This is a genomic window from Nocardia neocaledoniensis, from assembly GCF_003182135.1.
GTDB classification, from domain to species: Bacteria; Actinomycetota; Actinomycetes; order Mycobacteriales; family Mycobacteriaceae; genus Nocardia; species Nocardia neocaledoniensis.
The window spans coordinates 56,904-170,655 of record NZ_QGTL01000010.1 but is presented as its reverse complement, the minus strand read 5'-3'; the positions used below and the strand labels follow the sequence as shown (position 1 = coordinate 170,655).

At 70.6% G+C, this 113,752-nt stretch carries 102 protein-coding genes (2 of these 102 only partly in view); 52 read left to right on the top strand and 50 right to left on the bottom strand.

Going from position 1 to position 113,752, the window contains the following annotated elements; genetic code table 11:
• Positions 1-427 carry the 5' portion of a CPBP family glutamic-type intramembrane protease gene (locus DFR69_RS24670; protein ID WP_110040003.1) on the bottom strand. Its footprint begins 230 nt before the window's first position, so the window shows 427 of its 657 coding nt (coding positions 1-427); its start codon is at positions 425-427; its stop codon lies off the left edge, out of view.
• Between the two features lie 33 nt (positions 428-460).
• Positions 461-1,183, bottom strand: a complete 723-nt coding sequence (locus tag DFR69_RS24665; protein WP_110040002.1) for an SIR2 family NAD-dependent protein deacylase — start codon at positions 1,181-1,183, stop codon at positions 461-463.
• 82 nt (positions 1,184-1,265) lie between these two features.
• Here DFR69_RS24665 and DFR69_RS24660 point away from each other — a divergent pair, with 82 nt between their 5' ends.
• Positions 1,266-2,003, top strand: a complete 738-nt coding sequence (locus tag DFR69_RS24660; RefSeq protein WP_110040001.1) for an SCO6745 family protein — start codon at positions 1,266-1,268, stop codon at positions 2,001-2,003.
• A gap of 5 nt (positions 2,004-2,008) precedes the next feature.
• Here the strand turns inward: DFR69_RS24660 and ppk2 are convergent, their stop codons facing one another.
• The gene (ppk2, locus tag DFR69_RS24655) at positions 2,009-2,944 is read right to left on the bottom strand and encodes a polyphosphate kinase 2 (RefSeq protein ID WP_186817354.1); all 936 of its coding nucleotides are present in this window, start codon (positions 2,942-2,944) and stop codon (positions 2,009-2,011) included.
• A 181-nt stretch (positions 2,945-3,125) separates the two neighbouring features.
• Here ppk2 and DFR69_RS24650 point away from each other — a divergent pair, with 181 nt between their 5' ends.
• From DFR69_RS24650 to DFR69_RS24630, 5 genes are all read left to right on the top strand, one after another.
• A complete protein-coding gene (locus DFR69_RS24650; RefSeq protein WP_110040000.1) occupies positions 3,126-4,604 on the top strand; it encodes a sugar porter family MFS transporter in 1,479 nt (492 codons plus the stop codon).
• Between the two features lie 125 nt (positions 4,605-4,729).
• Positions 4,730-5,956: a hypothetical protein gene (locus DFR69_RS24645; protein ID WP_110039999.1), complete on the top strand. Its 1,227-nt coding sequence runs from the start codon at positions 4,730-4,732 to the stop codon at positions 5,954-5,956.
• 37 nt (positions 5,957-5,993) lie between these two features.
• On the top strand, positions 5,994-7,079 hold the full coding sequence (locus DFR69_RS24640; protein WP_186817355.1) for a metallophosphoesterase: 1,086 nt from the start codon (positions 5,994-5,996) through the stop codon (positions 7,077-7,079).
• 189 nt (positions 7,080-7,268) lie between these two features.
• Positions 7,269-7,607: an LGFP repeat-containing protein gene (locus tag DFR69_RS24635; RefSeq protein ID WP_110039998.1), complete on the top strand. Its 339-nt coding sequence runs from the start codon at positions 7,269-7,271 to the stop codon at positions 7,605-7,607.
• A gap of 100 nt (positions 7,608-7,707) precedes the next feature.
• Complete coding sequence (locus DFR69_RS24630; protein WP_110039997.1) at positions 7,708-8,319, top strand: class I SAM-dependent methyltransferase; 612 nt, start codon at positions 7,708-7,710, stop codon at positions 8,317-8,319.
• Here DFR69_RS24630 and DFR69_RS24625 read toward each other — a convergent pair.
• The 5 genes from DFR69_RS24625 to DFR69_RS24605 are packed head-to-tail and all read right to left on the bottom strand — an operon-like array spanning position 8,262 to position 13,413.
• On the bottom strand, positions 8,262-9,161 hold the full coding sequence (locus DFR69_RS24625; RefSeq protein WP_110039996.1) for an STM4011 family radical SAM protein: 900 nt from the start codon (positions 9,159-9,161) through the stop codon (positions 8,262-8,264). The genes DFR69_RS24630 and DFR69_RS24625 overlap by 58 nt on opposite strands.
• Positions 9,162-9,164: 3 nt before the next feature.
• Positions 9,165-10,502, bottom strand: a complete 1,338-nt coding sequence (locus tag DFR69_RS24620) for an STM4012 family radical SAM protein (RefSeq protein WP_110039995.1) — start codon at positions 10,500-10,502, stop codon at positions 9,165-9,167.
• The gene (locus tag DFR69_RS24615; RefSeq protein ID WP_110039994.1) at positions 10,499-11,338 is read right to left on the bottom strand and encodes an STM4013/SEN3800 family hydrolase; all 840 of its coding nucleotides are present in this window, start codon (positions 11,336-11,338) and stop codon (positions 10,499-10,501) included. The genes DFR69_RS24620 and DFR69_RS24615 overlap by 4 nt, the downstream gene beginning before the upstream one ends.
• Positions 11,335-12,426 (bottom strand): STM4014 family protein, encoded by a 1,092-nt coding sequence (locus tag DFR69_RS24610; protein ID WP_110039993.1) that lies wholly within the window; start codon positions 12,424-12,426, stop codon positions 11,335-11,337. The genes DFR69_RS24615 and DFR69_RS24610 overlap by 4 nt, the downstream gene beginning before the upstream one ends.
• Before the next feature lie 6 nt (positions 12,427-12,432).
• A complete protein-coding gene (locus tag DFR69_RS24605; protein ID WP_110039992.1) occupies positions 12,433-13,413 on the bottom strand; it encodes an STM4015 family protein in 981 nt (326 codons plus the stop codon).
• A 155-nt stretch (positions 13,414-13,568) separates the two neighbouring features.
• Between DFR69_RS24605 and DFR69_RS24600 the strand changes: the two genes are divergently transcribed.
• Complete coding sequence (locus DFR69_RS24600; protein WP_110039991.1) at positions 13,569-13,895, top strand: hypothetical protein; 327 nt, start codon at positions 13,569-13,571, stop codon at positions 13,893-13,895.
• A gap of 20 nt (positions 13,896-13,915) precedes the next feature.
• Entirely contained in the window at positions 13,916-14,920 is a 1,005-nt protein-coding gene (locus DFR69_RS24595; protein ID WP_110040099.1) for a DUF6745 domain-containing protein, read from the top strand.
• 4 nt (positions 14,921-14,924) lie between these two features.
• Here the strand turns inward: DFR69_RS24595 and DFR69_RS24590 are convergent, their stop codons facing one another.
• The gene (locus tag DFR69_RS24590; RefSeq protein ID WP_110039990.1) at positions 14,925-15,779 is read right to left on the bottom strand and encodes an alpha/beta fold hydrolase; all 855 of its coding nucleotides are present in this window, start codon (positions 15,777-15,779) and stop codon (positions 14,925-14,927) included.
• Between the two features lie 55 nt (positions 15,780-15,834).
• On the opposite strand from DFR69_RS24590, the gene DFR69_RS24585 reads away from it, so the two are divergent.
• Entirely contained in the window at positions 15,835-16,440 is a 606-nt protein-coding gene (locus DFR69_RS24585; RefSeq protein WP_244198441.1) for a TetR/AcrR family transcriptional regulator, read from the top strand.
• Between the two features lie 16 nt (positions 16,441-16,456).
• Here the strand turns inward: DFR69_RS24585 and DFR69_RS24580 are convergent, their stop codons facing one another.
• Complete coding sequence (locus DFR69_RS24580) at positions 16,457-17,410, bottom strand: endonuclease/exonuclease/phosphatase family protein (RefSeq protein ID WP_110039989.1); 954 nt, start codon at positions 17,408-17,410, stop codon at positions 16,457-16,459.
• A gap of 124 nt (positions 17,411-17,534) precedes the next feature.
• Here DFR69_RS24580 and DFR69_RS24575 point away from each other — a divergent pair, with 124 nt between their 5' ends.
• Both DFR69_RS24575 and DFR69_RS24570 read left to right on the top strand, forming a co-directional pair.
• The gene (locus DFR69_RS24575) at positions 17,535-18,893 is read left to right on the top strand and encodes a M20/M25/M40 family metallo-hydrolase (protein WP_110039988.1); all 1,359 of its coding nucleotides are present in this window, start codon (positions 17,535-17,537) and stop codon (positions 18,891-18,893) included.
• A gap of 17 nt (positions 18,894-18,910) precedes the next feature.
• Positions 18,911-19,438 (top strand): YbhB/YbcL family Raf kinase inhibitor-like protein, encoded by a 528-nt coding sequence (locus DFR69_RS24570; RefSeq protein ID WP_110039987.1) that lies wholly within the window; start codon positions 18,911-18,913, stop codon positions 19,436-19,438.
• 58 nt (positions 19,439-19,496) lie between these two features.
• Here DFR69_RS24570 and DFR69_RS24565 read toward each other — a convergent pair whose 3' ends face one another.
• The 3 genes from DFR69_RS24565 to DFR69_RS24555 form a co-directional block, all read right to left on the bottom strand.
• Positions 19,497-21,323 carry an AMP-dependent synthetase/ligase gene (locus DFR69_RS24565; protein WP_110039986.1) on the bottom strand — a complete coding sequence of 609 codons (1,827 nt, stop codon included), beginning with the start codon at positions 21,321-21,323 and terminating at the stop codon, positions 19,497-19,499.
• A gap of 132 nt (positions 21,324-21,455) precedes the next feature.
• Entirely contained in the window at positions 21,456-22,256 is an 801-nt protein-coding gene (locus DFR69_RS24560) for a GTP cyclohydrolase II (protein ID WP_244198440.1), read from the bottom strand.
• 36 nt (positions 22,257-22,292) lie between these two features.
• The gene (locus DFR69_RS24555; RefSeq protein WP_167456389.1) at positions 22,293-23,792 is read right to left on the bottom strand and encodes a PfkB family carbohydrate kinase; all 1,500 of its coding nucleotides are present in this window, start codon (positions 23,790-23,792) and stop codon (positions 22,293-22,295) included.
• Positions 23,793-24,070: 278 nt separating this feature from the next.
• Between DFR69_RS24555 and DFR69_RS24550 the strand changes: the two genes are divergently transcribed.
• Complete coding sequence (locus tag DFR69_RS24550; protein ID WP_146229415.1) at positions 24,071-24,460, top strand: hypothetical protein; 390 nt, start codon at positions 24,071-24,073, stop codon at positions 24,458-24,460.
• A 4-nt stretch (positions 24,461-24,464) separates the two neighbouring features.
• On the opposite strand, the gene DFR69_RS24545 is transcribed toward DFR69_RS24550, so the two are convergent.
• The 3 genes from DFR69_RS24545 to DFR69_RS24535 are packed head-to-tail and all read right to left on the bottom strand — an operon-like array spanning position 24,465 to position 26,817.
• Positions 24,465-25,544, bottom strand: a complete 1,080-nt coding sequence (locus tag DFR69_RS24545) for a quinone-dependent dihydroorotate dehydrogenase (protein WP_110039983.1) — start codon at positions 25,542-25,544, stop codon at positions 24,465-24,467.
• 8 nt (positions 25,545-25,552) lie between these two features.
• Positions 25,553-25,807 carry a DUF5703 family protein gene (locus tag DFR69_RS24540; RefSeq protein WP_110039982.1) on the bottom strand — a complete coding sequence of 85 codons (255 nt, stop codon included), beginning with the start codon at positions 25,805-25,807 and terminating at the stop codon, positions 25,553-25,555.
• Positions 25,807-26,817, bottom strand: coding sequence for a YncE family protein (locus tag DFR69_RS24535; protein ID WP_110039981.1), 1,011 nt, complete (start codon positions 26,815-26,817; stop codon positions 25,807-25,809). Before DFR69_RS24535 ends, DFR69_RS24540 begins: the two co-directional genes overlap by 1 nt.
• Positions 26,818-26,979: 162 nt before the next feature.
• Between DFR69_RS24535 and DFR69_RS24530 the strand changes: the two genes are divergently transcribed.
• The 3 genes from DFR69_RS24530 to DFR69_RS24520 are packed head-to-tail and all read left to right on the top strand — an operon-like array spanning position 26,980 to position 29,978.
• Complete coding sequence (locus DFR69_RS24530; RefSeq protein WP_110039980.1) at positions 26,980-27,336, top strand: hypothetical protein; 357 nt, start codon at positions 26,980-26,982, stop codon at positions 27,334-27,336.
• 6 nt (positions 27,337-27,342) lie between these two features.
• The gene (locus DFR69_RS24525) at positions 27,343-27,879 is read left to right on the top strand and encodes a WKL family lipoprotein (protein WP_244198439.1); all 537 of its coding nucleotides are present in this window, start codon (positions 27,343-27,345) and stop codon (positions 27,877-27,879) included.
• Positions 27,880-27,881: 2 nt separating this feature from the next.
• The gene (locus DFR69_RS24520) at positions 27,882-29,978 is read left to right on the top strand and encodes an MMPL family transporter (RefSeq protein WP_110040096.1); all 2,097 of its coding nucleotides are present in this window, start codon (positions 27,882-27,884) and stop codon (positions 29,976-29,978) included.
• Between the two features lie 40 nt (positions 29,979-30,018).
• Here DFR69_RS24520 and DFR69_RS24515 read toward each other — a convergent pair whose 3' ends face one another.
• The 4 genes from DFR69_RS24515 to DFR69_RS24500 are packed head-to-tail and all read right to left on the bottom strand — an operon-like array spanning position 30,019 to position 34,026.
• Complete coding sequence (locus DFR69_RS24515) at positions 30,019-30,903, bottom strand: heme ABC transporter ATP-binding protein (protein ID WP_110039978.1); 885 nt, start codon at positions 30,901-30,903, stop codon at positions 30,019-30,021.
• The gene (locus tag DFR69_RS24510; protein ID WP_110039977.1) at positions 30,900-32,021 is read right to left on the bottom strand and encodes a FecCD family ABC transporter permease; all 1,122 of its coding nucleotides are present in this window, start codon (positions 32,019-32,021) and stop codon (positions 30,900-30,902) included. Before DFR69_RS24510 ends, DFR69_RS24515 begins: the two co-directional genes overlap by 4 nt.
• Complete coding sequence (locus DFR69_RS24505) at positions 32,018-33,031, bottom strand: heme/hemin ABC transporter substrate-binding protein (RefSeq protein WP_110039976.1); 1,014 nt, start codon at positions 33,029-33,031, stop codon at positions 32,018-32,020. Before DFR69_RS24505 ends, DFR69_RS24510 begins: the two co-directional genes overlap by 4 nt.
• A 17-nt stretch (positions 33,032-33,048) precedes the next feature.
• The gene (locus tag DFR69_RS24500) at positions 33,049-34,026 is read right to left on the bottom strand and encodes an aldo/keto reductase (RefSeq protein WP_110039975.1); all 978 of its coding nucleotides are present in this window, start codon (positions 34,024-34,026) and stop codon (positions 33,049-33,051) included.
• Between the two features lie 196 nt (positions 34,027-34,222).
• Between DFR69_RS24500 and DFR69_RS24495 the strand changes: the two genes are divergently transcribed.
• The 5 genes from DFR69_RS24495 (at position 34,223) to DFR69_RS24475 (ending at position 37,746) form a co-directional block, all read left to right on the top strand.
• Entirely contained in the window at positions 34,223-35,164 is a 942-nt protein-coding gene (locus DFR69_RS24495; protein ID WP_186817296.1) for an undecaprenyl-diphosphate phosphatase, read from the top strand.
• A 31-nt stretch (positions 35,165-35,195) separates the two neighbouring features.
• Complete coding sequence (locus DFR69_RS24490; protein WP_110039974.1) at positions 35,196-35,906, top strand: histidine phosphatase family protein; 711 nt, start codon at positions 35,196-35,198, stop codon at positions 35,904-35,906.
• Between the two features lie 51 nt (positions 35,907-35,957).
• Positions 35,958-36,545 carry a DUF3090 domain-containing protein gene (locus DFR69_RS24485; protein ID WP_110040094.1) on the top strand — a complete coding sequence of 196 codons (588 nt, stop codon included), beginning with the start codon at positions 35,958-35,960 and terminating at the stop codon, positions 36,543-36,545.
• A gap of 4 nt (positions 36,546-36,549) precedes the next feature.
• Positions 36,550-37,347, top strand: a complete 798-nt coding sequence (locus tag DFR69_RS24480; protein WP_110039973.1) for an SCO1664 family protein — start codon at positions 36,550-36,552, stop codon at positions 37,345-37,347.
• A gap of 129 nt (positions 37,348-37,476) precedes the next feature.
• Positions 37,477-37,746, top strand: coding sequence for a hypothetical protein (locus tag DFR69_RS24475; protein ID WP_110039972.1), 270 nt, complete (start codon positions 37,477-37,479; stop codon positions 37,744-37,746).
• A gap of 53 nt (positions 37,747-37,799) precedes the next feature.
• Here the strand turns inward: DFR69_RS24475 and DFR69_RS24470 are convergent, their stop codons facing one another.
• Entirely contained in the window at positions 37,800-38,663 is an 864-nt protein-coding gene (locus DFR69_RS24470; RefSeq protein WP_110039971.1) for an alpha/beta fold hydrolase, read from the bottom strand.
• The gene (locus DFR69_RS24465) at positions 38,660-39,079 is read right to left on the bottom strand and encodes a helix-turn-helix domain-containing protein (RefSeq protein ID WP_110039970.1); all 420 of its coding nucleotides are present in this window, start codon (positions 39,077-39,079) and stop codon (positions 38,660-38,662) included. The genes DFR69_RS24470 and DFR69_RS24465 overlap by 4 nt, the downstream gene beginning before the upstream one ends.
• 297 nt (positions 39,080-39,376) lie before the next feature.
• On the opposite strand from DFR69_RS24465, the gene mshC reads away from it, so the two are divergent.
• From mshC to DFR69_RS24440, 5 genes are all read left to right on the top strand, one after another.
• Positions 39,377-40,615 carry a cysteine--1-D-myo-inosityl 2-amino-2-deoxy-alpha-D-glucopyranoside ligase gene (mshC, locus tag DFR69_RS24460; protein ID WP_110039969.1) on the top strand — a complete coding sequence of 413 codons (1,239 nt, stop codon included), beginning with the start codon at positions 39,377-39,379 and terminating at the stop codon, positions 40,613-40,615.
• 105 nt (positions 40,616-40,720) lie between these two features.
• Positions 40,721-43,312, top strand: a complete 2,592-nt coding sequence (locus tag DFR69_RS24455; RefSeq protein WP_110039968.1) for a heavy metal translocating P-type ATPase — start codon at positions 40,721-40,723, stop codon at positions 43,310-43,312.
• Positions 43,313-43,433: 121 nt separating this feature from the next.
• Positions 43,434-44,231, top strand: a complete 798-nt coding sequence (locus DFR69_RS24450) for a universal stress protein (RefSeq protein ID WP_167456388.1) — start codon at positions 43,434-43,436, stop codon at positions 44,229-44,231.
• Between the two features lie 121 nt (positions 44,232-44,352).
• Positions 44,353-45,771, top strand: a complete 1,419-nt coding sequence (locus tag DFR69_RS24445; RefSeq protein ID WP_110039966.1) for a DUF445 domain-containing protein — start codon at positions 44,353-44,355, stop codon at positions 45,769-45,771.
• A 2-nt stretch (positions 45,772-45,773) separates the two neighbouring features.
• Positions 45,774-46,616: an Abi-alpha family protein gene (locus DFR69_RS24440; protein ID WP_110039965.1), complete on the top strand. Its 843-nt coding sequence runs from the start codon at positions 45,774-45,776 to the stop codon at positions 46,614-46,616.
• A gap of 3 nt (positions 46,617-46,619) precedes the next feature.
• Here DFR69_RS24440 and DFR69_RS24435 read toward each other — a convergent pair whose 3' ends face one another.
• Positions 46,620-47,276 (bottom strand): enoyl-CoA hydratase-related protein, encoded by a 657-nt coding sequence (locus DFR69_RS24435; RefSeq protein WP_110039964.1) that lies wholly within the window; start codon positions 47,274-47,276, stop codon positions 46,620-46,622.
• A 28-nt stretch (positions 47,277-47,304) separates the two neighbouring features.
• The gene (locus DFR69_RS24430) at positions 47,305-47,913 is read right to left on the bottom strand and encodes a TetR family transcriptional regulator (RefSeq protein WP_110040093.1); all 609 of its coding nucleotides are present in this window, start codon (positions 47,911-47,913) and stop codon (positions 47,305-47,307) included.
• Positions 47,914-48,128: 215 nt separating this feature from the next.
• On the opposite strand from DFR69_RS24430, the gene DFR69_RS24425 reads away from it, so the two are divergent.
• Positions 48,129-48,695 carry a TetR/AcrR family transcriptional regulator gene (locus DFR69_RS24425; RefSeq protein ID WP_110039963.1) on the top strand — a complete coding sequence of 189 codons (567 nt, stop codon included), beginning with the start codon at positions 48,129-48,131 and terminating at the stop codon, positions 48,693-48,695.
• On the opposite strand, the gene DFR69_RS35390 is transcribed toward DFR69_RS24425, so the two are convergent.
• The 4 genes from DFR69_RS35390 to DFR69_RS24410 are packed head-to-tail and all read right to left on the bottom strand — an operon-like array spanning position 48,671 to position 52,596.
• The gene (locus DFR69_RS35390; RefSeq protein WP_244198438.1) at positions 48,671-49,102 is read right to left on the bottom strand and encodes a UBP-type zinc finger domain-containing protein; all 432 of its coding nucleotides are present in this window, start codon (positions 49,100-49,102) and stop codon (positions 48,671-48,673) included. The two genes, DFR69_RS24425 and DFR69_RS35390, sit on opposite strands and share 25 nt — an antisense overlap.
• Complete coding sequence (locus DFR69_RS24420; protein WP_244198437.1) at positions 49,062-50,537, bottom strand: cation:proton antiporter; 1,476 nt, start codon at positions 50,535-50,537, stop codon at positions 49,062-49,064. Before DFR69_RS24420 ends, DFR69_RS35390 begins: the two co-directional genes overlap by 41 nt.
• Positions 50,538-50,550: 13 nt before the next feature.
• Complete coding sequence (locus tag DFR69_RS24415) at positions 50,551-51,822, bottom strand: threonine/serine exporter family protein (RefSeq protein ID WP_110039962.1); 1,272 nt, start codon at positions 51,820-51,822, stop codon at positions 50,551-50,553.
• A 51-nt stretch (positions 51,823-51,873) separates the two neighbouring features.
• Positions 51,874-52,596: a histidine phosphatase family protein gene (locus DFR69_RS24410; protein ID WP_244198436.1), complete on the bottom strand. Its 723-nt coding sequence runs from the start codon at positions 52,594-52,596 to the stop codon at positions 51,874-51,876.
• Between the two features lie 144 nt (positions 52,597-52,740).
• Between DFR69_RS24410 and DFR69_RS24405 the strand changes: the two genes are divergently transcribed.
• The gene (locus tag DFR69_RS24405) at positions 52,741-53,454 is read left to right on the top strand and encodes a DsbA family oxidoreductase (protein ID WP_110039960.1); all 714 of its coding nucleotides are present in this window, start codon (positions 52,741-52,743) and stop codon (positions 53,452-53,454) included.
• A gap of 3 nt (positions 53,455-53,457) precedes the next feature.
• On the opposite strand, the gene DFR69_RS24400 is transcribed toward DFR69_RS24405, so the two are convergent.
• The gene (locus DFR69_RS24400) at positions 53,458-54,507 is read right to left on the bottom strand and encodes a glucose 1-dehydrogenase (protein WP_110039959.1); all 1,050 of its coding nucleotides are present in this window, start codon (positions 54,505-54,507) and stop codon (positions 53,458-53,460) included.
• Positions 54,508-54,695: 188 nt separating this feature from the next.
• Here DFR69_RS24400 and DFR69_RS24395 point away from each other — a divergent pair, with 188 nt between their 5' ends.
• The 8 genes from DFR69_RS24395 to DFR69_RS24360 all read left to right on the top strand — a co-directional run bounded on the left by DFR69_RS24395 (position 54,696) and on the right by DFR69_RS24360 (position 61,989).
• The gene (locus DFR69_RS24395; protein ID WP_110040092.1) at positions 54,696-55,736 is read left to right on the top strand and encodes an NAD(P)-dependent alcohol dehydrogenase; all 1,041 of its coding nucleotides are present in this window, start codon (positions 54,696-54,698) and stop codon (positions 55,734-55,736) included.
• 50 nt (positions 55,737-55,786) lie between these two features.
• Positions 55,787-56,572, top strand: a complete 786-nt coding sequence (locus DFR69_RS24390) for an N-acetylmuramoyl-L-alanine amidase-like domain-containing protein (protein ID WP_110039958.1) — start codon at positions 55,787-55,789, stop codon at positions 56,570-56,572.
• Positions 56,573-56,624: 52 nt separating this feature from the next.
• Positions 56,625-57,170: a class I SAM-dependent methyltransferase gene (locus DFR69_RS24385; protein ID WP_110039957.1), complete on the top strand. Its 546-nt coding sequence runs from the start codon at positions 56,625-56,627 to the stop codon at positions 57,168-57,170.
• A gap of 10 nt (positions 57,171-57,180) precedes the next feature.
• The gene (locus DFR69_RS24380; RefSeq protein ID WP_110039956.1) at positions 57,181-57,597 is read left to right on the top strand and encodes a MerR family transcriptional regulator; all 417 of its coding nucleotides are present in this window, start codon (positions 57,181-57,183) and stop codon (positions 57,595-57,597) included.
• A gap of 42 nt (positions 57,598-57,639) precedes the next feature.
• The gene (locus DFR69_RS24375; RefSeq protein ID WP_110039955.1) at positions 57,640-58,083 is read left to right on the top strand and encodes a helix-turn-helix transcriptional regulator; all 444 of its coding nucleotides are present in this window, start codon (positions 57,640-57,642) and stop codon (positions 58,081-58,083) included.
• Between the two features lie 10 nt (positions 58,084-58,093).
• Complete coding sequence (locus DFR69_RS24370; protein WP_110040091.1) at positions 58,094-58,504, top strand: VOC family protein; 411 nt, start codon at positions 58,094-58,096, stop codon at positions 58,502-58,504.
• Between the two features lie 53 nt (positions 58,505-58,557).
• On the top strand, positions 58,558-60,942 hold the full coding sequence (locus tag DFR69_RS24365; RefSeq protein ID WP_110039954.1) for an ATP-binding cassette domain-containing protein: 2,385 nt from the start codon (positions 58,558-58,560) through the stop codon (positions 60,940-60,942).
• A gap of 264 nt (positions 60,943-61,206) precedes the next feature.
• A complete protein-coding gene (locus DFR69_RS24360) occupies positions 61,207-61,989 on the top strand; it encodes a carbonic anhydrase (RefSeq protein ID WP_110039953.1) in 783 nt (260 codons plus the stop codon).
• A 12-nt stretch (positions 61,990-62,001) separates the two neighbouring features.
• Here DFR69_RS24360 and DFR69_RS24355 read toward each other — a convergent pair whose 3' ends face one another.
• Entirely contained in the window at positions 62,002-62,592 is a 591-nt protein-coding gene (locus DFR69_RS24355) for a TetR/AcrR family transcriptional regulator (RefSeq protein ID WP_110039952.1), read from the bottom strand.
• Positions 62,593-62,670: 78 nt separating this feature from the next.
• Between DFR69_RS24355 and DFR69_RS24350 the strand changes: the two genes are divergently transcribed.
• Entirely contained in the window at positions 62,671-63,966 is a 1,296-nt protein-coding gene (locus tag DFR69_RS24350) for a YhgE/Pip domain-containing protein (RefSeq protein WP_244198435.1), read from the top strand.
• A gap of 39 nt (positions 63,967-64,005) precedes the next feature.
• A complete protein-coding gene (locus DFR69_RS24345) occupies positions 64,006-65,799 on the top strand; it encodes an AMP-dependent synthetase/ligase (protein WP_110039951.1) in 1,794 nt (597 codons plus the stop codon).
• A 446-nt stretch (positions 65,800-66,245) separates the two neighbouring features.
• Here DFR69_RS24345 and DFR69_RS24340 read toward each other — a convergent pair whose 3' ends face one another.
• The 6 genes from DFR69_RS24340 to DFR69_RS24315 all read right to left on the bottom strand — a co-directional run bounded on the left by DFR69_RS24340 (position 66,246) and on the right by DFR69_RS24315 (position 72,885).
• Positions 66,246-66,602: a hypothetical protein gene (locus DFR69_RS24340; RefSeq protein ID WP_110039950.1), complete on the bottom strand. Its 357-nt coding sequence runs from the start codon at positions 66,600-66,602 to the stop codon at positions 66,246-66,248.
• Positions 66,603-67,113: 511 nt separating this feature from the next.
• Entirely contained in the window at positions 67,114-68,052 is a 939-nt protein-coding gene (locus DFR69_RS24335) for a sigma-70 family RNA polymerase sigma factor (protein WP_110039949.1), read from the bottom strand.
• A gap of 10 nt (positions 68,053-68,062) precedes the next feature.
• Positions 68,063-69,250 carry an NAD(P)/FAD-dependent oxidoreductase gene (locus DFR69_RS24330; protein ID WP_110039948.1) on the bottom strand — a complete coding sequence of 396 codons (1,188 nt, stop codon included), beginning with the start codon at positions 69,248-69,250 and terminating at the stop codon, positions 68,063-68,065.
• Between the two features lie 79 nt (positions 69,251-69,329).
• Entirely contained in the window at positions 69,330-70,379 is a 1,050-nt protein-coding gene (locus DFR69_RS24325; protein ID WP_110039947.1) for a Gfo/Idh/MocA family protein, read from the bottom strand.
• Between the two features lie 45 nt (positions 70,380-70,424).
• Entirely contained in the window at positions 70,425-71,393 is a 969-nt protein-coding gene (locus tag DFR69_RS24320) for an Acg family FMN-binding oxidoreductase (protein WP_110039946.1), read from the bottom strand.
• A gap of 259 nt (positions 71,394-71,652) precedes the next feature.
• A complete protein-coding gene (locus DFR69_RS24315; protein WP_167456387.1) occupies positions 71,653-72,885 on the bottom strand; it encodes a PucR family transcriptional regulator in 1,233 nt (410 codons plus the stop codon).
• Positions 72,886-73,153: 268 nt separating this feature from the next.
• On the opposite strand from DFR69_RS24315, the gene DFR69_RS24310 reads away from it, so the two are divergent.
• Together DFR69_RS24310 and DFR69_RS24305 are read left to right on the top strand one after the other, a co-directional pair.
• On the top strand, positions 73,154-89,281 hold the full coding sequence (locus tag DFR69_RS24310; RefSeq protein WP_110039944.1) for an amino acid adenylation domain-containing protein: 16,128 nt from the start codon (positions 73,154-73,156) through the stop codon (positions 89,279-89,281).
• A gap of 133 nt (positions 89,282-89,414) precedes the next feature.
• Positions 89,415-91,604, top strand: a complete 2,190-nt coding sequence (locus tag DFR69_RS24305; protein ID WP_110039943.1) for a molybdopterin-dependent oxidoreductase — start codon at positions 89,415-89,417, stop codon at positions 91,602-91,604.
• On the opposite strand, the gene DFR69_RS24300 is transcribed toward DFR69_RS24305, so the two are convergent.
• Positions 91,605-92,642 (bottom strand): fused (3R)-hydroxyacyl-ACP dehydratase subunits HadA/HadB, encoded by a 1,038-nt coding sequence (locus DFR69_RS24300; protein ID WP_110039942.1) that lies wholly within the window; start codon positions 92,640-92,642, stop codon positions 91,605-91,607.
• Between the two features lie 129 nt (positions 92,643-92,771).
• Positions 92,772-93,251, bottom strand: coding sequence for a MarR family winged helix-turn-helix transcriptional regulator (locus tag DFR69_RS24295; protein WP_110039941.1), 480 nt, complete (start codon positions 93,249-93,251; stop codon positions 92,772-92,774).
• 106 nt (positions 93,252-93,357) lie between these two features.
• On the opposite strand from DFR69_RS24295, the gene DFR69_RS24290 reads away from it, so the two are divergent.
• The gene (locus tag DFR69_RS24290) at positions 93,358-94,437 is read left to right on the top strand and encodes an epoxide hydrolase family protein (protein ID WP_110039940.1); all 1,080 of its coding nucleotides are present in this window, start codon (positions 93,358-93,360) and stop codon (positions 94,435-94,437) included.
• A 7-nt stretch (positions 94,438-94,444) separates the two neighbouring features.
• Here DFR69_RS24290 and DFR69_RS24285 read toward each other — a convergent pair whose 3' ends face one another.
• Genes DFR69_RS24285 through DFR69_RS24265 form a run of 5 tightly spaced genes read right to left on the bottom strand, consistent with a single transcriptional unit; the run spans position 94,445 to position 98,068 of the window.
• Positions 94,445-94,939, bottom strand: a complete 495-nt coding sequence (locus tag DFR69_RS24285) for a hypothetical protein (protein WP_110039939.1) — start codon at positions 94,937-94,939, stop codon at positions 94,445-94,447.
• A complete protein-coding gene (locus DFR69_RS24280) occupies positions 94,936-95,349 on the bottom strand; it encodes an NUDIX hydrolase (RefSeq protein ID WP_110039938.1) in 414 nt (137 codons plus the stop codon). Before DFR69_RS24280 ends, DFR69_RS24285 begins: the two co-directional genes overlap by 4 nt.
• A gap of 19 nt (positions 95,350-95,368) precedes the next feature.
• Positions 95,369-95,848, bottom strand: a complete 480-nt coding sequence (locus tag DFR69_RS24275) for a carboxymuconolactone decarboxylase family protein (RefSeq protein ID WP_110039937.1) — start codon at positions 95,846-95,848, stop codon at positions 95,369-95,371.
• On the bottom strand, positions 95,845-96,924 hold the full coding sequence (locus DFR69_RS24270) for an NAD(P)H-dependent amine dehydrogenase family protein (protein ID WP_110039936.1): 1,080 nt from the start codon (positions 96,922-96,924) through the stop codon (positions 95,845-95,847). The genes DFR69_RS24275 and DFR69_RS24270 overlap by 4 nt, the downstream gene beginning before the upstream one ends.
• 31 nt (positions 96,925-96,955) lie before the next feature.
• Entirely contained in the window at positions 96,956-98,068 is a 1,113-nt protein-coding gene (locus tag DFR69_RS24265) for a winged helix DNA-binding domain-containing protein (RefSeq protein ID WP_110039935.1), read from the bottom strand.
• Between the two features lie 134 nt (positions 98,069-98,202).
• On the opposite strand from DFR69_RS24265, the gene dinB reads away from it, so the two are divergent.
• On the top strand, positions 98,203-99,438 hold the full coding sequence (gene dinB / locus DFR69_RS24260) for a DNA polymerase IV (RefSeq protein WP_110039934.1): 1,236 nt from the start codon (positions 98,203-98,205) through the stop codon (positions 99,436-99,438).
• Here the strand turns inward: dinB and DFR69_RS24255 are convergent.
• Positions 99,424-100,035: a TetR/AcrR family transcriptional regulator gene (locus DFR69_RS24255; protein ID WP_244198434.1), complete on the bottom strand. Its 612-nt coding sequence runs from the start codon at positions 100,033-100,035 to the stop codon at positions 99,424-99,426. The genes dinB and DFR69_RS24255 overlap by 15 nt on opposite strands.
• Before the next feature lie 116 nt (positions 100,036-100,151).
• Here DFR69_RS24255 and DFR69_RS24250 point away from each other — a divergent pair, with 116 nt between their 5' ends.
• Together DFR69_RS24250 and DFR69_RS24245 are read left to right on the top strand one after the other, a co-directional pair.
• On the top strand, positions 100,152-101,189 hold the full coding sequence (locus DFR69_RS24250) for a hypothetical protein (protein ID WP_110039932.1): 1,038 nt from the start codon (positions 100,152-100,154) through the stop codon (positions 101,187-101,189).
• Between the two features lie 7 nt (positions 101,190-101,196).
• Entirely contained in the window at positions 101,197-101,550 is a 354-nt protein-coding gene (locus tag DFR69_RS24245; RefSeq protein WP_110039931.1) for a PLD nuclease N-terminal domain-containing protein, read from the top strand.
• On the opposite strand, the gene DFR69_RS24240 is transcribed toward DFR69_RS24245, so the two are convergent.
• Genes DFR69_RS24240 through DFR69_RS24220 form a run of 5 tightly spaced genes read right to left on the bottom strand, consistent with a single transcriptional unit; the run spans position 101,551 to position 106,385 of the window.
• Positions 101,551-102,429: a phosphoribulokinase gene (locus DFR69_RS24240; RefSeq protein WP_110039930.1), complete on the bottom strand. Its 879-nt coding sequence runs from the start codon at positions 102,427-102,429 to the stop codon at positions 101,551-101,553.
• A gap of 9 nt (positions 102,430-102,438) precedes the next feature.
• Entirely contained in the window at positions 102,439-103,527 is a 1,089-nt protein-coding gene (locus DFR69_RS24235; RefSeq protein ID WP_110039929.1) for a class 1 fructose-bisphosphatase, read from the bottom strand.
• Positions 103,512-104,522, bottom strand: coding sequence for an AAA family ATPase (locus DFR69_RS24230; RefSeq protein ID WP_110039928.1), 1,011 nt, complete (start codon positions 104,520-104,522; stop codon positions 103,512-103,514). The genes DFR69_RS24235 and DFR69_RS24230 overlap by 16 nt, the downstream gene beginning before the upstream one ends.
• Entirely contained in the window at positions 104,512-104,934 is a 423-nt protein-coding gene (locus DFR69_RS24225) for a ribulose bisphosphate carboxylase small subunit (RefSeq protein ID WP_110039927.1), read from the bottom strand. Before DFR69_RS24225 ends, DFR69_RS24230 begins: the two co-directional genes overlap by 11 nt.
• A gap of 8 nt (positions 104,935-104,942) precedes the next feature.
• The gene (locus tag DFR69_RS24220; RefSeq protein WP_110039926.1) at positions 104,943-106,385 is read right to left on the bottom strand and encodes a form I ribulose bisphosphate carboxylase large subunit; all 1,443 of its coding nucleotides are present in this window, start codon (positions 106,383-106,385) and stop codon (positions 104,943-104,945) included.
• A gap of 125 nt (positions 106,386-106,510) precedes the next feature.
• Here DFR69_RS24220 and DFR69_RS24215 point away from each other — a divergent pair, with 125 nt between their 5' ends.
• The gene (locus DFR69_RS24215) at positions 106,511-107,392 is read left to right on the top strand and encodes a LysR family transcriptional regulator (RefSeq protein ID WP_244198433.1); all 882 of its coding nucleotides are present in this window, start codon (positions 106,511-106,513) and stop codon (positions 107,390-107,392) included.
• A gap of 23 nt (positions 107,393-107,415) precedes the next feature.
• Here the strand turns inward: DFR69_RS24215 and DFR69_RS24210 are convergent, their stop codons facing one another.
• On the bottom strand, positions 107,416-108,297 hold the full coding sequence (locus DFR69_RS24210; RefSeq protein ID WP_110039924.1) for an imine reductase family protein: 882 nt from the start codon (positions 108,295-108,297) through the stop codon (positions 107,416-107,418).
• A 105-nt stretch (positions 108,298-108,402) separates the two neighbouring features.
• On the opposite strand from DFR69_RS24210, the gene DFR69_RS24205 reads away from it, so the two are divergent.
• From DFR69_RS24205 to nuoF, 8 genes are all read left to right on the top strand, one after another.
• Positions 108,403-108,756, top strand: coding sequence for a MerR family transcriptional regulator (locus tag DFR69_RS24205; RefSeq protein WP_110039923.1), 354 nt, complete (start codon positions 108,403-108,405; stop codon positions 108,754-108,756).
• Between the two features lie 157 nt (positions 108,757-108,913).
• Positions 108,914-109,303 carry an Rv3143 family two-component system response regulator gene (locus DFR69_RS24200; protein ID WP_110040089.1) on the top strand — a complete coding sequence of 130 codons (390 nt, stop codon included), beginning with the start codon at positions 108,914-108,916 and terminating at the stop codon, positions 109,301-109,303.
• Positions 109,304-109,677: 374 nt separating this feature from the next.
• Positions 109,678-110,058: an NADH-quinone oxidoreductase subunit A gene (locus DFR69_RS24195; protein ID WP_110039922.1), complete on the top strand. Its 381-nt coding sequence runs from the start codon at positions 109,678-109,680 to the stop codon at positions 110,056-110,058.
• 10 nt (positions 110,059-110,068) lie between these two features.
• Positions 110,069-110,623, top strand: coding sequence for a NuoB/complex I 20 kDa subunit family protein (locus DFR69_RS24190; protein ID WP_067489943.1), 555 nt, complete (start codon positions 110,069-110,071; stop codon positions 110,621-110,623).
• On the top strand, positions 110,620-111,375 hold the full coding sequence (locus DFR69_RS24185; protein ID WP_186817297.1) for an NADH-quinone oxidoreductase subunit C: 756 nt from the start codon (positions 110,620-110,622) through the stop codon (positions 111,373-111,375). Before DFR69_RS24190 ends, DFR69_RS24185 begins: the two co-directional genes overlap by 4 nt.
• The gene (gene nuoD, locus DFR69_RS24180) at positions 111,375-112,688 is read left to right on the top strand and encodes an NADH dehydrogenase (quinone) subunit D (RefSeq protein WP_110039921.1); all 1,314 of its coding nucleotides are present in this window, start codon (positions 111,375-111,377) and stop codon (positions 112,686-112,688) included. Before DFR69_RS24185 ends, nuoD begins: the two co-directional genes overlap by 1 nt.
• On the top strand, positions 112,685-113,395 hold the full coding sequence (gene nuoE, locus DFR69_RS24175; RefSeq protein ID WP_110039920.1) for an NADH-quinone oxidoreductase subunit NuoE: 711 nt from the start codon (positions 112,685-112,687) through the stop codon (positions 113,393-113,395). Before nuoD ends, nuoE begins: the two co-directional genes overlap by 4 nt.
• A gap of 1 nt (position 113,396) precedes the next feature.
• On the top strand, positions 113,397-113,752 hold the beginning of the coding sequence (nuoF, locus tag DFR69_RS24170) for an NADH-quinone oxidoreductase subunit NuoF (RefSeq protein ID WP_110039919.1). Its footprint extends 970 nt past the window's final position; 356 of the gene's 1,326 nt are visible here — the first part of the coding sequence; its start codon is at positions 113,397-113,399; the stop codon falls past the right edge of the window.

The window sequence follows — 113,752 nt, the reverse complement described above, 5'->3', positions numbered from 1 at the left end:
CGCCGAACACCGGTGCGTACCGCTGGAACAGGAACGCCCGGAACAGCAGTTCCTGCGGATACACGCTGACCAGCGGATAGAACACGAGCACGAGCAGCCAGATCAGCGGACGCTCCCGCGGTAGCTCGAACAGGGAGTCCGGGCGCAGCAGTGCCAGCGCCGCGCCGAGCCCGATCGCCGCGACCGCGAACAGCGCGAGCATTCCCGGCAACGCGCCGCGCAGCGCCTCGGGCCGCCCGAGATCACGTCGATCGACGCCGCATCGGCGCAGATACAGCACCACTCCGACCGCCGCGACCAGCAGGAACGGCAACGGGCTCACCCCGCGCAGCAGCAGCGCGTACAGGCCGATGACCCCGAAGAACAGGACGACGAATTCGACTGCGAGCCATGTCTTCCGGCTGCCGGGGCCGGCCTCGACGGTCATGCCCCGAGCCTAGCCGTGGTGCCGGGTGCGCGCTCAGGCCAACGTGGCCAGCAGGGCGGGCAGCGCGGTGCCGATGGGTTCGCGGATCACCTCGTCGGCCAGCTCGTCGTAGGGCGTCGGCTCGGCGTTGACGATGATCAGCCGCGCGCCGTGCTCGACCGCGATCCCCGCGAGCGAGGCGGCCGGCTGCACCTGCAAGCTCGTGCCGACCGCCACGAACACCGTCGCGGCCCGCGCGATCGCCACGGCTTCCCCGAGCACCTCGGGATCGAGCGCCTGGCCGAACATCACGGTGGCCGTCTTCAGGATTTCGCCGCACTCCAGGCACGCCGGATCGTCCTCGCCCGCCTCGATGCGTGCCAGCGCCGCCTCGGTCGTGGAGCGGGCGCCGCACGCGGTGCACACCGCCGCGCGGGCATTGCCGTGCAGCTCGACGACCTTGCGGTCGGGCAGGCCGGCGAGCTGGTGCAGGCCGTCGACGTTCTGGGTGATCACCCGCACGGCGGTGGTCTTCGCCAGTGCGGTGATCGCGTCGTGGGCGGCGTTGGGGCGGGCCAGCCACGCCGGGTGCTGTCCGCGCATCAGCCAGGATCGGCGGCGGATGTCGGGGTCGCGCATGTAGTAGTCGTAGGTGACGAGTTTCTCGGCGTCGGGATCGCGCTGCCACAGGCCGTTCGGGCCGCGGTAGTCGGGGATCCCGCTGTCGGTGGAGACACCGGCGCCGGACAGGATCGCCACGAGGGGTCGGCTGGACATGGATTCAGAGTAGTGCGAACCACTTTCCGATCTGACTATTGTGAGCTAAAGTCTGGTCGGACACTACGGAAGGTGGTAGACGATGGCGGCGACAGCGGTCAAACAGCAGGTGCTCGAACTCGGCGGCGCGTTCATGATCTCGCGCGAGGCACGGCAATTCGGCGACACGGTCGGGGTGCCGGGTTTCCACGGGCCCTACACCCGGGGCCGCGGCGGCGTGCTCGGCGAGGTCGACGCCGACGTCGTCACGGCCGCGTTCGGGTTCTTCGAGCCCCGGTGCGTCCGGGCCGCCTGGGAATCGGTTCCGGTCCCCGCCGCGAAGGCGGCCGAGGGCTACCTCGAGGCCTGTCACGAGTTCGGCCGCCGCAGACTGGCCGGTTTCGGCGACGCCGACCGCCTCGCCGAACTGCTGCGCCGGGTCGTCGACAACGCCCCGACACCGGGACTGCCGCTGTTCGCCGGCTGGCGGGCCATGCCCGTGCCCGCCGACGGCCGTGCCGCCACCCTCCAGCTGACCCACGTGCTGCGCGAACTGCGCGGCGGCCTGCACCTGCTCGCGATCCTCGCCCACGACCTCACCCCGCTGCAGGCCATCCTGATCGCCGGTTCCCCGATCGCCGACGGCCCGACCCACGCGAAGACACTGGGCTGGTCCGAGCCGTTCGCGCCGATCACCGACGACCAGCGCGCCCGCTGGGCCGCCGCCGAAGCCGCGACCGACGAGCTCATCGCGCCGTGCTTCGACGCCCTCGACCCCGCCGAACGCGACGAGCTGGCCATGCTGATGGCCGCCGCGCACCGCGCCGCTCTGACGCGCTAGCCCGGTCAGGAACCGAGAACGTCGCGCCCGCGGCCCACGATCAGCGGGTCCGCGGTGCCGACGATCTCGTGGTCCTTGTTCTCGTACTCGAACCGGTTGAGCACGTAGCGCATCGCGTTGAGCCGCGCGCGCTTCTTGTCGTTGCTCTTGACCACGATCCACGGCGCGTGATCGGTGTCGGTGTGCGCGAAGTTCTCCTCCTTGGCCGCGGTGTACTGATCCCACTTGTCGAGTGAGGCCAGATCCATCGGCGAGAGCTTCCAGTGCCGCACCGGGTCGACCTGGCGGATCGCGAAACGGGTGCGCTGTTCCAGCGGCGACACCGAGAACCAGAACTTCACCAGATCGATGCCGTCGTCGACGAGCATCCGCTCGAACAGCGGCGCCTGGGCGAGGAAACGCCGATGCTGTTCGGGCGTGCAGAATCCCATCACCCGCTCCACCCCGGCGCGGTTGTACCAGGACCGGTCGAACAGCACGAGCTCGCCCGCCGCGGGCAGATGCTCGACATAGCGCTGGAAATACCACTGCGTGGACTCCCTGGCCGAGGGCTTCTCCAGCGCCACCACCCGCGCGCCACGCGGATTCAGATGCTCCATGAACCGTTTGATGGTGCCGCCCTTGCCCGCGGCGTCACGGCCCTCGAACACGATGACGATGCGGCGCCCGGTGGCCTTGGTCCAGTTCTGCAGCTTCAGCAATTCGATCTGCAGCAGCCGCTTGTCCATCTCGTACTCGGCGCGCGCGAGGCGCTCGTCGTAGGGATAGCCCTCGCGCCAGGTGTCCACGACGCGCCCGCCGGGCTCGGTCAGCAGCAGCGGATCGTCGTCGTCGGTGTCGTCGACGGAGAACGCGGCGGTGTCGGCCAGGTCCACCGCGGTGGCGAGGTCGGCGATCTCGCTGAGATCGCGAGGCAGCGGGCGGGTCTCGACATCGGTCATCCCCGGGACGCTAGAGGAGCGCTGTGTCACCGAGGTGAATTCCCGGTGTGCGGTCGCCACCGCACCTGACCGGTCACGCGTGTCCTCACCGTCTCCGGAGGTCGGCGCGGGGCATACTGCGACCTGACCCACACAGCGAGACGCGTGGCCGCCTCGCCACGCCGCGGAGAGGACGAAGTCGATGCACGACGGAGGCTCTACCACCGACCGGAGCGCGCTGCCCGACGACGACTCCGACGCCAACGGTCCGGTCGTCCGGATCGCCGCGGTCGCGGCACTGGGCGGGTTGCTGTTCGGCTTCGACAGCGCCGTGATCAACGGCGCGGTCGCGGCGATCCAGTCCGAATTCGGTGTCGACGACGCGGTTCTCGGTTTCGCGGTCGCCTCGGCACTGCTCGGCGCCGCGGCGGGCGCGATGACGGCGGGCCGCATCGCCGACCGGATCGGCCGGATCAAGGTCATGAAGATCGCCGCGGCGCTGTTCTTCCTCAGCGCGGTGGTCACCGGCTTCGCCCCCGACGTGTGGGTCCTGGTGCTCGGGCGCGTCGTGGGCGGTCTCGGCGTCGGCATCGCTTCGGTGATCGCCCCGGCCTACATCGCCGAGACCTCACCGGCGCGGATCCGCGGGCGCCTCGGTTCCCTGCAGCAGCTCGCGATCGTACTGGGCATCTTCCTGGCCCTGCTCGTGGATTACGTGCTCGCCGAGATCGCCGGTGGCGCGGGCGAAGTGCTGTGGTTCGGGCTCGAGGCATGGCGTTTCATGTTCCTGTCGATGATGATCCCCGCCCTGGTCTACGGCGTGCTGGCCTCGACCATCCCGGAATCGCCGCGCTATCTGGTGGCCTCGCAGCAGATCCCCGAGGCGCGGCGGGTGCTGACGATGCTGTTCGGCGAGAAGAACCTCGCGCTGACGATCGGCCGCATCCAGGAGAGCCTCGAAGGCGAGGAGAAGCCGTCGTGGAAGGATCTGCGGCGCCCGGCCGGCGGGATCTACCCGATCGTCTGGGTGGGGTTGTTCCTGTCGATCTTCCAGCAGGCCGTCGGCATCAACGTCATCTTCTACTACTCGAACATCCTGTGGGAGGCCGTCGGTTTCGAGGAGTCGCAGTCGTTCCAGATCAGCGTGTTCACCTCGGTGGTCAACATCGCGACCACGATCGTGGCGATCCTGCTGATCGACCGGATCGGGCGCAGGCCGCTGCTGCTGATCGGCTCGATCGGCATGACGATCACCCTGGCCACGATGGCGATCTGCTTCGGCGGCGCCACCCAGGTCCCCGACGCCGAGGGCGAGCTGCAGCCGCAACTGACCGGCGCCAGCGGCCCGATCGCGCTGGTGGCGGCGAACCTGTTCGTGATCTTCTTCGGCATGAGCTGGGGCCCGGTGGTGTGGGTGCTGCTGGGGGAGATGTTCCCGAACCGGCTGCGCGGTGCGGCGCTGTCGCTGGCCGCGGCGGGCCAGTGGGCGGCCAACTGGGCCATCACCGTCACCTTCCCGAGCCTGAAGACCTTCTCCCTGGGCTTCGCCTACGGCATGTACGCGGCCTTCGCGCTGCTGTCGCTGTTGTTCGTCTCCCGGTTCGTCCCCGAGACCAAAGGCATGTCCCTCGAGGACATGCACGGCCAGACCGGTGTCGAAAAGCCCCCGGCCACCACCTGACCCAGACCTCGAACTGAACGTTTGACCAAATTGGTCGGCTGTTCATGTGAATGGCACTGTTTCGGAAACCGGGCGGTCCTAGGTTTCGGTGCGCACACGTTCCCTCGACCGAGAGATGACCGCGCATGCGCAAGCCACTGTCCCGCCTCACCGCGCCCTGCGTCGGATCCCTCACCGCGATCACCCTGGCCACCGGGATGCTGCTCGCCCCCGGCGCCGCGCACGCCGAGCCCGCGGACACCCTGGCCGCCACCCCCATCAGCGACACGGCGGCTGTCTGCGCGACCGGTGCCCCGACCTTCGACGACATCGTCACCGCCGCGGCGTCGGTGCTGCGCGGCGTGGTCGGACCGGACCAGCTCGCCGCCTACGACCAGCGGGTCGCCGACTTCCGCGCCACGATCGCCGCGCAGCGTGTCCATCGCGACACGCTGCCGGTCCGGCCGGAACAGGTCGGCACCCGCCCGGCCGAGCTGGACGACCCGATCGTCACCTACCTCGTCAACGGGCTCGACGCCGTCCGCACCGGACGGATCGAGCAGACGATGTCGGTCTCGCACTTGACCGTCAACGACGCGATCGAGGTGTTCATCCTGGCCACCGGGATCGTGAAGATCCCGGCCAAGCTCGCCGCCGGCATGGTGCCCACGGTCGGGTTCTTCCTGAAACCGATTGTCGGAGCGGCCTTCAGCGGCACCAAGGCGCTGGCCCGCGCGGTACAGAACTCGATCGAGGCGGGCTGCGTCGCCCCGAACGCCTATCCGCGCCTGGAACTGGGACCCGACACCACCGCGCCGATCCAGGTGCCGCAGCCGATCCGCGATCTGGCCACGACGGTGCGGAACGCCGACGGCACCTGCACCCCGATCGCGGACCTGACCCTGGCCGCCGTGGTCGAACGCTCCCGCGCCCACCTCGACAGCGGCGTCGTGCCCCTCGACAAGGCCGCCATGCACCAGGCCGCCGACGACCTGCAGGTGTTCCTGGCCGCCAACCGGGTCGCCAAGGTGGTGCTGATGCGGCGCTCCGACGAACTCGGCCCGCTGGTCGAAGCGCTCGACATGGGCCCGGTGACCTTCCTGGCCAACCTCGGCGCCGACCTGGCCGAGGGCCGCGCGCTCGACACCGTGCCGCTGGCCCAGGTGGAAGTGGAAAACGCCTTCGACCTGGCCACCCTGACCCTCGACGTCACCAGCCTGCTGTTCTCGGCGGGCACCTCGGTCGCCGGGTTCGCCGGTGTGGCCGACACCGTGCTCACCCCGCTGACGATCGCGCAGAAACTGGCGTTCGCACCGACCGATTACGGCGCCCCGATCGTGCGTGGCGTCATCCAATCGATGTGCGCGGTGTAGGTTTCCCCCGACCCCTGACCAGAAGGTGAGCATCCACGTGTCGCATTCCACCCCGGATCCGCGTCCCACCGGCATCGGACGCAGGGACGTGCTGGCCGGTGCGGCCGGCGTCGTCGCCGGCCTGACTCTCGTCGGTCTCACGCCCGCGCAGGCGGTGCCCGCCGAGGTCGAGAAGTTCGCCCCGCCCCGCACCGGGCGCTCGGCGCGGATTCTGCTCACCGGCGACGCGGGGACCGGCACCCGCACCCAGTGGGCCGTGGCCGACGCCGCGCGCGCCTTCCACGCGCGCGAGCCGTTCGCGATGGCGGTCGGCCTCGGCGACAACATCTACGAGTCGGGGCCCAACGGTCCCGACGACGCCCAGTTCGCCGCGAAGTTCGAGGATCCCAATGCGGGACTGGACTTTCCGTGGGCGATGGTGCTCGGCAACCACGACACCTCCGGGGTGTTCCCCGGTGACGGCGGGTGGCTCGCGCGCGGCAACCACGAGGTCGAGTACCACGCCCGTTCGGCCCGCTGGTGGATGCCCAGCCGCTACTACTCGGTGCGGGTGCCCGAGCAGAATCCGGTGGTCGAGTTCTTCGTCCTCGACGTCAACCCGCTCGCGGCCTACATTCCGCCGCTGCTCGATCCGTACTGGGCCGTCGACGGCCCCTACATGAACGAGCAGCGGGCCTGGCTCGACACCGCGCTGGCCGAATCGACGGCGCCGTGGAAGATCGCCTGCACCCACCACCCCTACCTGAGCAACGGCCCGCACGGCGACGCGGGCAACTACGAAGGCCTGCCCATCGAACCGCTCAACGGCGTGCACGCCAAACGCTTCTTCGAAGAGCACGTGCTGGGCAAGGTGTCGTTGCTGCTGTCCGGCCACGACCACACGCTGCAGGTGCTCGAACCGACCGCGTCGTCGAAGGGCACCCGCCAGATCGTCTCCGGCGCCGCGGGCAAGACCGCCGGGGCCGAGCCGCGCACGGGCGCGCACGCCGCGCTCTACGAAACCCAGCACGAACTGGGCTTCATGGTCATGGACCTCACGCCGGAGAGTGTGCGCCTGCGCGCGGTCACCGTCGACCCCGCCACCAGCTTGGGCACCCAGGTCTTCGACCGCCGCCTGGCCTGACCGCTCCGCCGCCGGGGTGACCGCGCGCTGTCACCCCGGCGGCGCCTGCCTGAATGCCCGCCCACGCACGGATGTACGGAATTTGGCGATGTGATGTCGGCCCGCGCGTCGTCGCCCGAGCCGAGCAAACCTGCGGTAACTTCGCCGCTGCTTTGCCCATCGTTATCTGTGTGAAAGGAATTGCTGGAAATGGCATTCGAAGTCAACGGAGCAATCGGCGACCACTACAACGAAGCCGGTGGCGCGTCGAGCCCGCTGGGACAGCCGACCTCGGATGAGCTGGACGCCCCGAACGGGGGCAAGTACCAGGAGTTCACCGGCGGCGTCATCTACTTCAAGCTCCCGACCGGTGCCAAGACCGTGTACGGCGCGATCCGTCAGGCCTGGGAGGCCGAGGGCGGCGCGGGTGGCCGTCTGGGCTACCCGACCTCCGACGAGCAGGACATCGAGGGCGGCAAGATCAGCCACTTCGAGAACGGGTCGATCAGCTACTCGATCGCCGACGACGCGGTGACGATCAACGCCTGATCCCGCCGTGCTGCCCCGGTGGGCGCCGATTCCGAACGGGGTCGGCGCCCACCGTCGTATTCCCGCCGCACGCGCGCGTCCACAGGGGCATGATCGAGGGATGGGCTTCTACACCGACCGGATCCTGCCCCACCTCACCGACAAGGTGTGCGGCGTCGCCGCGAACGACACGCTGCGCAGGCGCGCCTGCGCCGGGCTGCACGGCGCCGTCGTCGAGGTGGGATTCGGGTCGGGGAACAACGTCGGCTTCTATCCGGCCGAGGTCGAGCGGGTCAGCGGTGTCGAACCCGCCGACGTCGCCTGGAAGATCGGCGCGAAAAGGATTGCGGCAAGCACGGTTCCGATCGAACGTGCCGGGCTGGACGGGCAGTCGCTGCCGTTCGGGGACGGCACCTTCGACACCGCCCTGTCGACGTTCACGCTCTGCACCATCCCCGACGTGGCGGCCGCGCTGGCCGAGATCCGCCGGGTGCTGAAACCGGGCGGCACACTGCACTTCGTGGAGCACGGACTGGCCCCCGACGCCTCGGTGCGGACCTGGCAGCACCGGCTGAATCCGATCCAAAAGCGTATCGCCGGCGGCTGCCACCTCGACCGTGACATCCCGGCGCTGATCAGCGGCGCGGGTTTCGAGACCGTCGAACTCGACCGGTTCTACCTGGCCGGCGCGCCCAAGGCGTTCGGGGCCCTGTCGCTGGGTGTCGCCCGCTGAGCCGTCGCGGGGATGCGTTCGAGGACGCCACCGGCGAACACGTCGTACAGCGGCAGCGTCTCGAGGTGGACGTAGCCGATGTGGCAATCGCAGACGCCCAGCGGACACGCGCGCGGTGTCAGCGCGGCGCGGTAGGTCCCGTCGTAGAGGTTGCCCAGCGGTGTGCGGACGAAGTGGCAGCGCCGGACGGTGCCCTCGCCGTCCACGGAGATGACCGAAGAGCCTGTGCGACAGGGAGATCCGGCCGAACGGTGCGGGTGACGGCTGAACGGGAACAGCGCGTCGATCGCGGTCCACTCGGCCGCGGCCTCGTCGGTGTAGGTGTGGCCCTCGGCCGCGTTCACCCACAGGTAGACGTGCTCGGGCAGATCGGCGCGCAGCCTGCGGGCGTGCTCGAGGTGTTCGGGGAGCCCGACGATGCCGACGCTGAAGCGGATCCCTGCCCCGGCCAGCCGGTGGGTCTTGTCGAGGAACCGCGCATACGGGGTTTGACCGGGGTGGTAGGTGCACCACAGGGCGAGCGTGTCGGGGTCGGCCTCGGCGGTCCACGCGATGCGCCCGCTCAGGTTGGTCTGGATGGCGACTCGCTCGATGTGCGGCTGCCGCGACAGCTCGACCAGCGCGTCGCGGTACCAGGAACGCACCAGCCCCTCGCCCCACGGCGTGAACAACACGGAGAGCCGGTCGCCGCGCTGGGCCAGCGCCCACGCGGTGAACCGGTGCAGCGCGGCACGATCCGCGCGCAGCTGCGCGGTGGAGTCGCGGCGCTTGGCGAACGGGCAGTACGGACAGTCGTAGTCGCAGGAGGCCAGCGGTCCCCGGTAGAGAATCGTCAGGTCCACGGCTCACCGCAGCTCGTAGGCGGCCATGGCGGCGCGCACGGCGGGGGAGAAGAAGTCGGGGCCGATCGCGTCGGAGTAGGCCAGTCCCCGCTCCGACAGGCGCAGTGTCTCCGCGTCGGTGTCGGCGAGCCAGCCGCGGTCGGCGAGGGCGTGCAGTTCGGGGCCGAAGTCGTCCCACGGGTCGGTGCCGAAGCGTGTGCGGTAGTCGGCCACCGCCAGCCCCTGGGCCTGGAGCAGTGATTGCAGCAGGTGCCTGCGGGCGGCTTCGTCGCCGTCGATCACCCGGCCGTGCAGCGCGGAACCGAAATCGGTGGTCGCGACGTAGGTGTCGATGATGCCGCGGACCGCGCGCATGTCGACGGCGTAGTCGAAGGAGTAGTGCAGCGTGCGGGTGTAGGAGCGGGCACCGCACCCCAGGCCGATCATGCCGTCGGTCTGGCAGGCGTAGTCGTCGGGGCCCTGCGGTGGGGCGTCGGCGCGCCGGAACATCCGCATCGACACCTGCTCGTAGCCGTTGGCCATCAGATGATCGCGGCCCTCGGCATAGCGGGCGAGCCGCTCGCTGTCCCATTCCTGTTCGGCGACAGCGGGATCGGCGTGCCGCGCCAGCCCGGTCAGTGGCCGCACATAGAGCGGGTAGAGGTAGATTTCCTCGGGCCGCCAGGCCAGCGCCGCGTCCAGGGACACCCGCCAGCTCGCGGCGGTCTGCCCGTCGATGCCGTAGATGAGGTCGATATTGAGGACCGGGATCGCGGTGGCGCGGATCCGGCCCAGCGCCGCCTCGACGTCGGCGCGGCGCTGCGGGCGCACCGCGGCGCGGGCTTCGGCCTCGACAAAGCTCTGCACGCCCAGGCTCAACCGGGTCGCGCCGCGCTCGGCGAGGACGGCGAGCCGGTCGCTGGTCGCGGTGGGTGGCGACGCCTCCACCGACAGCGGGATCGCGCGCAGATCCGCGCCCATCACGTTCTCGGCGATATCGCAGAGCCTGGTGAGTTCATCGGCGTCGAGGTAGGTGGGGGTGCCACCACCGAAGGCCGCGGTGGCGAAGCGGACGGGTTCGGCGTCGCCGAGCCCGTCACGGACCGCGCCGGCCTGGCGGGTGAGGGCGTCGAGATAGCGGGTGGTGAGCTCGTCGGGCGCGCCGACCCGGGTGAACAGATTGCAGAAGCCGCAGCGCACCTCGCAGAACGGGATGTGCAGATACAGCGACAGCGCCGACCGGGGTTCCCCCGCCCACACCCGCGACAGCGCGGGCCGCTCCGGCAGCGGACGATAGGCCGTTTTGTGCGGGTAGGCGTAGACGTAGTTCTGATAGGGGCGGGGCAGGACGGCGCTGATCATGACGGCTCCAGGAAGAAGTGGCTGTAGGGCACCGTCCAGACGGACTCGTGCCCGATCCGGTGGCCGGTGTAGCCGTCCTCCCCGTACGCGGTGCCGTGGTCGGAACACACGATCGCGAAGCATCGGCCACGCGCGCGCATCGCCTCGAAGAGCCGGCCGATGTGCGCGTCGATGTATTCCAGTGCGGCCGCGTGGGTTTCGCGGGTGTCACCCGCCTCGCGGGTCGCGCCGGGCAGGTGGAACCAGTTCGGCTGGTGCAGGGCCGAGGCGTTGAGGAACAGGAACACCCGGCGCCCGGCGGGCACCGCGGCGACCGCGCGCCGCGCACACGCCACCTGCGCTTCGAACGAGGTCGGCGAGACCACGGAGAACTCGGGGGCCCAATGACTTTCGGTGAACAGATCGGGCAGCACGCTGCCCAGCGCGCCCTGCTTGTTGAAGAACCCGACGCCCCCGACACAGATGGTGTGATACCCGCGGCCGCCGAGCGCGGAGACGAGCTCGGGTTCCTCGAAGACGAAGGTGCCCTCGGCGGTGGTCTCGCTGCCCGCGAAACGCGCGGCGAACAGGCGAGGATGCGGGCCGGGCGCGGCCGGGGTGGGCAGGAAGCCGGCGAACATCGCCTGATGGGAGGCATAGGTGAAGCTGCCCGGCGCGTGTCGCCGCTGCCAGCGGCCGCCCGGCAGATACGCCGACAGGGTGGGCAGGCGCCCGGCCGCGGCCAGTTCGGTCGCGACGTCGTAGCGCAAGGTGTCGAGGGTGAGCAGCAGCAGGTCGTCGCGGCCGACGACCTCGGTCATGTCCGGCTGGGCGAGCACGGGTTCGGTGGTGATCATCGCGATCCGATCGGGACGGGGGCGGGTGTGCCGGTGACGAAACCGGGCGCCGCGGCGAGCTGGGTGGCATAGGTGTCGAGCCCTTCGCCGGGCGTGCCGGGCAGACCGGTCAGTCCCGGCAGCAGGTCACCGAACGCGTTGACCTCGCCCACGGTGAACCGGCGCCACCCCAGACCGGGCAGCAGGTCCACCCCGACGCACAGCGTTGCGGGAAAGCACGCGGCGGCGCGCTCACAGATCCGCATCGCCTCGTCCCAGGCTGTGCCCGCCGCAGCCATGACCTCGGTGAGATCGCCGCGCGCGCCACCCAGGTGCAGATTGGTCAGCGGCCCGCGACTGGTGCGGACCACGGCGTGGGTGGCGCGGCCCGCGACTACCACGACCCGCAGATCGGCGCTGCGGCCCGCCGTGGTGGCCTTGGGAAGCCAGCGTTCCAGGTGCAGACCGTCCGGGGCGAGCCGGTCGACGATGGCCGCGATCTCGCGCTCGTCGCGATACCGGCGTACCCGCAGCGAATTGTGCAAGGCGCCGCCGGCACCGCGTTCCACCGACGTCGTCGCCTGCCAGCGGCCCGCCGCGGTCGACTCGATCGCGAGGACACCCGAGGCCGACGACCCGTGCGCGAGTTTGACGAACACCCTGGCCATCCCGGCCGCCCGCATCTGATCCCGCACATCGGACCAGCCACGGATCGGGGCGGTCACCGGCGAAGGCGGCACCGGCACTCCGGCCGCGCGCAGCCGCCCATGGCAGCGCCGCTTGTCGAACGACACCGCCAGCTCAGCCGGATCGTCGAGACGGATTCCGCCGCGCAGTGTGCCGACCGCGGCCAGGAAGTTCGTGTACCAGCGCACCGAACCCTCCACGCGGGTCGGCTCGGCCACCCCGCGCAGGAGCCTGTCGACCGCCGGGTTCTCACCCGGGGAGTCCAGGCGCACGATCTCGTCGTCCGCGAGATCGTGACCGCCGTCGGCGAGCACCGACTGCCATGCCACGATCCGCGGCGCCGGGAGCCCCGCCGCGCGGGCCGCGTCGGTGAACAGCCGGACCCGCCGGTTCTCGGCGTTGCCGACCACCACCCAGCGCACGTCAGCTCACTCGCCGACCGAGACGAATCGCCACACCGAGCCGTCGTCGTCCTCGTCGGACTCGGCGTCGTCGGTATCGAGGTTCACGCGCACACCGGCGGGGGTGAGCGCGTCGGTGAGGCGGGCGCCGATCTCGGGGCTGACGTAGTTGTAGTGCAGGTCCAGCGCGGTCAGGTGGGTCAGCGGCTGGCCGCCGAGCAGGGCCGCGGCGCCGTCGTCGGTGAGCACTCCCATCGACAGGTCGAGTTCGCTCAGCCGCGCCACCACCGGCGCCGAGGCGACCGCGGCGCACACCGCGTCCTGGATCTCGCTGTTGCGCAGGGCGAGCCGACGCAAGCTCGGCAGCCGGTCACCGGTCAGGATCGGGGCGAGATCGGCGATGTCGGCATCGCCGCCGTATTCGGAAGTGCCCAGCCACAATTCGAGGTCGTGCAGCGCGGGCAGGTCGCTGGCCGCGATGCCGCGTACGACCGTGGCGGGCAGCCCGCCCGCCTGCACGGTCAGGGTGCGCAGGTGCTCGTGGCGGATGGCGGGGAACTCCAGGCTCTCGCCGCCGCGCACACCGAGCACTTCGAGCGCGGGGAACGCGTCGAGCAGCCGGGTGACCTCACCCTGATGGATCCAGGAGATCTCGCATTCCTCGCCGATGATGTCGCCGACGAACAGGGCGCGCAGTGCCGGGAATCGTTCGCGGGCGGCCACGATCGCGTCGATGACGTCGTCGGGGCGATTGTCGTAGGCGTCGGCCCAGGAGCCGACGATGATCGCCCGCACCCGTTCGGGCTCCACCGCGGCGAGGAAGCGGGCGAAGGCGTCGGGCCAGGTCTCCTCGGGCTCATAGGATTCGACGCCGATCCGCCATGCCACCGCCTCGGCCGCGGGCAGCTGACGCACGACGTCCTCCCACACCGCCGTGTCCTTCTCCAGATCCGGGAACGTGTAGGCGGGCAGTCCGCCCCACCCGCGCAGATGTTCTCCGATGGACATGTGTGTTCCCGCCCCTTCTGGCGTAGTGACCCCGTGTGACTGCAGTGTTTCTACCAAGGGGCACCGACATTCCGCGCGCTGGGCGTGGTTGTCGGTGGCCGTCGCTACCGTCCTCGCCATCGGTCCGGGGATGTGGGCCGCGACGGGAGGAAATCATGTATCGACAAGGCGATGTGCTGATCGTGCCGCTGGCCGAGCACGCCGTCCCCGCCACAGCGCGCACGGCGACGGGGGAGCGGCGCGACGGCCGGGGCAGACTCGTCCTGGCGCTCGGGGAGGTGACCGGGCACGCGCACGCGATTCCGGGGCCGGGCAAGCTCGTTCGCGAGTCCAGCACGGTCGGCCCGATGCTGCTGCACCTGCCCGAAGGCGGGCGGGTGGTGCACGAGGAACACGCGCCGATCGGGCTGCCGAAGGGGTGGTACCGGGTTGTGCGGCAGCGTGAGTACGTGCCCGGTTCGGTGCGGGTGGTGGCGGACTGATGACAGCGCCGGAGACGACGATGACGAACACGACCTGGCGGGCGGTCGCGACCGCGACCGGCGCCGGTGACAGGGCCCGCGCGGAAGCCGGTGTGCGCCTGGCCTATACGCGCGCAGGCCTGCCCGAACCCGCACAGATCCGGTGGGCGCCCTCGCCCCTGGCCGCGGTGCGGATGCTGGCCGACGGGCTGGACACCGGCGCCCCGGTCCGCGAAGCCGTCCGCAGCGCACCGTGGGCCGCCGAACGGGCCCGGTTGCACACCGCCCTCGGCGCCACCGGATACAGCGCGCACTGGCAGGCGAGCGGCGCCGAACTGTGGGAACTCACCGGCACCGTCGTCGAGCGCATCCGCGCCGGCGTGGTCGACGCCGCGGCCGCGGGTGATCGCCGGGCGGAGCGGCGGATTCGGGCGCTGCTGCTCGACGCCGTCCTCGGACAGCACGAGGCGGCGTGGCTCAGCGCCTACGACACCGCGCCCGGCGCCGTGCTCGACGGCGTGGCCGCCGTGGCCGCGGAGGCGGGCTGGTGGTGGCCCTACGAGAAGGTGGCGGTGATCTCGGAGCGGCCGCGGGAACTGCATCGCGACGAGGCGGGCCGGCTCGACCGCGGTGACGGTCCCGCCTTGCGTTACGCCGACGATTTCGCCCTGTACGCCTGGCGCGGCATGCCGGTGCCCGCCGAATTCCTCGCCACCCTCACCGCGTTGACCCCGCAGCGGATCCGCGAGGAGGACAACGCCGAACTGCGCCGGGTCATGCTCGAGCACTACGGCTACGACCGCTACCTCGCCGAATCCGGTGCCGAGCCCGTGCATCGCGACGAGACCGGCATCCTGTGGCGGATCGCGCTCGTCGGGGACGAGGACGTGGTGATGGTCGAGGTCGTGAATTCCACCCCGGAACCCGACGGGACCAGCCGCACCTACTGGCTGCGGGTACCACCCAGCACCAGAACCGCGCGTGAGGGCGTCGCCTGGACCTTCGGGATCGCCGCCGACGCCTACGAACCGCTCGCGCAGACCTGAGCGTTCAGCGGTCGGCGGGGTGGGCCGCGGTGGTGGTGAGGAAGTCGGTCATGGCGTCGGCGACGGCGGCGGGTTGGTCGAGCATCGACAACACGTAGGCGTCGTCGATCTCGACCAGGCGGGCTCGGGGCATGAGCGCGGCCAGGCGGCGGCCGTGCTCACGCGGCATCACCTTGCCCGCCGAGGACCACAGGATCAGCGCCTCGCCCGGGAACCGCCGTAGCGCTTCGGTATTCGCGATCAGTTCGGGGCGTTCGAAGCCGGAACGGAAGTAGGCGAGCAGGTCGGCGCGCAGGGCCGGATCGCGCAGACCGGGCTCGGTCCAGCCGTGCACGAGAGCGTCGGGGAGCGGGTACTTGGCCATCCAGCCGAACATCAATGGATTCGCACGCAGCCAGCGGATGCGGAGCTGGCGCTGGGCGATGGCGACACCTCCCGGCAGGTAGGCGGCCACGGTCGCGGTCTTGCCGGGCAGGCCGGGCGGGAAGTTGTCGAACGCCTCGCACGGGAAGACGATCATCCGTCCGACCCGCTCGTCGAGGCCGTAGGCGGTCAGGAACAGCGCGCCGCCCCAATCGGAATGCACGAGCGTCACCGTGCGCAGATCGAGCGCGGCGAGGACATCGGCGATGAGCTGGTTCAGGCCCCGCATGCTCAAATCGGTGCCGGGGCGCAGCGGTTCGGGATGACCACCGAAGGGCAGATCGAGCCGGAGGTAGCGAAACCCCTCGGGCAGCAGGGGCAGGACCCGGTCCCAGACCGTGTGGTTCATCAGGGGGCCGTGCAGGAACACGACCAGCGGGCCGTCGCCGTGCTCGGTGTAGTGGATGCGGCCCGCGGGCACGTCGACGGTGGGCATGACGACCTCCAGAATTAGAGCGTACGCTCTAGCGCGTTTGCTCTAGTCTGGAACGGTGAGCGAGAAGATGTCAACGGCCACCCGGGAACGCCTGGTCGTCGCGGTCGCCGAGCTGATGCGCACGCAGGGCTACAGCGCGATCACGGTCAAACAGATCACCGCGGCCGCCCAGGCGCCGATGGGATCGCTCTACCACCACTTCCCCCACGGCAAGGCGCAGATCGCCGCCGAGGCGCTGCGCGGTTCGGGCGCCGCCTACATCCAGTTGCTGCCGCTGCTGATGGACCCGCACCAGGACCTGCGCGTCGCCGTCCCCGCCGCCTTCGACGACGCCGCGCGCACGATGGCGGAATCGGGATGGATGAACATGTGCCCCGTCGGCACCGTCGCGGGCGAGATCGCCGACAGCGAGCCCGCCCTGCGCGCGGTGGCCGCCGAAGTCGTCACGGACTGGATCGACAAGGGGACGGCGTACTTCGCCGGCCGCGGGCTCACCGAAGCCGACGCCCGTGACCTGGTGCTCGGTGTGCTCAGCGCGCTGGAGGGGGCGTTCGTGCTGGCCCGCACGCTGCGTTCGGCCGAACCGCTGCACGCGGCGGGTAGGACACTGGCGGCGCGCGTCGAGCAACTGCTGGCCGCGAGCACCGCCGTGGAGTCCTGACCCGGAGGGCCGGTCGCTATCGGCGCGGCACGACGATGCGCGCCACCAGCGCTCGATGGTCGGCGCCGGGCAGGTCGACGGTGTCCACCGCGACGGCACGCGCGTCCGCGAGCAGGATGTGGTCGATGCCCACCAGCGGTGGCACCCGCTTGTCGGTCGGATAGGTCACCAGATGGCCCGCTCCGGCCTGCGCGGCGGCGTCGGCGAAACGTCCGGAGGCGAGTACGCGGAAACGGGCGTGGTCATAGGTGGCGTTGAAGTCACCGCCCACGATCACCGGACGATCCACCGGTGCCCGGCGCAGCACGGCGTCGAGGCGGGACAGCTCGTCGGCCCAGACTCCGGTGTCGTAGACCGGCGGGACCGGATGCAAGGCGTAGACGGAGACCGGCCCGACCTCCGGCACCGCGGCGGTGGCCGAGATCTGGTTGAGGACGTACCCGTCGTATTCGACGGTGTCCGACAAGGGGAATCGGCTCCAGATCCCCGTCCCGCTCGCCGTCTGGCCGGGCGCCAGGTACCGGTGGGGCAGCAGCTCGTCGAGACCGGCGGCCTCGAGATCGGTGACCGCCGTCCGGGTCAGCTCGTTGACGGTCAGGACCGCGACCTCCCGCGCCCGCACCGCGTCGACGAGCGCGGCGGGATCGGCGCCGTCGAACAGCAGATTCGCCTGCATCACCGTCAGCGCGGGACCGTCGCCGCCCCCGTCCGCGACATACAGCGGTGCCTGCGTCGCGACCCCGACGGCCACCACCACCGCCGCGACCCCGCTCACCACCCACTGCCTGCTCGCCGCGAAACCCACCGCGCCGACGAGCGCGCCGCCCAGCAGATACGGCACGGCCGAAGCGGCCAGCACCACGGGCTCGGCCGTCCACTCCGTGTAGTGCAGGGCGACACCCGCCGCGCCTGCCAGCGTCGCCGCGGCGGACAGTACGACGGCGCCGACCCGGACGACCTGCGATCTCATCGGACCAGCCAAACACGCGACCGGCCCGGGCGCGAATTGCGCTCACCCTGCGCCGTACCCGCCACCAGCGGCGCGACCGGGGACAGGGCGCGGCGACCGGGCCCGGGGTGGTAGGAAAGGGGACGTGTCGGCATCTGAGAGTTCTGGGTCCCACGGTCGCTCCCGCGCGGTGGACGAGGTGGTGGAGCTGGTCAGCGCGCTGATCCGGTTCGACACCTCCAACACCGGCGAACTGGCCACCACCAAAGGCGAACGGGAGTGCGCGGAATGGGTGGCCGCGCAGCTGCGCGAAGTCGGCTACGAGACCGAGTACGTCGAATCCGGCGCGCCCGGTCGCGGCAATGTCTTCGCGCGATTGAAAGGCGCCGATTCGAGCCGTGGCGCGCTGATGATCCACGGGCACCTCGACGTCGTGCCCGCCGAGGCGGCCGACTGGAGTGTGCACCCGTTCTCCGGCGCGGTCCGCGACGGGTACGTGTGGGGCCGCGGCGCGATCGACATGAAGGACATGGTCGGCATGACGCTGGCACTGGCCCGCCAGTTCAAGGCCGAGGGGACCGTGCCGCCCCGCGACCTGGTGTTCGCCTTCCTCGCCGACGAGGAGAACGGCGGCCGCTGGGGCTCGCAGTGGCTGGTCGAGCACCGGCCCGACCTGTTCGACGGTGTCACCGAGGCCGTCGGCGAGGTCGGCGGTTTCTCGCTGACCGTGCCGCGCCCCGACGGCACCGAACGCAGGCTCTACCTGGTGGAGACCGCCGAGAAGGGGCTGGGCTGGATGCGGTTGCGGGCCAAGGCGCGCGCGGGTCACGGCTCGTTCCTGCACGAGGACAACGCCGTCACCATCCTGGCCGAGGCGGTCGCCCGGCTCGGCAAACACACCTTCCCGGTGGTGCTGTCGGACTCGGTCGCCGAATTCCTCACCGCCGTGAGCGAGGAGAGCGGGCTGCAGTTCGACCCGCACGGCCCCGACATCGAAGGCCAGCTGGCCAAGCTGGGCACCATCTCCCGCATCATCGGCGCCACCCTGCGCGACACCGCCAACCCGACCATGCTGCAGGCCGGCTACAAGGCCAACGTCATCCCGCAGACCGCCGAGGCCGTCGTGGACTGCCGGGTGGTGCCGGGCAGGCAGGCTGCGTTCGAACGCGAGGTCGACGAACTCATCGGCCCCGACGTCGAACGCGAATGGATCACCAAGCTCGACTCCTACGAGACCACCTTCGACGGCCACCTCGTCGACGCCATGAACGACGCGGTGCTGGCCCACGACCCCCGCGGGCGCACCGTGCCCTACATGCTCTCCGGCGGCACCGACGCGAAAGCGTTCGCGCGGTTGGGCATTCGCTGCTTCGGCTTCGCGCCGCTGCAGCTGCCGCCGGAACTGGACTTCACCGCCCTGTTCCACGGGGTGGACGAGCGGGTGCCGGTCGAGTCGCTGGAATTCGGCACCCGGGTACTGGAACACTTCCTCCTGCACAGCTGAGACGAATCGGAGAAACCATGAGCTACAACCCGTATGACGCACTGCCGCAGGTTCCGTCGTTCACCCTCACCTCCGCCGACATCACCGACGGTCAGCCGCTGGGCAACGATCAGGTGTCGGGTGTGTTCGGCGCGGGCGGCAAGGACATCTCGCCGCAGCTGAGCTGGTCGGGCTTCCCGGAGGGGACCCAGAGCTTCGCGGTCACCGTCTACGACCCGGATGCCCCGACCGCGTCGGGCTTCTGGCACTGGGCCGTCGCCAACATCCCCGCCTCGGTCACCTCGCTCGACTCCGGCGCGGGCAGCGCGGGCGGTCAGCTGCCCATCGGCGCCGTGTCGCTGCGCAACGACGGCGGCTTCCCCGGCTTCGTGGGCGCGGCGCCGCCGAACGGCCATGGCCCGCACCGGTATTTCGTCGTGGTGCACGCCGTCGACGTGGCCGTGCTCGAGGTCGGGCCGGACGCCTCGCCCGCCTTCCTCGGCTTCAACCTGTTCTCGCACACGCTCGGCCGCGCCACCCTGATCGGCACCTACGAGCAGCACTGAGCTCGAACGACGGTGGCCCCCGGAGACGAATCTCCGGGGGCCACCGTCGTTGTCGGGCCTATTTCACGTTGACGACGTGCTCGGGCGGCGTCGCGGCGTAGAGCTGCTCGATGTCGGCGGCGTACTTCTTCGCGATCGGGCTGCGCTTGAGCGACATCTTCGGGGTCAGCTCGTCACCGCCCGGCTCCCACAGCGTCTCCACGATGACGAAACGCTTGATCTGCTCCACCCGGGAGAGCTTGCGGTTGCCCGCGGCGACCGCGGCCTTGACCTCCTCGACGATCTCGGCGCGGCGCGCGAGCTCGGCGTGGGTGGCGTCGGTGGCGCCGAATTCCTTGGCGCGCAAGGCGGCCACGTCGGGATCGAGCATGATCAGCGCGGTGATGTAGGGGCGGGCGTCGCCGATCGCCACGGCCTGACCGATCATCGAGGACGCGGCCTTCATCGCGTTCTCGATGTTGGACGGGGCGATGTTCTTGCCCGCCTCGCTGATGATCAGTTCCTTCTTCCGGTCGACGATGCGCAGGTAGCCGTCGGCGTCGAGGGTGCCGATGTCGCCGGTGTGCAGCCAGCCCGCGTCGTCGATGGCCTCGGCGGTCTTGTCGGGCATGTTGCGGTAGCCGGGGGTGACGATCGGGCCGCGGATGAGCACCTCGCCGTCGGCGTCGAGCCGCAGTTCGACACCGTCCATGACGCGCCCGACCGAGCCGGGGCGCGGCTTGTCGATCTCGGTGAAGGTGCCGACACCGGTGGTCTCGGACATGCCCCACACCTCGCTGACCGCGAAACCGAGGCCGAGGAAGTACTCCAGGGTCTCCGCGGGCACCGGGGCCGCGCCGGACGCGGCGACCTTGAGCTCGGCGAACCCGAGCGCTTCGCGCAGCTTCGACAGCACGAGCGCGTCGGCGGCCTTGTGCTGCACGGTGAGCAGCAGCGAGGAACCCTCGCCCGACAGCTTCGCCTTGGCCTGGGCCACGCCGACGCCGATCGCCCAGTTGGCCAGCGCCTTCTTCACCGGCGACGGCTCGACCGCGAGCTTGTTCTCGATGCCGGCCTTGATCTTCTGCCACACCCGGGGCACACCGAAGAACACGGTGGGCTTGGCGTCGGGCAGCGCGGCGGCGATCTCGCGCGGGTCGGTGACGGTGGTGATCTGGATGCCGGTCAGCAGGCTCATCGCGTGCGCGGAGATGCGGTCGGCCACGTGCGCGGCGGGCAGGTACGACACGGCGCGATCGTCGAAACCGACCGGCAGCGGACCGGAGACCAGGCCGACGACCTGCGCGATCACATTGCTCTGGGTGAGCTCGACACCCTTGGACGGGCCGGTGGTGCCCGAGGTGTAGATCAGCGTGGCCAGGTCGGTGGGCTGCACGGCCTGCCAGGCGGCGTCGAAATCGAAGTCGGGCGCCGGGTCGGCTTCCAGCTCGGCCAAGCCGATGGTGCCCTCGGCGCTGCCGTCGACGAGCACGGTGTGCTCGACCTCGCCGCCCGCCTCGCGGATGACGTCGAGGAACGCCTGCTCGGTGACCACGACCTTGTTGCCCGCGTTGCCGAACACGTGCGCGATCTGCTCGGCGGAGCTGGTGTTGTACACCGAGAACGGGGTGGCGCCCAGGTGCAGGGCGGCGGTGTCGATGAGGTTGAACTCGGGCCGGTTGGTGAGCATGATGCCCACCGCGTCGCCGTGGCCGACACCGAGTTTCGCCAGGCCTGCCGCCAGTGCCCGCACCCGGGTCGCGTACTCGGCCCAGGTGATCTCCTGGGTGCCGCCGACCGTGCGCAAGGCGATCTGGTCGGGCCGCAACGCGGCGGTCTGCTGGAAGGCGGCGGGCACGGTGTGCACCGTGACGCCGGAAGCGTGCGCGAAACCGATGTCTGTCATATCCCTGTTCCCGATAGGCCGTGCCGGATGCCGAGCCAATGCGAGTGAATCTGTCTCATCGTCTCGAGCTGTGGGCGTCGAGAGTGGCGCGGCTCACTTATCGTAACCGGACATACGGGATTGTGGCGTGGGTTACCGACGACGGCCGAACAGCCACCGCCTGCGGGTTCGCGGGCGTTCCTCGGCGACAGGCTCGGCGCGCGCGGTGTATTCGGGCGCCCACGGGCCGACATCGCGCGGGATCATGTGCCCGCGCCGGCGCACCTTGGCGTCGAGGTAGCGCTGCCCGCGCTCGGTGCTCAGCCGCACCGCCAGCGGCAGCACCTCGACCTCGATCCCGGCCTCGGCCAGTGCCTGGAGCTTGTCCGGATTGTTGGTGAGCAACCGCAGCCGATGCACGCCGATGTCCAGCAGCGCCTTGGCGACCGGTTCGTAGCGGCGCGCGTCGGGGTCGAGCCCGAGCTTGGCGTAGCTGTCGAAGGTGTCGAGGTCGTAGCGTTCGCTGGTGCGATAGCCGATGGCCTTGAGAACCAGCCCGGCACCGCGACCCTCCTGTTCGAGGTAGGCCAGCACGCCCGCGCCCTCGGCCTGGATCAGGTCCATCGACAGGGCCAGCTCGGGACCGCAATCGCAGTCGTCGGAGCCGAGGGCGTCGCCGTAGAGACAGCGCGAATGCACGCGGACCAGGGGCGCGGGACCGAGGTCGCCGAAGACCAGCAGGTAGCCGCCGTTGTCGGGGTCCTCGATCGGGTGCACCCGCACGCGCAGCTGGGCGCCACGGCGGCTGAACTGGTGCTCCGGTTGCAGATCGTCCGCGCCGAGTCCGGGCGCCACGCTGGGCGGGACCGGGATGGCGTCGATGATCGTCAAGCGCTCCTCCGAGACGGTGTCGGCATCGGGAATCCGCTGCGTGGACGGGGTGGGGCAGGGCAACGGCGCGACTCTACTCCGGCTGTGTCGTCGCGCACATCAACCGGGGGTCACGCCGGTGTTACGGGTGCCGCCCGCACCGGGGGCGTAGAGCTGCACGATCCGGTCCACCTCGGCGACATCGGGGAATCCGGCCGAGACCGCGCCCAGCTTCTGGGTGGGGATCATCGCCGCGGTCGCCCACCGGAAATCGGCGGCGGTGAGCGAATCCTCGGACCGGGCGACGCGGTGGGCGAGGGCGGCGGCGAAGGCCGCGGCCGCGCCGACCGCGGCCTTGAGCACGCGCGGGAAGTGGTCGATCACGATGTCGTCGTGGTCGGAGTACACCGTGCAGCCGAAGTTGTCGACGGCGCACACCACCGAGACGCCGAGCCCGCGTAGCCTGCGCGCGGTGTCGGCGGGGGAGTCGGTGTCGACCTCGGGCAGCAGCGCGTCGAGTTCGACGGAGCTGCCCACCAGGTAGTCGACGACGTCCAGATACAGGTACAGCCCTTGGGGGACAGCGATACTCGGGGCCGCGCAGACGATCACCTGGGGGCGCTCGGGCAGATCACGCAGGAACGCGAGCACGCCCTCGATGATCGGCGCGGGCTGTTCGAAGGTGAGTACCACGACGTCGGAGCCGGCCAGCGCGGCACGGACGTCGGGGCGGTCGAAATCCTCGTCGAGCAGCTGCACGCGCGCGTCGCGGCAGGCGATCAGGCGCACCTCGCCGCTGTGGTTCATGACCACCGCCGTGACCAGCGTGGCCGCGGCGGGAACGACCTTCACCAGGTCGCGGCCGACGCCGAATTCGTCGAGCAGGCCGAGGATCTTGGCGCCGTTCTCGTCGTCACCGACGGCGGCGATCAACCGCACGTCGAGGCCGAGCAGGGCGGCGGCGACCGCGCGGTTGAGGCCCTTGCCACCGGGCTGGCCCGCGAAGGAACCGTCGACGGGGGCGTTGCGGCCGGGGAAGGTGTCGACCCGGTACAGGTGGTCGATGACGGCGTCGCCGATCACGGTCACCGTGCGGCCGGTGGGCAGTGCCGGGCGCGGGGTCTCGCTGGGGCGCGCCGGGGTGGTGACCGGGTCGGTGAGCAGTCCGGCCAGTGCGGTGAGTGCACCGCGTTCGGCCGTGGTGCGCAGGCGTTTGACCGTCGGCGCGGCGGTGGTGGTGGGCGCGCCGATCGCGGCGTGCAGCGCGTCCCAGGACTGGGCCAGGTATTCCCGGCGCGCGCCGAGATTGGCCGCGTAGAGCTGATCGACGTCGACGGTGTCCGGCGACAGCTCGCGCAGCAGGCCCAGCGCCAGGGTGGTGTCGGCGATCAGCCGGTCGCTGGGTGGCAATTGCCGGGCGGTCTCGCGCAGCACCGGCAGCACGGCTTCCTCCCTGGAGATGCCCGAACGCCGTGCGTGGTCGCCGACGATCGGCAGGTCGAGGATCGGGTCGGCGCCGATCTCGGTGTGGCGCAGGCGTTCCGCGCTGAGGCCGGAGAACTTCCCCAGCCGCGCGAGGATGCCGCGTACCACGTCGGTTCGTGCGTCCTGCGGAATCATCGGCACGCCTTCGGCCCTCCAGGTCGGGACTTCGGTGGTTTATGCGCTCGCTTCGCTGGCAATTATCAATCTACAACGGCAATTGACCATCCCGAAGGGCAAATGCCACACTGGAACGGGGGACATCGCCCACCAGGCAACGAGTTTCACCGGCCCTACCGGCAGGAACTCAGGTGCGATTCGGCGCCGCCGACGCACACGCCGCACCCGCCACGCGCGCGTCCGGCACCCAGGAACACCGGAGCCGCCAGCTCCCCTTCGTGGAATCGGAGCTTCCGATGACCATTCACATCACCCCGGACGACATGCGCAGCACCCACAGCCCCGAATACGCGGAACGGGTGAGCGCCGACCCCGAGACCTGGCGCCTGAGCTGGCTGCCCGAACGCAAGCTCAACCGGGACCAGGCCTACGCGGGCATGGAACTCGACGAACTGATCAGCGACCTGACCGCTGCCCACGACCGACTCACCCACGCCCAGATCAACGCGCTCGCCGACACCATCGGCATCGTCTGGGAGCAGGCGATCATCCGCCTCTACAAGCGGATGCTCGAACGATTCGACACCGACGACGCCGAGGAGGGCGCACCACGCCCGCCGCTGACCAAACCGCGGACCACCCAGCTGTTCGGGCACGGCGGCACGCGGCGCGTCAACTACGGATAGCCCCTCAGGCCGAGCGCGTGCGGTGCTCCGCGCCGACCGCCTCGGCCAGGGAGGCGAAGCCCTCCGCGCGCAGGCGGGCGGCGATGCCGCGGTGGATGCGCGTGGTCCAGAACAGGCCACCGTAGATGAAGCCGGTGTAGCCCTGCAGCAAGGTGGCGCCGGCCAGAATGCGGGCCCAGGCCTGCTCGGGGGTCTCGATACCGCCGACCGAGATCAGCACGACCCGGTCGCCCACCCGCGCGTAGAGCCGGCGCAGGACCTCGAGGGAGCGCTCGGCCACGGGCGCACCGGACAGGCCACCGGCGCCCATCGCCTCGACCTCGGCGGCCGGGGTGTTCAGCCCGTCGCGGCGGATGGTGGTGTTGGTGGCGACGATGCCGGCCAGGCCCAGTTCGACGGCGAGGTCGGCGACCGCGTCGATGTCCTCGTCGGACAGGTCCGGGGCGATCTTCACCAGCACCGGCACCGAGACGCTGTCGAGCACGGCCTGCAGGATCGGGCGCAGGGATTCCACCGCCTGCAGATCGCGCAGGCCGGGGGTGTTGGGGGAGGACACGTTGACGACGACGAAGTCGGCGAGCGGGCCGAGCAGCCGGGCGCTGGTGGCGTAGTCGTCGGCGGCGTGCTCGGGCTCGGTGACCTTGGTCTTGCCGATGTTCGCGCCGATCGGCACGCTCGGGTGCGCGCCGTGCAGGCGGGCGGCGGCCGCGGCCGCGCCGTGGTTGTTGAAGCCCATGCGGTTGATCAGGCCGTGGTCGGCGGGCAGCCGGAACAGGCGCGGCGCGGGGTTACCCGGCTGGGCGTGCGCGGTGACGGTCCCGATCTCGGCGAAACCGAAACCGAGCGAACCCCAGGTGTTCGCGCCGTCGGCGTTCTTGTCGAACCCGGCGGCCAGGCCGAGCGGGGCGGGGAACTCGACGCCGAAGGCGGAGGTGGCCAGGATCGGGTCCTCGACCACGGTCAGCTTGCGCACCAGCCAGCGCGTCGGCGGGAACCAGGTGGCGAAGCGCAGGGCGCCGAAGACCAGGTGGTGCACCCGCTCCGGGGGCACCAGGAACATCAGGCGTAGTAACAGGGCGTACATGGGTCGGCTCACACTCCGGGTTCGGGCACAGGAAGGACGGCACTCTTGCGGCGGCGCAACAACACCCGGCGGCTGCCGTCGGTGTAGGCGCGCACCCGCGACAACTCCCAGCCACCGAACTCGGCCTGAATGGCCAGCCGCATCGAGGCGGTGACCCGGGTGACCTCGGGTGGCAGCCGCAGTGGCACGTATTCGTAGTCGTCGTTGCTGGTCTCCCAGCTCGGCGGGACCGCCGAGCGAGACCCGCGAGGCTTGGCCGCCATCACTGCCCCTTCCTCCGCTCCTGCGCGCCGATGCGCTGCAGGCCCTCGCCCGCGGCCGAGGCCACGAACAGGTCACCGGTGCGTTCGTCGACGGTCACCGCGTCGGGCTGGCGCACGGTGGGGAACCGTCCCACCTCCACACCGATGCCGGTCGACAGGTCGAAACCGACCACCTCGTTGCTCTGCGTGCAGGTCACCCAGACCGTGTTCGACCGCTGGTCGTAGGCGAGCGCGTAAGGCGACGATGATACCGGGAACCGCTGACGCAGCACGAGCGGGCCGGCCGTGTAGACCAGCAGTTCACCGCCCGCCGTGTCGGCGACCAGCACCCGGCCCTCGCTGTCGGCGATGGCGTTGGTGGCGCCGTCACCCGCGCGCAGCATCAGGCCCAGCGCGTCGTCACCGAGGCCGACGACCGCGGTCTGTTTGCGATCGAGGACGGTGATGTCGTCGCCGGTCAGAGCGAGCGCGTCGGCGGAGACCAGGCCGCTGACGGTGCGGACGACGCTGCCGTCGGCGCGCAGTTCGCGGACGGTGCCGTCGGCGGTGCCGACCACGAGAGTGCCGTCGCTGCGAGTTTGCACGGTGTGCACGTCACCGTCGACGGCGATCTCGGCGACCGCGCCGGTGACGGCTTCGACCCGCAGCACCCGGCCCGGCGCGGCGACGAGGATCTCACCCGCGCCGCCCTGCGCCAGCGCGGCGCCCGGCGCGGGCAGGGTGACGGTGCGCGCGCTCTCGGGCGCGGCCGGATCGATCAGGGTGAGCGCGGTGCCCGCGGTGTCGAGCGCGGCGACACGCCCGGACCCACGTTCGGCCAGCAGCGCTTTCGTCGCGGCGAGCGGGACGACGCGGCCGGTGGGCGCCGTCGTGGTGGCGGGGGAGGCCGCGGCGGTGGCGGGCTCGCGGGTCGGCACGTCGGGACCGCCGTCCCCACCGCCACATCCGGTCAGCATCACCAGTGCCGCCGCGCCGAACAACGCTGAGGCGACCGAGCCGCGAGGGCGCATGCACCGTACTCCTAATCTCACGAGGTGACCGCTGATCACCATCTGACCATGATGACTCACCGGTAGCTTCGACCGGGTGGCGCGCGTCGGGCCTGTCGGTGACGCAGGTTACTGTTGACGTGTCGACAATCGAACGCCCGTCCACGGCAGGAGATCACCACGATGACCGACCGGACAGCAGCGGGTTTCGGCATCGATGACCTCTCCGTCGGCCCCTTCGCCCACGGATTCGGCACGACCGACGAGGGCAACGCCTTCAGCTTCCGCACCCACCGCGCCACCCTCACCCTGCAGATCTACCGCGCCGACCTGGGCGAGGACGTGCCCGGCGCCGACGACGTGGTCGCCGTCGCGCGCGCTCAGGTCACCGACATCGACCTCGGCGACGAACGCAGCGTCGCCGCCTTCGTGCGCGACCTGATCCCCACCGCGGTGCCCGTCGTGCCGGCCGCCGGGCGCGACGCCACGGCGGTCCGGTCCCTCTTGGGCCGGATCAGTTCCGTCATTGATGGTATGTAGATGGTGATGTCTTCCACACTTTTCGCCAGGGCCGCCGCGGCCGCCGCCTGCCTCACGGCCCTCGTCGTCCTCACCGCCGCGTGCGGCGGGGGAACCGACGAGGCCTCGGTCGACGCCGCACGGTCCTCGGCCAACGCCTCCCTGTCCGCCTCCATCGCGACGTCGTCGAGCAAGGCCAACGCGCCGCTGCCCACCGCCGCCGAACTCGACGCGCAGATCAAGCGCGCACTCGACCCGAACCTGCCCGATGTCGAACGCACCGACCTCATCGAGGACGGTGCCGCGTTCAAGGACGCCATCCCGGACATGTACAAGGCGCTGCGCGACAACCCGCACGCGGTCTACGGCGTCGTCGACCCGGTGTTCGACAATCGCGACGGCACCCTGACCGCCACGATGCGCCTGGACAAGGACGGCTCGGGCACCAATGTCCGCACCACCATCGTGCATTTCGTGCTGCTCGACGGGAAGTGGAAGATCTCGCGCACCGACCTGTGCGGCATCCTGCGCTCGGCCGACTACCGCACCGCCGCCTGCGGCTGACCATGCGGGAATCGCGTTCGATGCGGTGGGGCCGATTCGTCCACCGGCACCGCTTCCTGGTGCTCGGCCTGTTCATCCTCACGGTGCTGATCTCGGGGTGGTTCGGCCGTGACCTGGCGGGCCGCTACACCCAGGAGGGGTGGTTCGACGAGTCCAGCGAGTCGGTGGCGGCCTCGAAACTGGCCGACGAGACCTTCGGCCGCGACACCGACGGCGACCTGATCGTCATCTACACCGCCCCGCCGGGCGCCACCGTCGACGATCCCGCGGTGCGCGGACCCGTCGTGGCCGCGTTGAACGACCTGCGTGCCCGCTACGGCGAGCACATCCACAAGATCGACAGCTACTGGGACAGCCCGTTCTCGGCGAACGCCTCCGACCCGAGCAAGCAGCACGCTTTCGCCAGCATCGGGCTGGCCGGTGGCGGCGGGACGGCGACCGTCAACAACTACCTCGCCCTGAAACCGCACCTGAACGCCGAGGTGCCCGGCGGTGGACCCGGCGGGACCACGGTGCAGCTGGCGGGCCTGCAGCCGGTGGTGGAGGGCATCAACATCGGCATGCAGCACGACATCCGGCGCGCGGAGATCATCGCGTTGCCGATCGTGGCGATCCTGCTGTACTTCGTGTTCGGCGGGGTGATCGGCGCGCTGCTGCCGGTGCTGATCGGCGGGCTCACCGTGCTCGGGACCTCCGGCATCCTGCGGGTGCTCACCGACCACATCGAGGTCAACGTGTTCGCCAGCGCGGTGATGACGCTGGTCAGCCTCGGCTTGGCGATCGACTACGGACTGTTCACGGTCACCAGGTTCCGGGAGGAACTCGCCGCGGGCCGCAGCGTCGAGGACGCGACGGCCCGCACCGTCGCCACGGCGGGCCGCACGGTGCTGTTCTCGGCGGCGATCATCGCGCTGAGCCTGGGCGCGCTGTTCATCTTCCCCAACGGCGTGCTGCGCTCGGTGCCCTACGGCGGCATCTCGGCGGTGATGCTGGCCGCGCTGCTGTCGGTGACCGCGTTGCCCGCGGCATTGAGCATCGCGGGGCGGCGCATCGACTGGCTCGGCTGGAAACGCTTCTCCCGCAGCAAGACCGAGGACGAGATCGACGCCGGCTTCTTCTCCCGGCTCGCGCAGTGGTCGATGCGGCGGCCGTGGGCGGTGGTGGTGCCCATCGTGCTTGCCCTGCTGGCCCTGAGTATCCCGTTGCGCCACATCGAGTTCGGCGGCATCAGCGAGAAATACCTGGCGCAGGACAACCCGGCCCGCGTGGCGCAGGAGGACTTCGACCGGCTCTTCCCCGGATTCCGCACCGAACCGGTGAAGCTGATCGTGGTGGGCGCCTCCCCGCAGCAGCTCGGCGACATCCGCTACGAGGCCAATCAGATCCCCGGCCTGACCGGACGGTTCGAGCCCGCGTCACCGACGAAGAACGACATGAACGTCCTCTCGGCGGGGCTGGCCGACAAGCGCGACGCCGACGCGGTGATCGGGGCGTTGCGCGCGTTGCCGGAACCGCCGGGGGTGCAGGTGATGGTCGCGGGAATCCCCGCGCTGGAACGCGACAGCATCAACGGCCTCATCGAAGGACTCCCGCTGCTGTTGCTGATCCTCATGGTGGCGGCGATGGCGATGATGGTGATCGCGTTCCGGTCGGTGATCCTGGCGGTGAAGGCCGTCGCCATGAGCGCGCTGAGCCTGGTGTCGACGCTGGGCGTGCTGACCTGGATCTTCGTGGAGGGGCACGGGTCCGGGGTCTTCCACTTCACGCCGGGACCGCTGATGTTCGCGGTGGTGGCGCTGATCGTCACGGTGATCTTCGGGTTGTCCACCGACTACGAGGTGTTCCTGCTCTCGCGGATCGCGGAGAAACGCGCCGCGGGCGCCGACGCCACCGAATCGATCCGGTACGGCGTCGCCCACACGGGCAGCGTGATCACCTCGGCCGCCGCGATTCTCATCGTCGTCACCGGCGCGTTCGGGTTCTCGGATCTGGTGCTGATGAAATACATCGCCTACGGCATGATCGTGGCGCTGCTCATCGACGCCACGATCATCCGCATGGTCCTCACCCCGGCCCTGCTCAAGATCATCTGGCGGTGACCACGCCGCCCGCGCGAGGTCGTGGGCGGCTGGCCCGTGCTCACCGTGCGCGGTCGACCGGGCCGCGTTCGGGCAGGACGAGTTGGGCGCCGGTGGCCGGGTGGTCGAAGACGTCGACCGGGTGGCGGTAGATATCGGTGAGCAGGTCGCGGGTGAGAACCTCGCGCGGCGGACCGTCGGCGGCGACACGGCCGTCGGCGAGGACCGTGACGCGGTCGGCGTAGGCGGCCGCGACGCCGAGGTCGTGGACGACGACCACGACTGCGGCACCCTCGGCGGCGCGGGCGGCGGCCAGGCGCAGGACGGCTTCCTGGTGGCCCAGATCCAGGGCCGCGGTCGGCTCGTCCAGGAGCAGGGTGGCGGTGTCCTGGGCCAGAACCCTGGCCAGGGCCACCCGGGCGCGCTCGCCACCCGACAGCGACGGGAACACTCGGCCCGCGAGGTGGCCGACGTCGGTCGCGGCGAGCGAGGCGGCGATGAGCTCCTCGTCGCGGTCGGCGGCGGGGGTGCGCAGCCACGGTGCGCGGCCCATCGCGACGACTTCCCGTGCGGTGAACGGGAATCCGACCGCGTGCGCCTGCGGAAGCACGGCGCGTCTGCGCGCCATCTCGCCGTGGGTCCAGTGGGTGAGGGCGTGGCCCTCGAGTTCCACCGTGCCGCTGCTCGGGGTGAGTTCGCCGGCCAGGGCCGCGAGCAGACTCGATTTGCCCGCGCCGTTGGGTCCGACCAGGGCGACGATCTCGCCCGCCGCCACCTCGAAGTCGACCTTCTCCAGCACCGTGCGGTGCCCTCGCTCGATGGTGAGCTCGCGTGCGCGCAGGGTGACGGCGCCGCGTGCGGGACGGGCGGGCAGGTCGGCGGGCCTGGCGAACAGGCCGCGCAGCGACCACCTGCCGGTGGGCGCGGTTTCGCGCAGGTCGGTCATCCCCAGCCTCCCGCCTTGGCCCTCGTGCGGCGCAGCAGCCAGAAGAAGAACGGGCCGCCGATGAGCGAGGTCAGCATGCCCAGGGGCAGGTCGGCGTTGTGCACGAGGGTGCGTGCCAGCACGTCGGCGCCGAGCAGTACCACCGACCCGAGGACGGCGCTCAGCGGCACCAGCACCCGATGGCCCGGGCCGACGAGCATGCGCACCACGTGCGGCACGATCAGGCCGACGAACAGGATGATGCCGCTGAAGGCCACGCCCGCCGCGGTCAGCACCGCGACGATCACGATCACCTGCCTGCGCAGCCGTTCCACGTCGACGCCGAGGTGGCGGGCCGCGGAATCACCGAGCGCCAGCAGATCGAGACGGCCGGCGATGACGACCGCGGCGGCGACACCGATCGCGGCCAGCGTCGCGACCACCCCGACCGCCGACCAGGTCGCCCCGTTGAGACTGCCGAGCTGCCAGAACACGATCTGATCGCGTGCGGCCGGCGTGGCGACGAACAACAGCAGCGCGATCAGGCCGCCCGCGAACGCGTTGATCGCCACCCCGGTCAGGATCAGGGTGACGACCTCGGTGCGGCCGCCCGAGCGCGACAGCAGATAGACCAGCGCGGTGGTGATCAGTCCGGCGGCGAACGCGGCCGCGGCCACCGACCACGACGCCACGAAGGCGCCGCCGATCACGATGACGGTGCCCGCGCCGACCGCGGCACCCGCCGACACCCCGATCACACCGGGCTCGGCCAGCGGATTGGCGAACACGCCCTGCAGCAACGCACCCGCTGTCGCCAGTGCCGCACCGACGAGGATCGCCAGCAGAACGCGCGGGAAACGCACCTCCCACAGCGTCACCTCGCCGGCGGGATGGGCCGGCATGGGACCGAGATCCAGGCCGATCCGGTGCGCGAGGCTGCCGAGTACCTCGGCGGCCGTGGTCGGCACCTGCCCGAGCACGGCCGACACCACAGCCAGCGCAACCAGGGCGAGCACGGCGACAGCGGAGACCACGCCGACCCGGGTCCAGCGGTGCCGCGGCGACGGCAGCGGATCGGGCGTCGCGTCGTCGATGCGCGGCGCGGTCGAGGGCTTCGTCAGATCCGGTGTCTCGCTCATGCGGGCTTGCCGTAGACGGCCTCCGACAGTGCCGAGATGACGCGTCCGGTGTTGGGGCCGAAGCTCAGCAGCACCGCGTCGGCCATGTCGACGACCCGCTTGCCGCGCCCGGCCGGTGTCTGGGCGATGCCGGGGATCTTCACCAGGCCGTCGACGCCGCCGACCGACTTCAAACCGTCGGACATCACCAGCACCACGTCCGGGGCAGCCGCGATCATGGCCTCGCTGGTGATGGCGGTGAACGGTTCGCTCATGCCGGCCGCGGTGCCCGCGTCGACGCCGCCGATCGCGGTGATCAGCGAATCGGCGCCCGATCCCGGACCCGCGATCATGGTGATCGCGGTGCTGCGCAGGTACAGGAAGGCGATCTTGGGCGCGGGGTCCTGTTTCGGGACGCGCGCGGTGGCGGCGGCGATCTCGTCGCGGGTGCGCTGCCCGAGTTGCTTGCCCGCGTCGGGCACACCGAGCGCGTCGGCGACCGCTTCGATCTGCGGCACGACACCGTCCATGGTGCGGTCCGGATCGAAGTAGACGACGTTGACGCCCGCGGCGCGCAGTTGGTCGCGCACCGCGGGGGCGGCGCTGGTGGTGTCGGTGAGGAACACCGACGGCCGCAGCGCCAGCACCGCCTCGACGCTCAGCGCGCCGTTGCCGCCCGCGACGTTCGGCACATCGGCCACGGCGGGGAACGAGGCGGAGGTGCTGCGGCCGACCAGGTTCGCGCCGAGCCCGAGGGCGTAGACGGTCTGAGCGAGGGTGCCGTAGCGGTCCACGGCGATGATGCGGGACGCGTCGGTGACGGTGACGTCGGTGCCGTCGAACGACTTCGCGGTGGCGGGCAGGCGGGGAGTGGGCGGCGGGCCGATCGGGACGGGGTCCAGGTCGGCCAGCTGTGCGGTCGCCGGGCCACCCGAACCGGCAGTCGATGCAGGGTTGCTCGTCGTGCACGCGACGGTGCCGAGGAGCACCGTCGCCGCGATCACCGTCGTCAGCACACCGCGCAGTCTCATGCAGGTAAGGCTAGCCATCATTCGGAACGGGCGCTCACGTCGTCCAGGGCCGCCGCGATCGCGCGCGGCAACTCGAGGGTCTCCGCGGCGAGCACGCCGGTGAGCTGACCGATGTCGCGCGCGCCCACGATCATGCTCGCGATACCGGGCCGGTCCCGGATCCAGGCCAGCGCCACCGCCAGCGGCGAGGTGCCGAGCCCGTCTGCCGCGGTGACCAGGGCGTCGACCACCCGCACCGCCCGATCGTCGTCGAGCCTGCGGCGGATCTCCGCGGCCGTCGCCTCGTCGGCGCCCCGGGAGTCGGCGGGCACGCCGTCGCGGTATTTGCCGGTGAGGATGCCGCCCGCCAGCGGCGCCGACGCGATCACCCCGACCCCGTGATGCCGCGCGGCCGGGATCACCTCGGCTTCGGTGCCACCCGCCAGCAGCGAGTACGGCGTCTGCGCCGCCGTCACCGGCGCGATCGCCGCGAGACTGGCCAGCTGCCACGCCGAGAATCCGCGCACGCCCGCGTACCTGGTGCGACCGGAGCGGATCGCGGTGTCCAGGGTCGCCGCCACCTCGTCGAGCGGGGTGTAGGGGTCCCAGGCCGCGATGCTCCAGATGTCGAGATGATCGGTGCCCAGTTCGCGCAGCGTCTGGTCGAGCTGGGCCAGCAGGGTGCGCCGCGACGCGTCCACGACCGGGCCGGTCGCCGCGGGCGCGGGGACCGTGTCGCCGACGCCGGCGCCGGGACCGTGCCAGACCACCCCGGCACTGCCGCTGAGCACCAGCTCGTCGCGCGAGACCAGATCGCCGAGCAGGTCGGCCATGATCCGCTGCGCCTTGCCGTCGCCGTAGACGGGGGAGAGGTCGACGAGCGTGCCACCGGCCTCGGTGAACGCCGCCAACTGCACCGCGGCCTCGTCGGCGTCGGTATGTGTCCCCCAGGTGTGGGTGGCCAAGCCGATGCGCGACACCCGCAGGCCGCTGCGCCCCACCGTTCGCTGTTCCATCACCGCGCCCGTGTTTTCGTCACGGCGCCCAGCCTAATGGGCGCACCGGCGGGTTCTCCGCCGACGACCCGCCGACGGCGCGAAGGTGCGGTGGACGGGTAGGGTCGCTGCGAGGTCGTGCCCTCGGGGCGGACCGACGTGGCAAAAGCCCAGGAGGACGACGTCTTTCGGGCACGAAGCAGCAGGAGGACAGTTGGTGGGCGAGTCGATGACCTGGTTCCAGGCATTGCTGCTCGGGCTCGTACAGGGACTCACCGAGTTCCTGCCGATCTCCTCCTCCGGACATCTGCGCATCGTGTCGGAGGTGTTCTTCGGCAGCGACGCGGGCGCGTCGTTCACCGCCGTCACCCAGCTCGGCACCGAGGCCGCGGTGCTGGTGTACTTCGCCAAGGACATCCAGCGCATCGTCATCGCCTGGTTCACCACCCTGGCCATGCGCTGGCGGGAGCGCTCGCAGCAGTCGGTCGCCGTCGGTGACCGCGTCACCACGAAACTGCCGGTGATGGATCGCAGCGCCCGCGAGGCCCACGAACGCGACACCCAGCGCGAACTGGACTACCGCATCGGCTGGTACGTGATCATCGCCACCATCCCCATCGGCGTGCTCGGCTTCCTGTTCAAGGACGAGATCCGCACCGGCGCCCGCAACCTGTGGCTGGTCTCGTTCATGCTGATCGCCTTCGCGCTGGTGATCGCCGCCGGTGAGCACTTCGGCAAGAAGGAGCGCTCGATCGAGCAGCTCACCACCCGCGACGGCCTGATCATGGGCTTCGCGCAGTGCCTCGCCCTGGTCCCGGGCGTGTCCCGCTCCGGCGCGACCTCCACCGCGGGCCTGTTCCTGGGACTCGAGCGTGAAGCGGCGGTGCGGTTCTCCTTCCTGCTGGCCATTCCGGCCGTGACCGCGTCCGGGCTGTTCAGCCTGCCCGACGCCTTCGAACCGGCCGGTGAAGGACTCAACGCCAGCGGCCCGCAGTTGCTGGTCGCGACCGTGCTGGCCTTCGTCGTCGGCTACGCCTCGGTCGCCTGGTTGCTGAAGTTCGTCGCCAAGCACTCGTTCTACTGGTTCGTGGGTTACCGCATCATCGTCGGCCTGGTCGTGATGGGTTTGCTCGCCGCCGGTGTCATCTCGGCGACCTGAGCGGACGGCAGGCGATGGTTAGGCTGGTCCCATGACGGTGATCCTGCTCCGGCACGGAGTGTCCACGTCCAACGTCGGTCGCACCCTGGCCGGGCGCACCCCCGGTGTGGAGCTCACCGAGCGCGGCACCGAGCAGGCCGCGGCGGTCGCCGACCGGCTCGCGACGCTGCCGATCGAGCACATCGCCAGCTCGCCGCTGCTGCGCTGCCAGCGCACCGTCGCCCCGCTGGCCGAGAAACTCGGCCTCGAACCCGAGCACGACGAACGTCTCATCGAGGTCGACTACGGCGAGTGGACCGGCCGTCCGCTGGCCGAACTGCTCACCGAACCGCTCTGGAAGGTCGTGCAGGGGCACGCCTCCGGCGCGGTGTTCCCCGGTGGCGAGGGCCTGGCGCAGGTCCAGCAGCGCGCCGTCGCCGCCATCCGCGACATCGAGCGCAGGCTGGCCGATCAGGCGGGCCGGGACGTGCTGTGGGTGGCATGCGCGCACGGCGACGTCATCAAGGCGATCCTGGCCGACGCGCTCGGCCTGCACCTGGACAGCTTCCAGCGGATCGCGGTGGAACCAGCCTCGATCAGCGTCGTCCGCTACGGAACGATGGGACCGTCGGTGTGGAAGTTCAACGACACCGGCGCCGACCTGTCCGCGCTCGCCGTCACCGCCGCACCGGTGCCGGGCGGAGAGGTGCCGACCGCGCCCGGCGCGGATAATGGGAATGCGGGACTCCGCGATTCTCCTTAGAGGGAATGTTGTTCGTGAGTGTCGATCAGGGTCACGTATCAGGAGGTGCATGTGTCACGCGCAATCCATGTATTCCGCACCCCCGATCGTTTCGTCGCCGGGACCGTCGGTGAACCGGGCGATCGTTCGTTCTACCTGCAGGCCGTGCAGGAACCGCGCGTGGTCAGCGTGCTGCTGGAGAAGCAGCAGGTGAAGGTGCTCGCCGACCGGATGGGACTGCTGCTCGACGAGGTCGCGCGCCGCTTCGGCGCCGATGTGCCGCCCCAGGGCGACGACGTCCGCGATGTCGACCCGCTGGTGACGCCCATCGACACCGAATTCCGGGTCGGCACCATGGGTCTGGGCTGGGACGCCGACGCGGGCGCCGTGGTGGTGGAACTGCTGGCGATCACCGAGACCGAGGTCGACGAATCGGTGGTACTCGACGACACCGACGAAGGGCCCGACGCCGTGCGGGTGTTCCTGACCCCCATCCAGGCGCGCGAGTTCGCGTTGCGCTCGGCCCGGGTCATCGCCGCGGGCAGGCCACCGTGCCCGCTGTGCGGGGAGCCGCTCTCCTCGCGTGGGCACATGTGTGTGCGCACCAACGGCTACAAGCGCGGCGAGATCTTCGGCGCGGCCGAGCTCGACGAGGAGTGATCGCGTGCCGGTGCTCACCGAGGGCGAGCTGGACATCGTCGGCCGGGTCGGCATCGCCAGCAATCTGACGCTGGTCTGCGAGATCGCCGCGCCCGAACCCGACGGCGCTCCGCTGCGCGTGGTGTACAAGCCGGTGCGCGGGGAACGGCCGCTGTGGGACTTCCCGGACGGGACCCTCGCCGGCCGCGAGGTCGCCTCGTATCTGATCTCGGAGCACCTGGGCTGGGGCGTCATCCCGGAGACGGTGCTGCGCGACGGCCCGTTCGGGCCGGGCATGGTGCAGCGCTGGGTGACCGCCGTCGACCACCACACCCAGGCCGGGCCGCGCCTCGACCTGGTCGATCTGGTGCGCCCCGGCACGGTGCCCGACGGTTTCTGTGAGGTGTTGCGCGCGCTCGACGGCAAGGGCGAGGAGGTCTCGCTCGTCCACGCCGACGATCCACGCCTGCAACGGATGGCGGTGCTGGATCTGCTGCTCAACAACGCCGACCGCAAGGGCGGACACGCGCTCGAAGGCGTCGACGGGCACGTGTACGGCGTCGACCACGGCATCTGCCTGCACAGCGAACCCAAGCTGCGCACGGTGCTGTGGGGGTGGGCCGGGCGCCCGGTGCACGAATCACTGGTCACCGACATCACGACGTTCGCCGCGAATCTGCCCGGCGCCGTGGCGGATTCGCTGGCTCCCCACATCACCGACGCCGAGATCACCGCCCTGATCGAACGCACCAAAGGGCTGCTCGAGCATCCGGTGATGCCCGTGCCGAATTCGTCGCGCCCGATTCCCTGGCCCGCGTTCTGATCCGCGGGTAGGTCCGTTCCGGTGCGCGCACGCCCCGGCGTGGGGTATTGTGACGCTGTTTCCGGGTCGGGGCCGGTGCTACTGTGCTGCAAGCACTTTCGTCATACCACGCGAGATCAGAGGATTTTCATGTCGACCCGATCCATCGTCACCACCACTGCCGCCGCGATGCTGCTCACCGGTGCGGCCGCCGCCGTCGCCGCGCCCGCCCAGGCCTTCCCCGCCGGTTGGTGGACCGAGAAGACCTTCGTGTGCACCGCCACCGACCGCAACACCGGCGCGGCGCTGCCCGAGGTCACCGTCCAGGCCGCCGACCAGGTCGGTGCCGCCTACTACGCGCTGCCCCAGTTCGGCCAGAACGCCGACACCCTGAACGTGCAGTGCTACGAGCAGGCCTGATCCTTCGATGAGTCCGGTGTCGCCGCTCCCGACGCGCGGCGGCACCGCACCCGTCACCGCCGGGCGTCCCGCTCGGCGTGCGCGTCGAGGAACTGCCTGATCGGCACGGTCTGCTCGAGGATCGCGTGGCCGACGCCGGGCAGGACGCGCACCTCGCCGCGCGGGAACGCGCCGCGGGCGCGGGCAGCGGTCCGCGCCGAATCGAAGAGCGCGTCGCGCTCGCCGACGAGCACCAGTACGGGAATCGCCACGGTGCGCAGGCGCTCGTCGGGGAAGATGGGCAGCCGCCCGGAACGCGCCGAGAAGTGCGCGAACGTCACCTCGACATCGTCGAGGATCGGGCCCGCTGCCGCCTCGTCGAGTCCCAGCCCGGCCCGCGCCATGTCCCGCACCGTGCCGCGTCCGACGAGCCGCCGCAGCAGGCCCTTCACCATCCAGCCGTAGCGGTGCGGTCCCAGGCCGCCCGGGCACAGCAGCACGAGTGCCGTGACGCGGCCCGGCCTGCGCAGCACGTGGTCCAGGGCCGTCCAGCCGCCGAGCGACATTCCGGCCATCGCGACCGTCGTGAGCCCGAGCCCGTCGACGACCTCGTCGAGCCAGCTCGCGGTCGCGTCGCTGTCCAGCGGCAACCGGGTGGGCGCGCTGAAGCCGGGTTCGCCGGGCAGGTCGACCGCGTACACCCGGTACCCGCGCGACCAGTCCGCGACGTCACCGCGCCAGGCCGAGGCATTCGATCCCGATCCGTGCAGCAGAACCAGGGGCGGCGCGTCGACAGGGCCGGAGGCCACGACGAAGGTCTCACCCACCGACGTCGGTACCCGCAGCTCCTCGCGGGGGACGGGCCAGGCGTCGAGGTGAGCGCGGTAACGCTGTTCGACGACGCGTCGGCCCTCGGGTGTTTTGTAGATCGTGGTCATGAGCTGAGAACTCCGTCCATGTAGTCGAGCAGGCGGGCCGTGTCGGCGAGGCCGCCGAGCACGATGACCTTCAGGCGCGAGCGTCCCGGGTCGTAGCCGGTCTCCACGCGCAGCGCCCGGCCGCCCGGTCCCCGGGTCGCCGCGGTGGCGGTGAGCAGGGTGGTGATGCGGTCGGCGGTGGTGCGGTCGACGGCGTCGATCTCGACGATGCAGGACACGTCGGCCTGGTCGGTGGCGGGCGGCGGCGAGGTGAGCGGCAGCCCGGTGAAGGCCTCGAGGTCGTCGTGGGCGATGCGGTACTGCTTGCCGATGCGCGCCGCGGGCAGTTTGCCGTCGCGCACATAGCTGCGCACGGTGCGCACATGCAGCCCGAGCAGTTCGGCGACCTGCTCCACCGAATAGAGACGATCTGTCATGAAACTACCCTAAACGCAGGTATGAATAGGGGGCAATAGGGATGTATACGTCATTGTGTTGTGTGACCATTGTCGCCGTCGCCCGAGCGTGGCAACCTGTTCGCCCAGGAACGCGGCCCGTCGGCGCGCTGGACCCGGCTCCAGGGCCGTGACCTGCGAATCCGGCTGAGTACAACCCTTGACCGAAGCCGCCGGACACGTTTGTGTGCAGGTAGCGGGCCGTTGCCACGACACCGCCGGCAACCCCCTGACCGGCCCGCGGGCCGAGCACTTCAGCCGGGGCTCTACCCTCGAATCATGCAGTCCTGGTCCGATATCGCCCTACCGACCGTCCCCGGAGCAGGGCCGCCGTTGCGGTTGTACGACACCGCCGATCGCCAGGTCCGCCCGGTCACCCCCGGCGCGACCGCGAAGATGTACGTCTGCGGCATCACTCCCTACGACGCCACCCACCTCGGCCACGCCGCCACCTACCTCACGTTCGACCTGATCAACCGGCTCTGGCGCGACGCGGGCCACGAGGTGCACTACGTCCAGAACGTCACCGACGTCGACGACCCGCTGTTCGAGCGCGCCGCCCGCGACGGCGTCGACTGGCGCGAGCTCGGCAGCTCCGAGATCGCGCTGTTCCGCGAGGACATGACCGCGCTCGGCGTGCTGCCCCCACGCGACTACATCGGCGCCATCGAATCGGTCGACGAGGTCGTCGAACTGGTGCAGAAGCTGCTCGCGGCCGGCGCCGCCTACATCGTCGACGACGCCGAGTACCCCGACATCTACTTCCGCACCGACGCCACCGAGCAGTTCGGCTACGAGTCCGGCTACGACCGCGCCACCATGGAGACGCTGTTCGCCGAGCGCGGCGGCGACCCCGACCGCCCCGGCAAGCGCGACACCATCGACGCCCTGCTGTGGCGTTCCGCCCGCCCCGGAGAACCGTCGTGGCAGGCGCCGTTCGGCGACGGACGTCCCGGCTGGCACATCGAGTGTGCCGCGATCGCGCTCAACCGCATCGGCACCGAGTTCGACGTCCAGGGCGGCGGCTCGGATCTGATGTACCCGCACCACGAATACTCCGCCGCGCACGCCGAGGCGATCACCGGCACCCGCCGCTTCGCCCGCCACTACGTGCACGCCGGGCTGATCGGGCTCGACGGCGAGAAGATGTCGAAGTCCAAGGGCAACCTGGTGCTGGTGTCGAAGCTGCGCCGCTCCGGGGTCGACCCGGCGGCGATCCGCCTCGGACTGCTCGCCGGCCACTACCGGCAGGACCGGATGTGGACCGACGAGGTGCTCACCGAGGCGCAGGCGAGGCTGGCCCGGTGGCGCGACGCCGTCGCCCTGACCGCAGGCCCGTCGGCCACCGACACCGTCGCCCGCCTGCGTCAGCACCTCGCCGACGACCTGGACACCCCGAAGGCGCTCGACGCGATCGACAACTGGGCCACCCAAGCGCTCACCTACGGCGGTACCGACACCGCGGCGCCCGCCCTGGTGCGTGACGCGGTGAACGCGCTGCTCGGCATCACCCTCTGACGGGTCGCGGGTCCCCGGACCCGCGACGCCCACGGGGTACTGTCGCGATCGAGTGAGGCGCGTGGCGCTGTCGCGTCGTGCGTTCGATCGGCGACAGGAGCGGCGATGCCGGACACGGACCACCCCGCCACCGCGACCGCGGTGCTGCACGTCGGCGGGGTGCTGCGAGCCAGCTCCCACCTGGTCCTCACCCGGGCACTCGGCCGCCGCCCCGGCGTACTCCAGGTCGACACCAACCCGGCGGCGCAGACCGCCACCGTCACTTACGACCCGGCCCGCACTTCGGTCGCCGAGCTACGCGGCTGGGTCCGGGACTGTGGCTACCATTGCGCCGGCCGCGCGGTGCCGAACCATCTGTGCGACCCGCTCAGCGAACCGGCGTCCACGGGGAACGCCGAGCGGACCCGCCACAGTCGCGACGCTCCGCACCCACACGAGGTCGCGCACCCGTCGAACCTCCCGCGCCCAGGAGACGCTGCGGCGGCGGATCATCGGACACGCGCTGACTCCGACCCGGACACGCCCGGACATGGTAGCGGCGCCGCGCATGCGTCCGAGGCCGATGACGCATCCGCCTGGCAGGCGCACACCGAGCACGCGGGCGGACACGCCCACGCCGGGCACGCCACGATGTCCATGGACGACATGGCCCGCGACATGCGCAACCGCTTCCTCGTCGCCCTGGTGTTCTCCACACTGGTGATGCTGTGGTCGCCGATGGCCACCCACATGCTCGGCCTGCACCTGCCGGTCCCGTTCGGTCTACGCGTGGACGTGTGGGCGCTGATCCTGAGCCTGCCGGTGATCTTCTACTCGTCGACGATCTTCTTCACCGGCGCGTGGCAGGCGTTGAAGGCACGCACGCTCGACATGATGGTGCTGGTCTCGGTCGGGATCGGCACCGGCTGGCTGTATTCGCTGGGGGTGACCCTCACCGGCGGCGGGGAGGTCTTCTACGAGGCCGCCACCATGCTGGCGACCTTCGTGCTGCTGGGGCACTGGTTCGAGATGCGGGCGCGCGGCGGTGCCAACGACGCGGTGTCGACCTTGCTGGATCTGTCGCCGCCGAAAGCGGTCGTGCTGCGGGACGGCGACGAGGTCGAGATCCCCACGGCCGACGTGGCGGTCGGCGATGTACTGCTGGTGCGGCCCGGCGCGAAGATCGCCGTGGACGGCACGGTGGTCGACGGCTCCAGCGAGGTCGACGAGTCCATGGTCACCGGCGAGAGCCTGCCGGTGCGCAAGGAACCCGGGTCCGCGGTGATCGGCGCGACCATCAACACCACCGGCAGCCTGCGGGTGCGGGCGACCAAGGTGGGTTCCGACACCGCCCTCGCGCAGATCGTGGAACTCGTTCAGCAGGCACAGAATTCGAAGGCCCCGGGGCAGCGGCTGGCCGATCGGGCCGCGTTCTGGCTGACCCTGGTCGCACTCGTCGGCAGCGTCGCGACGCTCGTGGTGTGGCTGCTGGCGGGCGCGTCGCTGAGCCGCGCGCTGCTGTTCGCGATCACCGTGGTCGTGGTGACCTGTCCCGACGCACTCGGCCTCGCGACGCCGACCGCGATCCTGGTCGGCACCGGACTCGGCGCGAAGCGCGGTGTGCTGTTCAAGAACGCCACGGCGCTGGAGGATTCGGCCCGCATCGACGTGGTCGTGCTCGACAAGACCGGCACCCTCACCAGGGGCGCGCCGGAGGTCACCGACGTGGTGACGGCACACGGGATCGACACCGAGCGGATGCTGGCGCTGGCCGCGGCCGTGGAACGCGAATCCGAGCACCCGCTCGCCGAGGCCGTCGTCGCCTACGCGAAAGAGCACGGCGTGCCGGTACTTTCCGCGGCAGGCTTCGAGAACGTCCCCGGCCGGGGCGCGACGGCCACCGTCGACGGCAGCCGAGTCCTCGTCGGGAATCGTGGCCTGCTCGATCAGGAGAATGTCGAGCTCGGCGAGCTGGCGCGGCGCCGTGACGAGCTGGCCGCCTCCGGGCACACCGCGGTCCTGGTCGCCGTCGACGGCGCCGCGACCGCGGTGATCGCCCTGGCCGACGCGCCACGCCCCACGTCGGCGGCCGCCGTCGCGGCCCTGCACGACCTGGGCGTGGACGTGGTGATGCTGACCGGCGACAACCAGGCCACCGCGCGCCGCATCGCCGAGGACCTCGGCATCGACACCGTCATCGCCGAGGTGCTCCCGGGCGACAAGACCGACCGCGTCGCCGAGCTCCAGCAGGCAGGCAAGAAGGTGGCGATGGTCGGCGACGGCGTCAACGACGCGCCCGCGCTGGCTCGCGCCGATCTGGGCATCGCCGTCGGCGCGGGTACCGACGTCGCCATCCAGACCGCCGATGTGGTGCTCATGCGCTCGGACCCGTTCACGGTGTCGACCGCGCTGCGGATCGGGCGCGGCACAGTCGGCAAGGAACATCAGAACCTGGCCTGGGCGGTCGGCTACAACGGCCTGGCTCTGCCGATCGCGGCCGGGGTGTTCGAGCCGTGGGGTCTGACGATGCGCCCGGAGATCGCGGCCATGGCGATGTCGGGATCGAGCCTGATCGTCGCGCTCAACGCGCTGCGGCTCAAGCGCCTGCCGCTGCCCGAGGCCCCCGATCGGCAACCGGCCGGTGACCGCCGCGTCGCGGCGCCCACGGATGCGCGCGCGAGCACCCAGCTCCCGCCGTCCGGCGAGTCGGGGCACTGACCATCGGCGCGGGAGCACGCGTTCGCGTCGTGGACGGCGCGCAGACCCGGTTGCTGGAAGTGTGCGCCGTTTATACTGTGGGCCAAGCGCAGCTGACCCGCCGTCGATCGGAGAGCGTCACATGGGGTACCAGCGCATCGTGGTGGGGACCAACGGCTCGGAATCGGCGCGCACCGCCGTCGCGGTGGCCGGCGAGCTGGCGCTGCGCCTCGATCTGGGTGTCACGGTCGTCAGCGTGTGGAAGGAAGCCACCCTCAAGGCGGGCACCGACGCCGCATGGGCGGAGGCGGTCACCGCGAGCGCCGCCGAGGTCCTGCTCGAGGCCGGTGTTCCCGAGGTCGTGCGCAGCGAGATCCCCGGCACCGCGGGAACCGTGCTGCTCGAGGAGGCCGCGCGCGCACCCGACACGCTGCTGGTCATCGGCGGCGGCGGGCTGGGTAGTTCGAAGGCCCGGTTGCTCGGCTCCACCGCCAATCACGTGTCGCACCACAGCGAATCCGATGTCGTGTTCACCCACAAGATCCCCAAGCGCTGGACCACCGTCGGGCTGACCACCGACGGATCGGCCAGTTCGATCATCGCGGTACGCCGCGGCTACGACGTCGCGGTCGCCCTGGGCGCGCGCCCCTTTCTGGTGACCTCGGCCAAGACCGACGACGACGGCGCCGACACCCTGCTCGAGGTCGAAGGCGCGGCCGGCGTCGACGATCCGGCGCTGTTCGGCCGCGACGTGCTCACCGGCGTGCCCGCCGCGGAGGCGATCTGCAACGCGGCCTGGAAATACGACCTGGTCGTCATCGGCAATCGCGGAATGAGCGGTCCCGCGCGGCTTCTCGGTTCGGTCGCCAACAAGGTCACCCATGACATCGACACCAACCTGCTCCTGGTCAACACGACTCACGGTGCCGTGGAGCCCTGAGTGAGCATTGCGGGTTTGCTCCGGTTTAGCGGGTAACGGTCAAAGCCGCCCGAAACCTGAGGTTCGTTCACTTATGATGTCCGGACGCGCGATGTTCGGAACACGACGGAGTGGACGCCGGATGAATGCTGGGATCGAGGCGGCGGGCTTCTTCGGCCTGCTCGACTGGGAGAAGACGACCGGCCTGAGCAAGTTCTGGGTCGACATGATCAGCATTCCGATCTTCAGTGCGATGGCCGGTCTGATCACCAACTGGACCGGCGTGATCATGCTGTTCGCGCCCGTGCGGTTCACCGGTTTCTATGTGCCCGGCCTCAAGACGATCTTCCCGCTGCTCCCGCGCAAAGTGCAGATCCTGCCCACTTTCGCCCCCGGCGGCATCCTCGGCTTCCAGGGTTTCATCCCGGCGCGCGCGGAGAAGATGGCCAGCCTGATGGTCGACAACGCGGTCGCCAAGATCGGCACCGCCAAGGACTTCTTCGACCAGATGGATCCGCGCAAGATCTCCGCGCAGGTCGCCCACGTCGCTCTGCCGAACGTGCGGTCGATGGTGGATTCGATCATGGTCACCGAGCATCCGCAGCTGTGGGCCGACATGCCGCCGCGCGCACGGGAAGTCGTGTACACGCGGGTCGAATCGGAGCTGCCCGCCATCACCGACCGCGCCTTCGACTTCATCGGCGCCAACATCGACCAGCTGCTGGATGTGAAGCTGATGGTCGTGGGGTATCTGCGGCGCCGCCCCGAACTGCTCAAGGACGTCATCTACGGGCTCGGCGCGCCGGAGCTGCGGTTCATGACCCGCAGCGGGGTGCTCGGTTTCCCGTTCGGGGTGATCGTGGCGCTGTGGTTGTCGCTGCTGCACTACAGCACCCCGCACGGAGACACGCCCGCCATGATCTCGCTGCCGGGCTGGCTCTACGACATCCTGCACTTCCTGCCCGCGTGGTTGTGGGTGCTGCTCGGTGGCGCGGTGGTCGGCGTGCTGGTCAACATCATCGCGATCAAGGTAGTCTTCGAGCCCGCGTCGCCGCAGCCGCGCTACAAATACCCGTGGCGAGTCGCGAAATTCGCCAAGCGGCAGCATCAGGCGGCCGCCGATCTCGGCCATGCCATCGGCTATCAGATCGTCACCCTCGACGTCGTCACCGAACAGCTGCTCGACGGGCCGAGCGGGGACAAGACCCGCGCTGTCATCGCCCACTTCCTCAAGGTGGAGATCGACCGGGTGCTCGGCCCGCTGCGCTCGGTGACCCGGCTCGCGGTCGGCCCGGCCCAGTTCGACGCCATCCAGGCCACCGCGGGCGCGAGCCTCGCCACGGAGATGAAGCCGTGGCTGGTCGAGGACGTGGAGTTCTCCCAGACCACCGCCGCCAGCGTCGACCGCCTCGCCACCGAGAAGCTGCGCGAACTGCCGCCGGACGAATTCGTCGAAATGCTGTACACCGCCATCGAACAGGACGCCTGGCTGCTCTACCTGCACGGCGGCGTCCTCGGTGTGCTCGTCGGCGCCCTGCACCTGCTGGTCTTCGGAGTGTGAACATGGACGAGCGCGACAATCTCCCCGCACCCGAGCCCGAGCCCGGAATCCCCACCGACCTGGTGGGTTTGGCGCGCATCGCCGGGCTGTCGCTGCGCCACATCGTGGGCGCCGTCACCCGGGGCGCCCTGCACACCGCCACCGACCTGGCCGACGACATCCGCGCGGGCGAACCGATCTCCCAGATCATCGACGAGCGGGTCGAGTCGCTGCGCAAGATCGCACTGGCCGCGCTCGGCCTGACGAGCACCGCCTCCGGCGTCTACGGTTCCGGCGAGAACAGCGTGGGCGCCGAGGATCTCAAGGCGATGGGCGACGCGATGATCACCGAGGGCTGGGACTCGGCCCAGCAGCCGCGCGACCTGCATCCCTCGTTCGTGCCGATCCTGCACGACCTGACCCCCGACGAGGCCCGCATCCTGCGCTTCCTCGCCGTCGCCGGGCCGCAACCGGCCATCGACATCCGCACCAAGACACCGTTCGGGATCGGGTCGCAACGCCTGGCCGACGGCATCAACATGATCGCCTATATGGCCGGTTGCGCACTGCCCGAACGCGATCACCACTACCTCGGCAATCTCAGCAGGCTGGGCTTGGTGCGCTTCTCCACCGAGCCGGTCGCCGACTTCCGCCGCTACGCGTTCCTGGAGGCACAGCCAAGCGCGCAGGCCGCCTACAAGGCGGTGAAGATGCGCGCCATCAGTTCCTACCGCAGCATCTACCTGTCGGTGTTCGGAAAGCAGTTCTGCGACGCGTGTTTCGTGCTCGGCGACTACACCGGGGGCGGCTGGGCCAGTGACGATCGGGGCGATGTCTACCTGGGCAAGGGCCCCCGGCTGCCGTGAGCGTCAGTCCTTGCCGCGCAGCGCGGCGAGCACGCCGTCGAACATCACCGACTTGATCGCGGTCATCGTGGGCTGGTCCTTGCCGCCGTGCGGCGCGACCATGGCCAGCGCGGTGTCGAGGACCTCGGTCTCGCCGACGGCGGCGTCGACCAGGTCGTAGGCGGCCGCGTCGGTCCCGCCGAAGCGGCGCCCGGTGGTCATGGCCGCGATCGCGGTGCGCGGCGGGACCTTGGCCTGGATGAGCGCCGCCATCCCGTTGGTGAACGGGATGCGGATGTCGGCCTCGGGGAAGCAGTAGAACCCGCGATCGGCCCGCATGACCCGGTAGTCGTGGGCGATCGCCAGCATCGCGCCGGCCCCGAAGGCGTGCCCGCCGATCGCGGCGGCGGTCGGCATGGGCAGGGTGAGCATCCGGCCGAAGAGCCGGTGCACCGATTCCACGTACTCGGCGGCCCGATCGCCGTTGGCCGACAACCAGTCCAGGTCCAGACCGTTGGAGTAGATCTTGCCGGTCGCGGTGGTCACCAGGGCGGCCGCGCCCTCGGCGACGGCGGTGTCGAGGTGGGCGTGCACCTCGGCCATGAAGTCGGGGGAGAAGCGGTTCTCGCCGTCACCGAAGTCGAGGATCGCGATCGCGTCGTGGTGGCGCAGGGTGGGCATGACGGGTTTCCTTTCAGGGGCCGAGATCTCAGCGGGGGCCGAGTTCCAGGACGGCACGGACGGCGGCCCGCAGTTGCGCGCGGGCCAGGGGATCGGTGAGCCGGTCGCGGCGCAGCAGCACCGCGGTCGGCAGGTCGACCAGGCAGGTGGTCACGGTGGCGACGCCGCGCCGGTCCGCGCGGCCCCACAGGGCGCGCGAGAGCCGGGTCAGCACGGTCAGCAGCGCCTTCTCCGTGGCGGCGATGTCGTCGGCGAGCTCGGTCGGCAGGTCGCCGGCGAGGAGTTCCGCCCGGTCGACGAGCAGCAGCAGCCGCGCGGAGTCTGGGTGCGTGTCGGCCAAGCGGCCGGGCGTCTCCGCGGCGTCGACCACCGCGGCGATGCGGGCGGACCGATCGGCGGCGGCTACGGCGCGTTCGACGTCGACGGCCTGCAGCGCGAGGAACCGGCGCGCGGCGCGTAACCAGCTGCGCGCCAGCACTTCCTGACGCGATCCGAAGCTGTGGTACAGCGCGCCGTTGGACACCCCGGTGGCGGCGGCGACGGCGCGCACGGTCACCGCGGCCGGACCCGACCGCGCGGCGATGCGCTCGGCGGCGTCGAGGACGGTCTCCGGGTCGTGGGTGCGGGGTCTCGGCATGAACAATAGTTTACAGAGCGTCTGCTCTGTTATTCCATTCGGGAGGTCATGTCAGCAGGTAAGGCGCCGATTATGTTCCGTCCCTTGGGATTTCGATCTCACCGCCGCGGATTCGGGCACACGATAGTCTTCGTTGTGCTCGCGCGAGCCCTCGTTGTGATCGGGTACTGTTCGCATTCTTCGGTCCTGTCCGCACGAACAGATCGGCATCGCGAATGTCCCGAGTGGTCACCAAGGAGCAGTACTACGACGCCGCCGTCACGGTGCTCGCCGAGTTCGGCTTCAAAGGTCTCAACATCGGGGTGCTGTGCCGCCGCCTCGGAGTCACCAGCGGCTCGTTCTACCACCACTTCGGTTCCTGGCAGGGGTTCGTCGACACCCTGCTCGAACACTGGGAGAACCGGCAGATGCTCGAGCTGCGCGCCCTCGACGTCGGCCACGGCGACCCCGACGCCGACGTGCGCGCCATGTCGGCACTGGCCAGCGGCCTCGAACACGGCGCCGAAGCCGCGCTGCGCGCCTGGGCGGCCAACGACGAGTCGGTGCACGTGACGGTCAAGCGGGTCGACGAGTCCCGCCGGCGGACCGTGCACCGCGTCATCGACGGCGTCGTCGGCGACGCCGACACCTCCAGCGTCGTCACCGAATTCGGGATGGCCATGCTGATCGGCTACCAGCAGCTCGCCGCCACCGGCGAACCGACCGAACTGGACCGGCTGCTCGCCCAATACGCCCGGCTGATCTACTCACACCGGCGTCAGCCGAGCAACTCGTCCACGTAGCACCAGCGCCACACCTCGCCCGGTTCCACACTGCGCATCACCGGATGCGCCGTCGCCGCGAAGTGACCGCTCGCGTGATTGCCCAGTGAGGACTCACAGCAGGCGATGTTCCCGCACGCGACACACATGCGCAGATGCACCCACGTCAGCCCCTCCTCAACACACGCGCGGCATTCCAGCGCGCCGGCCGGGTCGCGCAGCAGGGGAGCGTGTTCGAGGTGGACGCAGCCGTCGGCCGCGGCGGCACCGGCCAGCGGCTCGATCCGCGGTTCGTCGTCGCGCTCGTCGAAACGATCGATCATCGACTCCTCGAGATCCAGCCGGGCCAGCACGTGCTGGAGGACCTCGTAGTCGACCGCGCCCGCGTCACGCACCCGCAGGACCGCGTCGCGTTCGGCGCCGAGCATGGCCAGCCGTAGCCGCCGGTATTCCGCGGTCGGGGGTCACCTGCTCGGCCTCGGGACGGCCCAGCCGCTCCCAAGCGGCATTGGTGCGCCAGATGAGGCGCTGCCGCAGCGACTCGATCACCGGCTCCGGGGTGTCGGGACCGATGCGCTTGTCCAGCTCGGCCAGCCCGGCGGCCGTGGCCTGTTGCAGCAGATCGGCTTTCGCGAGCGCGTCCTCGGCGCGGCTGGGCCCACGCAGCCGCAGCAACCGCACCAGCCACGGCAGCGACGTGCCCTGCACCAGCAGCGTGCCACCGACCACCACCAGCGCCAGCAGTTCCAGCACCGGCAGATGCGGGGTCGAGGCGGGCAGCAACAGGACCGCGGCCAGCGTCACCACCCCGCGCATCCCCGCCCACGACACCACCGCCGCATGACTCCACGGTTCGGTGCCGCGCCCGAACAGCCGGGCCACCAGGACCGGGGTGAACACCCAGATCGGGCGCGCCAGCATCACCGCGGCCAGCACCGCCGCCGCCGTGACGAGCAGTGTCGTGTGGTCGAGGCCGCTGTGCCAGGCGCCCTCGACGATCCAGCGCACCTGCAGACCGATGATCAGGAAGACCGTGCTCTCGAGAATGAACTGGATGGTGCGCCAGTTCGTCGTCTCGGCGACCCGCGAGGCCGCGCCCTGCCAGCGTTGCGCGCCGTGGCCGAGAATCATCCCGCACACCACCACGGCGATCACGCCGGACGCGTGGAAGTGCTCGGCGGGCAGATACGCCACGAACGGGGCGAGCAGCGACGCCGAGGTGTCGAGCACCGGATCGCTGATCCGTTTGCGCACCAGCACCAGCGCCGCCGCCACGGCGGCGCCGATCACCGCGCCGCCGACAGCGGCGAGCAGGAAATCGCCCCCGATCTGCACCACCGTCACCGCACCGGCCATCGCCGCGATCGCACTGCGCAACGAGACCAGCGCGGTCGCGTCGTTGAACAGCGACTCGTCCTCGAGCACCGTGACGATGCTGCGCGGCATCCCGGTGCGGCGCGCGATCGCCGTGGCCGCCACCGCGTCCGGCGGCGCCACCACCGCGCCCAGCGCCACCGCCGCCGCGAACGGGATCGGCAGCAACCACCACGCCACCACCGCCACCGCGAACGTGGTGAACAGCACCAACCCCACCGACAGCGAGGCGATCGTGCGCAGATTGTCCTTGAAGTCGACCAGCGACGTCCGCAGCGCGGCGGTGTAGAGCAGCGGCGGCAGCAGCCCCAACAGCACCACCTCGGGCTCGAGATGCACCTGCGGCACCATCGGCAGATACGACGCCGCCACCCCCGCCAGGGTCAGCACGAGGGGTTCCGACACCCCGAATCGCCGGGCCAGCGCCGCCAGCGCGGTCGCCGAACCGATCAGGACCACCACGCCGATCGCCACATGCACGACCAGCATTCTTCCACCGGGACTACTTCGGCAACGGCACCGAGGCGAACCGCGCCACCAGCGACCACAGATACACCCCGAGTGCGGCACCGACACCCAGACCGACACAGACCGCGCCCGCCTGCACGAAATAGCTCACCCCCGCCACCTCGTACACCGCGAGGATCAACCCCTGGCACACGATCAGACCCGGCAGCAGCGCCCCGGTGATCCCGACCAGCGCCAGCGCCGACATCGGCAACCGCAGCGCCTCCGACACCGAGGAGGCCACGAACCCCAGCACCACCGCCGCGAGCGGACCCGCCCATGCCCCGGGCAGATGCGCGGCATGGATGAGAGTCTGATTCACCGCCGCGGTCAGCAACCCGGCGACGGCCGCGGGCACCAACAGGGCCGGCCCGCCCACATTGAACAGGGCGTTGCCCACCGCGCCGAGCACGGCGAACACGATGCCCAACCAGATCGGCAACACGGGCAATGTGGGATCGGCCGCCACACCCAGGTCGAAGCGCCACGACAGCGACAGGATCAGCACCCCGCCCAGCGCGATCCCGGCGATGATCGACGCGGCGCTCACCGCCCTGGCCAGTGCGGTGAGACTGTCGGCGCTGATGAGATCGATCGCGGTCGAGATCAGTTGGGGCAGTGGGGCGATCAGCACCCACGTGGTCGCGACGACGGTGGCGGCCTGCGCGACGGTCAGCCAGCCGAGCAGATGGAACGCGCCGCCGAAGAACCCGGCCAGCGCCGCCTGCACCGTGACCGCGAACAGCTTGGGCACCCGCGCCGCACCGAAGCCGCGCGCGCTCAGGTTCACCACCAGCTGGCTCAGTGCCGCCAGCACCCCGGCCAGCGGTGTGCCGCCGATCTGCACGCAGATGCAGAACGCCAGCAACATCCCACCGGCCTGGACCGACCACCACGGAAACGGCGGCGGCCCGGCATCGGCCGAATCCAGCCGCGCACACGCGGCATCGGCGTCCAGCCGCCGCACCACGACGTCGCGTGCGACATCCTTGAGCCTGCGCATCCGGTCGCAGTCGAAACTGTCCAGCGACGCCGCCTCGCCGAACTTCGACGCGGTCCGGCCGCCCCCGTCGGAGCACTCCACGATCACCAGCCGCCCGATCCCGACCACGCGCGCGTCCTCGAGCCCGAGCACGGCCGCGCACGGCAGCACCATCAGCTCCATCGCCTCGGTCGCGTACCCGGATTCCAGCATCGCCGCGCCGAGCCTGGTCAGGAAGCGCAGCGCCGCCTCGACCCGGTGGTGATCGATCGCGGGTGTCGCCATGGCGACAATCTAGTGTCGGGGCCACCGCCGACCGGCCCGCACACGCCGAACTCAGCCCACCTGCTCGGCGCCCCCGAGATGGCCGACCTCGCCCCAGACCCGCAAGCCCAGCCGCTCGCCCTCGCGACGCCACTGCGACACCGACGCGTTCGGCACCGGCTCGAGCGAATCCGGCACCGCCGCACCCATTCCCGCCAGGATGTAGCGCATCGACGCCACGACCGCGTCGTGCGTGACCACCAGCACCTGTTCCCCGGCCGCCACCACGTCGAGCTCGTCGAGGAAACTGCGCACCCGCACCGCCACATCGGCCAGCGACTCCCCGCCGGGCGGGCGATACACCCAGTTGCCCACCCGTTCGCGGCGCATCGCCTCGTCCGGGGCGCGGCGCCGGATCGCCTTGTACGGATGCAGTTCGAACACCCCCATCTCGCGATCACGCAGCCGCTCGTCGACCAGGGTGCGGATCGGGCGCAGATGCCGATTACGGTTGGCGGCCGTCTCGGCCATCACCGCCCAGGTGAGCCGCGCCCGCAGAAACGGCGAGCACACCACCAGCGTCGGCGTCTGCACACCCGCCAGCCCGGCCAACCACCCACCCAGGCACCGCGCCTGCCACTGCCCGTACTCGGTGAGCCCGACCTCCGCGTCGGTGCCGCGCATCGGACGCTGCTCGGTCGCCGGATCCGCGTACCAGGCGTTGGCCACGCTCTGGGCGTGCCGCACCGCCCACAGACCCCCGAGTGCGCGCGGCACCGCCAATCCCTCCGTCACCGGCACCCACCCCCTTCGCTGCTCGATCGCCATCGGACCCCCTCCGTGCTCGTCCCGTCGTGCTCGGACGCGCCAGGGAATAGCGGCGTCACTGCTGCTGTTCGTCAGAGATGTTCGGCGGACCGCCGCCGAGAGGAGGCCCGCTTGAGCACCAGAGTAGAGATCTGGACCGACATCAACTGCCCGTTCTGCTACCTCGGCAAAGCCCGATTCGAGGCGGCGCTGGCCGGATTCGAGCACCGTGACGACGTCGAGGTCGTGCACCGCTCGTTCGAACTCGACCCGACTCTGCCCGCCGACGAGACCGGTCCCGTCATCCCGCGTATCGCCGCCAAGTACGGCATCCCCGTCGAGCAGGCCGCCGCCAACGAGCGGGCCATCGGCGCCCAGGCCGCCGAACTCGGCCTGCCGTACCAGAGCAGCGGCCGCGACTACGGCAACAGCTTCGACATGCACCGACTCCTGCACTTCGCGCTCGACCAGGGCAAACAGGACGTGCTGCTCGACGCGCTCTATGCCGGAAACTTCGCCGACCCCGAACCGGTCTTCGGTGACCATGAACGACTCGTCGCCCTCGCGGTCCGCGCCGGATTCGACGAGACCGACGTCCGCGACGTGCTCGCCGACCCCGACGCCTACGCCGCCGCGGTACGGCAGGACGAACGCGAGGCCCAGCAACTCGGCGTGACCGGAGTGCCGTTCTTCGTCTTCGACAACAAGTACGCGGTCTCCGGCGCCCAGCCCACCGAGGTGTTCACCCAGGCGCTGACCACCGCGTGGAACGACCGGCCCACACCGCTGGTGCAGGTGTCCGCGGACGACGCACCCGCGTGCGGCCCGGACGGCTGCGCCGTCTGAGCGCTACAGGTCGATGACGACCTTGATGTCGGCGTGGTCACCCGGATCGAAGGCCTCGAGCGCCCGCTCCAACGGCAACCGCCGGGTGATCAACCTGCCCAGCCACCCCGCGTCGGCCTTGGCCAGCGCCTGCGCCGCCAGCTCGTAATGGTGGCGATTGGCGTTGACCGAGCCGAACACGAGCGCGTTGTCGAGCACGATGTTGCGGTTGAGCGCGCCCACGTCCACCGACGCGTCGCTGCCCGGCGTCGACACACCCGTCAGACAGACGATCACGCCCGGATTGTTGATCTTGGCGGCGTCCAGAGCCACCGCGGGCGCGCCCGTCGCCTCGATCACCACATCCGGATCTATGCGTTCGGCCAGCTCCGAGGCCGACCCGGTGTGGAAGGTGGCGCCGAGATCGGCGACCAGGCCCGGCTTCGGCCCCTCCGTCGTCCGGTCGAGCACGTGCACATCGAGGCCACGCTGCACACCGAGTAGCGCCGCGAGCAACCCGATCGGGCCCGCCCCGGTGACCATCGCGGTCTTGGGCTCGAACCAGGCGCGCTGGTTGATCCGCTCGATCTGGTCCCACGCCTTGGCCACCACCGTCGTGGGCTCCATCAGCACGCCGACCTGTTCGAGCGCGGGATCCAGCTTCACCGCGTAGTCGACCGGCACCACCCAGCTCGTCGAGCCGAACCCGTCGATCTGCTTGATCCCGCGCTCCACGTACTGGCCGTTGCGGCACATGTCGAACTCGCCGCGCGCGCACGCGCCACACGGCACCGGATCGGGCCTGCGCACGATGCCCACCACGAGATCGCCTGCGGCGAAACCACTTCCGTCAGGGGCTGTCCGCACCCGGCCCAGCGATTCGTGTCCGAGGACGAGCCGCTCGCGGCCCGGGGGCGCCCATCCGTAGCTGCCCTCGGCGATCTCGCGGTCGGTGCCGCAGATGCCCAGCGCCACCCCGTCGACGAGCAGCTCGTCCGGCCCGGGCTGCGGATCCGGTACCTCCGCGATGCTCAACGAGCCCGCCTGATTCGGAATCACGGTCAATGCACGCATGTCGGCAACCCTTCCGCCACCTCGGCCACGCTGTCGGAACCTGCACGAATACCTGCGACAACGCTACGGGAACCCGGCCGGGTCACGCAGTATCGACAAGATCGCGAATAGCTTGCGATGTGCCGGCGAAGGCTGCCACGATCGAGGAAACCGCCGACAGCTGCTCGACCACGACGTGGGAGGTACCAGTGCAGGCCGTTCAGTACCGCAGCCCGGGATCCGCTCCCGAAGTCGTCACCGTGCCCGACCCCGAACCCGGCCCAGGCCAGGTCCTGCTGAAGGTCGCCGCCGCCGGCGTGTGCCACTCCGACATCGCGGTGATGGGCATGCCCGCCGACCAGCTCGGCTTTCCGCTCCCGCTGACCCTCGGCCACGAGGGCGCGGGGACCGTCGCCGCGCTCGGCGCCGGCGTCGAGGGTGTCGAACTCGGCGCGATGATGGCCGTCTACGGGCCGTGGGGCTGCGGCCGATGCAGTATGTGCGCCAAGGGCGTCGAGAACTACTGCCTGCACGCGAAGGAACTCGGCATCTTCCCGCCCGGCCTCGGCGCACCCGGCGCCATGGCCGAATACCTGATCGTCGACGATCCGCGCCACCTCGTGCCGCTCGGTGACCTCGACCCCGTGCAGAACGTCTCCCTCACCGACGCGGGCCTCACGCCCTACCACGCGATCAGCCTGTCGCTGCCCAAACTCGTCCCCGGCAGCACCTGCGTCGTCATCGGCGCCGGCGGGCTCGGCCACGTCGCCATCCAGCTGCTGCGCGCCATGACCGCGACCAGGATCATCGCGCTCGACCTGTCCGAGGAGCGGCTCGAGCTGGCCCGCCGGGTCGGCGCGCACGACACCGTGATCTCCGACGCCGCGGCGGTCGACCGCATCCGCGCCCTCACCGACGGCGACGGCGCGCAGGTGATCCTCGACTTCGTCGGCGCCCCACCCACCACCGCCACCGCGGCGGCCGCCGCGGGCGTGGCCGCCGACATCACCGTCGTCGGGCTCGGTGGCGGCACCGTCGAGGTCGGGTTCGGCAGCCTGCCCTACGAGACCACCGTGTGCTCGCCGTACTGGGGCACCCGGTCCGAACTCATCGAGGTCCTCGACATCGCACGCCAGGGCGAGGTGTCGGTGCACGTGGAGACCTTCTCCCTCGACGAAGCGCCGCTGGCCTACGAACGCCTGCACGCCGGCGAGATCACCGGCCGCGCCGTCATCGTCCCCGGCAACTGAACCGTCACGCTACGGTGGACACCGATCGTCCGTCGGCTGCTGGAGGCGTCTTGCGCATCATCGTCCCGATCCTGTTCGTGCTCGCCGCCCTCCTCGGCGCCACCGCACCCGCCTCGGCCGCCCCGACTTTGGACGACACCACCAGCCGCAAGATCGACGAACTCCTGGCCGTGCGAGCGGAAGCGGGCGACATCGACCGCGGCGAACTGCTCGCCCGCCTCGGCGCCCGCCTGCTCGATACCCCCTACGGCGCGAACATGCTCGTCGGATCGGCCACCGAACCCGAACAACTCGTCATCGACCTGCGCCGCGTCGACTGCTTCACCTACCTCGACTACCTCGAGGCCGCCTCCCACTCGGCGGACCGCGACCAGTTCGTCGCCAACCTGCTCGCCACCCGCTACGTCGACAGCCGCGTCGAATTCGCCCAGCGCAAGCATTTCTTCACCGACTGGGCCGCCACCGGGCGCCGCGCCGCCACCGACATCACCGCGAGCCTGAGCCCGGCCGCGGTCACCGTCACCAAGCGGCTCAACGCCAAGGGCGACGGCGGCACCTATCTGCCCGGCATTCCCGTCGTCGACCGCGCCGTCACCCACATCCCCGCCGCCGCGGTCGACGGGGCAGTGCTCGCGGGCCTGCGCACCGGCGACTTCCTCGGCGCCTACTCGCCCGACACGGGCCTGGATGTCACCCATGTCGGACTCGTCGTGCACACTCCCGGCGGCCCGGTCTTCCGCAACGCCTCCTCCCTCGCCGAATACCGGGTCGTGGACACCCCGCTGGCCGACTACGTGCGCACCACCCCGGGCATCGTCGTCCTGCGTCCGGTGTGAACCACGGTGCCGCCCTTGACTTCAGGTCGACCTGAAGCGGCACCGTGAACCCATGACCACTTTCGACCACGCCGCGAGCCTCGGCTACGACCGCCGCGCCACCCGCCTGCTCGGCAGCCTCTACCGGCGCATCGCCGCCGACATCGACACCGCGACCGATCCCGGTGCCGCCGTCACCGACATCGGTACCGGGCCGGGACGGCTGCTGTCCCGCCTGGCCGAGCGCCGACCCGACCTGCGCCTGCACGGCATCGACCTGTCCCCGCACATGATCGAGATCGCCCACCGCAACCTCACCGGCCATCCGGTCGAGCTCGCCGTCGCCGACGTGCGCGAGCTGCCATACCCCGACGCAAGCCTCGACGTGGTCGTGTCCAGCCTGAGCATGCACGAATGGCCCGACCTCGACGCCGCCGCCCGTGAACTGCGCCGCGTCCTGGCACCCGGCGGCACACTCGCCGTCTACGACTTCCGCTTCGCCCGCACCGCCGCGAACCGACGCGCGCTGAGCGCGCACTTCGGCGCCGTGCGCCCCACCGCCGTCCGCCTGCCGTGGCATCCGCTCGCGATCGTCACCCGTTACCACGCCACCGCCTAGGCTTCGACGAATGACGGGCTCCCACTTCACGATCGGCGCGGCGGCGGCCCACTTCGGTCTCGGTGCCCACGTGCTGCGGCACTGGGAGGACTGCGGTCTGCTCAGCCCCGACCGCGACGCCGCGGGCCGCCGCCGCTATCGCGACACCGACCTCGACACCATCGCCATGATCGTCCTCGGCAAGAAGGCGGGCCTGTCCCTGGACGATCTGGCCCTGTTGTTCGCGGGGACACCCGACCGGGCCACCCGCACCCAGGTGTTGCGCGAACACCACACCCGCCTCACCGAACAGCTGGCCCGCACCAGGGCCGCCCTCGACGCGGTCGCCCACGTCCTCGACTGCGACGCCGAGGACTTCCGCAGCTGCCCGCACTTCCGCGCTCGGATCGCCGCCGCCCGCGGCGCCGACACGATCGCTGAGCGGTAACCGGGCTGGGCGAATCCGCCCCGTCATGAGACGATCACGCAGGTGACCAGCACACCGGACCGGCCCCAGCACCTCAGGGATCTCGCGCTGCTCCGGCGCGTGCGTGACCGGATCGACCGCGAATACGCCCAGCCCCTCGACGTCGAAGCGCTCGCCCGCGGCGTCCACCTCTCCGCGGGGCATCTGAGCAGGCAGTTCCGGGCCGCCTACGGCGAATCCGTGTACTCCTACCTGATGACCCGCCGCATCGAACGCGCCATGGCGCTGCTGCGGCGCGGCGACATGAGCGTCACCGAGGTGTGCTTCGCCGTCGGCTCGTCCTCGCTGGGTACCTTCAGCACCCGCTTCACCGAACTCGTCGGCGTGCCGCCCAGCGTCTACCGGCAGCAACAAGCCGAAGCCACCGAGGGCATGCCGTCGTGCGTGGCCAAGAAGGTGACCAGACCGATCAGGAATCGAGAAGCACCGACCATCAGCGGCCGTTAGCGTGGTCGCCATGAACATCACCATTCACCAGACCTACCTGCCCCACGACGACCCCGACGCCGCCCTCGCCTTCTACCGCGACGCGCTCGGGTTCGAGGTCCGCAACGATGTCGGCTACAACGGCCTGCGCTGGATCACCGTGGGCCCGGAGAACCAGCCCGACACCGCCATCGTGCTGCATCCGCCGGCCGCCGACCCCGGCATCACCGACGAGGAACGCCGCGTCATCACCGAGATGATGGCCAAGGGCACCTACGCCGGCGTCAACCTTGCCACCGAAGACCTCGACGGCCTCTTCGCCAAGCTCCAGGCCGGCGACATCGAGGTCGTGCAGGAACCCACCGACCAGCCCTACGGCGTGCGCGACTGCGCCTTCCGCGATCCCGCGGGCAACATGATCCGAATTCAGCAGGCCAAGTAAGTCGGACCCCGCCGCTACGATCGACCGGCGACGCCGAACGACCTAGGAGACCCATGAGCACGGCCACGAAAACCACCACCCCGACCGTGGAACCGGCCGACAGCCACGACCTGATCCGGGTACACGGCGCCCGGGTCAACAACCTGCGCGACATCAGCGTCGAGATCCCCAAGCGCAGGCTCACCGTGTTCACCGGCGTCTCCGGGTCCGGCAAGAGCTCGCTGGTCTTCGGCACCATCGCCGCGGAATCCCAGCGCCTGATCAACGAGACCTACAGCGCCTTCGTCCAGGGCTTCATGCCCACCCAGTCGCGCCCCGACGTCGACGTCCTCGAAGGCCTCACCACCGCCATCCTGGTCGACCAGTCCCGCCTCGGCGCCGACCCGCGCTCCACCGTCGGCACCGTCACCGACGCCAACGCGATGCTGCGCATCCTGTTCAGCCGCCTCGGCGACCCGCACATCGGCTCCTCCCAGGCGTTCTCCTTCAACGTCGCCTCCATCAGCGGGTCCGGTGCCGTCGCCGTGGAGAAGAACGGCGTCACCGTCAAGGAACGCCGCAGTTTCTCCATCACCGGCGGCATGTGTCCGACCTGCGAGGGCAAGGGCACCGTCAACGACATCGACCTCACCCAGCTCTACGACGAGAACAAATCCCTCGACGAGGGCCCGTTCACCATCCCCGGCTACAGCATGGACGGCTGGATGGGCCGCATCTACAAGGGCAGCGGCTTCTTCGACCCGGCCAAGCCGATCAAGAAGTACACCAAGAAGCAGCTCGCCGACCTGCTCTACAAGGAACCCACCAAGATCAAGGTCGACGGCATCAACCTCACCTACGAGGGCCTGATCCCCAAGATCCGCAAGTCCATGCTGTCCAAGGACGTCGAAGCGCTGCAGCCGCACGTGCGCGCCTTCGTCGAACGCGCCGTCACCTTCGGCACCTGCCCCGACTGCGACGGCACCCGCCTGTCCGCCGAGGCCCGCTCCTCCAAGATCGACGGCGTCAGCATCGCCGACGCCTGCGCCATGCAGATCACCGATCTCGCCGAATGGGTCAAGAGCGTCGAAGATCCCTCGGTCGCGCCGCTGCTGGAATCGCTGCGCCAGACCCTGGACTCCTTCGTCGAGATCGGCCTCGGCTACCTGTCGCTGTCGCGGCCCTCGGGCACGCTGTCCGGCGGTGAAGCCCAGCGCGTCAAGATGATCCGCCACCTCGGGTCCTCGCTCACCGACGTCACCTACGTCTTCGACGAGCCCACCGCCGGCCTGCACCCGCACGACATCCAGCGCATGAACGACCTGCTGCTGCGCCTGCGCGACAAGGGCAACACCGTGCTCGTCGTCGAACACAAGCCCGAGACCATCGTCATCGCCGACCACATCGTCGACCTCGGACCCGCCGCCGGTTCCAAGGGCGGCACCATCTGCTTCGAGGGCACCCTCGACGGCCTGCGTGCCAGCGACACCGTCACCGGCCGCCACTTCGACGACCGCGCCGCGGTCAAGGATGCGGTGCGCGAACCGAAGGGCGCGTTGAAGATCCGCGGCGCCAAGGCCAACAACCTGCGTGAGGTCGACGTCGACATCCCGCTCGGCGTGCTGGTCGCGATCACCGGTGTCGCCGGCTCCGGGAAGAGCTCGCTGGTGCACGGTTCCATCCCGATCGACGAGGGCGTCATCTCCGTCGACCAGGCCCCCATCAAGGGCTCGAGGCGCAGCAACCCCGCAACCTACACCGGCCTGCTCGACCACATCCGCAAGGCCTTCGCCAAGGCCACCGGGGCGAAGCCGGCCCTGTTCAGCGCCAATTCCGAAGGGGCGTGCCCGAACTGCAACGGCGCGGGCGTCGTCTACACCGACCTCGCCATGATGGCCGGGGTGTCCACGGTGTGCGAGGTGTGCGAGGGCAAGCGCTTCATGGCCGAGGTCCTCGACTACACCTTCGCGGGCAAGAACATCAGCGAGGTCCTGTCGATGCCCGTCGACGAGGCGCGGGAGTTCTTCGGCGAGGGGGAGGCCCGCACTCCAGCCGCGCACAAGATCCTCACCCACCTCACCGAGGTCGGCCTGGGCTATCTCACCATCGGGCAGCCGCTCACCACGCTGTCCGGCGGTGAGCGTCAGCGCCTGAAGCTGGCCACCCACATGGCCGACAAGGGCGGGGTCTACATCCTCGACGAGCCGACCACCGGCCTGCACCTCGCCGACGTCGAACAACTGCTCGGCCTGCTCGATCGCCTCGTCGACGCCGGGAAGTCCGTCATCGTCGTCGAACACCACCAGGCCGTCATGGCCCACGCCGACTGGATCATCGACCTCGGCCCCGGCGCCGGCCACGACGGCGGCCAGATCGTCTTCGAGGGCACCCCGGCCGATCTCGTCGCGGCCCGCTCCACCCTCACCGGCGAGCACCTCGCCGATTACGTCGGCGCCTGACCGGGCCGCCCCTCCCTCGGACGAAAGATCGCGGGGGAGGGGCACTCGATGTGACGCATCTCGCCGCCGTCACCCCTGGTACCGGCCGCGCCCACCGGCCTAGCCTGAGGTTCTCGCACGCGAAATCGCCTGCCCCAGAGGGATATTCGGTACGAATCGGACGTTCCAGAGTTGGTCGGTGCCGCGCTGATCTCGCGTGCGCCGAGAGCGTGACCGCCCGCGACCGGGGCCGGCCGCGCAGCCCTGGACCGAGGAGTCGCGCCGGTGTCGCATCGAACCGTACTGAACCGCCGAGGGGCGCTGGCCGCCCTCGCCCTGCTCGCCGTCGCCGGGTGTGGTGGCGCCGATCCCGCCGCCGGCCCCGCGCACTGGGACTACGATCGCGAAGGCCCCGACCACTGGGCCGATCTCGACAAGCAGTACGCGACCTGCCGAAACGGCCACGCCCAATCGCCCGTCGACCTTCCCGGCGCCACGGAGACGCACACCGCCGACCACATCGAGATCGACTACCGGCCGATCCCGACCGCCGCCCTCACCAACAACGGCCATGCCGTCCAAGCCGACGTGCCCGCGGACTCCGGCAACCGGATCATCGTGGACGGCACCCCGTTCTCGTTGCGCCAGTACCACTTCCACCTACCCAGCGAGCACACCGTCGACGGCGCCGAGGCCGCCATGGAACTGCACCTCGTGCACGCCGACCAGGCCGGACGCCTCGCGGTGCTCGCGGTGCTGCTGCGCGCGCAGACCGACCCGGCCCCACTCACCGCAGTCCTCACCGCCGCCCCCGACCGGGTCGGCGCCACCAGGACGCTCAGCAACATCTATCCGCGTGCCTTCCTGCCGGACAACCGCACCCACTTCCGCTACGAAGGCTCGCTGACCACCCCGCCGTGCACCGAGGGCGTCGCCTGGATCGTCCTGCGCGACCCCAGCCCGGTCGCCTTCACCGATGTCGACCGCTACCGCGCACTGTTCCCGCACAGCAACCGCCCCACCCAACCCCGCTACGACCGCCCGATCATCCTCGCGGGCACCAACTGACACGGACACCGCTCAGGAGCGGGGGAGTAGGCCCAGGGTGAGGTGGCCGACGAGGTCGTCGAGGAGTTGTTCGGAGTCGTAGTCGGCGGTGTAGCCCGAGCCGATGAAGGCGGCCAGGCCCTGCAGGGCCGCCATCGCGGTGACGCCGAGGCGCCGGGGATCGCCGGGGACGATCTCGCCGGCCGCCTGACCCTCGGCGATGAGGGCGATCGGGACGGCGAAAGCGCGGTCGGCGGCCTCCTGGATCTCCGTCGCGGTGGAGGCCTGCCTGCGCGCGAACATCAGGGGCAGCAGTTCCGGATTGTCCACGGCGAAGCGCAGATACGCGCGGGCCAGGGTCTGCAGGCGGGTCGCGATCGGGCCGTCGGTCGCGGCCTGTTCGAAGCACTCACCGAGCCGCTCCAGCCCGGTGACGGCCAGGGCATCCAGGAGGGCCTGCTTGTCGCGGAAATGCCTGCTCGGCGCCGCGTGACTGACGCCGGTGTCGCGGGCCAGCTGACGTAGCGACAACCCGTCCGCGCCGACGACGCGCAACGCCTTCTCGGCGTGCTGCAGCAGGGCGGCGCGGAGGTCTCCGTGGTGATAGCGCGAGTGCAGGGACATGGTGCAAGCAGGATATCCGACACGCGGCGAATGTTTGCATTGACTACTTTGTAGTCGCTGACTACATTGACCAGTGCCATGACAGACAACACGCCGCAGCGCAGCATGCCCCTGCGCGCCTGGTTCGCCCCCATCACGCTCGTCACCGTGCTGGCCGCGCTCCTGGGAACCATGTACCTCGGCTACACCGCCGACCCCGAGAAGCACCTGCACGACTTCCCGATCGCCATGGTCAACCAGGACGTCGGCGACACCCTCGCCGGCACACCCACCAACCTCGGCGACCAGATCACCACCGCGCTGGGGGAGAACATCCCCGCCGACAAGATCGACCTGCGCCCCCTCGGCCTCAACGAAGCCCAGCGGCAGCTGCAGAACGGCGAGGTCTACGGCGCGATCGTCATCCCCGGCGACTTCACCAAACGCGTCGCCATCCTCGGCGCCGCCTCGATCGTCCCCGGCGACGTCGAACGCCCGATCATCACCGTGCAGACCAACCCGCGCGCGGGCACCCTCGCCGCCCAGATCATGCAGACCATCGCCGACCAGGCCATGACCCAGGTCAACACCACCGTCGGCACCCAGCTCACCGAGCAGGTCGGCGCTGCCGTCGGCGCCACGCCGCTCAGCGGCGCCGCGCGACTGCAGCTCAGCCAGCCCATCGACGTCGTCGTCACCGCTTACCACCCGCTGCCCGAAGGCACCGGCCAAGGCCTGGCCGCGTTCTTCTACACCCTCGTCCTGCTGATCGTCGGCTTCAGCGGCGCGATGATGATCAACTCCCTCGTCGACGGCTCCCTCGGCTTCGTCCCCGCCGAATACGGGCCGTGGCACAAACCGACCACACCCGCCAAGATCAGCCGCTGGCGGACCCTGCTCATCAAGTGGGGGATCGCCGCCATCAGCGCACCCCTGGCCTCCGCCGCCTTCCTCGCGGTCGGCGCACTGCTCGACATGTCGATCGAACGACCCCTGCTGCTGTTCCTCTACGGCACCCTGGCGATCATCGCCATCGCGGTCACCGGCCTGTCGGTGATGGCCGCCTTCGGCACCGCCGGACTGATGATCAACCTCATCGTGTTCGTCGTCCTCGGCATCCCCTCGTCCTCGGGCACCATCCCGCTGGAAGCCACCCCGCGCTGGATCGCCGACCTGGCCGTGTTCGAACCCATGCACCAGATCTACCTCGCCGTGCGCGCCATCCTGTTCTTCGACGGCCGCCTCGAAGCCGGTCTGAGCCAGGGCCTCTGGATGACCCTGCTCGGCCTCGCGATCGGCCTGGTGCTCGGCGCCGTCGCCACCCACACCTACGACCTGCGCGGCCTGTACCGCCTCGGTCTGGACCACCGCCGCGAGCTGGCGACCGCGCGGTAGCGCACCCACCGACTAATCACCCCACGTGGAAGGGCACTGATGCGCGAGTTCGAAGCCCCGGCTTCCTACACCATTCCGGAACACGCGAACAATTCCGACAGCGTGTTCCGGCACGCGGAGCAGACCCCGGACACGGTGCTGTTCCAGGTCGCGACCGACCACGGCGACCTGGCCGACGTCACCGCCGCCGAGTTCGCCCGCACGGTCACCGGGGTCGCCAGGGGCCTCATCGCCTCGGGCATCGCCTTCGGCGACCGGGTCGCCATCATGGCGCCCACCCGGTACGAGTGGATCGTGCTCGACCACGCCATCTGGGCCGCGGGCGGCTGCACCGTCGCCATCTACGACAGCTCCGCCGCCGAACAGGCCAGGTGGATCCTGCAGGACTCCGCCACCCAGCTGCTCGTCGTCGACAGCGACAAGCACCGCGCGATCATCGACCAGATCCCCCTCGACGACCTGCCAGCCCTGCGCGAGATCCTGCAGATCGACCAGGACATGATCGGCGAACTCACCCGGCGCGGCGCCGACCTCGACGACAACGCCGTGCACACGCGCCGCGCCGAGGTCGGCGCGAGCTCGCCCGCCACCCTCATCTACACCTCCGGCACGACAGGCCGCCCCAAAGGCGTCCTGCTCACCCACGCGAACCTCTACGCGGAGTCGAAATCCGACCGCATCGCCCTGAGCGATTTCGTCACCGACGGCAACAAGACCCTCATGTTCCTGCCGCTCGCGCACGTCTTCGCGCGGGCGGTCACCCTGGCCGCTCTCGACGCCAAGGTCGTCGTCGCGTTCAGCTCGGACTGGTCCACCCTCGTCGATCAGTTCGGCAGTTTCCGGCCGCATTTCATCCTGGCCGTGCCGCGCGTCTTCGAGAAGGTCTTCCACGGCGCCAAGCAGAAGGCGCACGCGGGCGGCAAGGGCTGGATCTTCGACCGCGCGACCGAGGCCGCGATCGCCTGGAGCGAGGCACTGGACCACGGCGGGCCCGGCCTCCTGCGCAGACTCGAGCACGCCCTGTTCGACAAGCTCGTGTACGGGCAGCTGCGCGCCGCGCTCGGCGGCCAGTGCACGGCCGCGGTCTCCGGCGGCGGACCGCTCGGCGCCCGGCTCGGCCATTTCTTCCGCGGCGTCGGCGTCCCGATCTACGAGGGCTACGGCCTCACCGAGACGACCGCGGCGATCACCGTGAACACGCCGGGCAACACCCGGGTCGGCACGGTCGGCCGCCCGACCGAGGGCCACGCCATCCGCATCGCCGACGACGGCGAACTGCTGCTGCGCGGACCCGTGGTCTTCGGCGAGTACTGGCAGAACCCCGACGCCACCGCGGCGGCCTTCACCGACGGCTGGTTCCGTACCGGCGATCTCGGAGCCATCGACCGTGACGGCTACCTGACAATCACCGGCCGCAAGAAGGAGATCCTGGTGACCGCCGGCGGCAAGAATGTCTCACCGGGCCTGCTCGAGGACGCACTGCGCGCGCATCCGCTGATCGGCCAGGCGATGGTGGTCGGCGACGGTCGCCCCTTCATCGGAGCACTGCTCACACTCGATCCAGAGGTGGTTCCCGACTGGGCGCAGCGGCACGGACTGCCGGCGGGCACACCGCTGGAGACGCTGATCGAGCACCCGGATCTCGTCGCGGAGATCGACGCCGCCGTCGCCGAAACGAACAAGTCGGTGTCCCGTGCGGAGGCCGTCAAGAAGGTTCGAATCCTTCCGGTCGACTGGACCGAGGCGACCGGTGAGCTGACCCCGAAGCTGTCGCTGCGGCGGGCGGAGGTCATGAAGAAGTACGCGGAGGACGTGGAGAAGGTGTATTCCTGAGACCCCGCGCCAACCCCTCGTTTTGTCACAGTGACAAAACGAGGGGTTGGGGAAGTGGAGGGGGAGTGCGCCCTGGAGTCGGGCGAGCCTCGGGGAGTGTCACCGAGCCGCGCCGACGAGGGCTGTACGGGCCGTCTAGGCATTCTTGCAGAGAGTCGAGAACTCGCCACAGCGAGCCCGCGCCTCACGTGGATGATGTTCCGAGGTTCCGCGGGACGGAACAATGCAGACGGGCGTGCGCTGACGGCGCGCGGTCGATGCGGAGTTGAGGACCCGAACAGGCATGGGGCGCAACGTCGCACACGATGCAGGAACATGCTGCCAAACCCCTCACGACCGGCCGCGTTCAAACGCCGATAATGCACATTATGTCAAGTAACGCCCGCAGAAGGTCGGCACCGCGCACAACCCCGCTACCCCGCAGCGAAGATCCGCGAGGGGCTGGATCAGCGTGGTGTCAGCGTGATGGCGCCGATCTCCACGCCGCCGAAGAATGCCGGACCCGAGTAGCCGCCGCGCCCGTCGCTGTGCATCACCACCCGATGGCCGGGAAAGATATCCACGTAGCCGCCGTCGGGCGTCGAATGAATCGGATAACGGCCGATCAGCACCAGTTCCCCACCCTCCACACGGGCATCACGTTGCAGGAGCACGACGCCGCCCGACCATGTCGTCGACGTATAGGGACCGGGCTCGACCTCGGCGACAGCTTGCCCGGCCGCACCGAAAAGGACGGCCGAACCCACGGCCACGGCAATCGCTGCGGTCCGGATCATCGCTGGTCCGGTGGCGCGTATGGACATCGTCGTCTCCTGTCGCCTCGGGCTACTGATTGTACGCCCGTCGGCGCGGTCCGACCCGGTCGAATGTTCAGCCGATCTTCGGTCTACACCTGACCATTGGTGGCGCCGGAATGTACGCCACCAAAAGTCATAATGTGCGGTCGACTCAGATGAAGAAATTGAAGATGGCACTCGCGAGCCACTGGAAGAAGTCCACGACCATTTTACTCACCTCCCTTCCGCTCAATCCGCCGCCGCCCGGATCCCCCACTAGTTAGGCGACGAAAAGGTGGTTGCACTAGGTGATATCGGAATTCCCCACGAAACGTTAGCGGAAACGTTGCTGTTCACAGCGTCAGCAGCTGGCCACTCGGCGACGGCCGTAGATCGCCACCCATCCACCGGGGCGGTGTCAACGAATGCATGTCAGGCGGGTCGGTAAGTACTTTCCATGTACCCACAACACTCCCCCGTGGCCGACCCGCCTACCCCATTTTCTCGAATTTCAAACCTATTGTTTTCGGCTGCCGGGTCACCATGCGGCGACGATCGGCGCCTCGTGATCTCGTCGCTGCCATTCGGCCCCCAGGCGGGCAATTCGACCGGGCCCGGCAATTCCCCGCACCTCCGCGATCTTCTCGCCCCGGATATCCAGGACCGCGATGCCGAGGACCCGGCCCTCGAGGGTGAAGAGCATGGCCGGGCTGCCGTTGACCACGGCGGCGTGAATGGCCGGCGCCCCGCCGGCGAGCTGGTACTTGGCCGGGGACGGCTTCAACCCCGCGCGGACCGCGCTCGCCAGCCGCCGCGGCGTCGGGAACCGGATGAACGGGTCGGCCAGTCCCCCGACCCCGTCGGACAACCCGGTCGCGTCATCGGTCAGCAGGGCCACCAAGCGTTCGGTGCGTCCCGACGAGGCGGCATCGACGAACGCCTCCACCACGCGACGGGCGGCGGCGCGATCGGCGGGTGTGGTGATGCGGGCCGCGGCGATGCGCCGTTTGGCGCGGTGCGTGTGCTGCTGACTGCTCGACACGGAGATCCCGAGGATGTCCGCGATCTCGGCATGGCTGTAGGCGAAGGCTTCGTGCAGGACGTAGGCCGCGCGTTCGACCGGCGAGAGACGTTCCATGAGGGTGAGCACGGCCAACGTCACCGATTCGCGCTGCTCGGCGGTGTCGGCAGGCCCGAGCAGCGGATCGCCCTCGAGGAGCGGCTCGGGCATCCAGGTGCCGACCGCGCGTTCGTGCCGAGCCTTCGCCGAGCGGAGCCGGTCCAGCGCCAGATTGGTGACGATCTTGGTCAGCCAGGCCTCCGGGACGTCGACATACGCGCGGTCGGCGGCGTGCCACCGCAGGAACGCGTCCTGCACGGTGTCCTCGGCGTCGGCCGCCGAACCGAGCAGGCGGTAGGCGATCGAGGCCAGCCGCGTCCGGCTGGCCTCGAATCGGGTGACGGCGGCAAGATCCATGGGCCCGAATCTATCCGGCGACCAGCCCGGGCACCTGCGGCCGGCTCACGGAACGGTAGTTGTGGCCGGGCCTGCCGAAGGTGGGATGGCGCAGACTCCACGCGGCGGTGTCGAGGATGGTGGTCTTCACGCGGGCGGCGGTTCGTCCGCACAGGGCCCACGACCGGGCGTGCGCGTCGCTGTCGACCAACTGGAAGATCCCGTCCTTGCGGCCGAGGCTTATGTGGTTGCCGACGTAGGGCTGTGCGTTGGTCGCGATGTCGCGGCCGGTGCGATCGCCGATGATCGCGCCCACTGCCTGCATGCTCGTCGATCCTGCGGACGCGCACGACATGGGCAGCGGGCGGCCGTTGTCGCCGACGACGAACGCGCTGTCCCCGGCGACGTAGACGTCGGGATGCGAGACCGATCGCATCTGGCGGTCGACGACGATCTGCCCGTTGGGTCGCACCTCGAGGCCGCTGGCCGCCGCGATCGGGTGGACGGCGAATCCGGCGGCCCACACGACGGCGTCGGCGGCGAATCCCGTGCCGTCCGCGGTGATCGCGGCGGTCGCGTCCACCTGGTCGATGGTGGTGTGTTCGTGGACGGTGACGCCGAGCCGGTCGAAGGCGCGGAACAGGTGCCGTCGGGCTTTCGGGCCGAGCCAGCCACCGGCTTCGCCCCGGGTGGCCAGACCCACGCGCAGGTGCGGGTGGGCTTCGGCGATCTCGGTGACGGCTTCGATCGCGGTGAGGTTGCCGCCGACCACCAGGACGGTGCCGTCCTCCCCCAGTTCGCTCAGCCGCCGGCGCAGGCGCAGCGCGGCCGGGCGCGCGGCGACGTGGAAGGCGTGTTCGGCGACGCCGTGGACCTGGTCGACGGCGGCGGTGCTGCCGAGCGCGTACAGCAGGGTGTCGTAGTGGATGTGGTCGACACCGGAGTCGTCGACGACGGTGACGCTGTGGCCCGCGGGGTCGATGTCGCTGACGCGGGCCACCCGCAGCCGGATGCCGGTGCCGGCGAAGATGTCGGTCAGCGGCCGGTGGCGGAGGTCCTGTCCGGCGGCGAGTTGGTGCAGGCGCAACCGTTCGACGAAGTCGGGTTCGGCGTTGACGACGGTGAGCTCGAAATCGTCCGCATGGAGTTGCCTGGCCAGGTATCCGGCGGAGAAGGCTCCGGCGTATCCGGCGCCGAGGATGACGATGCGGTGCTTCATGGTTCGCTCCTGTCTGGTTCGCGTGTCCCTTGAACGGGACAGCGCGCGAATTCCTGACAGGCGCGGTGAGTGAGGTGGGTCACAGCTCGGGCATGCGCACCGGGCGTGACCCTTCCCGGAGGGAGCGGGCGCCGGCGACGCCGACGAGGGAGGCGGCGACGGCCGGGCCGACGGGGACCAGCGGCGCGGCGCCGTGTTCGACGGTCGCCCGGAAGCCCTCGAGGATGCGGACCGTGCCGACAGCTTTCGGCTCGACGGGTGTGCCGTCGGGCAGGGTGACCGCTTTCGGCGCGCGTTCTTCGTCGCGGACGACACCGTCGGGGGCGGTCCAGGCTTCTTTGCGGACCCGCACCGACCACGCGCGCTCCCCCGGCGCCCGCAGTGACTCGGCGATTCCCTCGCTGCCACGGACCGAGACCCAGCTCCAGTGGCTGTCGGGTTCGCCCTGCAGGAAGCCGTGGCGGGCGATGGCCAGTCCCCCGCCGCTGAGCCGGACCACCAGGACCGCGGCGGTGCGCGCGTCGGTGGTGTCGACGAGGAAGGCGCTGACCTCGGTCGGTTGTTCGCCGGTGAGCGCCAGGATCGGAGACAGGGTGTGGGTGCAGTAGGCGGTGGGTGCGATGCGGCCGCGCCAGTGGGCGGGGTCGCCGATCAGGCCGGCGACGTCCTCGGGTGACATGCCGTGCAGGTAGTCGGCTTCGATGAGGGTGACGCGGCCGATCTCCCGGTTGTCGACGGCGGCGCGGAGGAGTTCGACGTGTGGGTGGAAGACGTAGTTCTCGGCGAAGGAGTAGGTGGCGGTGGAGCGCCGCTCGGCCGCGAGCAGTGCTTTCGCCTGGTCCTCGTCGGCGCAGGCGGCGGCTTCGGAGAGCACGTGGACGCCGCGGTCGAGGAAGGCGATGGCCAGGGGTGCGTGCTCGTCGAAGTCGTTGGCGAGGACGACCCCGTCGAGGTCGAGGTCCAGCAGGGCGGTCCAGTCCTCGTGGAGGTCGGCACCTGGGAGGGCGGCGGCCGCGTCGGTGCGGCGTTGTGCGTCGCGGTCGCAGCCCGCGACGACGTCGATGCCCAGCCGCCGGCTCCACGACGCCAGGTACAGGCCCATTCCCAGTCCGACCACTCCGATGCGCATGGTGACAGGTCTAGACACGGGGTCTGTCGGGCGTCAACCGATTTCTCAGGCCACGAGGACGTCGGTGACCGGTCGACGTGGCGTGGATTCCAGCGGCGTGGCCGCGAACGGCATGACGCCGAGGCGGATCATGACGTGCGGGTAGGCGCATTCGCGCAGGACGGTCGCCCGGATCTGGTCGCGGAGGTCGAGCATGCCGAGGGGTTCGGACTGCAGGCTGGTGGCGAGGCCGCGGTAGGTGGCTTGCAGCAGCATGGCGCTGGTCGCTTCGCCGGCGCGGAGCTGGGCGAGGCGGTCGTCGCGGGGCGTGCAGACCACGAGCCAGTGCGCCGAGTCGGGGCCGTCGGTGAATTCGGCGAGTTCGGTGCCGGCGAAGACCCGCATGGGGATTTCCTCGGGTGATCGGGCGGCGGGCGCGTTCCTGGCGGGGACGCCGTAGGTGGCGCCGTGGCAGCCGCTCCATGCGGCCAGTTCGGCCTGGTAGGCGGCGTCGGTGGCGTGGCGGTCGGCGGCGCGGCGCATGGGGGCGGCGAGCTGGGTGATCAGCGGGTCGGGCACGTGCCGGGCCGCGGTGCCGTATCGGGCGGCGCAGCGGGTGATGGCGCGGAGGTCGGTGGTGGGGATGGGCAGGCCCGGGTAGCGGCGCCGGTCGGACTGGCGGACGTGGATGGCGGCGGCCAGCCGGATGTCGAGGTCGGTGGGCGGCTGGGGGGTGAAACCGAGGGTGGCGAGGTGGTCGGGGCGCGCCGGGTCGGGCATGCGGGCGATGTCGGCGCGCCAGCCGAGCATGGCGAACGCGACCTCGAGGTGGTTGAGCGCGGCACCGCAGCTGACCAGGAGGGCGCGGGCGCGGGGGTCGGTCGCGGTGAGCTGGCGGCCGAAGTCGGCGTACAGGTCGACCCGGCCCCGCGTGATCTTCCAGCGCCAGGGCTGGGAGTTGTGGACCGAGGGTGCGCGGACGGCCAGCTCCAGTGCGTCGTGGCACGTGGCGGTGCTCGGCGCGGTGTGTGGCATAGGGGCGGACTTCCCGGTGGTGGTGGTATGGACGCTTCTCGACTGTAGGTGGCCTGTCTGTGTATGCACCACATCGTGTGCTTCGTGATGTGCCGGTGACCTGGCGTGATGCCGTTCGCCCGTGGTGTTTCCGGCCCGTCAGCGGCCGGATTTCGCCGGTGCGGCGCGGGGTGCTGGTGGCGTGGTCAGTGGCGAATCTCGCACCTCGAGACTTTTTCGTGATACTCGATACTGTGCGTCACGCACAAACCGGCGGGGCTCAGATTTGTCGGGTGAGGACCTGGCGGTACCACCGGCAGACGCCGAGGGCGAAGCGCAGTTCGAAGGTGTCGGTGTCGAGGGCGATGCCGTAGCGGCCGGTGAGCTGCTGGATGCGGTACTGGACGGTGTTGCGGTGCACGTCGAGCGCGCGGGCGGTGCGGGAGTAGCTGGCGCCTTCGGCGAGGAACACCTCGAGGGTGTGGCGCAGGAGCGCGGCCTTGGGGGTGTCGGCGGCGAGTGGGCCGAGGACGCGGTGGGCCAGGTCGGCGAGTTCGTCGGGGTCGTCGGCGAGCAGCGCGAAGGGGGCGACGGTGTCGTAGCCGGTGACGACCGGTGCGGTGGCGCCCGCCGACGCGACGAGCGCTTTGGCGCGGGCGGCGCCGCGCGCGGTGCGCCGGAAGCCGTCGAGGCCGGTGCCGACGGGTCCGATGACGATCCGCACGGGCAGGCCGGCGGTGGTGATCCGGTCGGTGAGCCGGGCCGGGTCGAGGTGCAGGCCGGGGTCGGTGGGGAACCAGATCCGCAGCGCGCGGTCGCCTGTGGTGGCGACCAGTTCGGCGCCGCCGGAACGCATCTCGGTGGCGAGCAGTCTGCGGGTCTGGTCGAGGGCGCGGACGGTGTCGGCGGCCTCGGGGGTCGTCCACACTTCGGTGGCGAGGTGGTGCTGGTCGAGGCGGTAGTTCAGCGCGGCCTCGGCGGCGGCGAGGTCGACGTCGTCGCTGTCGAGCAGCCGGGTGATCCACTGTTGGCGGGCGGCGTGGCGGCTGCTGAGCCACCGGTCGCGTTCGGCTTCGTAGATGCGGCCCATCGAGGAGTTGAGGCGATCGAGGTAGGTGCCCGCGAACTTCAGGAGTTCGGCGATCCGGGTGGCGTGATCGGGTCCGGGGACGGCCAGGATCAAGCCGATCGCGGTGTCGAGCAGGCGGTACTGGCCGAGTCCGTAGGCGCGCAGCAGGACGGTGAGGGGCACGCCGCGGCGGGCGAGCCGCTGGGCGTAGGCGGCGGCGCCCGCGGGTGGGGTGATGGTGGCGGGGTCGATGTTGTTGGCCAGGACGTATTGGACGAGGGCGATGTTCTCTGCGATGCTGGCTGCCCGCATCTCGGCGAGGTCGAAGGCGAGGTCGGTGACGGGGATGAGTTGTTCGGTCACCCGGATGAGGTCCTCGGTGACGGTCTCGGTGAGAGGGCCGAGCGCTTGGCCGACCCACACCAGTGATCCGTATGCCGCCACCGGCCCGCTCCGTTCCTTGCACAAATTCCGTCCGCGACATTGTGTCATGCGCACAAATTTCGGTGGAGGGCTTGCCTGGGAGCGGGGTTGCCCGCCGATTGTGTGGTCTTGACACCGCAACCTGTGGTGTCATGGTCGCCGAACGCCCCGAGATCGACTCCTTTCAGCTTGTTCGACCTGGTCCACCCCCGGTAGGCCCAGAATCCGACAGGGTTCATGGATCATCACGACACCGTGGGCCCGGACAGGTGAAGGATGTAGTGCTCGGATGGGTGAGGTTCGTCGTGCGACGCGTGGTCGAGGCAATCGCAAGGCGAGCACCCCGCTCTTCACGCAGCTGCTGACCGCCGCGGTCGATACCGCCGGTGACCGGGTCGCGCTCGTCTGCTCCCCCGCCGACGGTGTGCGGCGCGAGCTCACCTACACCCAGCTCGACGAGCAGTCCTCGCGGCTGGCGCGTGCGCTGATCGCGCACGGTGTCGGTCCCGGTGACGTGGTGGCGCTCGGTGTCGCCCGTTCGGTCGAGTCGGTGCTCGCGGTGTGGGCGGTGGCCAAGACCGGTGCGGCGTATGTGCCGGTCGATCCGGGGTTGCCCGCGGAGCGGATCGCTTTCCTGGTGGCGGATTCGGGTGCGGTGCTCGGACTGACGGGTGCGGCGCGGGCCGGTCTGCTCGGCGACGGGATCGAGTGGCTGTCGATGGACGACCCGGGCATCGCCGAGCTGCCCGCGCACCCGATCTCCTACCTGGATCGCGTCCGCCCGCTGACCGCGCAGCATCCCGCCTACGTCATCTACACCTCCGGATCGACGGGGCGCCCGAAGGGTGTGGTCGTCACCCATGCCGGTCTGGGCGCGCTGGTGGCGGCCGCGCGGGAGCGCTACCGGGTGGACGCCGAGTCGAGGGTGCTCCACGTCTGCTCCCCCAGTTTCGACGTCTCGGTGCTCGAGCTGCTGGTGACCTTCCAGGCCGGGGCGCGGCTGGTGGTGTCGCCGCCGTCGGTGTTCGGCGGTCCCGAGCTGGCGGATCTGCTGGGCCGGGAGCGGGTGACGCACCTGCTGATCACGCCCGCGGCGCTGGAGTCGGTGGACCCGCGTGGGCTGGACGCGTTGCGGGTCGTGGTCGTGGCGGGTGACGCGTTCGGTCCCGCCCTGGTGCAGCGGTGGGCGGGCGCGGGGCGCGCGTTCTTCAACGGCTACGGGCCGACCGAGGCGACGATCCTGGCGACGGGCAGCGCGGAGCTGGAGCCGGGCCGTCCGATCACGATCGGTGCGCCGTTCGCCGGTGTCGGCGCGGTGGTGCTGGATGCTCGATTACGGCCGGTCCCGGTGGGGGTGGCCGGTGAGCTGTATCTGTCGGGTCCGGCGCTGGCGCAGAGCTATCTGGGCAGGCCCGGTCTCACGGCGGAGCGGTTCGTGGCGTCGCCGTTCGCCGGGGCCGAGGGCGCGCGCATGTATCGCACCGGTGATCTGGTGCGCCGCACGGCCGAGGGCGAGCTGGAGTACCTGGGTCGTGCGGACTTCCAGGTGAAGGTGCGTGGCTTCCGGGTGGAGCTCGGGGAGATCGATGCCGCGCTCACCGCGCATCCCGGGGTGGACTTCGCGGTCACCGTCGGGGTGACGGCCGATTCCGGTGCGACGGTGCTGGTGGCGTATGTCCTCGCCCACCACGGTGTTTCGATCGACACGGCGCAGCTCACCGAGTTCGTCGCCGGCGTGCTGCCCGGGCACATGGTGCCGAGCGTGGTGGTCGTGCTGGACGAGCTGCCGTTGACGCCGAACGGGAAGCTCGATCGCGGCGCCCTGCCTGTGCCGGTGTTCGGTTCGGTGGGGTCGCGGGCGCCGCACGGTCCGGTGGAGACGCGGATCGCGGAGCTGTTCGCACAGGTGCTCGGGGTGGAGCGGGTCGGGGCGGAGGATTCGTTCTTCGCCGCCGGTGGCGACAGCATTCTGTCGATTCAGCTGGTGACCAAAGCGCGGGCGGCCGGGATGGCGTTCACGCCGCAGCAGGTGTTCGAGCATCGCACCGTGGCGGGGCTGGCGCGGGTCGCGGTGCTCGGCGGTGAGCCGGTGGCGAGCCTGCCGGAGCTGCCCGGCGCCGGGGTGGGTGCGGTGCCGTTGACGCCGGTGCTGGCCGCGATGGTGGCCGGTGGCCGCGTGTTCGGCAGGTTCAGTCAGCAGATGGTGCTGGCCCTGCCCGAGTCGATCGACCGGGACGGTCTCGTCGCGGTTCTCGGCGCGGTCGTCGATCACCACGACATGCTGCGTGCCCGGCTGGTGCTCCGCGACGGACAGTGGCGGCTGGAGACCCTGCCGCCGGGCAGTGTGGACGTGCGCGATCTGCTCACCACGGTCGAGGTCCCGGCGGGCGCGTCGCTCGACACTGTCGCCGAGTCCGCCATGGATGCCGCGCTGGCCGCGTTGGATCCGGCCGCGCGCATGCTCGCCCTCACCTGGCTGCGCAGGACCGACGGTCCCGACGCGTTGGTCGTCGCCGCCCATCACGCCGTGATCGACGGTGTGTCCTGGCGGATCCTGTTGTCGGACCTGGTAGCCGCGTGGGCGCGGTACTCGGCCGGGCACCGGGTGGTGCTGCCCGCTGTGGGGACGTCGTTCCGTCGCTGGGCGCACGGGTTGGCCGAATCGGCGCCGTCGCGGCGCGCGGAACTGGACCACTGGCGCGCGACCTTGGCGGTGCCCGACCCGCTCGTCGGCGATCGCGCGCTGGATCCCGTGCTCGACACCGCGTCGACCGTGCGCACGTTCAGTGTCACGGTGCCCGCCGACATCACCGAGGCCGTCCTCACCGAGTTGCCGACGCGATACCGCGCGGGCGCCGAGGACGGCCTGCTCGCCGCGCTGGCCCTGGCGGTGCGCACGTGGCGTGCGCGGCGTGGCGTCGACGCGCCGGCCACCCGGATCCGCTTGGAGGGGCACGGCAGGGAGGCGTCGGCGGTGCCCGGCGCGGATCTGACGCGGACGGTCGGCTGGTTCACCAGCATGTATCCGGTCGCGCTCGACCTGAGCGGTGTCGACCTCGACGACGCCTGGCGTGCGGGCGCGGCGACGGCGGCGGTGGTGAAGGCGGTCAAGGAACAGCTGATCGCGGTGCCGCACAAGGGCATCGGCTTCGGCGTGCTGCGTCACCTCGACCCCGAGTCGGCACCGCTGCTCGACGGTGCGCTCGGTCAGGTCGGCTTCAACTACCTCGGGCGGGTCTCGGCGGGTGAGGTGTCGGCCGATCCGGACGCGCACGGCTGGTTACCGACCGCCGAGTGGGGTGAGCCGGCCGCGCACCAGGATCCGGAACTGCCCGCGGCGGCGGTGATCGACGTCAACGCGCTGGCGACCGACACCGACGCGGGCCTGCGGTTGCGGGCGTCGTTCTCCTACGCCGCGGAGGTCGTCGACGAGGCGTCGGTGCGGGAGCTGGCCGAATGCTGGACGGCGGCACTGCACGTGCTGGCCGAGCATCTGCGTGGCCCGGCGGCGGGTGGGCTCACCCCGGCCGATGTGGCGCTGGTGCGGGTCGGGCAGGACGAACTCGACCGCTGGCATCGCGAACATCCCGGCCTCACCGATGTCGTGTCGCTGGCTCCGTTGCAGCTGGGCCTGTTGTTCCTGGCGCAGGTGTCGCCGGAGGACCCGTATCTGGTGCAGCTGGCGGTGGAGCTGGCCGGTGACGTGGATCTGGTGCGGTTGCGCCGGGCGGCGCAGGTGGTGCTGGATCGGCATGCCATCCTGCGCACCTCGTTCGGGACGTCGGCGAGCGGGACGCCGGTCGGGTTCGTGGCCGGGTCCGTCGCGGTGCCGTGGCGGGTCGTCGACACCGAGCCCGCGGCCGCGAGTGAGTTCCTGGCCGCCGAGGCGAAGGCCGGGTTCGATCCGGCGGTGGCGCCGCTGGTGCGGTTCACCGTCTACCGCCACACCGGCACGCATCTGGTGTTGACGGTGCATCACCTGCTGGTGGACGGCTGGTCGATGCCGTTGCTGATGCGCGAGCTGCTCGTCGCCTACGCGGCCGACGGCGCGCCCGCACCGTTGCCGCCCGTGCGCCCCTACCGCGACTACCTGAGCTGGCTGGCCGGGCAGGACCGCGACACGGCGCTGCGCGGCTGGGCCGAGGCGCTGGCCGGGCAGGAACCGACGATGCTCGCGGCGGCGGTGCCGGCGCCGACGGAGTCGGAGCCGGGCCATGGCACGACCACGATCGAGCTGTCCCCCGCCGACGCCGAGGTGCTCGCGACGGTCGCCGCGGCACACGAGGTCACGGTCAACACGCTGTTCCAGGCCGCGTGGGGGCTGGTGCTGGCCGGGGCGGTCGGCGCCGACGACGTGGTGTTCGGAGCGGTGGTGTCGGGGAGGCCGCCGCAGCTCGACGGCGTCGACACCATGGTCGGCCTGTTCGCCAACACCGTCCCGGTGCGGGTCCGCGCGGAATCGGCGGTTTCGCTGCGGACGCTGATGACGCGGGTGCAGTCCGAACAGGTCGCGCTGCTCGACGGCCATCACCTGGGGTTGCCCGAGATCCAGCGGGCGGCGGGCACGGGCGAGCTGTTCGACACGCTGCTGGCCTTCGAGTCCTATCCGGTGGACCACGAGGGGATGCGGCGTGCGCACGGAGCGCTCGACGGGCTCGAGATCGTCGACGTGGTGGCGGCCAACGCCACGCACTACCCGGTCGCGGTCGGCGTCGAGGTGGGCGCGGGTATTCGCGTGGGTCTGCAGTATCGGCGCGATCGTTTGACCGCCGCGACCGCGGAGGCGCTGGCGGCCCGGCTGCGGATCGTGCTCGACGCCTTCGTCGACAGCCCGGAGCTGCCGGTCGGGGATCTGCGGGCGCGGCTGACCCGGCGCGCGGACCCGATCTCCCGCGCCGCGTACTGGCGCACGGTGCTCACCGACCTGCCCGAACTCGCGCTGCCGACCGATCGCCCGCGCCCCCAGACCCCGGTGACGATCGACGGCCGCGTCGGCATTCCCCTGCCGGCCGAATTGTGCGCGCGGATCAAGCGATTCGCGCGCGAACGCGAGACCGACGTCGCCACGATCGCGCACAGCGTGTTCGCCGTGCTGCTCGCCCGGGTGTCGGGCAGTACCGATCTCGCGATCGGATTCGCCGGTGAAGGCACCCGGCTCGTGCGGCTCCACCTCCCGGGCGGACGGTCCTTCGACGAAGTGGTGCGCGAGATGGCCACGGCCGAACGCGCGTGCCCTGCCCAGGGTTTGACATCGGAGGAGCGTGCGCGCTGGAACGCGCCGCGGCCGCTGGTCCGGGTCATGGTCCTGCCCGAGGACCGCACCGGCGAGGACGCCGCGCACTGCGACCTCGTCCTCATCGTGCGAACGCATCCGGGGGCGGGCATCGCCGTCGAATTCGGTTACGCCACCGCGCTGTTCGATCGTGCCACGCTCTCGGTCCTGGCCGACCGGATGCTGCGGCTACTGCTCGACGGGCTCGACCGTCCGCACACGCCGGTCGGTGATCTGGCGATGCTCAGCGCCGGGGAACTGGCCGCCCTCACCGCTCGCCCCGGCGAGGACGAACCCGCCGCCCTGTTCCCCGACCTGCTCACCCGCGGTGTCGCTCGCGGTCGCGACCGGATCGCGGTCCGTGAAGGCGAGCGGGTCCTCACCTACGGCGACGTGGACGAGCGCACGTCACGGTTGGCGCGGGCGCTGATCGCGCGTGGCGTCGGGCCGGAGGTTGCGGTCGCGGTCGCGCTGCCGCGATCGACGGAGATGGTGGTCGCCGCGATGGCGATCGCCAAGGCCGGCGGCGTGCACGTCCCGATCGATCCGGCCTATCCCGTGTCCCGGTTGCGGCACCTGGTCGCCGACTCGGGCGCGGTCCTCGGCCTCACCGCGACCGCCCACCGCGCGCACCTGCCGGCCGAGCTGGACTGGTTGTGCCTGGACGATCCCGCGTTCGACCAGGCGTGCGCCGCCTTCCCCGCCACCCCGGTCACCGACAGCGACCGACTCGCCCTACTGCGGCCTGCGCATCCGGCGTATCTCATCTACACCTCCGGCTCCACCGGCCTGCCCAAGGGCGTGACGGTGACCCACACCGGGCTGGCCCCACTGCTCGACGAGGCGGTGCGCCGCTACGGGGTGCGCGCCGAGGACCGGTTCCTGCACATCTGCTCGCCCTGCTTCGATCCCTCGATCCTGGAGTGGCTGTGCGCGTTCGCCACCGGGGCGACACTGGTGGTGGTGCCCGCCGAGATCCTCGGCGGCCCCGACCTCACCGCCGTGCTGGCCGAGGCGGCGGTGACGCACGCGATCATCACGCCGGCGGTGCTGGGCACCGTGGACCCGGCGGGCCTGGACGCGCTGCGGGTGCTGTCGGTCGGCGGTGATGTGACCACGCCGGAACTGCTGGCACGCTGGCAGCCTGGCCGCCGCTATCTCAACGGGTACGGCCCCACCGAGACCACCGTCATCTCCACCTATGCCGAGCTCACCGCGGGCGGCGCGGTGACGATCGGCGGGCCAGTCCCCGGTACCCACGCGATGATCCTGGATGCCCGGCTGCACCCGGTCCCGCCGGGTGTCACCGGCGAGCTCTACCTCGCCGGTCCCGCGGTCGCGCGCGGCTACCGTGCGCAACCGGGGACGACGGCGGCGCGTTTCCTCGCCGATCCGTGGGGCGGCGCGGGTGCGCGCATGTACCGCACCGGTGATCTCGTGCGCCTGCGTGACGGCGAACTGCACTATGTGGGCCGTGCCGACACCCAGTTGAAGGTGCGGGGGTTCCGTATCGAGCCGGGTGAGGTCGACGCGGTCCTCGCCACCAGGGCCGACGTCGCGGCCGTGGCCACGGTGGGCCGCTCCACGATGGCCGGTGCGATCACCCTCGTGTCGTATGTGGTCGCGGCACAGGACAATACGATCGACCGCGAGGCTCTGATCGAATACGTCGCCGGTCTGTTGCCGCCGCAGCTGGTGCCGTCGGCGGTCGTGGTGCTGGACGCCCTGCCGTTGACGACCAACGGCAAACTCGATCGCGGCGCGCTACCGGACCCGGTCGCCGCCCCGACCGGCGGCGACCGCGCACCACGCGGTGACATCGAAACCCTGCTGGCCGACCTGTTCACCCGCGTGCTCGGCGTGGCCGAGGTGGGGGTGCACGACTCGTTCTTCGCCCGTGGTGGCGACAGCATCCTGTCCATCCAGCTGGTCTCGCTCGCGCGCGCCGCCGGCCTGACGTTCACGACCAGGGACGTCTTCGAACACCGCACCGTGGCCCGGCTGGCCGAGATCGCCGGCACCGGCGGCACCGAAACACCCACGCTCACCGAATTGCCGGGCGGCGGGATCGGCGCCGTCCCGTTGACCCCGATCCTCGCCGAATTCCTCGCCGACGGGACGAGGGACCGTTTCGCGCAGACGATGGTCCTCGCGCTGCCCGCGCGGATCGACCGGGCCGGCCTGGTCGCCACGCTCGGCGCCGTCGTGGCCCACCACGACATGTTGCGTTCGCGCCTGTTCCAGGACGGCGACCGGTGGCAGTGGGAGGTACTCGCGCCCGGCGCCGTCGACGCCGACGAGCTCGTGACCGAACTCGACGCGGGCCACGCCGACGGCCCCGAACTCACCCGCATCGGCAGTGCCGCCATGGATTCCGCGCTGTCGGCCCTTGACCCGGCCGCCGGCCGCATGCTCGCCTGCACCTGGGTGCGGCGCGGCGACGCCCAGGACGTGCTGGCCGTGGCCGCGCACCACTACGCGATCGACGGCGTGTCGTGGCGAATCCTGTTGCCCGATCTCGTGCTCGCGTGGGCGCAGTACAGCGCCGGCCGACCGATCAGCCTGGCCCCGGTCGTGACCTCGTTCCGCCGCTGGGCGCACGGCCTGGCCGAGACCGACCGTTCCGCCGAATTCGACTACTGGCGGCGGGTCCTGGACACTCCCGACCCCCTCCTCGGCGCCCGCGCGCTCGACCGGACCCGCGACACCGAGGCGAGCACGCGCTCGCTCACGGTCCGGGTCCCGGTCGAGGTGAGCGACACGCTGCTGACGGCCCTGCCCGCCGCCTACCGGGCAGGCCCCGATCACGCCCTGCTGGCCGCGCTCGCCGTGGCGGTGCGCCGGTGGCGTGCCCGCCGCGGGATCGCCACCGACACCGTCCGCCTCCGGCTCGAGGGCCACGGCCGCGTCGACGACGTGGTGCCCGGCGCGGATCTGACCCGGACCGTGGGCTGGTTCACCAGCGTCCATCCCCTCGTCCTCGACCTGACCGGCGTCGCCGACGACGGCAGCGCCGAGACCCTCGCCGCGACGATGCGCACCGTCAAGGAACAGGTGCTCGCGGTGCCCGACCACGGCATCGGTTTCGGGCTGCTGCGTCACGACCGGGACCGACCCCACCGGCTGCCCGGCGAGATCGGGCAGATCGGCTTCAACTATCTGGGCCGGGCCACCACCGGCGCCGAGACCGCCGACACCGCCTGGCTGCCCACCGGCGACCTGGGCGAGATCGCCGTCGACCACGGACCGGACCTGCCCGCCCACGCCGTCCTCGACATCAACGCCATCGCGGTCACCACCGAGTCGGGCCCCTGCCTGGAGGCCGGATTCCGCTACGCCACCGGCATTCTCGACGACACCGCCGTGCGCGAGCTCGCCGAGGAATGGGTCGCGCAGCTCACCGCACTCGCCGCGCACCTGAGTGATCCGGCGGCGGGCGGGCTGACACCCTCGGATGTCGCGCTGGTGCCGGTGACCCAGCACGACCTCGACCGCTGGCGGCACACCCACCCCGGGCTCGCGGATGTGCTGCCGCTCTCACCGCTGCAGCATTCGCTGCTGGCGCTGGGGGAACTGCTCGAGGAATCGGTGCACGCCTACGTCATCCAGCTCGTCGCCGAACTGACCGGCGAGCTCGACCTCGCGCGGCTGCGGCGGGCCGCCCAGACGGTGCTCGACCGGCACGCGAATCTGCGCGCGGCCTTCGTCACCACTGCCGAGGGCATCCCGGTGCAGGTGGTGGCCGACGGCGTGCGAGCACCCGTGCGCCTGGTGTCCGAGGTCGCCGACACCGCGATCGCCGAGCTGCTGGCCGCCGATCAGCGCACGGTCTTCGATCCGACGATCGCGCCGCTGCTGCGATTCACGGTGTACCGCACCGATTCCGGACGCAGCCTGCTCGTGCTGACCGGCCACCACATCCTGCTCGACGGCTGGTCGATGCCGTTGCTGATGAAGGAACTGCTGGTCCTCTACACGACCGACGGCGACGCGGCACCACTGCCCGCCGTGCGCCCGTACCGCGACTATCTGGCCTGGCTCACCCGGCAGGACCGGGCCGCCGCCGAGCAGGCGTGGGCCCGGGCGCTCACCGGCGTGCGCCCGACAGTGCTGGCACCCGAGCTGCGGTGGCCGCCGGCGACCGGTACCGGTTTCGGGCTGTGCGAATTCGACTTCGACACCGCCGCGACCGCCGCGCTGACCGATTTCGCCGTCGCTTCCGAGGTCACCCCGAACACCGTGTTTCAGACCGCGTGGGGGCTGGTCGTCGCCGCGTGCACCGGCCGCGACGAGGTCGTCTTCGGCGCCACCATCTCGGGGCGGCCGCCGCAGCTCGACGGCGTGGGCGACATGATCGGCCTGTTCGTCGACGCGGTGCCCGTGCGCGTGCGGATCACGGACGGCACCGCGGGCGAACTGGTCCGCGCGGTGCAGACCGAACAGGCCGCTTTGCTCGATCACCATCATCTGGGGCTGGGCGCGATCCAGCGCGTGGCCGGGCACGGCGAGCTGTTCGACACCATGCTCGCCTTCGAGTCCTATCCGGTCGATGTCGAGGGGCTGCGGGCGGCCAGTGGCGCGCTCGACGATCTGCGCGTGGAGGACCTGCGCGGCGCCGACCACACGCACTACCCGATCACGGTGCTGGTGTTTCTCGGCGCCCGCACCCGGGTGCAGATCAAGTACCGGCGCGACCTCGTCGCCGAGGTGACGGCGCGGGCAGTCACCGACCGCCTCCGCACCGCGCTCGAGCAGCTGATCGCCACTCCCGCGACCGACCCGATCCGGGGGCTGGCCGAGGTCGCCGACCCGATCGGGCACGCCCGCTACTGGCGGCACGCCCTGGCCGATCTGCCCGCCCGCCTCGTACTGCCCGGGCAACATGGGGAGGGCGACGGTCGCGGACGAGCACAGCAGCCGCTACCGGAGCCCACGCATCAGGATGCGCGGGCACTCGCCGAATCCGCGGGCGTCAGCCGGCACACGGTGATCAGGACCGCCACCGCCGTGCTGCTCGCCCGCCTCACCGGCCGCGACGACATCCTCATCACGGCCCCGGGCCCGCTCCCCTTGCGCACCCTGGTCGACCCCGCGACCCCGTTCCACGAGCTGCTCACGCGCTCGCGGGACCTCGAGCGCGAGGCGCACACGCATGTCGGTCCTTCGCTGCCGGAACTCTCCGCCCTGCTCGGCCTCACGGACACCGCCGCGTTGACCCAGGTGTCGCTCGGCGGCCCCGGCCAGTCCGGTGACCTCGTCATCACCGCGCCCGAAGACCAGCCGACTGTCGAGATCGATTACGCCCGAACAGTATTCGACGACGCCACCGTGACCGACCTGCTCCGGCGACTGGTGCTGCTGCTCGCCGCCGCGGCCCGGCGGCCCGAGACCCCGGTGGGGGACCTGCCGCTGACCGACCCTGTCGAAGCCGCGGCGCTGCCGCACCTCGGTGACGGCGCCGCCCCGCCGGTCACCGGTACCCTGCCCGAGATCCTGGTCCGCGGCACCGGCTACGGCCAGCAGCGGATCGCGGTGCGCGACAACGGCCGCGAGATCACCTACGGCACCCTCGACGAGGACTCCGCCCGCCTGGCGCGCGTCCTCATCGCCGACGGCGTCGGGCCCGAAACCGTGGTCGCCGTCGCCATCCCCCGCTCCTACGAGGCGATCCTGGCGTTCTGGGCCGTCGCGAAAGCCGGTGGCGTCTACCTGCCGGTGGACCCCACCTACCCCGCCGACCGGGTGCGGCACATGCTCGACGACTCCGGCGCCACCCACGGCGTCAGCCTCGCCACGCACCGTCCCGCGCACGCCGGCGCCGTGCGGTGGCTGCTGCTCGACGACGCCGACGTGCGCGCCCGCGTCGCCGCGCGCGCCTGCACCCCGGTGCGCAATCGCGACCGGCGCGCGTCGATCCGCCACGACCACGCCGCTTATCTCATCTACACCTCCGGCTCGACCGGTCTGCCCAAGGGCGTCGCGGTCACTCACGCCGGACTCGGCGCGCTGGTCGCGCACTCGGCCAACCTGATGGGGCTGCGCCACGACCACCGGATGCTGCACGTGTGCTCGCCCAGCTTCGACCAGTCCATCGAGGAGATCGGCACGGCCTTCCACCGCGGCGCCACCCTGGTGATCGCGCCACCGGACACGGTCGGCGGCGCCGAACTCGACGACCTGCTGCGCACCGAACGGGTGACGCACACGATCATCACCCCCGCCCTGCTCGGCACCCTCGATCCGGCGGCCCTGCCCGATCTGGTGTGCGTGTCCGCGGGCGGCGAAGCGAGCTCCGCCGACCTGCTGGCCGCCTGGCAGCCCGGCCGCTACTTCCTCAACGGATACGGTCCGACCGAAGCCACCATCGGCGCCACCTACGCCAGTCTGCGTGCCGGACAACAGGTCACGATCGGGCGCCCGGTTCCCGGCGTGCGAGCCCTGGTCCTCGACGCCCGGCTGCGTCCGGTGCCCGTCGGTGTCGCCGGTGAGCTGTACCTGGCCGGGCCCGCCCTCGCGCGCGGCTATCACGGCCGCCCCGCCACGACCGCGCACCGATTCGTCGCGAATCCGTGGAGCGCGGGCGAACGGCTCTACCGCACCGGCGACCAGGTCCGCTGGGTACCGGCCGGCGACTCCCCGGAGCTGGAATACCTGGGGCGCACCGACTTCCAGATCAAGATCCGCGGTTTCCGCATCGAACCGGGCGAGGTCGACGCCGTCCTGACCCGGCATCCGCAGATCGCGGTCGCCGTCACCGTCGGCGCCCGCAACCCCGCCGGGGAGACCGTGCTGGTGTCGTATGTGACCGGCAGCGACATCGACCCCGCCGCCGTCACCGGCTGGGCATCGGCGCTGCTCCCCGCGCACCTGGTGCCGGCCGCGATCGTCGTGCTCGACCGGATCCCGCTCTCGGGGGCCGGCAAACTCGACCGCACCGCCCTGCCCGCGCCGAGTTTCACCGCCCGCCCCTACCGGGAACCCTCGACCGCGCTGGAACGCACCGTCGCCGCGGTGTTCGCCGACGTGCTCGGTGTCGACCGGGTCGGCGCCGACGACGACTTCTTCGACCGCGGCGGCAACTCCCTGCTCGCCACCCGCCTCACCGCCCGTCTCGGCGCGGCCGTCGAACTGCGGGTGCCGGTGCGGGTGCTGTTCGCCGCCCCCACGGTCGCCGCGTGCGCCGCCGAGCTCGCGCGCCTGACCCGCGCCGATCGCCGGCCCGCCCTGCGCGGGATGCCGCGCCCCGACCGGATCCCGCTGTCTCCGGCGCAGCAGCGCATGTGGTTCCTGAACCGGTTCGACACCCGCACCGCGGCCTACAACATCCCGGTCGTGCTGCGCCTGACCGGCGCGCTCGACACCGAGGCGCTGCGCCGCGCCTTCGGCGATGTGGTGGCCCGCCACGAGATCCTGCGTACCCGCTACCCGTCCGTCGACGAGGCGCCCGCGCAGGTGATCCTCGCGCCCGACCACCCCGAGGTACCGACGCTGCGGGTGGAGACCGTCGACGACACCGATGCGGCGGTGGCCCGGCTGGTGTCGACCGTGTTCGACGTGACCGGCGAAGTGCCGTTGCGCGCCTGCCTGTTCCGCGTCGCGCCCGGCGAGCACGTGCTGGCGATGACGGTGCACCACATCAGCGGCGACGGCTTCTCCGGCGGACCACTGACCCGAGACCTGGTCACCGCCTACACCGCCCGCGCGCAGGGCACGGCGCCGACCTGGGAACCGCTGCCCGTGCAGTACGCCGACTACGCGCTGTGGCAGCGACTGCTCCTGGGCGAGGACACCGATCCCGCGTCCACCGCCGCCGAACAGATCGCCTACTGGCGGCGGGAGCTGGCCGGGCTGCCCGACCAGCTCGACCTGCCGCGGGACCGTCCGCGTCCGGCGATCCAGACCTACGCCGGCGGCCGCGTGCCACTCACGCTCGACGCCGCCACCCACGCCGCGCTCACCGACCTGGCCCGCGCCTACGGCGCCACCCTGTTCATGGCCGTCCACACGGCCCTGGCCGTGGTCCTGGCCCGGCTGGCGGGCACCACCGACATCGCCATCGGCATCCCGGTCGCCGGACGCGGTGAATCCGCGCTCGACGACCTGATCGGCATGTTCGTCAACACCCTGGTCTTCCGGACCCGCGTCGACCACGACGCCGGTTTCGGCACGCACCTGACCCGGCAGCGCGAGAGCGACCTGCGGGCTTTCGCCCACGCCGACATCCCGTTCGAGCAACTCGTGGAGGCGCTCAACCCCGCTCGGTCCACGGCCCGGCATCCGCTGTTCCAGGTGGGGTTGTCGTTCCAGAACCTGGCCCAGGTGCGGATGGACCTGCCCGGCATCGAGGTGACCTCGGTGGAACTGGACCGCGCGCTGTCCCAGTTCGACCTGCACCTGATCCTGGCCGACAGCTACGACGCCGACGGTGCCCCCGCGGGCATCAGCGGCCACTGCACCTTCGCCACCGACCTGTTCGACGCGGCGACGGTGCGCGGGTTCCTCGACCGCTTCACCCGGTTCCTCACCGCCGTGACCGCCGACCCGACCGCGCCGATCCACACCGTCGACGTCCTCGCCCCCGCCGAGCGGAGCACCATCCTCGACACCTGGAATCGCACCGCCCGCCACGGCGATCCACGCGCCACGCTCGCGTCGCTGTTCGCCGACACGGTCGCCGCGGGCCCCGAAAACCTCGCCCTGGTCGCCGGCGACACCCGCTGGAGCTTCGCGGAACTGGACGCGCGGGTCAACCGGTTGGCCCGTCATCTCGTCGCCGCGGGGGTCGGCCCGGAGACGCGGGTCGCGCTGGCGATGCGCCGCGGCCCCGAACTCGTGGTGGCCATGTACGCGGTCGCCGCCGCGGGCGGGGCCTACGTGCCGATCGACCCCGATCAGCCCGCGGCCCGGCACGCCCACGTCCTCGACACCGCCGTCCCGCTGCTGGTCCTCACCGACACCGCCACCGGATTCAGCGCGCCGGGCAATGCCGTGCTCGCCGTCGACCGGCTCGACCTGACGCAGTTCCGGTCCGACCCGCTCACCGATCTCGACCGGATCGCGCCGTTGCGCGCCGCGAACACCGCCTACGTGATCTTCACCTCCGGTTCGACCGGCCGCCCGAAGGGCGTCGCCGTCTCCCATGCCGCGATCGTGAACCAACTGCGCTGGAAGACAGCCGAATTCGGGCTCACCGCCCAGGATTCGGTGCTGGTGAAGACGGCGGCGAGCTTCGACCTGTCGGTCTGGGAGTTCTGGTCGACCGCGGTCTGCGGCGCACGGCTGGTGCTCGCCGCACCCGACGGTCACCGGGACCCGCACCACCTCGCCGAGCTGATGCGCCGCGAAGGCGTCACCACCCTGCACACGGTGCCGTCCCTGCTCGACGCCCTGCTCACCGTGCCGTTCCCGGCCGCGGTCCGGCGGGTGCTCGCGATCGGTGAGGCCCTGCCGCCCGCCCTCGTGCGCCGGTTCAGCGCCGCCGCGCCGGGCACCGCCCTGTTCAACGTGTACGGGCCCACCGAGGCCGCCGTGTCCATCACCAGCCATCACGTCCGTGACGTCGACACCGAGACCGTCCCGATCGGGCGGCCGGTGTGGAACAGCCAGGTCTATGTCCTGGACGCGCGCCTGCGGCCCGTCCCCGCCGGGGTACCCGGCGAGCTCTACCTGGCCGGGACCCAGCTGGCCTCGGGCTACCTGGACCGCCCCGATCTCACCGCGGAACGCTTCGTGGCCAACCCGTTCCGGGCGGGCACCCGCCTCTACCGCACCGGCGACCTGGCGGCGTGGACCGCCGAAGGGGAGCTGGAATACCGGGGGCGCACCGACTTCCAGCTCAAGATCCGCGGCTACCGCATCGAAACCACGGAGATCGACGCCGTGCTCGCCGAACACGCCGACGTCGGTTTCGCGGTCACGGTCGGCCGGGAGAACCAGGCGGGCGCGACCGTGCTCGTGTCCTATGTCGTGCCCGAACCCGGACACGACGTCGTCGTCGCCGACCTCCTCGACCAGGCCGCGAAGACGCTGCCCTCGCACATGGTTCCCGCCACCGTGGTGGTCCTCGACGCCGTGCCGTTGACCTCGGTCGGCAAACTCGACCGCGCCGCGCTGCCCGCGCCGGAACTGGCCGCCCGCGCCTACCGAGCGCCCGGCACCGAACTCGAGCAGCGGGTGTGCGACATCTTCGCCGAGATCCTGCGCGTGGACCGGGTCGGGCTCGACGACCACTTCTTCGAACTCGGCGGCACCTCCCTCAGCGCCACCCGGCTCGCGGCCCGCCTCGGCGGCGCACTCGGCGCCACCGTGCCGGTCACCGCGATCTTCACCGCGCCCACCCCGGCCGGAGTCGTCGCGGCGCAGGCCGCCCAGAGCGCCGACACCGCCTTCGACGTGCTGCTGCCGTTGCGCCCGACGGGCACGCGCGAACCGCTGTTCTGTGTGCACCCGATCGGCGGGGTGGCCTGGTCCTTCGGTGGCCTGGCCGCGCACCTCGACCCGGACCGACCCCTCTACGGGCTGCAGTCACCGGCCCTGAACGCCGCGGAGCCGCTGCCGGATTCGATCGAGGACTGGGCCCGGCTCTACGTCAAGCAGATCCGGGAAGTGCAGGCCGAGGGCCCGTATCACCTGCTCGGGTGGTCGCTCGGCGGTGTCATCGCCCACGCCATGGCCGTGCAACTCCAGGACGAAGGCGACCAGGTCGCGCTGCTGGCCATGCTCGACTCCCGGTTGACCGTGGCCTCGGCCGAGCACACCGTCGGCGCCGTGACCGCGGCGGATCTGCTCGGCGGCTTCGCCGGCGACGACGCCGCACAGGACCTCGAGCCGCGGCACCTGGTGCGCGAGCTGTGTGAACGCTCCGCGCCCCAGGTCGCGCTCGATCCGGCCCGGCTCGACCGGATCGTCGACGCCGCGATCGCCTCGCTCGCCCTCGACGCCGCCTACCGCCCCCGCGTGTTCGACGGCGCCCTCACCTATTTCACCGCCGCCCACGACGACCCGACCGGCTCGACGGGCGCCTCGTCCTGGACCACGGCGGTCACCGGCCCGGTGCACAACCGGCCCGTCGACGCCACCCACTGGCGCATGACCGACGACAACGCCCTGCGCGTCATCGCGGCCACGCTCCGGCAACGATGGTGACCGCGCCGGATCTGCAGGACGAATAGCCCACGCCACCACGGTGATCGGCGGAATCTCCGACCGTGGACGGATCTCCCGGACGGGTCGGCCGCGCTAGCGTGGATCGAGCGGTTCGGCGAAGGATGGGGTCAGCGTGGACACGAAGACGATCGCCCGGCAGTGCACACTGTGCGAGGCGCACTGCGGGATTCTGGTGACGGTCGACGGTGAGCGGGTCACCCGGATCGAAGGCAATCCCGAGGACGTGCTGTCCAAGGGCTACATCTGCCCGAAAGCCACGGCCATGGGCGGTCTGCACCACGATCCGGACCGATTGCGCACCCCGGTCCGCCGGGTCGGTGACACCTTCGCACCGATCGGCTGGGACGAGGCGTTCCGCGAGATCGGCCAGCGCCTGCGCGCGGTCCGGCACGCGCACGGCCCCAGCGCCATCGGCATGTACATGGGCAATCCGGCCGCGCACAGTTCCTCGGTGCTCTACGCCGTGGCCCTGCGCATGGCGCTGCTCACGCGCAACTTCTTCACCGCCTCCTCGATCGACCAGTTCCCGCAGGAATTCGTCGCCTGGCGCATGTTCGGCGCCAACGTCCTCATGCCGGTCACCGATATCGACCGCACCGACCGGCTGGTGATCCTGGGCGCCAACCCCGCGGTCTCCAACGGCTCGATCACCACCATGCCCGGCGCGCGCACCCGCATCAGCGAGGTCCGTCGGCGCGGCGGCACCGTCGTCGTCATCGACCCGCGCCGCACCGAGACCGCGCGCCTGGCCGACCAGCACGTGGCGGTCCGGCCCGGCGGCGACGTGTTCCTGCTGCTCGGCATGCTGCACGTGCTGATCGGTGAAGACCTGTGCGACCCACGGGCCGTGGGCGAGCAGTGCTCGGGCTTCGACGAGTTGGTGCGCCTGGTCGAGGCGACCACCCCGGAACGGATGGCCCCGCACGCCGGGGTCGACGCCGACACCATCCGCACCCTGGCCCGCGAACACGCCGCCGCGCGGTCAGCCGTGCTCTACGCGCGGATCGGGGTGTGCCTGCAGGTCACCGGAACCCTCACGCACTGGCTGGTGAACACGATCAACGCCGTCACCGGCAACCTCGACCGAGCGGGCGGACAGATGTTCGCGACCCCGCCCGTCGACGCCGCCCGCTACGGCAAATACCTGCCCATGGGCCACGGCGCCTGGACCGACCGATCCGGCACCAGGAAGTCCTTCCGCGGTGAACTGCCGGTGTCCGCGCTGGCCGAGGACATCCTCACCGAGGGACCCGACCGGATCCGGGCCATGATCACCTACGCCGGCAACCCGGTGCTGTCCACCCCACAGCGCGGACGTCTCGACGACGCCCTGGAATCCCTCGACTTCTACGTCGCGGTCGACATGTACGTCACCGAGACCACCCGGCACGCCGACATCATCCTGCCGCCGGTCTCCCCGCTCGAACGCGAGGACCTCAACCTGCTGTTCCCCGTCTTCAGCGTGCGCAACAACGCCCGCTTCGACGCCGCCGTGTTCGCCCCGCCCGCCGACGGCCTCGAGGACTGGCAGATCCTGGCCCGCCTGATCACCGAACTGACCCCGCTGCCCGCGCGCCGCTTCACCGGCCGCGCCCTCACCGGCCTGTTCGACCAGCTCAGCCCGCTGCGCCTGACCGCGGCGGCCATCGCGGCAGGGCCCTACGGCGTGCTGCGCAAGGGCCGGAAAGGGTTGACCGTCAACCGTCTTCGCGCCAGAACCGGCGGGGTCGACCTCGGCCCGCTGGTGCCCCGCCTGCGCGAGCTGATCGGCACGAAGGACCGCAAGGTGAACCTGACGCCGCCGGACTTCCTGAGCGCGGTGCGCGCCGTCCTCGACGACACCGACGCCATCGAGGACCCCGGCTACGACCTGCAGCTCATCGGCCGACGTCACCTGCGCAGCAACAACTCCTGGCTGCACAACATCGAGACGATGGTGAAGGGCCGCGACCGGTGCACCGTCCTCATGCACCCGGCCGACGCCGCCGAACGCGGCCTGGCCGACGGCGATCCGGCGTCGGTGGAGTCGGCCGTCGGCGCGATCGTGGCGCCCGTGGAGATCAGCGACGACATCCGCGCCGGGGTGGTCGCCATCCCGCACGGGTGGGGCCACCGCGGCGCAGGCGTCGGCTGGCAGGTGGCCGCCGCGCATCCGGGCGTGAACGTGAATCTGCTGCACGATCCCGACCGCGCCGACCCGCTGTCGGGGGCGGCGGCGGTCAACAGCACCTGGGTGCGCGTGGGACCCGTCGGGGCCACGCCCACCGAGCACAGCGCGGCCGCGGTGGCCGCGCCGCACTGATCAGCGGAACCGCAGCGTGGTGGTCGCCAGGCCGAAGATCTTGCGACCACCCGACTTGGCGACGATCGCGATCACGGCCGAGCGGGTCTCGGGATCGATCGACTTGACCCGGCCGGTGTACTCGATCTCGCCGCCGGCCTGCTTGTCGACGATGACCATGTTCGACAGGCGCACGCCGTAGCGGGTCACCGCGCCCGGATCGCCCGACCACGCCGAGACGAAACCGGCGCCCAGCCCCATGGTGAGCATGCCGTGCGCGATCACGTCGGGCAGCCCGGCCAGCTCGGCGATGGCGGCGTCCCAGTGGATCGGGTTGCCGTCGCCGGAGACGCCCGCGTAGTTCACCAGATCGCCGCGCGAGAGCCGCGCCGCGCGGATCGGCAGCTCGGCGCCGACGGTCAGCTCCTCGAACGACAGCGTCGTCCCCGGTTCCCGGGTGACGCCCTCGGCGGAGAGGCGGAGTTCGCCCTCGGGACGCAGCGGCGTCTCCGTCTGCTCGGTGGCGGCGTCGCCGTTGCCGAACACCTTGACCCCGTGCACCATCACGTTCTCCACGGCGGCGGTGATCGCGGGGTCGACGCCGTCACCGGTGATGCCGACGACGGTCGTGTGCATGACGTGCACGGTCTCGCCGGACTCGTCGGCGAAGGTGTTGGTGACGGTGATCAGGTCCTTGCCCGCGATCCGGCGCACCGAGGACAGTTCCACGTCGACCACGAGCCGGTCACCGGCCACGATCGGCTTGTGCTGCTCGAAGACCTGCTCGGTCTGCACGAACATGTCGTAGCCGGTGACCACGGACTCGAACAGCGCGCGGTTGGCCGCCATCGCCGGGATGGAGGTGAACGTCAGCGGGGCGACGAGCCCGCGGTAGCCGAGTGCGGTCGCGGCGTCCTCGTCCCAGTGCGCGGGGTGGAAATCCTGCACCGCCCTGGCGTATTCGCGGACCTTCTCCCGGCCGACCTCGTAGACGTCGTCGACCCGGTAGTAATGCCCTACCTTCGACGCGATATCAGGGGCATCGACCACGGAAGTCACTTTGAGATCACCTTCGTTCGGGGAACGGACACCCGGCAGGCTAGCGGACTCACCGCGATATCGCGCACACGTTGGGGTACTTCACAGCCCGACCCGCCGCTCCCACGCCGTACACGGCGCGTCGACAGCTCATCGCCGCGCGTCCTGGCCGCCGTCGGTGAGCTGGTCGTGGTGGGCCAGCAGTGTCGACAGCAGGCTGGTCAGCCGTGCGCGGTCGGCCGGTGCGAGCGGCGCCAGGAGCTCGTCCTGGGCGGCGGCGAGTCGCTGTTCGAGGCGGCGTAGCTGACGCCGGCCCGCGGTGGTCAGGGAGATGACGTTGCGGCGCCGGTCGACGGGGTCGGGAGCGCGTTCGACCAGATCCCGTTCGGCGAGTTCGTTGATGGTGGCGACGAGATCGCTGACGTGGATACCGCTGCGGCGGCCGACGCCGGCCTGACTGGCGGGGCCGAATTCGGCCAGCGTCGCCAGCACCCGGTAGTGGTAGCCGCGGCCGCCGACGGCCGCGAAGCCGTCGCTGACGAGGCGATGGGCGTGGTGGGCGGTCTGGGTGAGCAGCCAGCTGGGCAGGGTCTCCCAGCTGGGCTGTGTCGACGCGGAGGGCTTCGTCATGACCGGAGTCTACCGCAATCGTTGGACGGGCCAACGATCTGCTGATAACGTTGGCTGCACAAACGTTTGGCTCACCAATATCAATCTTCCGCCCGGAGACGAAACCATGATCGAACCGTTCCGCGTCCACATCCCCCAGGCCGACCTGGACGACCTGCGCGACCGCCTCGCCCGCACCCGCTGGCCCAACGAAGTCACCGACGCCGGCTGGGACTACGGCTTCCCCCTGGCCCGGCTGCGGCAACTCGCCGAGCACTGGCGCGACGGGTACGACTGGCGCGCCCACGAGGCCCGACTCAACGAACTGCCGCACTTCATCACCGAGATCGACGGGCAGAGCATCCATTTCGTCCACGTCCGCGCCGCCGACCCGCACGCGCGGGCCCTGATCCTCACCCACGGCTGGCCCGGCTCGTTCCTGGAGTTCCTCGACGTCATCGCGCCGCTGTCGCGCGAGTTCCACCTGGTGATCCCGTCCATCCCCGGCTACGGCTTCTCCGGGCCCACCCACGAACGCGGCTGGGACGCCGAGCGCGTCGCCCGCGCCTGGGCCGAACTGATGCGCTGCCTCGGCTACGACCGCTACGGCGCCCAGGGCGGCGACTTCGGCGCGGGCATCTCGATCGCGCTCGGCGCCCACGCGCCCGACCATGTGGTCGGCGTGCACGTCAACTACCTGCCGACCCGCCCGGACCCCGACGCCGACCTCGACCTGTCACCGACCGACCTCGCCCGGCTCGACACCGTGCGCCACCTGATGGCCAACCGTCCGCCCTACCAAGCGCTGCAGGCCACCACCCCGCAGACCCTCGGCTACGCCCTCACCGACTCCCCCGTCGGCCAATTGGCCTGGATCGCCGAACGATTCGCGCAGTGGACCGACCCGCGCACCCCCGTCGACGACGATCGCGTGCTCACCGACGTCTCGCTCTACTGGTTCACCGCCACCGCGGCGTCCTCGGCTCGGCTGCATCGCGACACCCCGCGTGGCGCCACGGGCTGCCCGGTCCCGCTCGGTGTGGCGGTGTTCCCACGCGACATCACCCAGTCGGTGCGCCCGCTGGCCGAACGGCTCTACGACATCCGGCACTGGTCGGAATTCGACCGTGGCGGGCACTTCGCCGCGATGGAGGTGCCCGACCTGCTGGCCGGCGACATCCGCGAGTTCTTCCTCGCCAGGTCCTGAACCGCGCTCAGATCTGCTGCAGCCACGACACGAACAACAGCGCGCCCGCCGCGGTGAGGACCACGGCGGCCGGCAGCACCCACCAGGGACCGTCGCCACCGAAGACGGCCCGCGTCACCCGCAACTGGACGCGACCGAGCCCGGCGACCACACCGACGAACAGCGGCGCCACCACCAGGCTCACCGCCGCGTGCACCGCCCACGCGCCCGCCAACGTCGGTCCGCCCCAGGAATTCTCGTAATCGTTCGCCGCGACCAACGGATACAGCAGCCCGCGCACCAGCCCGAGCACGGTCAGCATCAGCAGGAACCAGGCCACGACGCCCGGACCGGCCGACAGCACCGAGTGCGCCACGCAGCGGCCGGTACCGATCCACCGCGCGGCCACGGGCTCGCGCAACAGCCGCCGCGGCACCCGCAACCGGGTCCGCGCCGGCGCGAAGGCCAGCGGCAGCGCCAGCAGCGCGTACGCGACCGTCCGCGCGAGGCCGCCGCCGGTCACCGTAACGAGCCCGCCGCGGCTAGATCGTCGAAGAGCAACTGGTCGACAGGGGGTACGAGATCACGGTCCCGGTATCCGAACCAGGCCAGCGCGTCGATCTCGCTGCTCGCGGTGAGCACGCCCCGGTATTCGGCGGTGTAGCAGGCCATCCGGACCACGGTGGCGTGGCCGTCGGCCACCGCCGCCTCGTAGGTGCCCACGTGTACGGCGGTGGCGGCGTCGAGCTCGACCGTCAGCTCCTCGGCGACCTCACGCACGAGCGTCTGCAGGTCGGTCTCGGCGCCCTCGCGTTTGCCGCCGGGAACGAAGTACACGTCCTTGCCGCGCGGGCGCCCGCACAGGATGCGCCCGTCCTCGATCAGGACCCACGCGACGGTATCGATCAGCTGCTGTACCGAAGAGTCCACCACGGCCCGCAGCCTACGCCCGTCAGTGCCCCGGCAGGACGCAGACGGTGTCCAGTCCGAGCACGCGGTTGAGCCTGCCGAATGCCAGCCACGAACCGATGCTCATGCTGAGTTCGACCACCTCGGCCTGGGTGTAGTGCTCGAACATCTTGGCCCAGAACGCGTCGTCGAGGTTGTGATGGTCGGTGGCGTAGCGTTCGGCGTACTCGGCGGCGAGCCGGGCGCGCTCGTCGAAGCGGTCGGTGGTTCGCCAGTTCGTCACCGCCTCGGCGAACTCGGCCTCCACCTTCTGCCCGTCGCGTTCGGTGCGCCAGTCCTGACAGAACAGGCACCCGTTGATCTGCGCGATCCGCAGCCGCGCGGCCTCGAACTCGCGCAGACCCAGGGTCGAATGCTCGTAGACCGACAGCGAGAACGCGGCGGCGGCGACACCGATGCCGGGCACCATCTCGCCCCACACGTAGCCGATCGGGTCCTTGCCCTCGGGAATGTCGATGATCATGGGGTCTTCCTTCCGAGTTTGCCGACCGCGGCCCGCAGCGGCACATCGAGCGCGTCGTAGAGGCCGGGTTCGGCCTCGACCAGCCAGTCGATGGCGTTGACCAATCGGCCCACGGCCGTGGCGTTTCCGCCCGCCGACCGGTTGCCGCCTTCGTCGGAGGCCTCCACGCTCACCTCGATGCGCGGAGTGCCCTCGATGATCACCCGGTGCGCGCCGACGCCGTCCGGCGGCGTCGGCCAGTCCGGCGCGCAGCTCGGGTGGATGCGGGTGACGTGTTCGATGACGATGCGCGGCTCACCCTCGATGATGCCCTGCACCTCGAACCGCACCGCGCCCTGGGTGCCCGCCGCGAACTCGCCCATCTGCGCGGTCTGCACGGTCGCATCGAGTGCACGCCGGTCCAAGGTCTCGCGGATCTCGTCGAGTTCCACGCCCAGCGCCCTGGCCATGAGCCGGATCTGCCCGCCCCACACCATGGTCGGCACCGACGGCAACAGCATCGGCGGCTGATAGTCCATCGGCTGTCCCATGCCGACCAGATAGCGCACCGAATCGGGTTGGTCGTAGGTGGAGTAGTCGAAGATCTCCTGGCAGCGCACCGCATCCAGGGTGCTCGACAGGCCGCTCATCAACAGCGGCAGCACATCGTTGCCCCAGCCGGGATCGACGCCGGAGACGAACAGCGAACCACCGCCCTCGTCGATCGCGGCCAGTACCGGCTCGCGCAGTTCGGCGGGGGCGCCGACCGGATCGTAGAGCGGATACAGGGCGGGGGTGACGACGACCGCGCCCGCGCGCAGGGCGCGCACGATGTCGGCGAGCGCGTCATCGGGACGGATGTCACCGGAGGCCGCGTAGACGACAGCGAGCGGCGCGGTGGCGAGCACGGCGTCGATGTCGGCGGACGCGGCCACGCCCAGTTCGGTGTCGAGACCGGCGAGTGTGCCCGCGTCACGGCCGATCTTGTCGGGGTTGTGCACGAGCACCCCCGTGAGTTCCAGCGCCGGGTGGGCGGCCACGGCACGGATGGCCGCTCGGCCGACATTGCCGGTGCCCCAGACGATCGTGGGGATCATCGCGCGAGCCTAACAAGTGCTTGGTTTGGTGTCAGGCGTTTCGGACGGTCAGCGCGGTCTCGCCGAGCGCGGCACCCAGCCGGTCCACGGCCGCGGCGAGCGCCCGCTTCGGCACCGCGGCGCCGTCGAAGAGCGCGAGCACGATCGCGTCCTCGGCCCGTTCCCAGGTCCCGGCGATGCGCCCGTCGACCACGACCAGTGGCGAGATCCAGCCCGCGGTCCTGCTCACCTTCGCCCGATGCTCGGCAGGCAGCAGCGCGGTGTCACCGGTGCCGGGACCGAGGACGTACTGGTCGAACGGGCCGAGCAGATGGATCGCGCCGTCGAGGCCGGCCGCGGCGAGGTCGTCGGCGAACTCGGCCGGAATCCAGCCGGTCCTGCCCTCGACATCGACCTGGGTCAGCTCCGCCCCCAGCTCGGCGAACCACCCGCGCACCACGGTCTTGCGCAGATTGTTGCGGCTGAGCCAGGTGTCGAACGCCTCCGGTGTCGCCGGACCGTACGCGCCGAGGTAGGCCTTGATCAGCGTGGGCGCCGCGCTGTTCGGCTCGGGGATCCCGGTCCAGCCGGGGATCAGGTGCCCGGGGGTGGTGAAGGTGACGTTGGTGCCGCGCATCGGGCCGTGACACAGCGCGCCCTGCCAGGCCAGCGGTTTGAGCACCGCGCCCCAGCCGGAGCGCAGCTGGTCGGCGAGGTGAGCGAAACCCGGTTGGGCCAGCACCGCCTCCACGAGTTCGGCGCGGGTCAGCACCTGGTCGGCGAGGATGCCCGACACCGCCTCGACGAGGGCGGCCACCTCGTCGGGAGTGGCGCCGAAGGTCTTGCGCCACGCGGGTTTCTCCCACGTCCGTGCCGAGCCGATGAGCGCGAGTGCGGCCGCGGCTTGCGCGGGCGGCATAGCGTGCAGCGTGCCGCGCATGGCCCAGGTCTTCACCAGGGTGCCCGCGGCCAGTGCCTCGGTCACCGCGTTCGGGCGCGCGACCCGGCTGCGCACGGCCACCGCGATATCGGCCGCCGAGGCCACCTGCGCCTGGATCCCGGCCGAGCGCTCGGCGATCTCGGTGGCCGAGCCGGCCGCCGGATCGGTGAGGAACTGGCGGGCCAGCCGCCACGCGAACACCTGATCCCACCCGACACTCATCATGGGCAGCAACCTCTTTCACCGTAGGGACGCCGTCCATCACAGCAGAGCCCACCGACAGCGCCCGCTGGGGCCAGGGGAAGACGATCCGCCGCAATCGCGGAGCAATCTTTTCTGTCGGACCCCGATGCGAACATATGTTCGTGTCCGATTCCGTCGCAGCGCGTCGCCCGCGCATCCAGACCCGCGCCGAGGCGTCGATCCTGCACGCCGATCTGGATTCCTTCTACGCCTCGGTGGAGCAGCGCGACCAGCCGTGGCTGCGTGGCAAGCCGGTGATCGTCGGCGGCGGGGTGGTACTGGCCGCCAGCTACGAAGCCAAGGCCTTCGGCATCCGCACCCCGATGAACGCCGGACAGGCGCTGCGGTTGTGCCCGCACGCGGTGGTCGTGCCGCCGCGCATGGCGGCCTACGCCGAAGCGAGCAGGGCGGTGTTCGCGATCTTCCACGACACCACGCCCGTCGTGGAGGGGATCTCCATCGACGAGGCCTTCCTCGACGTCGGCGGCCTGCGCCGCATCCGCGGCGAACCGATCGACATCGCGCGCACCCTGCGCACCGAGGTCAGTACCCAAGTGGGCCTGCCGATCTCGGTCGGTATCGCCCGCACCAAGTTCCTGGCCAAGGTGGCCTCCGCGGTCGCCAAACCCGACGGGCTGCGGCTCGTCGAGCCCGGCGGCGAACTCGATTTCCTGCACCCGCTGCCGGTCGAGCGCCTGTGGGGCGTGGGCGCGGTCACCGCGGCCACCCTGCACACCCACGGCATCACCCGGGTCGGCCAGCTCGCCGAGCTCGGCGAACCCCACCTGCGGGCCATCCTCGGGCCCGGCGCGGCCCGGCACCTGTTCGCCCTGTCCTGGGCGCGTGACCCGCGCCGGGTCGAGACCGGCCGGCGGCGCCGTTCGATCGGCGCCCAGCGCGCGCTCGGCCGCAGACGGCGCGAACCCGACGAGATCGCCGCCTACCTCGACGGACTCACCGACCGCCTCGGCCGCAGGCTACGCGCCGCCGACCGGGTCTGCCGCACGGTCATCCTGCGGCTACGCTTCGACGATTTCACCCGGGCCACCCGCTCGCACACCCTCGTCGAGGCGACCGATGTCACCGCGACGCTGCGCCGGGCCGCGCGCGAGCTGCTCGACACCGCCCAGCCGATGATCGACGAACGCGGCATCACCCTGATCGGCCTGTCGCTGACCAACCTCGACGACGCCGACACCGTGCAGCTGACGCTCCCGCTCGAGCCCCGCGCCGAGAACACCCTCGACGCGACGCTGGACGACCTGCGCCGCCGCTTCGGGTCGGCCGCCGTCACCAGGGCGGCGCTGCTGAAGAAGGGCGAGGGCGTGTCGGTGCCGCTACTGCCCGACTGAGGACCCCGCCCCGCTGCGGCGCACCAGTGGCAGGAACACCTCGTCGACGATCTCGACGAGCACGTCGTCGGGCGCGGTCGGCACGCCGCGCAGGACGAACTCGTTGCGCAACAGCACGATCGCCACGGTCGCCACCCGGGGCCGCAGGCATTCCGGCGCCGCCTCGCCGCGCGCCACGGCCCGTCCGAGCACCGTCAGCCAGGTGGCCGCGGTCGCGTCGACGGACTGTTCCGGCAGCTGAGCGAGCAGTTCGGCGGCGCCACCGGCCGCGGCGAGCAGCTCGCGCATGATCGCACCGAGTGCCGAACTCCAGTGCCGATTCGCCCGCCGCAACAGTTCGAGCGCGTCGGCGCGCAGGTCGCCGGTGTCGGGCACTTCGACGGCGGTGGCCAGGCGCCGGTAGGCCGCGATGCCGAGGGCGAGCCGATTGGGCCAGCGCCGGTAGATCGCGTTCTTGTTCGTGCCCGCGCGCTGGGCCACCTTGTCCATCGTCAGCCCGGCGAACCCGCCGTCGCGGAGTTCGTCGGCGGCCGCGCGCAGGATCGCGTCCTCGAGGGCGGCGCCACGGCGGCGCATCGGTTTGTCCGGTTCCGCCACGGGCGACCTCCTTCGGTTCCGGAGCATCGTACCCAAGTCGGATCACATTGCCGGCAGGTGAACCGTCCGTTAGGGTACTTCGCGTACCTTAGATTCGTTCCGAAAGGCCACTACCCATGCGCGCCACAGGCATCACATACGACACCGGGTTCCTCCGCGACGGCCTCTCCTCCCGACCGCATTTCGACACCGACGTCGTCCGCGCGGAACTGCGCATCATCCGCGACGACCTGCACTGCACCGCCGTCCGGATCGTCGGCGGCGACGCCGACCGCCTCGAACTCGCCGCGACCCACGCCGCCGACCTCGGCCTCGAGGTGTGGTTCTCGCCGTACCCGCTGGAACAGGACACCGAGCAGATGCGCACGTTCCTGCTCGACTGCGCCGAGCGCGCCGAACTGCTGCGCCGCCGCGGCGCCGAGGTCGTCCTCGTGATCGGCGCCGAACTGAGCCTGATGACCGGCGGATTCCTGCCCGGTGACACCGTCACCGAACGCGTCGCCTCGCTCACCGACGCCGACGCGCTGCCCGAGCGCGTGGCCCACGCGAGCGAACGGCTCAACGCCTTCTTCCACGCGACCGTCCCGGCGGTCCGGAAACGATTCACCGGCCGGCTCACCTACGCGTCGATTCCCCTCGAACGCGTCGACTGGACGCTGTTCGACCTGATCTCGGTCGACCTGTACCGCTCCGCGGCCGTCGCCGACCGCTTCGCCGACGGCGTCCGCGCGCTCGTCACGCAGGGAAAGCCGGTGGCCGTCACCGAATTCGGCGCGGCCACCTTCCGCGGCGCGGGCGACGTCGGCGCCAACGGCCTCGACATCGTCGAATACAACCCCGGCCCGGTCCGCCTCACCGCCACCCACACCCGCGACGAGGAAGGCCAGGCCACCTACGTGCGCGAGCTGCTCGACCTGTTCGAGGACGCGGGCATCGACACCGCGTTCGTGTTCCTGTTCGCCCTCTACGACATGCCGCACCGCCCCGACGGCGACCCGCGCGACGACCTCGACCTCGCCAGCTACGGCATCGTCAAGGTCCTCGACGGCCGCACCGGCACCGCCTACCCCACGATGAACTGGGAACCCAAGGCCGCCTTCGCCGCGGTCGCCGAGCATTACCGAGATGCGCGGGCCGCAACGCGCATGGGATAGTCGGCCAATGCCTTACGCCGTCCTCGGCTTCTTGACCCTCGCCCTGTGGGTGTACTGCCTCGTCGACATCATCACCAGCCCCGACGACGGGATCCGCCATCTGCCGAAGATGGGCTGGATTCTCGTGGTCGTGCTGGTGCCCACGGTCGGCGCCCTGCTGTGGCTGTTCGCCGGACGGCCCGTCGGTCCCGAACGTCGCCCCGCCACCACCCGCTACAGCGAATACGACCGGCCGGGTCGCGCGGTCGCGTCCAATCCCGATGACGACGAGGCGTTCCTGCGTGGTCTGCGCGAGCGCGCCGAACAGCAGCGTCGCGAGGCCCGCAGGCAGCAGGCCGAACGCGACGAGGACCAGGCCTGATCAGACGAACCTTTTGGGCCGCTTGTCCATCAGCCGCAGGATCAGCGGCGTGAAGATCAACTGCATCGCCAGTTCCATCTTCCCGCCCGGCACCACGATGCAGTTCGGGCGCGACATGAACGAATCGTGCAGCATCGACAGCAGATACGGGAAGTCGATCACCTTGGGGTCGGCGAACCGGATCACCACGAAACTCTCGTCCGCGGTCGGAATACTGCGCGCGATGAACGGATTCGACGTGTCCACGGTCGGCACCCGCTGGAAGTTCACATACGTGCGCGAGAACTGCGGGCAGATGTATTTCACGTAGTCGGGCATGCGGCGCAGGATGGTGTCGATCACCGCCTCACTGGAATAGCCGCGATGGGTCTTGTCGCGGTACACCTTCTGGATCCATTCGAGATTGATGATCGGCACCACCCCGACCAGCAGGTCGGTGTAGCGCGCCACGTTCACGGAATCGGTCACCGCCGCACCGTGCAGGCCCTCGTAGAACAGCAGATCGCTACCCGGCGCGAGATCCTCCCACGGCGTGAACGTGCCCGCGGGCTGTCCGTAGGGCTTGGCCTCCTCGTCGTCGTGCAGGTACCTGCGCACCTGCCCGACGCCGGTTTCGCCGTACTCCCGGAACAGGGTCTCCAGTTCCGGGAGCAGATTCGCGTCCTCCCCGAAATGGGAGAACGTCGTATTGCGTTGCTGTTCGGCCTCGGCCATCGCGATCTTCATCTCCGCGCGGTCGAAACGATGGAACGAATCCCCTTCCACCACCACCGCGCTGATGCCCTCCCTCCGGAAGATCTCCTCGAAGGTCCGGGTGACACTGGTCGTGCCCGCACCGGAGGACCCGGTGATCGCGACAACGGGATGCTTGACCGACATGGGCGTCTCCTAGGTGCGCTGGTCGTGCTTGGCCGGACGGAAGAGCGAGCGCGTCCCGAACAGCGAACTGTCGAAACTCGGTCCCGCGTCGGGCTCCCGGTGATAGCGCTCCACCCGCAGCACCTCGTTGCGTGAGCCGAAGATGAACGGCACCCGCTGATGGACCTCCGCCGGCGGCACCGCCATCACCCGGTCGTGGCCGGTGCTGGCCGCGCCCCCGGCCTGCTCCACGATGAACGCGATCGGATTCGCGCCGTAGAGCAGCGAGACCCGCCCCGGCCGCGCCGGATTGCGGGTATCACGCGGGTACAGATACATCCCGCCCCTGGTGAGAATGTGGAAGGTGTCGGCCACCAGCGAGGCCACCCACCGCATGTTGAAATCGCGCCCGCGCGGCCCGTCCACCCCCTCCAGGCATTCGTGCACGTAGCGGCGCACCGGCCGCTCCCAGAAACGCTCGTTGGCCGCGTTGATCGCGAAACCCGAGGTGTCCTCCGGGATCCGCATGCCCGGGTGGGTCAGCACGAACGCGCCGATCTCCCGGTCCAGGGTGAACCCGTCGACGCCGCTGCCGGTGGTGAGCACCAGCATCGTCGCCGGGCCGTAGAGCGTGAACCCGGCGCACACCTGCCGCACACCCGGCTGCAGGAAGTCCTCGTCGCCGGGTTCTGCCACGCCGTCGAGGACCTCCTGCGGGGCACGCAGAATGCTGAAGATCGAACCGACCGGCAGATTCACGTCGATATTGCTCGACCCGTCCAGCGCGTCGAAAGCCAGCAGGTACTTGCCGCGCCGCTCGGTCGAGGGCACCGCCAGCGCCGTCGCCCGCTGCTCGGACAGCAGCCCCGACAGATGCCCGGTCCACTGGGTCTGGGCCACCATGATCTCGTCGGTGAGCACATCCAGCCGCCTGCTCACCGACATCGGCTCGTCCGCACCGCCAGGACCGACGATCGCGCCCCGCGTCACCTGATTGGCGATGATCTTCGTCGCCGTCGCCACCACGTTCACCAGTGCCGAGAACTCACCCGACGAGCCGGGATGCCGGTGCTCCTCCTCGATGGTGTAGCGGGTGAGCGTCTTCAAACTGTTCGGCATTGCGGCACCACCTCCGCCACCACCTCGTCGAAGACGCTGCTGCCGTAGACATCCCGATCGCACAGCGTGATCAGATCCGCCTTCGACAGCGGCCGGCCCGCTTCCACCAGCCGCTTGGCCTGCCGCAGCCGGCACCGATCGATGGCATTGCGCACGCTGCGCGCGTTGGAGAACCGCGGCCGGGCCATCCGGGCCGTCAGGTATTCGGCGAAGGCGGCGCGCGCGGCCGCGTCGAAGCGGAAGTTCTCCCCCGCCACCATCACCTCGGCGATCCCCAGCAACTCCTCGTGGGTGTAGTCGGCGAACTCGAGGTGGTGGGCCACCCGGGAGGACAGGCCCGGGTTCGCGGAGAACAAGCGATCCATCCGGTCCGGGTAGCCGGCGAAGATGACCACCAGGTTCGCGCGCTCGTTCTCCATCTCCTGCAGCAGGATCTCGATCACCTCCTGCCCGTAGTCGCGCTCGTTCTCGGGCCGGAACAGGTAGTAGGCCTCGTCGATGAACAGCACCCCGCCCGCGGCCTTGGCGATGGCCTCCTTCGTCTTGGGCGCGGTGTGCCCGATGAACTGCCCGACCAGATCGTCGCGGGTCACCGTGTGCACCTTCGGTTTCCGGATGTAGCCCAGCGCGTGCAGCATCTGCGCCATCCGCAATGCCACCGTGGTCTTGCCGGTGCCCGGCCCGCCGGTGAAGCTCATGTGCATCGTCGGGCGTGAGGAGGCCAGCCCGAACCGGCGCCGCGCCCGGTCGATCATCAGCAGCGCCGCGATCTCGCGCACCCGGTCCTTCACATTCGCCAGCCCGATCAGTTCCCCGTCCAGCGCCGACAGGGTGGCGGCCACATCGTGTCCGGCCAGGTCCTCGGACAGATCCAGCAGCGCGTCCTCGCCGAGCGGCGGCTCCTCGGCCGTCTCCTGCGGTGGGCGCGACGGCCGGGCGTCACCGACGCCCGGCCGCGCCAACCGGAATCCGCCCGCGGACCCGTCAGCCGCCATACCGCTGTCCCTGCGGGCGGCCCGTCGCATACGAACGGAAGCTGTAGACCTGGCGGCGATCAGCGCCCTCGGAGCGGGTGAGCTCGAAGCCGGGCTCCTCGGCCGGACGCTGCACCAGGAAGCTCAGTGCCGTGGTCTGTTTCGTATAGGTGGCGTCATAGGCCGTCACCCGCACATAGTGACGCGGGAAAGTCGCCCGGCAGGCGTTGATCTCGGCGAGCACCCCGTCTGGTTCGTCCAGATCGAACAGCGGCAGCCCCCACATCTCCCAGTAGGTGTTGCGCGGGTGCGGATCGTCGGTGTACTCGATCGAGACCGGCCAGTTGTTGAGCAGCGCGTAGCGCACCTGCGCCGCGATCTCGTCGTCGGTGAGTTCGGGCAGGTAGGAGAAGGTTCCCTGGCGCAGATACATGGTGCTCCCTACAGACTCGGCGTCGGCACCGCGTCGGGTGCGTCGGTGGAGGTGTAATCGAAGGTGACATCGCCCCAGGTCGACAGCGCGACCTCGAGCGAACGGCAGGTCGAGGCGGCCGTGCGCAGCACGTCGGGCCCCTCCTTCAGCAGGTCCCGGCCTTCGTTGCGGGCCTTGACCACCGCTTCCAGCGCCACCCGGTTCGCCTCGGCGCCCGCCGCGATCCCGAGCGGATGGCCGATCGTGCCGCCACCGAACTGCAGGATCACGTCGTCACCGAACAGATCGAGCAGCTGATGCATCTGCCCGGCGTGGATACCGCCCGAGGCCACCGGCATCACCCCGGGCAGGCTCGCCCAGTCCTGGTCGAAGAAGATGCCGTTGCCGAGTTCGGTGGGAATGTGGTTCTCGCGCAGCGTGTCGTAGAAACCGCGGGTGGTCGCCGGATCGCCTTCCAATTTGCCCACCACGGTGCCCGCGTGCAGATGGTCGACCCCGATCAGCCTGCACCATTTCGCGAGTACCCGGAAACTCACGCCGTGCGTCTTCTGCCGGGTGAAGGTCGAATGCCCCGCGCGGTGCAGGTGCAGCAGGACACCGTTGCGCCGTGCCCACTTCGACATCGACTGCATCGCGGTGTAGCCGACGGTCAGATCCATCATGATGACCACCGAGCCCAGTTCCTTGGCGAACTCGGCCCGCTCGTACATGTCCTCCATGCTCGCGGCGGTCACGTTGAGGTAGTGGCCTTTGATCTCGCCGGTCTCGGCCATCGCCCGGTTCACGCCCTCCATCGCGAACAGGTACCGGTCGCGCCAGCGCATGAACGGCTGGGAGTTGATGTTCTCGTCGTCCTTGGTGAAGTCGAGGCCGCCCCGGCAGGCCTCGTAGATCACCCGGCCGTAATTCCTGGCCGACAGTCCCAGTTTCGGTTTCACCGTCGCGCCCAGCAGCGGCCTGCCGTATTTGTTGAGATATTCGCGTTCCATCACCGTGCCGTGCGGCGGACCCTGGAAGGTCTTGACATAGGCCACCGGAATACGCATGTCCTCGAGCCGCAACGCGAGCAGTGGTTTGAAACCGAAGACATTTCCGATGATCGAGGAGGTGAGGTTGGTGATCGACCCCTCCTCGAAAAGGTCCAGATCGTAGGCGATGTAGGCGAAGTACTCGCCGGGCCTGCCCGGCACCTCGTCGACCCGGTAACACTTGGCCTGATACTTCGAGTGTGCCGTGAGCCGGTCGGTCCACACGACAGTCCAAGTGGCAGTGGAGGATTCACCCGCCACGGCCGCCGCCGCCTCGACCGGATCCACGCCCCGCTGCGGGGTCACCCGGAACACCGCGAGCACGTCGGTGTCCGAGGGCACATAGTCGGGTGCGTAATAACCCATCGACGCGTAGGACTGAACACCCGGATCCCAACGATCCCGTTCGGTTTCTTCCGCCATGGTTCCTCCTGTGGAATCCGGTGTGCGCCTTGATGAATTACAGAATGCGGGCGATCCGGGTCACAAACAATGTGAATGTTTCTGGGAAAGCTCAACCGAAACGTTGAGTTTGCTACCGTCGGGTAATGGGCAGGGTGAGTGCGGGGCGGATGGAGACGTTCCTCGCGGTGGCCCGGCTCGGCAGCATCCGCCGGGCAGCCGCCCAGCTACACGTCACCGAGGCGGCGGTGTCGGCCGCGGTCGCCCACGTCGAGAAGCAGCTCGGCGCCAAGTTGATCACCCGATCGGGGCGCGGGATCGCGCTGACCGAGGCGGGCCGGGTCTACGCCGAATACTGCCGGGGGATCCTCGGTCTCATGAAGGAGGCGCACGCCGCGGTCCGCCAGGCCGAGGCGGGCAGGCTGCGGATCGGCGTGGTCGCCACCGCGGGGGAATCGGTGGTGCTGCGGCCCCTGGCCTCGTTCCGGCTGCGGTACCCCGACGTGGAGCTGAGCCTGTCGATCCAGCCGCGCGACGTGCTGTTCCTCGAACTACAGCATCATGAGACCGATCTCGTGATCGCGGGCCGCCCGCCGCACGAGGCCAATCTGGTGATCCAGGCCCGTCGCCCGAGCACCCTCGTCGTGGTCGGCACCCACGACGCGCACGATCCGCGCCACACCACCTGGCTACTGCGCGGCAACGGCTCGGGCACCAGGGAGGCCACCCTCGCGCTCATCGACCGGCTCCAGATCGACCCGCCCACCCTCACGCTCGGTTCCCACGGCGCGGTCATCGCCGCGGCCCGCGAGGGCCTCGGCATCACCCTCATCCACTCCGACGCGGTCGGCGAACACCTCGACTCGGGGGCCCTACGCACCCTCGATGTCCCCGGCACACCCCTCGACCGCGCCTGGCACGCCGTCACCACCCCCACCCCCACCCCGGCCACCCGCCTGTTCCTCGCCCACCTCATCGACCCGCTCGAAACCGGCACGGACGCCTTCCACGCCGCCATCGGCCCCTGACGACGTGGTCCAGCGCTGCGGGATCACCCTGGCTCCCGGTCGTGCGGATCGCCGTCCGGGCGAGGGGACGTCGCGATGACGTCGATCAGGCCGGCGAAGCTGTCCGCGCCGTGGCCGGCGGCGATGCCCCGGTGTGTGAGTGCCCTGATCAGGCGCGGGAGCTCGGTGTCGATGCCGCGTTCCTCGGCGGCCTCGACGAGGTGGTCCATCAGTGGTGCGTCGAGTTCGAGCCATTCCCCGTCGCCGGGATAGCGGCCGTTGTCGATCTGCTCGGCATAGTCGGTGACGACCGAGGTGATCGTGGCCGACATCCAGTGCGTCAGCAGCGGAGCCGTACCGGTGGCGCGCACTCCGGCGGTCCGCAGCAGTGCCGCGCTGTAGAGGTATCCGGTCAGCGTCGCCCAGGCGAAGTTCAGCATGGCCACGTCGTAGAGCGCTGCCGTGCCCGGATCGGGTCCCAGATAGGTGGCCCCACCGAGTTGCCCGAGCAGTCGTTCGTGGCGGGTGAACACCTCGTGCGATCCGCTGTACACCAGCATCGTCTCGGGCTTGCCCACGTGTTCGGGGTGCGCCATCAACGCGCCGTCGAGGTACCGTCCGCCGCGCGAGTCCACCCACGCGGCCAGCCGACGAGCCTGTGCTTCGGTGCCGGAGGTCACGTTCACCAGGTCGCCGGAGCCGAGGTACGGTTCCGCGCGTCCGAGGATTCGCACCGCGGCCTCGTAGTCCTCGACGCACACGATCATCAGCTCCGCGCCTTCCGCCGCCGTGCGCGATCCGTTGCCCGAATCCGGTTCCTCACCCCACCTGCTGACACTGTTCCGCTGCGCGAGGGCGTCGGCCAATGCCGCTGCCCGCACACCGGATCCGATCACCACCACCGAGGTTCCCGCGGGTCCGTTCATCGCTGTCCTTCTCTCCGCTCCGCCGCTCGACCACCGGGGTCGACGGCTCAGGTGCGGGTACGCTAAACCCTCACATCAATGTGAGAGTCAAGGGCGAGGACCGCGATGCGCATCAGTGAACTGTCGGCGAGAACGTCGGTGAGCCAACGGCTGCTGCGCTATTACGAGGAGCAGGGGCTGCTGACACCCCTGCGCGAGCCCAGCGGTTATCGGAACTACAGCGACACCGATGTCGAGCGCGTCCACCGGATCCGGGCGTTGCTGAGCGCCGGCCTGCCGACCGCCACCATCGCGCGCGTCCTGCCGTGCACGATCGATACCGGAACGGGACTCGCCGCGGCGTGCCCGGACCTGCTCGCCGATCTGCGTCGCGAACGAGCCAGGATCTCCGCCGCCATCGACGACCTCGCCCACGCGCGGCACGCGCTGGACTCCATCATCGCCGCGACCGATCCGTGAGGACTCGGCAGTGACCGCCCTAGTAGACCTGCCGGCGGCCGGCAGCTCGTCGACACGGTCCGCCGGAGTTCCTTGGCTCGCAGGCCAACCCACCGATCCGGCGAACCTGCCACGCTCGGCGCCCGCGCGGACGTACGATCCGAACGTGGCCGAATCGATGGGCTCCACCCCGCTGCGTGTGCTGGTCTACAGCAACGATGCCGACACCAGGCAACAGGTGATCCTGGCGCTGGGCCGTGAGCCGCGCGCGGATCTGCCTGAACTCGATTTCTTCGAGGTCGCCACGGCGCCCGTCGTCATCGAGCAGATGGACGCGGGCGGGATCGACCTCGCGATCCTCGACGGCGAGTCCGCGCCCGCAGGCGGCCTCGGCATCGCCAAGCAGCTCAAGGACGAGATCGACGAGTGCCCGCCGCTGGTCGTGCTGACCGGCAGGCCCGACGACGCCTGGCTCGCGAACTGGTCGCGCGCCGAGGCGGCCGTCTCGCACCCGATCGACCCCATGCAGCTCACCAACGCGGTCGCCGGCATCCTGCACGCGCGCTGATCCACGCCGTCGCGGCATCGTCCCACCCCCTCGGATAGTCCCGAGACGCTCATCTCTGTCCATCGCCACTGGTGACACCAGTGGTTTCCCGTCGTGCGCGGAATCCGGATTACCACCGGATCGCTCATGAATCGTCGTACCGAAATCGATCAAACCCGGTCCCGGAAACGCGCGGCGGACCCCGCCGACGGCGGTAGTCTGTGCTCTAGCTCACACGAGCGCGGGTTCAGATATAACGCTCCGTCATCGCCGCACAGCCTTGCGCGAGCCCCGTTACCAGGCGGACAACGTCGTCGGCCCGTCTCGCCGAAAGCTGCCGTCCGCGGCCGGGCCACACGGCTCGACCTGCTCCAGCGAGGAGGGGAAGTGCAGTCGTGAACATCGAGGTGCCCGCACTCGTACTCGGCGCCATCGCCGCGGCGTTCGCGGTGTTCTCCGTCATCATGGCGGCGCTCGTCGGCCCGAAGCGCAACAACCGGGCCAAGTTGGAACCCTACGAATGCGGTATCGAGCCGACACCGCACGCCGTCGCAGGTGGCCCGGGAAACACCGGGGGACAACGCTTTCCGGTGAAGTACTACCTCACGGCGATGCTGTTCATCATCTTCGACATCGAGATCGTGTTCCTCTACCCGTGGGCTGTGCACTTCGACGCACTCGGCCTCTTCGGGCTCGCCGCGATGGCGCTGTTCATCGTCAATGTGTCGGTCGCCTACGCCTACGAATGGCGGCGCGGCGGCCTCAGCTGGGAATGAGTGGGAAATAATGGGTCTCGAAGAGAAGCTGCCCAGCGGGTTCCTGCTGAGCACGGTCGAGGATTTCGCCGGCTATCTGCGCAAGGGCTCACTGTGGCCCGCGACGTTCGGGCTGGCCTGTTGCGCGATCGAGATGATGGCCACCGGCGCAGGGCGATTCGACATCGCCCGCTTCGGCATGGAGGCCTTCCGCGCCTCCCCGCGCCAGGCCGACCTGATGATCGTGGCAGGCCGCGTGAGCCAGAAGATGGCCCCGGTGCTGCGCCAGGTCTACGACCAGATGACCGAACCGAAATGGGTGCTGGCCATGGGTGTCTGCGCGTCCTCGGGCGGCATGTTCAACAACTACGCGATCGTGCAGGGCGTCGACCACGTCGTCCCGGTCGACATCTATCTGCCCGGCTGCCCGCCGCGGCCGGAGATGCTGCTCAACGCGATCCTCGCGCTGCACGCCAAGATCGCCGAGATGCCGATGGGCGTCAACCGTGAGGAGGCGATCCGCGCCGCCGAACAGGCCGCCCTCGCCAGCACCCCGACCATCCGGATGGAGGGCTTGCTGCGATGACGTTCGACGCACCCGACAACGCCGACAGCCCCGCCGGACAAGACATTCCGGACGAGACGCCCACCCCGGCGAAGCCACCTGCACCGCCCGAGGAGGAGGTGATCGGCACCCGGCGCGGCATGTTCGGCGTCACCGGCACCGGCGACACCTCCGGCTACGGCGGCCTGGTCACCCCCGTCGCCCTGCCGGCGGGCACGCCGCCGCCCTACGGCGGCTGGTTCGACGGCTTCGTCGGCACCCTGCGCGCCGCCCTCACCCACCGGGTCATCGCCTTCGACACCGTGATCGAGCGGATCGTCGTCTTCCGCGACGAGATCACCCTGCACGTGCGGCGCGAACACCTCGTCGAGGTGGCGAGCGCGCTGCGCGACGACTCCTCGCTGCGGTTCGAACTGTGCCTCGGCGTGAACGGCGTGCACTACCCCGATGAACAGGGCCGCGAACTGCACGCGGTGTATCACCTCATGTCGATCACCCACACCAGACGCATCCGGCTGGAAGTGTCGGCGCCCGATGCCGATCCGCACATCCCGTCGCTGTTCGCGGTCTACCCGACCACCGACTGGCACGAGCGCGAGACCTACGACTTCTTCGGCATCCTCTTCGACGGGCATCCCTCGCTCACCCGCATCACCATGCCCGACGACTGGCGCGGCCACCCGCAGCGCAAGGACTACCCGCTCGGCGGGATCCCGGTGGAGTACAAGGGCGCGCGGATACCGCCGCCCGACGAGCGGAGGGCCTACAGCTGATGACCGACACCGATTTCCGCCGCGACGAACCCCAGGTCGTCACCGTGGCGGGCCAGGACTGGGACCAGGTCAGCGAGGTGATCGAGGGCGGCGCCGAGGAACGCATCGTCGTCAACATGGGCCCGCAGCACCCGTCCACCCACGGCGTGCTGCGCCTGATCCTCGAGATCGAGGGCGAGACCGTCACCGAGGCCCGCTGCGGCATCGGCTACCTGCACACCGGCATCGAGAAGAACCTGGAGTTCCGCACCTGGACCCAGGGCGTCACCTTCGTGACCCGGATGGACTACCTGTCCCCCTTCTTCAACGAGACCGCCTACTGCCTCGGCGTGGAGAAACTGCTCGACATCACCGAGCAGATCCCCGAACGCGCCACGGTGGTGCGGGTGATGCTGATGGAGCTCAACCGCATCTCCTCGCACCTGGTCGCGCTGGCCACCGGCGGCATGGAACTGGGCGCGCTCACCCCGATGCTGTTCGGTTTCCGCGAACGCGAACTCATTCTCGACGTGTTCGAGACCATCACGGGACTGCGGATGAACCACGCCTTCATCCGTCCGGGCGGCCTCGCCCAGGACCTCCCCGACGACGGCGTCACCAAGGTCCGTGAACTGCTCGACATCATGCCGGGCCGGTTGCGCGACATGGAACACCTGCTCACCGCCAACCCGATCTGGAAGAAGCGCACCCAGGACATCGGCTACCTCGACCTCACCGGCTGCATGGCGCTCGGCATCACCGGTCCGGTCCTGCGCGCCACCGGATTGCCCCACGATCTGCGCAAGGCCGCACCCTACTGCGGCTACGAGAACTACGAATTCGACATCCCGACGACCACCGGCTGTGACTGCTACGGCCGCTACCTCATTCGCGTGGCGGAGATGCGGGAGTCGCTCAAGATCGTCGAGCAGTGCCTGGACCGGCTGCGTCCCGGGCCGGTGATGATCGACGACAAGAAGATCGCCTGGCCCGCCGACCTGCAGCTCGGCCCCGACGGGCTGGGCAACTCCCCTCAGCACATCGGCAAGATCATGGGCACCTCCATGGAATCGCTGATCCACCACTTCAAGATCGTCACCGAGGGCATCCGGGTCCCCGCGGGCCAGGTGTACGCGGCCGTGGAGTCCCCGCGCGGCGAGCTCGGCGTGCACATGGTCAGCGACGGCAGCACGCGCCCGTACCGGGTGCACTACCGCGATCCCTCGTTCACCAACCTGCAGGCGGTGGCCGCGATGTGCGAGGGCGGCATGGTCGCCGACGTCATCGCCTCGGTCGCCAGCATCGACCCCGTCATGGGCGGAGTAGACCGATGACCACGGAAAAGCCTTCCAGCACAGCGATCCTGCTCAACCTCACCACCCGGCCCGAGCCCTATCCGCCGCACATCCGGCAGCGGCTCGAGGTCGACGCCAAGGAGATCGTCAACCGCTACCCGCAGCCCCGGTCCGCACTGCTGCCGCTGCTGCACCTGGTACAGGCCGAGGACGGGTACGTCACCGGCACCGGGATCGACTTCTGCGCCGACCAGCTCGGGCTCACCGCCGCCGAGGTGACCGCCGTGGCCACCTTCTATTCGATGTACCGGCGCACCCCCACCGGCGACTACCACGTCGGCGTGTGCACCAACACACTGTGCGCGGTCCTCGGCGGCGACGCCATCTACGAGGCGCTGCAACAACATCTGGGTGTCGGGCACGGCGAAACCACCCCCGACGGTGCCATCACCCTCGAACACGTCGAATGCAACGCGGCCTGCGACTACGCGCCGGTGATGATGGTGAACTGGGAGTTCTTCGACAACCAGACCCCCGACTCGGCCCGCGCCATCACCGACGCCCTGCGCGCCGGTCACCAGGTGCGTCCGACGCGCGGCGCCCCGCTGTGCACCTTCCGGGAGACCGCGCGGATCCTGGCCGGGTTCCCCGACGAACGCCCCGGCGCGCTCGACGGCGCACCCGGCCCGGCCACGCTGGCCGGGCTCGACGCCGCGGCCGCGGACGACGCCGGACAGGGGGCCTGAGATGACCACCCTCACCCCGGTTCTCAGCGAACACTGGGCCCAGCCACGCTCCTGGACGCTTGACAGCTACCGGTCCACCGGCGGCTACGAAGGACTGCGCGCCGCGCTGCGCCTGTCCCCCGACGACGTGATCCAGACCGTCAAAGACGCGGGCCTGCGCGGCCGCGGCGGCGCGGGCTTCCCGACCGGCATGAAATGGTCGTTCATCCCGCAGGGGCCCGGCCCGGACGGCACGACGAAACCGCACTACCTCGTCGTCAACGCCGACGAGTCCGAACCCGGTACCTGCAAAGACATTCCGCTGATGCTGGCCACCCCGCACACCCTGATCGAGGGCGTGGTCATCGCGGCCTACGC

What these genes read in the sequence shown, in the direction of transcription:
- DFR69_RS24665 (WP_110040002.1), bottom strand. Translation starts at nt 1,183, where the DNA reads ATGTCCAGCCGACCCCTCGTGGCGATCCTGTCCGGCGCCGGTGTCTCC.
- DFR69_RS24660 (WP_110040001.1), top strand. Translation starts at nt 1,266, where the DNA reads ATGGCGGCGACAGCGGTCAAACAGCAGGTGCTCGAACTCGGCGGCGCG.
- ppk2 (WP_186817354.1), bottom strand. Translation starts at nt 2,944, where the DNA reads ATGACCGATGTCGAGACCCGCCCGCTGCCTCGCGATCTCAGCGAGATC.
- DFR69_RS24650 (WP_110040000.1), top strand. Translation starts at nt 3,126, where the DNA reads ATGCACGACGGAGGCTCTACCACCGACCGGAGCGCGCTGCCCGACGAC.
- DFR69_RS24645 (WP_110039999.1), top strand. Translation starts at nt 4,730, where the DNA reads ATGCGCAAGCCACTGTCCCGCCTCACCGCGCCCTGCGTCGGATCCCTC.
- DFR69_RS24635 (WP_110039998.1), top strand. Translation starts at nt 7,269, where the DNA reads ATGGCATTCGAAGTCAACGGAGCAATCGGCGACCACTACAACGAAGCC.
- DFR69_RS24630 (WP_110039997.1), top strand. Translation starts at nt 7,708, where the DNA reads ATGGGCTTCTACACCGACCGGATCCTGCCCCACCTCACCGACAAGGTG.
- DFR69_RS24620 (WP_110039995.1), bottom strand. Translation starts at nt 10,502, where the DNA reads ATGATCAGCGCCGTCCTGCCCCGCCCCTATCAGAACTACGTCTACGCC.
- DFR69_RS24615 (WP_110039994.1), bottom strand. Translation starts at nt 11,338, where the DNA reads ATGATCACCACCGAACCCGTGCTCGCCCAGCCGGACATGACCGAGGTC.
- DFR69_RS24605 (WP_110039992.1), bottom strand. Translation starts at nt 13,413, where the DNA reads ATGTCCATCGGAGAACATCTGCGCGGGTGGGGCGGACTGCCCGCCTAC.
- DFR69_RS24600 (WP_110039991.1), top strand. Translation starts at nt 13,569, where the DNA reads ATGTATCGACAAGGCGATGTGCTGATCGTGCCGCTGGCCGAGCACGCC.
- DFR69_RS24595 (WP_110040099.1), top strand. Translation starts at nt 13,916, where the DNA reads ATGACGAACACGACCTGGCGGGCGGTCGCGACCGCGACCGGCGCCGGT.
- DFR69_RS24590 (WP_110039990.1), bottom strand. Translation starts at nt 15,779, where the DNA reads ATGCCCACCGTCGACGTGCCCGCGGGCCGCATCCACTACACCGAGCAC.
- DFR69_RS24580 (WP_110039989.1), bottom strand. Translation starts at nt 17,410, where the DNA reads ATGAGATCGCAGGTCGTCCGGGTCGGCGCCGTCGTACTGTCCGCCGCG.
- DFR69_RS24570 (WP_110039987.1), top strand. Translation starts at nt 18,911, where the DNA reads ATGAGCTACAACCCGTATGACGCACTGCCGCAGGTTCCGTCGTTCACC.
- DFR69_RS24565 (WP_110039986.1), bottom strand. Translation starts at nt 21,323, where the DNA reads ATGACAGACATCGGTTTCGCGCACGCTTCCGGCGTCACGGTGCACACC.
- DFR69_RS24555 (WP_167456389.1), bottom strand. Translation starts at nt 23,792, where the DNA reads ATGATTCCGCAGGACGCACGAACCGACGTGGTACGCGGCATCCTCGCG.
- DFR69_RS24550 (WP_146229415.1), top strand. Translation starts at nt 24,071, where the DNA reads ATGACCATTCACATCACCCCGGACGACATGCGCAGCACCCACAGCCCC.
- DFR69_RS24545 (WP_110039983.1), bottom strand. Translation starts at nt 25,544, where the DNA reads ATGTACGCCCTGTTACTACGCCTGATGTTCCTGGTGCCCCCGGAGCGG.
- DFR69_RS24540 (WP_110039982.1), bottom strand. Translation starts at nt 25,807, where the DNA reads ATGGCGGCCAAGCCTCGCGGGTCTCGCTCGGCGGTCCCGCCGAGCTGG.
- DFR69_RS24535 (WP_110039981.1), bottom strand. Translation starts at nt 26,817, where the DNA reads ATGCGCCCTCGCGGCTCGGTCGCCTCAGCGTTGTTCGGCGCGGCGGCA.
- DFR69_RS24530 (WP_110039980.1), top strand. Translation starts at nt 26,980, where the DNA reads ATGACCGACCGGACAGCAGCGGGTTTCGGCATCGATGACCTCTCCGTC.
- DFR69_RS24525 (WP_244198439.1), top strand. Translation starts at nt 27,343, where the DNA reads ATGTCTTCCACACTTTTCGCCAGGGCCGCCGCGGCCGCCGCCTGCCTC.
- DFR69_RS24520 (WP_110040096.1), top strand. Translation starts at nt 27,882, where the DNA reads ATGCGGGAATCGCGTTCGATGCGGTGGGGCCGATTCGTCCACCGGCAC.
- DFR69_RS24515 (WP_110039978.1), bottom strand. Translation starts at nt 30,903, where the DNA reads ATGACCGACCTGCGCGAAACCGCGCCCACCGGCAGGTGGTCGCTGCGC.
- DFR69_RS24510 (WP_110039977.1), bottom strand. Translation starts at nt 32,021, where the DNA reads ATGAGCGAGACACCGGATCTGACGAAGCCCTCGACCGCGCCGCGCATC.
- DFR69_RS24505 (WP_110039976.1), bottom strand. Translation starts at nt 33,031, where the DNA reads ATGAGACTGCGCGGTGTGCTGACGACGGTGATCGCGGCGACGGTGCTC.
- DFR69_RS24500 (WP_110039975.1), bottom strand. Translation starts at nt 34,026, where the DNA reads ATGGAACAGCGAACGGTGGGGCGCAGCGGCCTGCGGGTGTCGCGCATC.
- DFR69_RS24490 (WP_110039974.1), top strand. Translation starts at nt 35,196, where the DNA reads ATGACGGTGATCCTGCTCCGGCACGGAGTGTCCACGTCCAACGTCGGT.
- DFR69_RS24475 (WP_110039972.1), top strand. Translation starts at nt 37,477, where the DNA reads ATGTCGACCCGATCCATCGTCACCACCACTGCCGCCGCGATGCTGCTC.
- DFR69_RS24470 (WP_110039971.1), bottom strand. Translation starts at nt 38,663, where the DNA reads ATGACCACGATCTACAAAACACCCGAGGGCCGACGCGTCGTCGAACAG.
- DFR69_RS24465 (WP_110039970.1), bottom strand. Translation starts at nt 39,079, where the DNA reads ATGACAGATCGTCTCTATTCGGTGGAGCAGGTCGCCGAACTGCTCGGG.
- mshC (WP_110039969.1), top strand. Translation starts at nt 39,377, where the DNA reads ATGCAGTCCTGGTCCGATATCGCCCTACCGACCGTCCCCGGAGCAGGG.
- DFR69_RS24455 (WP_110039968.1), top strand. Translation starts at nt 40,721, where the DNA reads ATGCCGGACACGGACCACCCCGCCACCGCGACCGCGGTGCTGCACGTC.
- DFR69_RS24450 (WP_167456388.1), top strand. Translation starts at nt 43,434, where the DNA reads ATGGGGTACCAGCGCATCGTGGTGGGGACCAACGGCTCGGAATCGGCG.
- DFR69_RS24445 (WP_110039966.1), top strand. Translation starts at nt 44,353, where the DNA reads ATGAATGCTGGGATCGAGGCGGCGGGCTTCTTCGGCCTGCTCGACTGG.
- DFR69_RS24440 (WP_110039965.1), top strand. Translation starts at nt 45,774, where the DNA reads ATGGACGAGCGCGACAATCTCCCCGCACCCGAGCCCGAGCCCGGAATC.
- DFR69_RS24435 (WP_110039964.1), bottom strand. Translation starts at nt 47,276, where the DNA reads ATGCCCACCCTGCGCCACCACGACGCGATCGCGATCCTCGACTTCGGT.
- DFR69_RS24430 (WP_110040093.1), bottom strand. Translation starts at nt 47,913, where the DNA reads ATGCCGAGACCCCGCACCCACGACCCGGAGACCGTCCTCGACGCCGCC.
- DFR69_RS24425 (WP_110039963.1), top strand. Translation starts at nt 48,129, where the DNA reads ATGTCCCGAGTGGTCACCAAGGAGCAGTACTACGACGCCGCCGTCACG.
- DFR69_RS35390 (WP_244198438.1), bottom strand. Translation starts at nt 49,102, where the DNA reads ATGCTCGGCGCCGAACGCGACGCGGTCCTGCGGGTGCGTGACGCGGGC.
- DFR69_RS24420 (WP_244198437.1), bottom strand. Translation starts at nt 50,537, where the DNA reads ATGCTGGTCGTGCATGTGGCGATCGGCGTGGTGGTCCTGATCGGTTCG.
- DFR69_RS24415 (WP_110039962.1), bottom strand. Translation starts at nt 51,822, where the DNA reads ATGGCGACACCCGCGATCGATCACCACCGGGTCGAGGCGGCGCTGCGC.
- DFR69_RS24400 (WP_110039959.1), bottom strand. Translation starts at nt 54,507, where the DNA reads ATGCGTGCATTGACCGTGATTCCGAATCAGGCGGGCTCGTTGAGCATC.
- DFR69_RS24385 (WP_110039957.1), top strand. Translation starts at nt 56,625, where the DNA reads ATGACCACTTTCGACCACGCCGCGAGCCTCGGCTACGACCGCCGCGCC.
- DFR69_RS24380 (WP_110039956.1), top strand. Translation starts at nt 57,181, where the DNA reads ATGACGGGCTCCCACTTCACGATCGGCGCGGCGGCGGCCCACTTCGGT.
- DFR69_RS24370 (WP_110040091.1), top strand. Translation starts at nt 58,094, where the DNA reads ATGAACATCACCATTCACCAGACCTACCTGCCCCACGACGACCCCGAC.
- DFR69_RS24365 (WP_110039954.1), top strand. Translation starts at nt 58,558, where the DNA reads ATGAGCACGGCCACGAAAACCACCACCCCGACCGTGGAACCGGCCGAC.
- DFR69_RS24355 (WP_110039952.1), bottom strand. Translation starts at nt 62,592, where the DNA reads ATGTCCCTGCACTCGCGCTATCACCACGGAGACCTCCGCGCCGCCCTG.
- DFR69_RS24350 (WP_244198435.1), top strand. Translation starts at nt 62,671, where the DNA reads ATGACAGACAACACGCCGCAGCGCAGCATGCCCCTGCGCGCCTGGTTC.
- DFR69_RS24345 (WP_110039951.1), top strand. Translation starts at nt 64,006, where the DNA reads ATGCGCGAGTTCGAAGCCCCGGCTTCCTACACCATTCCGGAACACGCG.
- DFR69_RS24340 (WP_110039950.1), bottom strand. Translation starts at nt 66,602, where the DNA reads ATGTCCATACGCGCCACCGGACCAGCGATGATCCGGACCGCAGCGATT.
- DFR69_RS24335 (WP_110039949.1), bottom strand. Translation starts at nt 68,052, where the DNA reads ATGGATCTTGCCGCCGTCACCCGATTCGAGGCCAGCCGGACGCGGCTG.
- DFR69_RS24330 (WP_110039948.1), bottom strand. Translation starts at nt 69,250, where the DNA reads ATGAAGCACCGCATCGTCATCCTCGGCGCCGGATACGCCGGAGCCTTC.
- DFR69_RS24325 (WP_110039947.1), bottom strand. Translation starts at nt 70,379, where the DNA reads ATGCGCATCGGAGTGGTCGGACTGGGAATGGGCCTGTACCTGGCGTCG.
- DFR69_RS24320 (WP_110039946.1), bottom strand. Translation starts at nt 71,393, where the DNA reads ATGCCACACACCGCGCCGAGCACCGCCACGTGCCACGACGCACTGGAG.
- DFR69_RS24310 (WP_110039944.1), top strand. Translation starts at nt 73,154, where the DNA reads ATGGGTGAGGTTCGTCGTGCGACGCGTGGTCGAGGCAATCGCAAGGCG.
- DFR69_RS24295 (WP_110039941.1), bottom strand. Translation starts at nt 93,251, where the DNA reads ATGACGAAGCCCTCCGCGTCGACACAGCCCAGCTGGGAGACCCTGCCC.
- DFR69_RS24290 (WP_110039940.1), top strand. Translation starts at nt 93,358, where the DNA reads ATGATCGAACCGTTCCGCGTCCACATCCCCCAGGCCGACCTGGACGAC.
- DFR69_RS24275 (WP_110039937.1), bottom strand. Translation starts at nt 95,848, where the DNA reads ATGATCATCGACATTCCCGAGGGCAAGGACCCGATCGGCTACGTGTGG.
- DFR69_RS24270 (WP_110039936.1), bottom strand. Translation starts at nt 96,924, where the DNA reads ATGATCCCCACGATCGTCTGGGGCACCGGCAATGTCGGCCGAGCGGCC.
- DFR69_RS24265 (WP_110039935.1), bottom strand. Translation starts at nt 98,068, where the DNA reads ATGATGAGTGTCGGGTGGGATCAGGTGTTCGCGTGGCGGCTGGCCCGC.
- dinB (WP_110039934.1), top strand. Translation starts at nt 98,203, where the DNA reads ATGTTCGTGTCCGATTCCGTCGCAGCGCGTCGCCCGCGCATCCAGACC.
- DFR69_RS24250 (WP_110039932.1), top strand. Translation starts at nt 100,152, where the DNA reads ATGCGCGCCACAGGCATCACATACGACACCGGGTTCCTCCGCGACGGC.
- DFR69_RS24245 (WP_110039931.1), top strand. Translation starts at nt 101,197, where the DNA reads ATGCCTTACGCCGTCCTCGGCTTCTTGACCCTCGCCCTGTGGGTGTAC.
- DFR69_RS24240 (WP_110039930.1), bottom strand. Translation starts at nt 102,429, where the DNA reads ATGTCGGTCAAGCATCCCGTTGTCGCGATCACCGGGTCCTCCGGTGCG.
- DFR69_RS24235 (WP_110039929.1), bottom strand. Translation starts at nt 103,527, where the DNA reads ATGCCGAACAGTTTGAAGACGCTCACCCGCTACACCATCGAGGAGGAG.
- DFR69_RS24230 (WP_110039928.1), bottom strand. Translation starts at nt 104,522, where the DNA reads ATGGCGGCTGACGGGTCCGCGGGCGGATTCCGGTTGGCGCGGCCGGGC.
- DFR69_RS24225 (WP_110039927.1), bottom strand. Translation starts at nt 104,934, where the DNA reads ATGTATCTGCGCCAGGGAACCTTCTCCTACCTGCCCGAACTCACCGAC.
- DFR69_RS24220 (WP_110039926.1), bottom strand. Translation starts at nt 106,385, where the DNA reads ATGGCGGAAGAAACCGAACGGGATCGTTGGGATCCGGGTGTTCAGTCC.
- DFR69_RS24215 (WP_244198433.1), top strand. Translation starts at nt 106,511, where the DNA reads ATGGGCAGGGTGAGTGCGGGGCGGATGGAGACGTTCCTCGCGGTGGCC.
- DFR69_RS24210 (WP_110039924.1), bottom strand. Translation starts at nt 108,297, where the DNA reads ATGAACGGACCCGCGGGAACCTCGGTGGTGGTGATCGGATCCGGTGTG.
- DFR69_RS24205 (WP_110039923.1), top strand. Translation starts at nt 108,403, where the DNA reads ATGCGCATCAGTGAACTGTCGGCGAGAACGTCGGTGAGCCAACGGCTG.
- DFR69_RS24200 (WP_110040089.1), top strand. Translation starts at nt 108,914, where the DNA reads ATGGGCTCCACCCCGCTGCGTGTGCTGGTCTACAGCAACGATGCCGAC.
- DFR69_RS24190 (WP_067489943.1), top strand. Translation starts at nt 110,069, where the DNA reads ATGGGTCTCGAAGAGAAGCTGCCCAGCGGGTTCCTGCTGAGCACGGTC.
- DFR69_RS24185 (WP_186817297.1), top strand. Translation starts at nt 110,620, where the DNA reads ATGACGTTCGACGCACCCGACAACGCCGACAGCCCCGCCGGACAAGAC.
- nuoD (WP_110039921.1), top strand. Translation starts at nt 111,375, where the DNA reads ATGACCGACACCGATTTCCGCCGCGACGAACCCCAGGTCGTCACCGTG.
- nuoE (WP_110039920.1), top strand. Translation starts at nt 112,685, where the DNA reads ATGACCACGGAAAAGCCTTCCAGCACAGCGATCCTGCTCAACCTCACC.